The organism is Pseudarcicella hirudinis (genome assembly GCF_900115665.1).
GTDB lineage: Bacteria > Bacteroidota > Bacteroidia > Cytophagales > Spirosomataceae > Pseudarcicella > Pseudarcicella hirudinis.
The window spans coordinates 1-115,343 of record NZ_FOXH01000003.1; the positions used below are offsets into that span (position 1 = coordinate 1).

The 115,343-nt window shown below is 37.1% G+C and carries 110 protein-coding genes, 1 tRNA gene and 2 rRNA genes (1 of these 113 running past the window's edge); 68 read left to right on the top strand and 45 right to left on the bottom strand.

Features of this window, described 5'->3' with window-relative positions; all coding sequences use genetic code 11:
• Both BM179_RS05840 and rrf read left to right on the top strand, forming a co-directional pair.
• Positions 1-98: ribosomal RNA gene (locus tag BM179_RS05840) — 23S ribosomal RNA — on the top strand; the annotation flags it as partial.
• Positions 99-205: 107 nt separating this feature from the next.
• Positions 206-317: ribosomal RNA gene (rrf, locus tag BM179_RS05845) — 5S ribosomal RNA — on the top strand.
• 186 nt (positions 318-503) lie between these two features.
• Here the strand turns inward: rrf and BM179_RS05850 are convergent.
• Both BM179_RS05850 and BM179_RS05855 read right to left on the bottom strand, forming a co-directional pair.
• Positions 504-1,088, bottom strand: coding sequence for an NAD(P)H-dependent oxidoreductase (locus BM179_RS05850; RefSeq protein WP_092013709.1), 585 nt, complete (start codon positions 1,086-1,088; stop codon positions 504-506).
• Positions 1,089-1,182: 94 nt separating this feature from the next.
• A complete protein-coding gene (locus BM179_RS05855; RefSeq protein WP_092013711.1) occupies positions 1,183-2,202 on the bottom strand; it encodes a hypothetical protein in 1,020 nt (339 codons plus the stop codon).
• A gap of 166 nt (positions 2,203-2,368) precedes the next feature.
• On the opposite strand from BM179_RS05855, the gene BM179_RS05860 reads away from it, so the two are divergent.
• From BM179_RS05860 to BM179_RS05870, 3 genes are read left to right on the top strand one after another with little or no spacing between them, the layout of a single operon-like run.
• Positions 2,369-2,803 carry a Dabb family protein gene (locus tag BM179_RS05860; protein ID WP_092013713.1) on the top strand — a complete coding sequence of 145 codons (435 nt, stop codon included), beginning with the start codon at positions 2,369-2,371 and terminating at the stop codon, positions 2,801-2,803.
• Positions 2,804-2,825: 22 nt separating this feature from the next.
• On the top strand, positions 2,826-3,797 hold the full coding sequence (locus BM179_RS05865) for a phytanoyl-CoA dioxygenase family protein (protein WP_374754570.1): 972 nt from the start codon (positions 2,826-2,828) through the stop codon (positions 3,795-3,797).
• Positions 3,788-4,573: an alpha/beta hydrolase gene (locus BM179_RS05870; RefSeq protein ID WP_092013716.1), complete on the top strand. Its 786-nt coding sequence runs from the start codon at positions 3,788-3,790 to the stop codon at positions 4,571-4,573. The genes BM179_RS05865 and BM179_RS05870 overlap by 10 nt, the downstream gene beginning before the upstream one ends.
• On the opposite strand, the gene BM179_RS05875 is transcribed toward BM179_RS05870, so the two are convergent.
• The 4 genes from BM179_RS05875 to BM179_RS05890 all read right to left on the bottom strand — a co-directional run bounded on the left by BM179_RS05875 (position 4,574) and on the right by BM179_RS05890 (position 8,230).
• Positions 4,574-5,245, bottom strand: a complete 672-nt coding sequence (locus BM179_RS05875; RefSeq protein ID WP_092013718.1) for a TVP38/TMEM64 family protein — start codon at positions 5,243-5,245, stop codon at positions 4,574-4,576.
• Between the two features lie 45 nt (positions 5,246-5,290).
• Positions 5,291-5,767, bottom strand: a complete 477-nt coding sequence (locus tag BM179_RS05880; protein WP_092013721.1) for a cytidine deaminase — start codon at positions 5,765-5,767, stop codon at positions 5,291-5,293.
• 77 nt (positions 5,768-5,844) lie between these two features.
• The gene (locus BM179_RS05885; protein ID WP_092013724.1) at positions 5,845-6,858 is read right to left on the bottom strand and encodes a 5-methylcytosine restriction system specificity protein McrC; all 1,014 of its coding nucleotides are present in this window, start codon (positions 6,856-6,858) and stop codon (positions 5,845-5,847) included.
• Between the two features lie 43 nt (positions 6,859-6,901).
• A complete protein-coding gene (locus BM179_RS05890) occupies positions 6,902-8,230 on the bottom strand; it encodes an AAA family ATPase (RefSeq protein ID WP_092013727.1) in 1,329 nt (442 codons plus the stop codon).
• A 191-nt stretch (positions 8,231-8,421) separates the two neighbouring features.
• On the opposite strand from BM179_RS05890, the gene uxuA reads away from it, so the two are divergent.
• From uxuA to BM179_RS05910, 4 genes are all read left to right on the top strand, one after another.
• Positions 8,422-9,618, top strand: coding sequence for a mannonate dehydratase (uxuA, locus tag BM179_RS05895; RefSeq protein ID WP_092013730.1), 1,197 nt, complete (start codon positions 8,422-8,424; stop codon positions 9,616-9,618).
• A gap of 173 nt (positions 9,619-9,791) precedes the next feature.
• Positions 9,792-10,211 carry a 30S ribosomal protein S12 gene (gene rpsL, locus BM179_RS05900; protein WP_092013733.1) on the top strand — a complete coding sequence of 140 codons (420 nt, stop codon included), beginning with the start codon at positions 9,792-9,794 and terminating at the stop codon, positions 10,209-10,211.
• A gap of 139 nt (positions 10,212-10,350) precedes the next feature.
• On the top strand, positions 10,351-10,818 hold the full coding sequence (rpsG, locus tag BM179_RS05905) for a 30S ribosomal protein S7 (RefSeq protein WP_092013736.1): 468 nt from the start codon (positions 10,351-10,353) through the stop codon (positions 10,816-10,818).
• Positions 10,819-11,002: 184 nt separating this feature from the next.
• Positions 11,003-12,925, top strand: coding sequence for a RecQ family ATP-dependent DNA helicase (locus BM179_RS05910; protein WP_092013739.1), 1,923 nt, complete (start codon positions 11,003-11,005; stop codon positions 12,923-12,925).
• Between the two features lie 38 nt (positions 12,926-12,963).
• Here BM179_RS05910 and BM179_RS05915 read toward each other — a convergent pair whose 3' ends face one another.
• From BM179_RS05915 to BM179_RS05930, 4 genes are all read right to left on the bottom strand, one after another.
• Positions 12,964-13,584 (bottom strand): alpha-amylase family protein, encoded by a 621-nt coding sequence (locus BM179_RS05915; protein ID WP_092013742.1) that lies wholly within the window; start codon positions 13,582-13,584, stop codon positions 12,964-12,966.
• Positions 13,581-14,801 (bottom strand): alpha-amylase family glycosyl hydrolase, encoded by a 1,221-nt coding sequence (locus BM179_RS05920; RefSeq protein WP_092013744.1) that lies wholly within the window; start codon positions 14,799-14,801, stop codon positions 13,581-13,583. The genes BM179_RS05915 and BM179_RS05920 overlap by 4 nt, the downstream gene beginning before the upstream one ends.
• Before the next feature lie 51 nt (positions 14,802-14,852).
• On the bottom strand, positions 14,853-15,686 hold the full coding sequence (locus BM179_RS05925) for an alpha/beta hydrolase (RefSeq protein ID WP_092013747.1): 834 nt from the start codon (positions 15,684-15,686) through the stop codon (positions 14,853-14,855).
• A 247-nt stretch (positions 15,687-15,933) separates the two neighbouring features.
• Complete coding sequence (locus tag BM179_RS05930) at positions 15,934-16,431, bottom strand: hypothetical protein (RefSeq protein ID WP_143095160.1); 498 nt, start codon at positions 16,429-16,431, stop codon at positions 15,934-15,936.
• A 398-nt stretch (positions 16,432-16,829) separates the two neighbouring features.
• Between BM179_RS05930 and BM179_RS05935 the strand changes: the two genes are divergently transcribed.
• The gene (locus BM179_RS05935) at positions 16,830-17,819 is read left to right on the top strand and encodes a porin family protein (RefSeq protein ID WP_092013753.1); all 990 of its coding nucleotides are present in this window, start codon (positions 16,830-16,832) and stop codon (positions 17,817-17,819) included.
• Positions 17,820-17,898: 79 nt separating this feature from the next.
• Here BM179_RS05935 and lon read toward each other — a convergent pair whose 3' ends face one another.
• The 7 genes from lon to BM179_RS05970 all read right to left on the bottom strand — a co-directional run bounded on the left by lon (position 17,899) and on the right by BM179_RS05970 (position 28,076).
• Positions 17,899-20,385 carry an endopeptidase La gene (gene lon / locus BM179_RS05940; protein ID WP_177219313.1) on the bottom strand — a complete coding sequence of 829 codons (2,487 nt, stop codon included), beginning with the start codon at positions 20,383-20,385 and terminating at the stop codon, positions 17,899-17,901.
• Positions 20,386-20,659: 274 nt separating this feature from the next.
• A complete protein-coding gene (locus BM179_RS05945) occupies positions 20,660-21,154 on the bottom strand; it encodes a DUF6702 family protein (RefSeq protein ID WP_229632906.1) in 495 nt (164 codons plus the stop codon).
• Between the two features lie 158 nt (positions 21,155-21,312).
• Positions 21,313-22,704, bottom strand: a complete 1,392-nt coding sequence (gene rseP, locus BM179_RS05950; protein ID WP_092013759.1) for an RIP metalloprotease RseP — start codon at positions 22,702-22,704, stop codon at positions 21,313-21,315.
• A gap of 73 nt (positions 22,705-22,777) precedes the next feature.
• Entirely contained in the window at positions 22,778-23,929 is a 1,152-nt protein-coding gene (locus BM179_RS05955) for a 1-deoxy-D-xylulose-5-phosphate reductoisomerase (RefSeq protein WP_092013762.1), read from the bottom strand.
• 90 nt (positions 23,930-24,019) lie between these two features.
• The gene (locus BM179_RS05960) at positions 24,020-24,637 is read right to left on the bottom strand and encodes a rhomboid family intramembrane serine protease (RefSeq protein WP_092013765.1); all 618 of its coding nucleotides are present in this window, start codon (positions 24,635-24,637) and stop codon (positions 24,020-24,022) included.
• A gap of 165 nt (positions 24,638-24,802) precedes the next feature.
• Positions 24,803-25,774 carry a polyprenyl synthetase family protein gene (locus tag BM179_RS05965; RefSeq protein WP_092013768.1) on the bottom strand — a complete coding sequence of 324 codons (972 nt, stop codon included), beginning with the start codon at positions 25,772-25,774 and terminating at the stop codon, positions 24,803-24,805.
• 181 nt (positions 25,775-25,955) lie between these two features.
• Positions 25,956-28,076 carry a prolyl oligopeptidase family serine peptidase gene (locus BM179_RS05970; RefSeq protein ID WP_092013771.1) on the bottom strand — a complete coding sequence of 707 codons (2,121 nt, stop codon included), beginning with the start codon at positions 28,074-28,076 and terminating at the stop codon, positions 25,956-25,958.
• A gap of 286 nt (positions 28,077-28,362) precedes the next feature.
• Between BM179_RS05970 and BM179_RS05975 the strand changes: the two genes are divergently transcribed.
• From BM179_RS05975 to BM179_RS05990, 4 genes are all read left to right on the top strand, one after another.
• Positions 28,363-28,752: a hypothetical protein gene (locus BM179_RS05975; protein WP_092013774.1), complete on the top strand. Its 390-nt coding sequence runs from the start codon at positions 28,363-28,365 to the stop codon at positions 28,750-28,752.
• 261 nt (positions 28,753-29,013) lie between these two features.
• A complete protein-coding gene (locus tag BM179_RS05980; protein ID WP_092013776.1) occupies positions 29,014-33,378 on the top strand; it encodes a CusA/CzcA family heavy metal efflux RND transporter in 4,365 nt (1,454 codons plus the stop codon).
• A complete protein-coding gene (locus tag BM179_RS05985) occupies positions 33,371-34,528 on the top strand; it encodes an efflux RND transporter periplasmic adaptor subunit (protein WP_092013778.1) in 1,158 nt (385 codons plus the stop codon). The genes BM179_RS05980 and BM179_RS05985 overlap by 8 nt, the downstream gene beginning before the upstream one ends.
• A gap of 191 nt (positions 34,529-34,719) precedes the next feature.
• Positions 34,720-35,250 carry a YceI family protein gene (locus BM179_RS05990; protein WP_092013781.1) on the top strand — a complete coding sequence of 177 codons (531 nt, stop codon included), beginning with the start codon at positions 34,720-34,722 and terminating at the stop codon, positions 35,248-35,250.
• A gap of 70 nt (positions 35,251-35,320) precedes the next feature.
• On the opposite strand, the gene BM179_RS05995 is transcribed toward BM179_RS05990, so the two are convergent.
• From BM179_RS05995 to BM179_RS06015, 5 genes are all read right to left on the bottom strand, one after another.
• A complete protein-coding gene (locus BM179_RS05995; RefSeq protein WP_092013784.1) occupies positions 35,321-35,872 on the bottom strand; it encodes a cytochrome c oxidase subunit 3 in 552 nt (183 codons plus the stop codon).
• 224 nt (positions 35,873-36,096) lie between these two features.
• A complete protein-coding gene (gene ispE / locus BM179_RS06000; protein WP_092013787.1) occupies positions 36,097-36,903 on the bottom strand; it encodes a 4-(cytidine 5'-diphospho)-2-C-methyl-D-erythritol kinase in 807 nt (268 codons plus the stop codon).
• A 108-nt stretch (positions 36,904-37,011) separates the two neighbouring features.
• A complete protein-coding gene (locus tag BM179_RS06005; RefSeq protein ID WP_092013790.1) occupies positions 37,012-38,004 on the bottom strand; it encodes a vWA domain-containing protein in 993 nt (330 codons plus the stop codon).
• Positions 38,005-38,086: 82 nt separating this feature from the next.
• Positions 38,087-39,055, bottom strand: coding sequence for a hypothetical protein (locus BM179_RS06010; protein WP_092013793.1), 969 nt, complete (start codon positions 39,053-39,055; stop codon positions 38,087-38,089).
• Positions 39,052-39,918: a DUF58 domain-containing protein gene (locus tag BM179_RS06015; RefSeq protein WP_092013795.1), complete on the bottom strand. Its 867-nt coding sequence runs from the start codon at positions 39,916-39,918 to the stop codon at positions 39,052-39,054. Before BM179_RS06015 ends, BM179_RS06010 begins: the two co-directional genes overlap by 4 nt.
• A 128-nt stretch (positions 39,919-40,046) precedes the next feature.
• Between BM179_RS06015 and BM179_RS06020 the strand changes: the two genes are divergently transcribed.
• Positions 40,047-40,511, top strand: a complete 465-nt coding sequence (locus tag BM179_RS06020; protein WP_092013798.1) for a DUF4296 domain-containing protein — start codon at positions 40,047-40,049, stop codon at positions 40,509-40,511.
• 51 nt (positions 40,512-40,562) lie between these two features.
• On the top strand, positions 40,563-42,050 hold the full coding sequence (locus BM179_RS06025) for an NAD(P)H-hydrate dehydratase (protein WP_092013801.1): 1,488 nt from the start codon (positions 40,563-40,565) through the stop codon (positions 42,048-42,050).
• 69 nt (positions 42,051-42,119) lie between these two features.
• On the opposite strand, the gene trpA is transcribed toward BM179_RS06025, so the two are convergent.
• From trpA to purB, 8 genes are all read right to left on the bottom strand, one after another.
• Positions 42,120-42,896, bottom strand: coding sequence for a tryptophan synthase subunit alpha (gene trpA, locus BM179_RS06030; RefSeq protein WP_092013804.1), 777 nt, complete (start codon positions 42,894-42,896; stop codon positions 42,120-42,122).
• Positions 42,897-42,969: 73 nt separating this feature from the next.
• Positions 42,970-44,160 (bottom strand): tryptophan synthase subunit beta, encoded by a 1,191-nt coding sequence (gene trpB / locus BM179_RS06035; RefSeq protein WP_092013807.1) that lies wholly within the window; start codon positions 44,158-44,160, stop codon positions 42,970-42,972.
• Between the two features lie 79 nt (positions 44,161-44,239).
• Positions 44,240-44,881: a phosphoribosylanthranilate isomerase gene (locus tag BM179_RS06040; RefSeq protein ID WP_092013810.1), complete on the bottom strand. Its 642-nt coding sequence runs from the start codon at positions 44,879-44,881 to the stop codon at positions 44,240-44,242.
• A gap of 104 nt (positions 44,882-44,985) precedes the next feature.
• Positions 44,986-45,774 carry an indole-3-glycerol phosphate synthase TrpC gene (gene trpC, locus BM179_RS06045; protein ID WP_092013813.1) on the bottom strand — a complete coding sequence of 263 codons (789 nt, stop codon included), beginning with the start codon at positions 45,772-45,774 and terminating at the stop codon, positions 44,986-44,988.
• A gap of 46 nt (positions 45,775-45,820) precedes the next feature.
• Positions 45,821-46,807, bottom strand: coding sequence for an anthranilate phosphoribosyltransferase (gene trpD / locus BM179_RS06050; protein ID WP_092013816.1), 987 nt, complete (start codon positions 46,805-46,807; stop codon positions 45,821-45,823).
• An 81-nt stretch (positions 46,808-46,888) separates the two neighbouring features.
• Positions 46,889-47,455 carry an anthranilate synthase component II gene (locus tag BM179_RS06055; RefSeq protein WP_092013819.1) on the bottom strand — a complete coding sequence of 189 codons (567 nt, stop codon included), beginning with the start codon at positions 47,453-47,455 and terminating at the stop codon, positions 46,889-46,891.
• A 41-nt stretch (positions 47,456-47,496) separates the two neighbouring features.
• Positions 47,497-48,921, bottom strand: a complete 1,425-nt coding sequence (locus BM179_RS06060; protein ID WP_092013822.1) for an anthranilate synthase component I family protein — start codon at positions 48,919-48,921, stop codon at positions 47,497-47,499.
• Positions 48,922-49,242: 321 nt separating this feature from the next.
• The gene (gene purB, locus BM179_RS06065) at positions 49,243-50,589 is read right to left on the bottom strand and encodes an adenylosuccinate lyase (protein WP_092013825.1); all 1,347 of its coding nucleotides are present in this window, start codon (positions 50,587-50,589) and stop codon (positions 49,243-49,245) included.
• A gap of 158 nt (positions 50,590-50,747) precedes the next feature.
• On the opposite strand from purB, the gene BM179_RS06070 reads away from it, so the two are divergent.
• Complete coding sequence (locus BM179_RS06070) at positions 50,748-51,782, top strand: sensor histidine kinase (protein ID WP_092013828.1); 1,035 nt, start codon at positions 50,748-50,750, stop codon at positions 51,780-51,782.
• Between the two features lie 50 nt (positions 51,783-51,832).
• A complete protein-coding gene (locus BM179_RS06075; RefSeq protein WP_092013831.1) occupies positions 51,833-53,767 on the top strand; it encodes a tetratricopeptide repeat protein in 1,935 nt (644 codons plus the stop codon).
• Between the two features lie 110 nt (positions 53,768-53,877).
• On the opposite strand, the gene prfA is transcribed toward BM179_RS06075, so the two are convergent.
• On the bottom strand, positions 53,878-54,948 hold the full coding sequence (prfA, locus tag BM179_RS06080; RefSeq protein ID WP_092013834.1) for a peptide chain release factor 1: 1,071 nt from the start codon (positions 54,946-54,948) through the stop codon (positions 53,878-53,880).
• Positions 54,949-55,266: 318 nt separating this feature from the next.
• Between prfA and BM179_RS06085 the strand changes: the two genes are divergently transcribed.
• The 3 genes from BM179_RS06085 to BM179_RS06095 all read left to right on the top strand — a co-directional run bounded on the left by BM179_RS06085 (position 55,267) and on the right by BM179_RS06095 (position 57,659).
• Positions 55,267-56,565, top strand: coding sequence for a serine hydrolase domain-containing protein (locus BM179_RS06085; protein WP_092013837.1), 1,299 nt, complete (start codon positions 55,267-55,269; stop codon positions 56,563-56,565).
• Between the two features lie 102 nt (positions 56,566-56,667).
• Entirely contained in the window at positions 56,668-56,925 is a 258-nt protein-coding gene (locus tag BM179_RS06090; protein ID WP_092013840.1) for a hypothetical protein, read from the top strand.
• Positions 56,926-57,053: 128 nt separating this feature from the next.
• Entirely contained in the window at positions 57,054-57,659 is a 606-nt protein-coding gene (locus tag BM179_RS06095; protein WP_092013843.1) for a hypothetical protein, read from the top strand.
• A gap of 5 nt (positions 57,660-57,664) precedes the next feature.
• On the opposite strand, the gene BM179_RS06100 is transcribed toward BM179_RS06095, so the two are convergent.
• Positions 57,665-58,468 (bottom strand): Rossmann-like and DUF2520 domain-containing protein, encoded by an 804-nt coding sequence (locus BM179_RS06100; protein ID WP_092013846.1) that lies wholly within the window; start codon positions 58,466-58,468, stop codon positions 57,665-57,667.
• A 475-nt stretch (positions 58,469-58,943) separates the two neighbouring features.
• Between BM179_RS06100 and mutL the strand changes: the two genes are divergently transcribed.
• From mutL to BM179_RS06120, 4 genes are all read left to right on the top strand, one after another.
• The gene (gene mutL, locus BM179_RS06105) at positions 58,944-60,839 is read left to right on the top strand and encodes a DNA mismatch repair endonuclease MutL (RefSeq protein ID WP_092013849.1); all 1,896 of its coding nucleotides are present in this window, start codon (positions 58,944-58,946) and stop codon (positions 60,837-60,839) included.
• A gap of 172 nt (positions 60,840-61,011) precedes the next feature.
• Positions 61,012-62,019: a M28 family peptidase gene (locus BM179_RS06110; protein WP_092013852.1), complete on the top strand. Its 1,008-nt coding sequence runs from the start codon at positions 61,012-61,014 to the stop codon at positions 62,017-62,019.
• 330 nt (positions 62,020-62,349) lie between these two features.
• Positions 62,350-62,706, top strand: a complete 357-nt coding sequence (gene rplS, locus BM179_RS06115; protein ID WP_092013855.1) for a 50S ribosomal protein L19 — start codon at positions 62,350-62,352, stop codon at positions 62,704-62,706.
• A 304-nt stretch (positions 62,707-63,010) separates the two neighbouring features.
• Positions 63,011-64,042 carry a WD40/YVTN/BNR-like repeat-containing protein gene (locus BM179_RS06120; RefSeq protein ID WP_092013858.1) on the top strand — a complete coding sequence of 344 codons (1,032 nt, stop codon included), beginning with the start codon at positions 63,011-63,013 and terminating at the stop codon, positions 64,040-64,042.
• Between the two features lie 55 nt (positions 64,043-64,097).
• On the opposite strand, the gene BM179_RS06125 is transcribed toward BM179_RS06120, so the two are convergent.
• The 3 genes from BM179_RS06125 to era form a co-directional block, all read right to left on the bottom strand.
• On the bottom strand, positions 64,098-65,012 hold the full coding sequence (locus BM179_RS06125; RefSeq protein WP_092013861.1) for a DMT family transporter: 915 nt from the start codon (positions 65,010-65,012) through the stop codon (positions 64,098-64,100).
• Positions 65,013-65,165: 153 nt separating this feature from the next.
• A complete protein-coding gene (der, locus tag BM179_RS06130) occupies positions 65,166-66,488 on the bottom strand; it encodes a ribosome biogenesis GTPase Der (protein WP_092013865.1) in 1,323 nt (440 codons plus the stop codon).
• A 159-nt stretch (positions 66,489-66,647) separates the two neighbouring features.
• Positions 66,648-67,547, bottom strand: a complete 900-nt coding sequence (gene era, locus BM179_RS06135; RefSeq protein ID WP_092013868.1) for a GTPase Era — start codon at positions 67,545-67,547, stop codon at positions 66,648-66,650.
• A 160-nt stretch (positions 67,548-67,707) separates the two neighbouring features.
• Here era and BM179_RS06140 point away from each other — a divergent pair.
• The 4 genes from BM179_RS06140 (at position 67,708) to BM179_RS06155 (ending at position 70,673) form a co-directional block, all read left to right on the top strand.
• Positions 67,708-67,780, top strand: a tRNA-Met gene (locus BM179_RS06140).
• 622 nt (positions 67,781-68,402) lie between these two features.
• A complete protein-coding gene (locus BM179_RS06145) occupies positions 68,403-69,728 on the top strand; it encodes a DUF6973 domain-containing protein (RefSeq protein ID WP_092013871.1) in 1,326 nt (441 codons plus the stop codon).
• A gap of 27 nt (positions 69,729-69,755) precedes the next feature.
• Positions 69,756-70,184: a hypothetical protein gene (locus BM179_RS06150; protein WP_092013874.1), complete on the top strand. Its 429-nt coding sequence runs from the start codon at positions 69,756-69,758 to the stop codon at positions 70,182-70,184.
• 36 nt (positions 70,185-70,220) lie between these two features.
• Positions 70,221-70,673 (top strand): hypothetical protein, encoded by a 453-nt coding sequence (locus BM179_RS06155; RefSeq protein ID WP_092013877.1) that lies wholly within the window; start codon positions 70,221-70,223, stop codon positions 70,671-70,673.
• A 331-nt stretch (positions 70,674-71,004) separates the two neighbouring features.
• Here BM179_RS06155 and BM179_RS06160 read toward each other — a convergent pair whose 3' ends face one another.
• From BM179_RS06160 to BM179_RS06175, 4 genes are all read right to left on the bottom strand, one after another.
• Positions 71,005-71,223 (bottom strand): Arm DNA-binding domain-containing protein, encoded by a 219-nt coding sequence (locus BM179_RS06160; protein WP_092013880.1) that lies wholly within the window; start codon positions 71,221-71,223, stop codon positions 71,005-71,007.
• 499 nt (positions 71,224-71,722) lie between these two features.
• Complete coding sequence (locus BM179_RS06165) at positions 71,723-72,439, bottom strand: ABC transporter ATP-binding protein (RefSeq protein WP_092013884.1); 717 nt, start codon at positions 72,437-72,439, stop codon at positions 71,723-71,725.
• Between the two features lie 58 nt (positions 72,440-72,497).
• Entirely contained in the window at positions 72,498-72,875 is a 378-nt protein-coding gene (locus BM179_RS06170) for a DUF4260 domain-containing protein (protein ID WP_092013887.1), read from the bottom strand.
• An 86-nt stretch (positions 72,876-72,961) separates the two neighbouring features.
• The gene (locus tag BM179_RS06175) at positions 72,962-75,424 is read right to left on the bottom strand and encodes a tetratricopeptide repeat protein (RefSeq protein ID WP_092013890.1); all 2,463 of its coding nucleotides are present in this window, start codon (positions 75,422-75,424) and stop codon (positions 72,962-72,964) included.
• A gap of 637 nt (positions 75,425-76,061) precedes the next feature.
• Here BM179_RS06175 and atpD point away from each other — a divergent pair.
• The 7 genes from atpD to BM179_RS06210 all read left to right on the top strand — a co-directional run bounded on the left by atpD (position 76,062) and on the right by BM179_RS06210 (position 84,736).
• Positions 76,062-77,579 carry a F0F1 ATP synthase subunit beta gene (gene atpD / locus BM179_RS06180; RefSeq protein WP_092014942.1) on the top strand — a complete coding sequence of 506 codons (1,518 nt, stop codon included), beginning with the start codon at positions 76,062-76,064 and terminating at the stop codon, positions 77,577-77,579.
• 94 nt (positions 77,580-77,673) lie between these two features.
• Positions 77,674-77,904, top strand: a complete 231-nt coding sequence (atpC, locus tag BM179_RS06185) for an ATP synthase F1 subunit epsilon (protein WP_092013893.1) — start codon at positions 77,674-77,676, stop codon at positions 77,902-77,904.
• A 140-nt stretch (positions 77,905-78,044) separates the two neighbouring features.
• Positions 78,045-79,058, top strand: coding sequence for a hypothetical protein (locus tag BM179_RS06190; RefSeq protein WP_092013896.1), 1,014 nt, complete (start codon positions 78,045-78,047; stop codon positions 79,056-79,058).
• The gene (locus BM179_RS06195; RefSeq protein ID WP_092013899.1) at positions 79,024-81,369 is read left to right on the top strand and encodes a hypothetical protein; all 2,346 of its coding nucleotides are present in this window, start codon (positions 79,024-79,026) and stop codon (positions 81,367-81,369) included. The genes BM179_RS06190 and BM179_RS06195 overlap by 35 nt, the downstream gene beginning before the upstream one ends.
• 106 nt (positions 81,370-81,475) lie before the next feature.
• Positions 81,476-82,015, top strand: a complete 540-nt coding sequence (locus tag BM179_RS06200; protein ID WP_143095161.1) for a hypothetical protein — start codon at positions 81,476-81,478, stop codon at positions 82,013-82,015.
• 300 nt (positions 82,016-82,315) lie between these two features.
• On the top strand, positions 82,316-82,783 hold the full coding sequence (locus BM179_RS06205; protein ID WP_092014945.1) for a MarR family winged helix-turn-helix transcriptional regulator: 468 nt from the start codon (positions 82,316-82,318) through the stop codon (positions 82,781-82,783).
• A gap of 153 nt (positions 82,784-82,936) precedes the next feature.
• Positions 82,937-84,736: an acyl-CoA dehydrogenase FadE gene (locus tag BM179_RS06210; RefSeq protein ID WP_092014948.1), complete on the top strand. Its 1,800-nt coding sequence runs from the start codon at positions 82,937-82,939 to the stop codon at positions 84,734-84,736.
• A 191-nt stretch (positions 84,737-84,927) separates the two neighbouring features.
• Here BM179_RS06210 and BM179_RS06215 read toward each other — a convergent pair whose 3' ends face one another.
• Positions 84,928-87,546, bottom strand: coding sequence for a T9SS type A sorting domain-containing protein (locus BM179_RS06215; RefSeq protein WP_092013905.1), 2,619 nt, complete (start codon positions 87,544-87,546; stop codon positions 84,928-84,930).
• A 329-nt stretch (positions 87,547-87,875) separates the two neighbouring features.
• On the bottom strand, positions 87,876-89,126 hold the full coding sequence (locus tag BM179_RS06220; RefSeq protein WP_092013907.1) for a DUF5690 family protein: 1,251 nt from the start codon (positions 89,124-89,126) through the stop codon (positions 87,876-87,878).
• Positions 89,127-89,261: 135 nt separating this feature from the next.
• On the opposite strand from BM179_RS06220, the gene BM179_RS06225 reads away from it, so the two are divergent.
• The gene (locus BM179_RS06225; protein WP_092013910.1) at positions 89,262-90,917 is read left to right on the top strand and encodes a fatty acid--CoA ligase; all 1,656 of its coding nucleotides are present in this window, start codon (positions 89,262-89,264) and stop codon (positions 90,915-90,917) included.
• 281 nt (positions 90,918-91,198) lie between these two features.
• Positions 91,199-91,792 (top strand): precorrin-2 dehydrogenase/sirohydrochlorin ferrochelatase family protein, encoded by a 594-nt coding sequence (locus tag BM179_RS06230; protein WP_092013913.1) that lies wholly within the window; start codon positions 91,199-91,201, stop codon positions 91,790-91,792.
• A 79-nt stretch (positions 91,793-91,871) separates the two neighbouring features.
• On the opposite strand, the gene BM179_RS06235 is transcribed toward BM179_RS06230, so the two are convergent.
• From BM179_RS06235 to fbaA, 3 genes are all read right to left on the bottom strand, one after another.
• Entirely contained in the window at positions 91,872-92,588 is a 717-nt protein-coding gene (locus tag BM179_RS06235; RefSeq protein ID WP_218159173.1) for a pirin family protein, read from the bottom strand.
• A 207-nt stretch (positions 92,589-92,795) separates the two neighbouring features.
• Positions 92,796-93,578, bottom strand: a complete 783-nt coding sequence (locus BM179_RS06240) for a LytR/AlgR family response regulator transcription factor (protein WP_092013916.1) — start codon at positions 93,576-93,578, stop codon at positions 92,796-92,798.
• Between the two features lie 163 nt (positions 93,579-93,741).
• Positions 93,742-94,824 carry a class II fructose-bisphosphate aldolase gene (fbaA, locus tag BM179_RS06245; RefSeq protein WP_092013919.1) on the bottom strand — a complete coding sequence of 361 codons (1,083 nt, stop codon included), beginning with the start codon at positions 94,822-94,824 and terminating at the stop codon, positions 93,742-93,744.
• A gap of 989 nt (positions 94,825-95,813) precedes the next feature.
• Here fbaA and rplC point away from each other — a divergent pair.
• From rplC to rplQ, 29 genes are all read left to right on the top strand, one after another.
• Positions 95,814-96,431, top strand: coding sequence for a 50S ribosomal protein L3 (rplC, locus tag BM179_RS06250; protein ID WP_092013922.1), 618 nt, complete (start codon positions 95,814-95,816; stop codon positions 96,429-96,431).
• Positions 96,432-96,549: 118 nt separating this feature from the next.
• The gene (rplD, locus tag BM179_RS06255) at positions 96,550-97,179 is read left to right on the top strand and encodes a 50S ribosomal protein L4 (protein WP_092013925.1); all 630 of its coding nucleotides are present in this window, start codon (positions 96,550-96,552) and stop codon (positions 97,177-97,179) included.
• 85 nt (positions 97,180-97,264) lie between these two features.
• The gene (gene rplW / locus BM179_RS06260; protein WP_092013928.1) at positions 97,265-97,552 is read left to right on the top strand and encodes a 50S ribosomal protein L23; all 288 of its coding nucleotides are present in this window, start codon (positions 97,265-97,267) and stop codon (positions 97,550-97,552) included.
• Positions 97,553-97,656: 104 nt separating this feature from the next.
• Positions 97,657-98,484 (top strand): 50S ribosomal protein L2, encoded by an 828-nt coding sequence (gene rplB / locus BM179_RS06265; protein WP_092013931.1) that lies wholly within the window; start codon positions 97,657-97,659, stop codon positions 98,482-98,484.
• A 3-nt stretch (positions 98,485-98,487) separates the two neighbouring features.
• Positions 98,488-98,766: a 30S ribosomal protein S19 gene (gene rpsS / locus BM179_RS06270; protein ID WP_092013934.1), complete on the top strand. Its 279-nt coding sequence runs from the start codon at positions 98,488-98,490 to the stop codon at positions 98,764-98,766.
• A gap of 119 nt (positions 98,767-98,885) precedes the next feature.
• Complete coding sequence (gene rplV / locus BM179_RS06275) at positions 98,886-99,257, top strand: 50S ribosomal protein L22 (protein WP_092014954.1); 372 nt, start codon at positions 98,886-98,888, stop codon at positions 99,255-99,257.
• A gap of 24 nt (positions 99,258-99,281) precedes the next feature.
• Entirely contained in the window at positions 99,282-100,139 is an 858-nt protein-coding gene (gene rpsC / locus BM179_RS06280) for a 30S ribosomal protein S3 (protein WP_092013936.1), read from the top strand.
• 99 nt (positions 100,140-100,238) lie between these two features.
• Positions 100,239-100,658 (top strand): 50S ribosomal protein L16, encoded by a 420-nt coding sequence (rplP, locus tag BM179_RS06285; RefSeq protein WP_092013939.1) that lies wholly within the window; start codon positions 100,239-100,241, stop codon positions 100,656-100,658.
• 94 nt (positions 100,659-100,752) lie between these two features.
• Positions 100,753-100,938, top strand: a complete 186-nt coding sequence (gene rpmC, locus BM179_RS06290; RefSeq protein WP_092013942.1) for a 50S ribosomal protein L29 — start codon at positions 100,753-100,755, stop codon at positions 100,936-100,938.
• A gap of 110 nt (positions 100,939-101,048) precedes the next feature.
• On the top strand, positions 101,049-101,303 hold the full coding sequence (rpsQ, locus tag BM179_RS06295; RefSeq protein ID WP_092013945.1) for a 30S ribosomal protein S17: 255 nt from the start codon (positions 101,049-101,051) through the stop codon (positions 101,301-101,303).
• Positions 101,304-101,366: 63 nt separating this feature from the next.
• Positions 101,367-101,735 (top strand): 50S ribosomal protein L14, encoded by a 369-nt coding sequence (gene rplN / locus BM179_RS06300; RefSeq protein ID WP_092013948.1) that lies wholly within the window; start codon positions 101,367-101,369, stop codon positions 101,733-101,735.
• Positions 101,736-101,753: 18 nt separating this feature from the next.
• Entirely contained in the window at positions 101,754-102,086 is a 333-nt protein-coding gene (rplX, locus tag BM179_RS06305; protein WP_092013951.1) for a 50S ribosomal protein L24, read from the top strand.
• A 96-nt stretch (positions 102,087-102,182) separates the two neighbouring features.
• Positions 102,183-102,737 (top strand): 50S ribosomal protein L5, encoded by a 555-nt coding sequence (gene rplE / locus BM179_RS06310; RefSeq protein WP_092013954.1) that lies wholly within the window; start codon positions 102,183-102,185, stop codon positions 102,735-102,737.
• A gap of 97 nt (positions 102,738-102,834) precedes the next feature.
• Entirely contained in the window at positions 102,835-103,104 is a 270-nt protein-coding gene (rpsN, locus tag BM179_RS06315; protein WP_092013957.1) for a 30S ribosomal protein S14, read from the top strand.
• A 135-nt stretch (positions 103,105-103,239) separates the two neighbouring features.
• Complete coding sequence (rpsH, locus tag BM179_RS06320) at positions 103,240-103,635, top strand: 30S ribosomal protein S8 (protein WP_092013960.1); 396 nt, start codon at positions 103,240-103,242, stop codon at positions 103,633-103,635.
• Positions 103,636-103,740: 105 nt separating this feature from the next.
• Positions 103,741-104,298 carry a 50S ribosomal protein L6 gene (gene rplF, locus BM179_RS06325; protein ID WP_092013962.1) on the top strand — a complete coding sequence of 186 codons (558 nt, stop codon included), beginning with the start codon at positions 103,741-103,743 and terminating at the stop codon, positions 104,296-104,298.
• Positions 104,299-104,411: 113 nt separating this feature from the next.
• Positions 104,412-104,759 carry a 50S ribosomal protein L18 gene (gene rplR, locus BM179_RS06330; RefSeq protein ID WP_092013965.1) on the top strand — a complete coding sequence of 116 codons (348 nt, stop codon included), beginning with the start codon at positions 104,412-104,414 and terminating at the stop codon, positions 104,757-104,759.
• 6 nt (positions 104,760-104,765) lie between these two features.
• A complete protein-coding gene (rpsE, locus tag BM179_RS06335) occupies positions 104,766-105,284 on the top strand; it encodes a 30S ribosomal protein S5 (RefSeq protein WP_092013968.1) in 519 nt (172 codons plus the stop codon).
• Positions 105,285-105,390: 106 nt separating this feature from the next.
• On the top strand, positions 105,391-105,570 hold the full coding sequence (gene rpmD, locus BM179_RS06340) for a 50S ribosomal protein L30 (RefSeq protein WP_092013970.1): 180 nt from the start codon (positions 105,391-105,393) through the stop codon (positions 105,568-105,570).
• An 87-nt stretch (positions 105,571-105,657) separates the two neighbouring features.
• Positions 105,658-106,104, top strand: coding sequence for a 50S ribosomal protein L15 (rplO, locus tag BM179_RS06345; protein WP_092013973.1), 447 nt, complete (start codon positions 105,658-105,660; stop codon positions 106,102-106,104).
• A 134-nt stretch (positions 106,105-106,238) separates the two neighbouring features.
• Positions 106,239-107,558 carry a preprotein translocase subunit SecY gene (gene secY / locus BM179_RS06350; RefSeq protein WP_092013976.1) on the top strand — a complete coding sequence of 440 codons (1,320 nt, stop codon included), beginning with the start codon at positions 106,239-106,241 and terminating at the stop codon, positions 107,556-107,558.
• A gap of 88 nt (positions 107,559-107,646) precedes the next feature.
• The gene (gene map, locus BM179_RS06355; RefSeq protein WP_092013979.1) at positions 107,647-108,441 is read left to right on the top strand and encodes a type I methionyl aminopeptidase; all 795 of its coding nucleotides are present in this window, start codon (positions 107,647-107,649) and stop codon (positions 108,439-108,441) included.
• A 113-nt stretch (positions 108,442-108,554) separates the two neighbouring features.
• On the top strand, positions 108,555-108,773 hold the full coding sequence (gene infA, locus BM179_RS06360) for a translation initiation factor IF-1 (protein WP_092013982.1): 219 nt from the start codon (positions 108,555-108,557) through the stop codon (positions 108,771-108,773).
• Positions 108,774-108,863: 90 nt separating this feature from the next.
• The gene (rpmJ, locus tag BM179_RS06365) at positions 108,864-108,980 is read left to right on the top strand and encodes a 50S ribosomal protein L36 (RefSeq protein WP_028523604.1); all 117 of its coding nucleotides are present in this window, start codon (positions 108,864-108,866) and stop codon (positions 108,978-108,980) included.
• Between the two features lie 54 nt (positions 108,981-109,034).
• Positions 109,035-109,412: a 30S ribosomal protein S13 gene (rpsM, locus tag BM179_RS06370; RefSeq protein WP_092013985.1), complete on the top strand. Its 378-nt coding sequence runs from the start codon at positions 109,035-109,037 to the stop codon at positions 109,410-109,412.
• A 99-nt stretch (positions 109,413-109,511) separates the two neighbouring features.
• On the top strand, positions 109,512-109,907 hold the full coding sequence (rpsK, locus tag BM179_RS06375) for a 30S ribosomal protein S11 (protein WP_092014955.1): 396 nt from the start codon (positions 109,512-109,514) through the stop codon (positions 109,905-109,907).
• Between the two features lie 126 nt (positions 109,908-110,033).
• Entirely contained in the window at positions 110,034-110,639 is a 606-nt protein-coding gene (gene rpsD, locus BM179_RS06380; RefSeq protein ID WP_092013989.1) for a 30S ribosomal protein S4, read from the top strand.
• A gap of 321 nt (positions 110,640-110,960) precedes the next feature.
• Complete coding sequence (locus BM179_RS06385; RefSeq protein WP_092013991.1) at positions 110,961-111,950, top strand: DNA-directed RNA polymerase subunit alpha; 990 nt, start codon at positions 110,961-110,963, stop codon at positions 111,948-111,950.
• Between the two features lie 182 nt (positions 111,951-112,132).
• Entirely contained in the window at positions 112,133-112,678 is a 546-nt protein-coding gene (gene rplQ, locus BM179_RS06390) for a 50S ribosomal protein L17 (RefSeq protein ID WP_092013994.1), read from the top strand.
• Between the two features lie 81 nt (positions 112,679-112,759).
• On the opposite strand, the gene uvrB is transcribed toward rplQ, so the two are convergent.
• Entirely contained in the window at positions 112,760-114,784 is a 2,025-nt protein-coding gene (gene uvrB / locus BM179_RS06395) for an excinuclease ABC subunit UvrB (protein ID WP_092013998.1), read from the bottom strand.
• A 318-nt stretch (positions 114,785-115,102) separates the two neighbouring features.
• On the opposite strand from uvrB, the gene BM179_RS06400 reads away from it, so the two are divergent.
• Positions 115,103-115,343: the 5' portion of an alpha-L-fucosidase gene (locus tag BM179_RS06400; protein WP_092014001.1), read on the top strand. 1,163 nt of this gene lie beyond the right edge of the window; only the first 241 of its 1,404 coding nucleotides appear in the window; its start codon is at positions 115,103-115,105; its stop codon lies beyond the right edge, outside the window.

Genomic DNA, 115,343 nt, shown 5'->3' on the forward strand with positions numbered 1-115,343 from the left:
CATGAGGGACGTTGTAGACGACGACGTTGATAGGCTACAGATGTAAAGGCAGAAATGTCAAAGTCGAGTAGTACTAATTACCCGAAAGCTTCCTGTTTTTTTAATTTTACTTAGGAGATTGTTTACTATTTTTCACAATATATCAAGAGAAAGAACCTTAGAGTCATTAAGTATGAGGTTGATAAAAAATAAACCTGAAAGACTTTATGGCACCGATAGGACTGGTGTTCACCTCTTCCCATCTCGAACAGAGTAGTTAAGCCCAGTTCCGCTGATGATACTGCAGTCAAATGCGGGAAAGTAAGTAAGTGCCAAATTATTATTAACAAGCCTTGGTAACAACACTGTTATCAAGGCTTATTTGTTTTTATACCAGATACATTCCATGTAAACTAGCCATTAGCCCGCTGATCCCCTGTTTTTATCTTCTACCTGAGAAAAAGGCTCATAAAAAAGCCAATTTCTAATAAAGAAACTGGCTCAGATATTAGTCCTTCAGATAACTAAGCAAGGATATTCCAACGCTCGGCGACCTTTAATGAGTATTCTACGAAATCTTTTACCGTCTTTTCATAAATGCCATTCCCGGTAGATTCTGCAGTTTCATCAAGATTCTTATGGGTTTCATGGGATTCATAAATCCTTGGGGACACAATCGAAAACTGACTGGTGAAATTGATAATTTTATTGATCACAGTAGTCATTTCCAGACAAGGGGTTCTGCCACCGCGCCCTGAAGAAACTCCGGCAAGTGCAAAAACTTTGTTATTAAACAAATGCATAAAATCCCGTGAACCTAACTGATGGAGTGCATTAATTAAATCTCCACTAACAGTCCAGTTGTATTCCGGCATAACCAGGAAAATTAAATCCGCCTGATCCCAACTCTGAATCAAAGTATTCTGAAATGCACTGAGGTTATTTTTGTCTATAATTCCTCTTCCAACACTTGGAATGTCATAATCATGAAAATCAACAATTGAGATTTTTGTTTGATCGTTTGCATTTAATGCTTTCTCAATATACTTCGCAAATCTCAGAGAATTACTGTCTTTTCTGGGAGATGTTGCTATTATTGCAATGTGCATAAGTTATGATTAAAGATTCTGATAAATAATTCGTTTTCAGTCCTAAAAATATTAAAATAAATACTAATTATTCAGCCCTCAAAAAGAAAGAGCCTTATTCCTTATATTTCTGAATAGCAATTAATGTAATTTCAGTTCCATTAACTCCTGAAATTTTAAAAATAAGATTCACAATCTTATGATCAGGATATCCTTCTATCAGGTGATAAACTTTCTTCCAGTTATTTTTAAAGAATTCCCCTATTTTTTCTGTACCATATCCTTCAATTCCACCAATCAAAAAAACACATTTATTTGGATTAATAATAAAACGGGAAATTAGAGCATAGTCTTCATTGGATTCCCGGTTTGCTCTTAATTCAACAGGTTTTGAGTCCTCATAATATCTGAAACAGGCATTTATTTTATCAATTTCGATTAAGTCATTAAATGATTTCTGACGATTTACCCATTCTGAGATTTCATTGTTAAAATATCCGATACCAATGTAGGTCTGAATTTCAGGGTTATCGGAAATATTAATACCTGAAGTGGATTCCGGTAAATGAAACCCATAAAACGTAAAAAGTTGTTTCAACAGACTTTCTGTCCTGGTATCGCTGTTTGCTGCAAAATGAGTTGCTGGTAAATTCGTGTCTTTTTCTCCGAAATTATAGCTTATCAGATTAATTATAGCTTTTCCATTTTTCTTCAAATGAAATAATTTCCCGAAAAGTAGCCCGTCTGAAGCATTTGACAATCCTTTTAATCCTATCAGGTAGTTTTCGGCCATTTTCAGATATACTTCCAGATCTTTGTAGCTTTTAAGACCAGGAGATACCTTTTTTCTAAAAAGCCCAAAGTCCTGAATTTCTGCATTGATGATTTTCGCGACTTTTTCCAGGGTTTCCTCCCGGGCATCCTTTAAAAATGTACTTCTGGTATCACAATATCTGGAAAGCTGCCGGGCTGACTGCAATTCCTCTTCTGACCTCCCTTTTTTGATTAATAGCCTTTTAATATCTGTTTCTGTAGGAAAATCCTTTCCTATCAGCTCTCTGACAATAGAAATCAAATAGAATCCATAACCAATTTTAGAAAGGTTATAAGAAGTATTTGGTATTGGAAATGACATAATTTCAGATTGATTTATAGACTTACTCAGACAATTTTGGACTTGAACAGACTTATATTTTGAGTTCAGGTCAGTTACCTGCTAAAATTGTGCTATTAAGAGATATTTTTGTAGAAAAAAGTGTTTTATCGTTCACAAATTTAACAAATCTATTCTCTTAAAAATCATGGAAAAATCATCCAGACGTAATTTTTTAGAAAGTTCAGCTACTGCAATGGCAGGCGGAGCAATTTTAACAGGCTTAACCTCTGCAGAAACTGAGGCACATGGGAATGACCACAAAAGTATCCCATTTGTTCATCATGTTTTCTTTTGGTTAAAAAATCCTAAAAACAAAAAAGAGTCAGACCAGCTTTTGGCAGGATTAAAAGCTTTGGGGGCCATTAAGGAAATAAAGGGTGCACATATTGGTTCTGCATCGGTTAATGATTTCGATAAACCTGTAACGGATGCATCCTACTCTTTTTCAGTAATGCTGATTTTTGGTAGTAAAAAGGACGAAGAAAAATACCTCGTTCACCCATTGCATAAAAAATTTATTGATGACCATAAGCATCTTTGGTCAAAAGTTGTCGTATATGATTCTATCCAGATTGAATAAATGAGAAAACTTAAAACTCAGAATGAATATGGAAACAATGTTTCAGACCAATGCGAAACTTCTCGATGAAAAAGAAATTCCGGGAAATGCAAGTGTTGCAAGATTCGCCGCAAAATTAAATGATCGTTCAAATGGTAGGCCTTTAAGGGTTTTATCCGAAGAAGACTGGGATTTTTGGCAGACTAACGGGTACATTATTATTAAAAATGCGATTCCGGAAGAATTTATAAAAAGAACAGCTGATCTGCTCTGGGAATTTGAAGAAAAAGATCCGGAAAACCCCGAAACCTGGTACACACAAGCCCGCAGAGAAATTCGTATGACTGAACTGGCGAATAGCGGAATGGTGGAAATATATAACCATCCTTTCATGTGGGCCAACCGGCAATATCCCAGAGTTTACGATGCATTTGTTGATTTATGGGGCGTTGAAAACTTGTGGGTAACCATTGATCGGGCAAATCTTAATTTTCCGGTTCGTCCTGATTTTGAGTTTAAGGGTTTTATACATTGGGATATCGATACGTCACTTAATCCTAAACCGGTTAACTTACAAGGTGTTTTGGCTTTGGTTGATACCGAAGAGGATATGGGCGGATTTCAATGCGTTCCTGAATTGTATCGCAACTTTGATGAATGGGTTAAAACACAGCCTTCTGACAGAAATCCTTTCCGACCTGACACAACGGGTTTTACGCCGAAAAAGATTGTTTGTAAGGCCGGAGATTTACTTATCTGGAATAGTATGCAACCACATGGAATAAGGCCTAATAATGCAAAGAAACCACGTCTGGCTCAATATATATCGATGTCCCCTGCTTTGGAAGAAAATGAATCTTTAAAAGAATGGAGAATTATGTCCTGGCGAGATAGAATTGCCCCTGAAGGTTATGCTTTTCCCGGGGATCCTAGAAATTGGGAACAGACAAAATATCCCAGAGCAGAATTAACTGAATTAGGAGAAAAATTGTTAGGTTTGAGGAAATGGGATTGAAACTGAATTATCAGAAATTTGGAAAAGGTAAAAATATCCTGCTCAGCTTCCACGGAATCGGGCAGGATTCTTCCTGTTTTTCAGATTTTGGTAATTTACATAAGGACAAGTTTACAATTTATGCCTTTGATTTACCTTTTCACGGGAAGTCTGAATTTCAGAATACTGATAATCAGCCTATTCCCAAGAAACAAATAGCAGCATTTTTCGAGAAATTTCTCGAAAGTCATCAAATTGAAAAGTTCTCACTGATGGGCTATAGTATTGGAGGAAGGTTTGTGCTTACTCTTACAGAAGTATTTCATAAAAAAATAAATACAGTTTACCTTGTCGCTCCAGATGGCATATCTGAAAGCTGGATTTATCGACTGGCAACCAGGAATATATTTACTAGGAAAGTGTTTAAATGGGTTGTTTTCAATCCCGTACCATTTGAGGTTTTAGCAAAATTTTTGGTGTCATTAGGATTTGTAAATAAAAGTGTTGTCAGGTTTTCACAAAAAATGCTGGATAATGATAAGAAACGGAAACTGATCTATGACTCATGGATCTCATTCAGAAGTTTGAGGTTTAATTTGCAGGATCTTGCGAAAATAATCAATAAAGAAAAGCTTAAAATCATATTCTGCATGGGCAAATTCGATACGGTATTGCCTAAAAAATCAATAGATCCCTTGTTTAAAAAATTAAAAGTCAAAAAGATCATCATTTTTGATGCGGGCCATACAAAATTGATGGAAAAGGTAGCAAAAGAATGGAATGAGAAAGTGAAATGATTATTTGATTGCTTTCCTGATAAAATACGTTATTCCGAAAAGTGAGATTCCAACCAGACTAACTAATAAAAATTTAGTGAGATTGCCTTCATTAGGGTTTTCTATGAGCTTTTTTACCTCTTCTGCCTGAGACCCCGCCCATATTGCCAGGCATGTTCTTGGAATCATTCCTAAAAAGCCTGCTGTAAGGAAATTTTTCAGTTTCGTCCCGGAGAAAGAAAACACGACGTTCGTAACAGAAAAAGGTAAAACAGGAGAAAGTCTGGCCAAAAGAATAATTTTAAATTCATCTTTCCGAAGGTTCCGGAGAATCGTCATGACCTTAGGTTTCTGCGAAATCATATCAAGAAATTTTCCGCCATCAAGAAGCTTCGCAATGGTAAAACCAAGCCATGAAGCCAGCCATGAGGCAGCTGCGACCGGAAAAACAGAAGCCAATCCCAGAAAATAACCACTTAACAATGCTACAAATGTGGTAGGCGTCATGGCAAAAGCCATAGTAATACAGGCAATAGCGTAAATTAGAATCCACTGATGGAACGATAGATTTCTAACAACAGATTCATGGCCAATAATCCAATAACTTATTGAGGAACTAACCAGCAAAGGCATAATCCCTAAAAAGAAGATATAGATAATAGAAAAAGAATTATTTCTGAGAAATTGTATCATTATAGTACAAATGTACAATTCTGATTTTAAAAAGGTACTTTACGATTAAAACTCCTCAAATTTTAAAGGCAGCAAATCTCCGATTGAATGAGTTATGAGAATAGAATGATCAGAACCAACCAAAATTAAGCGAATAGGGCTTTTCTGACGGGTTTCATATTCCAATATAGACTGGCGACAGGCTCCGCAGGGTGAAACACCTCTGAATAAATCACTTCCGCCAGGTCTTGCAACGACAGCTATAGATTTAATCTTTTTTTCTGGATAATTGGCGCCCGTCCAGAAAATAGCTGACCTTTCTGCACAAAGACCGGATGGAAATGCAGCATTCTCCTGATTATTTCCTGAAACAATCGTTCCGTCATCTAATAAAATAGCAGCTCCAACATGAAAATTGGAATAAGGAGCATAAGATTTATAAGTGGCTAATCTGGCCTGATTCAGTAAATTACGATCAATATCTGTTAATTCTTCCTCGTTTTGATACTGATCCAAGGTAATTTGCAAAGTTAAATTTTTCATACATTCTCGTTAGGTTCATTAAAATGGGGAATCTAAAAACGAATAATGAATGAAAAAAGTTTAATTCTATGCTAAAATTATTTAAGAATCATGGAAAGAAGGTCTTCGTGGATTTTCTGCCACGGCTGATTTAAGTTTATCGTCTCAATTCTGATCTGATGAGAATTATAATAATACGATAAACTCAAAGAATGCTCTACGGTTGGGTATAGAAGAATTCCTTCGCATGTGGGGTTATTCTGGTTTTTCAGGTAAGTGAAGAGCTGGAATAAATTTTCAGAATGTATTTTTTGGGTATTGAAATTTTTCTGAAGTGTTTCCTTATAAAACTTTGTGTCAATAATTACCTTTCTGTTACCATTTATCAGGGTAATATCCGTTTGCATTTTAGGAAGGAACTTTACGTTTTCTAAAGAGCTTTTCAATTGCCAATGCAAATCTTCTCTTTTTACAATAAAATCCCGCAGCTCAATTTTGTAGAAATTTCTCACAAATGCCTCAAAGAGTTTAGCCATTTGCCTTTCATCCTTTGTAAAATCTCTGAAAAGATATTTGCCTGATTTTGATTCTATCTGAAGGTTTTCATGAAGCAATTCACAAATATTGAGCAAAAAAGCATAAAAAGGGTCATTATATCCCGATCTCGCTTTTGAGAATAAATGGGAAGAAACCGGAATATAATCAACCTCAGAAAAATGGATCAATACCTGTGAAATTTCTTTATTGAGAGATGGTATAATTTTTATCTTTTGTATTTGAACTAAAGTGCTTTTTATCAGCTGATTTGGAAGTATATTGCCGGAGAGTTCATCAAAATGACATATTGCGGCACCCTTTCCCAGAGCATTCGATTTTAAGGTATTAGTTAAGTCGAATTTACCTTTAATACCATTATACAGATCATTTTGGGAAATATAGTCTCTTATCAGTCCTTTTTTACAGAGCCTTTTGCTGCCATTTAAGAAAGTATAAGTTAATAGCTGAAGAACATTGGTTTTATTGTCCGCTGAAACATTTACGAATTCAGCTTCCTTAAGTTTATCCCAGGCATAAGCGAGTAAAAAGTATATGTTTTCAATCGGTATTTGCATATTAATAATTCAAAATTAGGACTCATTGAATTATAAAGGTAGTTTATAGGATAATTTCAAGTAATTTATCAGTTTCCAGTCTGGCTTTATCGTAATTGTCAAACCAATATTCTTCCAGTAAAGGAGCAATTTCCAGTTCGATGATTTTTTTATACCAATGCCGGATATTTTCAGTTTTAGGGTTTGAAAAATAGCTATGGCCGATCTGGAAACCTTTTGATAAATTAGGATCAGAAGTAATAGTCTCATTAAGTGTTAAAATCACATCAGAAATTTGTTGAGCAAATTCCTTCTCAACCCCTTTTTTACTAAGGAAATTAACAAATCTATCGTTGAACATTGGTTGGATGCTAATAAAAGCAAATCTTCTTCTCAATGCATAATCTATAATAGCCAGTGAGCGGTCTGCCGTATTCATAGTGCCGATGATGTATAGATTTTCCGGAACAAAGAACTCTTCAGATTCCTTTTCTGAATAAGTCAGCGGCATTTCATTTGCTCTGCCTCGTTTATCAGACTCAATCAGCATTAATAATTCCCCGAAAATTTTACTTAGGTTACCACGATTAATTTCATCAATAATGAAAAAATAATCCTCTCCAGCATTTCGGCTGGCGGTTTTACAAAATTCGTAGAAAACCCCGTTTTTTAGCTTGAAACCTCCTTCTCCGTCAGGACGTAATCCCTGAATAAAATCCTCATAGGAATAAGATTGATGAAATTGAATCATTTTTATTCTGGAATCATCCTTCGTTCCGATTAGGGTATATGCAAGGCGTTTTGCGATGAAAGTTTTGCCAACTCCCGGAGGCCCCTGCAAAATGATGTTTTTCTTGTATTGTAAAACTTCAATAATTTCTTCAAAATCCTCCCGGCCTATAAATAAATCCTGTAAGGCATCTTCTTTTTCATAAGAAATCAGAATATCTTCTGAAAGGAATCTTTCTTTTTGTTCATCAGCAATTGCCTGAATAACTTCAAATTCATCTTCCGTGATTTCAAACAACCCATTTGAATTGTTTTTAAGAACACTCGGAGACTTGAAATATAGATTGTCTTTTAATTCATCTTTTGGAATGGGAACAATTAGTTTTTCCAATAACTTTAATGTAATAATCTCCCCATAGAGTGGATCTGTATGAAGTGGTTCTGTGATTTCAAAAATTGCTTTTACCTGTTTGATAGGAGTTGATTCATAGCCGATGACGAAATCTCCTTTTTGGACCTGCCCGAAGTTTTTATAAACTTGTCTTTTGTTCCCAAATTGATTTACCGCAGACATCGCCTGTATTTGACCGGCTTTAATCGAGTCAAGCGATAAAATTTTGCTATTAGTGCTTAGCCACCAGTATTGTCTGTAGTTTTGAGACATAGATTTAAATACAATTTAAAGCAAATATACATGTTCAGGAAGCATCGTTATTCATAAAATTGTGCCAAATACCTCAGAAACAGTAATTGAAAATAAATTTGCCTTATTGAAATCGAGTAAAAACCTGATACAACTATCTTTAGTCAGCAAGAAGTTATGTTGAAGATAATCATTTTAATACGTTAGAAAAAATGCCTTTAGAACAGACATGGAGATGGTTTGGGCCGAAAGACCCTGTGAAACTTTCAGATATCCGACAAGCAGGAGCTACCGGAATAGTAACAGCGTTGCACCATATTCCTAATGGTGTAGTCTGGAGTGTTGAAGAAATTCAGAAAAGAATTGATGAAATAGAAGCGGCAGGACTGACTCTTTCTGTGATAGAAAGTGTGCCGATTCACGAGAATATTAAGACCCGTTCGGGGGATTTTAAGAAATATATTGATAATTATAAAGAGTCCCTTCGAAATCTGGGATTTTGTGGAATAGATACCGTTTGCTACAATTTTATGCCGGTATTAGACTGGACCCGAACAGATCTGGACTTTCTTCTTCCGGATGGCTCTAAAGCTCTGCGCTTTGATGCGACCGAATTTGCGGCTTTTGAACTTTTTATTCTGAAAAGGCCAAATGCTGAAAAAGGTTATACCAAAGAACAGATTGAAAAAGCTGAAAAATGGTTTTCAGGAGCCAAGACATCTGACATTGAACGATTGACGAAAAATATTATCGCCGGACTCCCGGGAAGTGAGGAAAGCTTTACACTTGAAGAGTTTCAAAAGGTTTTGAATACCTACGATGAGATAGGAGATAGTCAACTCAGAGAAAATTTATATGAATTTTTGAGGGAAATCGTCCCCGTGGCAGAAGAGGCAGGAATTAATCTGGCAATTCATCCGGATGATCCTCCTTATGCAATTTTGGGTCTGCCAAGAGTCGTAAGTACTGAGGCAGATGCCGTACAATTGTTGAAAGCATATGAAAGCCCTAATAATGGCTTGTGTTTTTGTACAGGCAGTTACGGTGTAAGAGAAGACAATGATCTGGCTGGAATGGTAAGTCGCCTGGGAAGCCGGATTAATTTTGTTCATTTAAGAGCAACAAAGCGTGATGAAAATGGCAATTTCTATGAAGCAGACCATTTGGACGGCGATGTTGATATGTATGCTGTTATGAAAGAATTGGTTTTAGAGCAGCAAAAAAGACAATCAGAAGGAAGAGCTGATTACAGATTACCTTTCCGTCCGGACCATGGACACAGGATGTTGGATGATCTGAACCCTGATAAAAAAACAAACCCTGGTTATACAGCAATCGGCAGATTGAGAGGTTTGGCGGAATTAAGAGGATTGGAGCTGGGAATAATCAGGAGTTTAGAGGGAAAATAATCAAACTAAACCTTTTGTATATCAGATACTTTGCGTAATTTTGCACCCCTGATTATGAGGCAAGTGCAATCTCTGGGTTTTTGAATAACAGGTTCAGATTTGTTATTTACAGGTTCATTGTATTGAAACCAGCTCATTTTCAGGCAAGTGTATCTCAATAATTTTTCAACAAAATGCCAACTATACAACAATTAGTTCGGAAGGGTAGAACTCAAATGACTTGGAAGTCAAAGTCTCCCGCTCTTGACTCTTGTCCACAACGCCGTGGTGTATGTACGAGGGTTTATACAACCACACCAAAGAAACCAAACTCAGCAATGCGTAAAGTTGCTCGTGTACGTTTGACTAATGGTAAGGAAGTTAACGCTTACATCCCAGGTGAAGGACACAACTTGCAAGAACACTCAATCGTATTGATTCGTGGTGGTCGTGTTAAAGATTTACCAGGTGTTCGTTACCACATCATTCGTGGTGCTTTAGATACTGCAGGTGTAAACGGTCGTTTACAGTCTCGTTCTAAATACGGAACAAAACGTCCTAAACCAGGACAAGCTCCAGTTGCTGCTAAAGGCAAGGGAGGTAAGAAGAAGTAATTTTTCTTAACTATTGAATTATTGTTTTGAGATAGCATTCGATTAGGCTCAGAATCAATCAGTTCATGTAAAAATCGGTCCAGTATGCATCGTTAAGGGCAGAAGCTAGGGCTAATCATTTAAAAAACTTAACAATTCGATGAGAAAGTCAAAACCAAAAAAGAGATACGTTTTGCCTGACCCTAAATTTAAGGATGTCATGGTAACGAAATTTGTTAACAACCTGATGTATGACGGTAAAAAGTCAACAGCATTCTCAATTTTCTATGGCGCTTTGGCGAAAGTAGAAGACAGAACCAAAGAAAGTGGTTTGGAAATGTGGAGAAAAGCGTTGAATAACGTTATGCCATCTGTTGAAGTAAAAAGTCGCCGTGTGGGTGGAGCAACTTTCCAGGTTCCTACCGAAGTACGTGCTGACCGTAAAGTTTCTGTAGGTATGAAATGGTTGATTCTTTATGCTCGTAAGCGTGGAGATAAAACTATGATCGACCGTTTAGCTAACGAAATCATCTCTGCTGCAAAAGGCGAAGGTGCTGCCGTTAAGAAAAAGGACGATACCCACAGAATGGCAGAAGCAAACAAAGCATTCTCTCACTTCAGATTTTAATCAGGTTTTTAACAAGAGATACACACAGAAAGAGGGACAAGCCGAAAGGTTTGTCCCTCTTTTGTTTAATGCTTTTGCAGAATAGCAATTGCTGACAGCTTTTATTGTATTTTTAAAGAATAAAAAGTGATATAATCTAATTTTATTAAAAGGAAGTCTGGTTATTTTAATTTATACATTTCAAATGAACATACACCAACTACTTAAAACATATTGGGGATATGATGCTTTTCGTCCATTACAGGAAGATATCATAGACTCTGTTTTGCAGCAAAAAGACACATTAGCCCTGATGCCTACCGGTGGGGGAAAATCGCTCTGTTTTCAGGTACCGGCCTTGGCGATGCAAGGAATATGCATTGTTATTTCTCCACTGATAGCTTTAATGCAGGATCAGGTGGCACAATTGAAGAAAATGGGAATCCCAGCCGTCGCTATTTTTTCAGGAATGCATAAAAATCAGATTGATATAGCCTTGGATAATTGCATCTACGGTGATATAAAATTTCTATATATTTCTCCTGAACGACTGCAAACCAATTTGTTTCTGGAAAGAGCAAAACAGATGAAAATATGCCTTTTGGCCATAGATGAAGCCCATTGTATTTCTCAATGGGGATATGATTTTAGGCCACCGTATCTCAAAATTGCCGAATTTCGGGAGACAATCACACCAAAGACGCCTTTGATTGCCCTTACGGCTACTGCAACCAGATTAGTAAAAGAAGATATTCTGGATAAATTAATGATGTTGGATGCTCAGGTTTTTCAACAGAGTTTCAGCCGAGAAAATTTATCCTATTCTGCATTTAAAGAGGAAGATAAGGAGCGCCGTCTCCTGAAAATTCTTCAGAATGTACCTGGAGCGAGTGTTGTGTATGTTCGAAATCGTCGTAAAACACAGGAAATTTCGGAATGGCTTCATAGGCATGGGGTATCATCAACTTTCTATCACGCCGGATTATTACCCAAAGAAAGGATAGAACGACAGGAGAAATGGATCAGAAATTCATTTAGAGTGATGGTCGCAACCAATGCTTTCGGGATGGGAATTGATAAACCTGATGTAAGAAGTGTAATCCACTTAGATCTGCCGGACTCTCTGGAAGCATATTATCAGGAAGCCGGACGTGCGGGACGAGACAGAGAAAAAGCATATGCAGTTGCCTTGTTTAATCAGTCCGATCTTGAAGGATTAGAGAAGAACGTATTGAAAGCTTATCCTGATTTTGAATTGATAAAGAAGGTTTATGAAGCTTTGGGTAACTACTTTCAGTTGGCTGTAGGAAGTGAAAGTTTTAATAGTTTTGATTTTGATTTGGTTGATTTTCAGCGAAAGTTTAATCTTCCGCCAAATGATACCTTTTTTGCCTTAAAAATGCTGGAAAATGAAGGGTTCGTTCAGCTTTCGGATGCTTTTTATAGCCCGTCAAGGCTAATGTTTGCGGTTGATAATCGTCAGTTGTATGATTTTCAGCTACGTAATCCTCGTTTTGATTCTTTTATTAAGTTAATTCTGAGAGTCTATGGAGGAGAACTGTTTACAAATTATCTCACTATTTCGGAACAGACTATTGCAAAGAACTTTTCCGCTCCGTTAATTGAGGTAGAAACGATGCTTTTGCAGATGGAAAAGTTGAACATTGTTGTATATGAGAAACAAAAAGACAGGCCTCAGCTGACTTTTCTTACCCAACGTTTTGATGCTAAAGTTCTACCGTTAAACTTTCAGGAAATAAGTCAGAGAAAGGAAAGAGATGTAGAGAAAGCAAGGGCGGTTGTTTACTATATGCAGCATAATATGAGATGCCGGACACAAATCCTGCTGGAATATTTTGATGAGATCACCGATAATGAATGTGGCATCTGTGATAATTGTCTTGCCAAAAAAAGACAGGAAAATCAGCAAAATTATCAGCAACAGGAAACAGAGGCAGACCAGAATAAGATTTTACAACTATTGGAAAATGGCGCCATGAGTCTCGAGTTGCTGATAAAAATAATGCAGCCTTCAAGTCAGTCTTATTTCATTGAAGTCATTCGTAAAATGCTTGCAATAGATCTTATTAAATATGACAGAGAAGGAAATATTGTTAAAAATGGCTAAAAATCCATTAAAAACAGAGCAGAAGGGATTTCTTCCAACTACATTTTCTTTAGAATAACTGATGATAAAGGTGGAATTATAACCTTTCGGGCAATGTTTTTGTCATTATTAAGTAAATTTGAATATTTAGATTTTTCCGGAAGGTTAAATACTTCAGTTGTTGATTCAAGGTTAAAAATTACGAGAATCTCGTTCCTTTGATCCGCACGCTTATAGGCTAATTTTTTACCATCTGTTATTATAAATTCAATATCACCGGTAGAAAGCACCGGGTTATTTGTACGGATTTTGATTAATTTTTGATACCAGTCAAACTGATTTTGGTTAAATCCCACAGGATCAAACATTTTAGTACCAGGCTGAACATTATTTCTTGTTTCTGGTTCGAAGTTTAATCCTTTCCACCAAAGAGGTTTTCTTGGATGCGGATCGTCAGCACCCCACATTCCCATTTCTTCTCCATTCCAGATTTGCGGAGCTCCTATACTGGTAAATAAATGTACCAGGTATAATTTTAGCCGTTGATAAGTTTCTTGATCAGGCTTACCGGTCTTATACAAAGGATCATCATTCGGACTGGCTTTAAATTTGTATTTATTAGGATTAAAAAAATCCGTTAACAGCCTTGGAGTATCATGAGAAGATGAAACATTCATCATCGATAACGGTTTTCAGGCATTAGACGATTCCATTGAAGTAATAAGCTGTCTTTTAACTGTTTGGCATTTATTTCATAGTTATTTTTAGCGAAGAAATAGCGGGCAGGGCGATATACCTGATAAAACATAACTGCATCAAAAACATCACCACTTGTATATGGCACAGGATCCATCAGTTTATCAGGCCATTCTTCCCACCATATTTCTCCGATGAGGTATGCCTCCGGCTGTACAGAACGGACTTTTTTCCTGAAATCTCTCCAGAATCCGAGGCCTATCTGATCTGCCACGTCCAGTCGGTAGCCATCAACGCCTTCACTGACATTTCCGTTAGGAGCGAGCCATCTTTGGGTTACATCGAAAATATGTTGTTTGGCCGCTGAATTAATATCTCCTTCATATGGATGCCCGGCTTTACGTTCTGTACTTATATTTGTCTTCTTCAATTCCGGCATACCTGGGATTCCCCACCAACCGTCATAAGAAAATTCATTTTGCGGCGTTTGAGGATTATCAAATGATTTGATAGCGTACCAATCTTTAAATGCCGATTTTTCCTGGTTTTTTATAATATCCTGCCATGCCCAGAAAAGTGTTCCTGTGTGATTCCATGAATAATCAAGGATAATTTTTATATTTCTTTTATGTAGTTCTTTAACCAGTTTCAGGAATAATTTATCAGCTGAAGTCCATTTCCAGGATGTCGGATCAACAGGATTCTCAGAAGCAATAATCTTACGGTCACCAGTCGGATCCGGCCCAAAGTTTACATCAATGTGATGGTAGTTTCTGGCATCATATTTATGCAGAGAGGGAGCATCATTTAGCGGATTGATAAAAATGGCCGTAATTCCAAGGTTTTGCAGGTAATCCAATTTGTTGATAACACCTTGCAGATCACCTCCGAATCTTCTGAACTGACTGGTTTCATTCCAGGATTTTCCGGTATTTAGTGCCCAATTCTCCTGCTGATACCAATTATGGGTCCAGGGAGTAATTGACCATCCTTCAGGAGTAAACGAATTAAGCTGTGCAACATCCATGGTTGAAGGGGAAGGGTCATTTCCTTTATCTCCATTGTTAAAACGTTCCACGAAAATTTGATACCAGATAGCCTTTTTGGCCCATAGCGGAGGTTCAGAGAAGGGTGTAGATTGTTGCGAAAACCCGTAATGACTTAAAAGAAAGAGAAGGGAAATAAAGTATAGTTTTTTCATATGTTTTAATAAAAATGGGTAATCAGAAAAATAAGAGCAACAGAAATATTTTTAACCATTCTTTCCAAGCAGAAACTCCAAAGGAAAATGCAGGCGTTTATTCCATGACTTTTCGCTGTGATCATCCCCCGGGAAAAACAAAGTTTCCCAGTTTTTAGCTGAAAACCCTCTTTTTTTCATTATTTCATCAGCTTCCTTTTGTAAAGGAGGATATAAAGCATCGAGTGTTTGATCACCGTAATCAAAATAGATTCTGTGTGTTTCAGGATCAGGAAGAGAATTATTCATGAAATTAAAGAATGCCCCGGGAATAGGGTTGTTTTGCACCGAATAAGTCCCGGGCCAATGTGTTGAAAGGCAGGCTGCCCCTTCAAAAATATCAGGATACTCACAGATGGCATAAAGAGAAATTAATCCCCCCATACTGCTTCCTGCCACGAAGGTGCAGCTTTTCTCCGGAAAAACAGAAAAGTTCTGATCAACAAATGGCTTTACTTCGTAAACTAAAAATTTCAGATAATTATCAGAGTCAGGATAAAATGGAGCAGTGATTTTTCCGGCATCCTGAAGTTGTCTGGAAATTAATTCCTGTTGTTTTTCGGAAAGTGATTCAAAAGGTTTCTGAGGAAAGTAATCAGAATGGCGTGTTTTACCTCCGTTCCAGATACCCACCACAATGAAATCTCTTAGTTTACCTTCTTTCATCAATGCAGAGGCGACATCATCTATATCCCATGCTTGTTTGTTCCAGGTTGTGGTGCTGTCATAAAGCATTTGTCCGTCATGCATGTATAATACCTCATATTTCTTTGCTGTACTGTAATCTGACGGTACCCAAATGTCTATATTTCTTTCCCCTATGTATTTTGACTTGAAGGTTTTCATTTTTTAATATTTCCTGATGAAGATTACTGAAGTTTTGTGTTGTACCCGGAGAATAGAATAAAAGGCTTATGGTTAGATAAGACGATTTCGGGTAAAAGAAATAATTACATTCTTATCACGAGTAAGAATCGAAATTATTGCGGTAAAGAATTGCAGCGTTTTATTTAAAGCCTGAGTTAGACTATATGGCAGAATATTTATCCTTTGAAACAGATATTTTAGTTTTAAGAAATAGGGTAAGGAAAAGCTAAAGCGTTTTGACTTTCGCTTTCAGACTATAAAATTTTAAGATGAAAATTAAGGCTAATATTCCTAAAATTCCGATGATACCAAATAATAGTGCCTCCTGCTGTTCAGTATCTTCAAGCATTTTGTGATTTTCCTTTGACCAACCCTTATGTCTTTCTGATAGCTCCTGTAGTTCCCGGTTTTTTTCAGTTAAATCATTATTTTGCTGAATCAGATCATTGTATTTGTCGGTATTATGTGAGTTTTCCTGACTGTGTAAATTGGCTTGCTCATCAAGAATTTCGTTGTCTTTTTTAATGATTTCTTCCAGAATCATAATTTCAGATTCCATGTCTTTAGAAGTCTTACCTCCAAAAAGTCCATTAGACTGACTTTTGGCTTCTTTATAATTCTGATATAAGATTGCTCTTTGGTCCGTTAACACTTTTAGCTTGTCCTGGGCGAATGCTGAACTAAAAACAAGGCTTAAAAAGATTCCAAATGCCGTTTTTTTCATTTTATCTTGAACATATGAAGATTTTTCAATGGAAAATTGCAAATTTATTTCGAATATTCATCAAAAAACCAAAAAATTTAAAGGTCTTGAATTCTGTATATCTTTTTAGTCAGAAGGGAATAAAAAAATGGTTGAAGACTAGGAAAGCATTACCCATATGTTCGTTAGTCTCGTAACCAACGAGGTATTCAGAACTTGATTTTATGGCAATACGACAGATCAAATTTGGAAATAAGGAGCTTTGAATGAGCATCTTATAAGTTCTATTTTTGAAATGTTGATTATTTAAGAAATTAAATAATCAAATATAGGATGTAGCAATTAAAGTTGACATAGGTGACTTTAATGTACAAAGTGCGGTCATAATATCATTAATCAAACACAATATCTTTTTACCTATGAAAAAAGTGGCGTATATTTTAATATTGTTAGGCGGTGTAGGAGAAACTACCGGATGGGCTCAAAAAACAGAAAAGGGGAAAGAAACTTTCCAAAGGGTACAGAACACGGTTATGATTGATACTATTAATCAGAAGCAGTCATCCGTTCAGGAGATGACGCAGAAGGTGGTAGAGGCAACCTATAAAAGTTTTCCTCAACAGACCGGACAGCCTACGATTATTATTAACAATATCATCATTCCCTCTGAAGCTTCCAAGGCTGTGCCTGCTCCTGCCTTAGCTCCGGTAAACCCTCCGGTTACGGTGTTTGCCGAGGACAAAGAATATCAAGAGTGGCTGAGAGAGAAGTACCGGAGACAAACCTTACCGGATGATTATAAAAATAAGTCTGCAAGTGTAGGGAATGGAAAAACGCTCACGTTTAAAGAGCGATTTGGAGAGATAAACAGGCGAAAATCAGGAACTTGGATAATACCAATAATAGGGTTACATGCTTCTGATTTTAACATAGATTTTAAGGATGGTAACTATACGGGTAGAACAGGCTTTAACGCTGGTGTAGATGTCAGAATTAGAACGCAACGTTTTTTTATTCAGCCCGGTATTCATTACTTCAACTCTTCAACGCAGGTTTCTAACAAAGACAGTCTTAATAATGCGCGTTTGACGGATGGCCCAAGGGTACAAAGCCTTAAGGTCCCGTTGATGGTTGGGATATACTTGACGAGAGGAGACAGCGGTTTTTTTAAGTTTAATATAAAAGGCGGTGGTGTGGCTAATTATCTTTTAGCGGTAGATAACAACAGTAATACTAATTTAAGAAAAGAAAACCTTAATGAATGGACTTATGGTGTGAATGCTGGAATTGGTCTGGAATTTGGATTCATTACACTAGATGTGACACACGAGTGGGGCTTGACTAACTATTTTAAGAATGACAGTCAGAAAAACAATATCCTGAGGGTTTCACTGGGATTCAAAATATAGCGTATGACGAGTTGAACAATAAAACAAATCCCTTTAAAGCCGGTAAGTACAATCAGATTATCGCATAAAAGAAGTCGCTCTAGTTAAGAGCGACTTCTTTTGTATCTTCCGGGAAAACAAATTTCACCGGTTTCCTGACTTTTTCTTTTAATAAGGCAATTTCCAGCACTTCATCAACCATATCAACATAATGGAATTTCAGATCAGAGATATATGATGGTGTAATTTCATCAATATCCTTTTTGTTTTTGTTACAAAGAATAATTTCTCTGATACCTGCGCGCTTAGCTGCCAGAATTTTTTCTTTTATTCCTCCAACTGGTAAAACCTTCCCTCTCAGAGTAATCTCTCCTGTCATCGCCAATTTATTTTTTACTTGTCTTTGAGTCAATGCAGACGCAATTGAGGTTGTCATAGTTACTCCGGCAGAAGGCCCGTCTTTAGGTACGGCACCTGCCGGAACATGAATATGAATATTATAGTTGTCAAAAATTCTGTAGTCAATACCATAATCATCGGAATGTGCTCTAAGATAACTTAAGGCTGCCATGGCCGATTCTTTCATTACATCGCCTAATTGACCTGAAAGTGTTAATCCTCCTTTACCTTTCGTCAGAAGTGTTTCTATGAACAGAATATCTCCGCCTACTGGTGTCCAGGCCAAACCTGTAACAACCCCGGCTGTTTCATTTGATTCATAAAGGTCTTTATCAAAAATTTCAGAGCCAAGCAGCTTTAAAATATCCTCTGGTTTAACAGATTTAGGATATTCCTCTTCCATAGCAATGGATTTGGTGATTTTCCTGATAAGTTTGCCGACTTCCTGCTCAAGCTTTCTCACACCTGATTCTCTGGTATAACCTTCTACAATTTTCTGAATCGCTGAGTCCGTAACAGTAAGAGATTTGTTTTCCAGCCCATGTTCTTCTTTTTGTTTGGGGATAAGGTGTTTTTTGGCAATCTGAACCTTCTCTTCAATGGTATAACCGCTGATATCGATAATTTCCATTCTATCTCTTAAAGCGGGATGAATAGAATCAAGAGAATTGGCGGTAGCAATAAACATTACTTTTGAAAGGTCGTATTCCACTTCAAGGTAATTGTCCATAAAAGTACTGTTTTGCTCCGGATCCAATACTTCTAAAAGAGCAGAAGAGGGATCTCCACGGTGGTCTGAAGAAACTTTATCGATTTCATCGAGAATAAAGACAGGATTGGAAGAACCTGCTTTTTTAATGTTCTGAACAATTTTGCCAGGCATTGCTCCGATATAGGTCTTACGGTGTCCACGAATTTCAGACTCGTCGTGTAAACCTCCCAACGCCATTCTTACATATTTTCTTCCCAGCGACTTGGCGATGGATTTCCCCAGAGAGGTTTTCCCAACACCCGGAGGGCCGTAAAGACAAAGAATCGGTGCTTTCATATTGCCTTTCATCTTCAAAACCGCAAGATATTCGATAATTCTTTCTTTGACTTTCTCTAAACCAAAGTGCTCAGCATCAAGAATTTTTTGGGCTTTTTTAAGATCAAAGTTGTCCTTTGTATATTCATTCCAGGGCAAATCAACCAGAAGCTCGACATAGTTCATCAGCATCGGGTATTCCGCAGACATAGAATTTGTTCTTTGGAGTTTACCTAATTCTTTCTGGAAGTAGTCATTTACTTCTTTATTCCATTTCTTTTTTGCCCCTTTGGCTCTGATATTATCTAATTCCTGTTCAGGACTGTCAACGCCAAGCTCTTCCTGTAAAACCTTGATTTGCTGTCTGAGATAATAATCACGCTGCTGCTGGTCTATATCACTACTTGCTTTACTCTGAATCTCACGTTTCAATTCTAGCAATTGAATATCGTTCATCATATGCTCCAGCAATTTCTGGGCCTGTTCTATTCCATCAAGTGTTTCCAGTAATTGCTGTTTTTCAGCTAATTCCGCAGTAATATTTGAGGATAAGAAGTGAGTAAGAAAGGTTGGAGAATCAATATTGTCAAGAGCAATCTGAGCTTCTCGTGGAATTTCAGGATTCAGATTCAATATTTTGATGGCCGATTCTTTCAGAGAGGCGACAAGCGCTTTATTTTCCCGGTTTAGTTTTTTCGGGAATGTATCATCAATGTATTTTACTTTCGCCAGGAAATTTGGTTCAGTTTTAAGGAAATCCAATACCTCAAAACGTTTACGCCCCTGAACGATAATCGTAATATTCCCGCCAGGTAATACAATCATTTTCAGGATATTGGCAACCGTTCCGATTTTATATAAATCTTCTGTAGTAGGCTCCTCTCTGTTCTGATTAGCCTGTACTAAAACGCCGATTGTCCGGTTCCCTTTATATGCTTTCTTAACAAGACGCACGGATTTCTGTCTTCCAACAGTAATTGGAATAACCATTCCCGGAAAAAGAACAATATTTCTGATAGGAAGAATAGGTAATTCATCAGAAAGATTGTTGAATTTTTCATCATCTTCCAGGCCATCGCTTCCTAAAGGAATAAGTTCTATTCCATCGAAATCAGTTATTTCAGAAAGTTTAAGTTTACTTAAAATATTGTTATAGCTCATAATTGTCAAATGCTATTGAGTTCTCAGTCGAGACTGACAATTTTGATTGAAGAGTTAGTGGTTCGTATCAAATCAAATTATGAGGAACCCGTGCCGACGAGTCCTTAAATCAAAATGTATGTCAAACTGACAGAATGATAATAAATTTACAGATTAGTAATCTTCTATTCAAACTTAATTATTATACGGTCAAATCTTATGCCAGTAGACATATTGTCAGACTTTTTATAAATTTTAGAAATAATTGAAGAAAATTAGTATTCCGGAGGGAAAATTAAATATCCTGTATTTTCTTTTTCTGGTTAAAAATGAATGATTTTTTGTCGCCCTGCCAGGATAAATTTATAATATTGACCTGATCTTCAAATATATCCATTAACACATCATTCTGAATTTTTGATCCTGAAACAGATTCATTTACAGGCATTTCCAAATAAATCCATGTAGCATCCTTTGACTCTTCTTTTCCAATATAGTTATATGGTTTCTTTTGATTTTTTGAATTGATCAGATTAAAATGCTTTCGGATATATTTTTCCACAAAACCATCATTTTTGTCATTATTTTCGATGATAAACTTCTGATTTCCATTTTCAAGTGATAAAACTTTTTCAAGATCATCCGTGAAAATCCTTATGCTTATCTCAATGTTTTTTTCCCTGGCATTATAATTCATTTCAGTAAGACTGGTATGAAAAGCATGTTTTTTAAAGGAAAAAAAGATAAAAGAGCCTAAAATCAATAGACAAAGCAAAATGAAAAACCTCATAGGTGAAGACATATGAGGTTTTGAAAAAGAATAATTAATAGCTGGAATCTGTATTTCCATATTGGCGATTTCTTAACGTAATGTTTTAATAAGCAAACGAATAATCTTTATCAATATACGATGAATGAATACTCAATTGTTATATCCGAAACCTTTTCCTAAAAAATGACCTTAAATAAATCGTTTCCAAAGGTAAAGGCCATTAAAGCGAGTAAGATAATCATACCAACTTGCTGAGCTCTTTCCAGTACTACTTCAGATGGCGCTTTACCGGATATCATTTCATACAATAAAAAGATTGCATGACCCCCATCCAGTGCCGGAATCGGAAGTAAGTTCATAAATGCCAAGGCCATTGAGAGTAACCCTGTTAAGAACCAAAAACGACCCCAATCCCAAATGCCACCAAAAAGTCTTGCAATACCTATCGGACCGCTTAAGGCTTTAGTTGGTGCAACTTCACCTTTAAAGATTTTTTTAAACCCTTTAATATTATCGCCGATTACACCGAATGCACTGGATGTACCAATACTTAAAGCTTGTCCGAATGAATAATCTTCATGAGTTTGTTTAATTAAAAATTCAGGAATAAACCCGATTTTTCCATCAGGAGATACCGTCAGGCTAAGTGTATCAATTTTGCCTTGTCTCTCAATGCCTAATTTAACAGCTTTGCCAGCATTTTTTTCAAGAATATCTCTCAATTCATGGTAGAAATGAATTGGCGTCTTGTTAAGACTTATGATTTTGTCATCAGCCTGTAAACCTGCGGCCATAGCCGGAAGTAATTCTTCTTTCTTCGCTCCGAAAAGTTTATCAAGCATCGAAGGCGTTTTGGGCGCGGCTACTTCTCTGACTTTAAACGGTCTGATTGGTTCTATAAATTCAGCATTTTTATCTGAAAGCTTTTCGAAGAAATCAGTTGGAACTTTTATATTTAAAATTTGTCCGTTTCTGTCAATCGTATAGTAGCTGTTTTCTCCCAGAATAATATCTGAACTGCCTACATCGCTGAATTTCTTAAAATCTTTACCGTTGATTTTCAGGATTTTATCCCCTGTTTTCAGGCCAATGTACTGGCCTAATTTATACGAAACAATCCCGTTTTTGTTTACTTCTTCTCTTGATATATAGTTATTCCCGTTGTTGTAAGTAATTGCAACAAAAATAATAATACCCGTAATTACATTGATAATTACTCCGCCAAGCATTACAATAAGTCTCTGCCATGCTGGCTTGGCTCTGAATTCCCAGGGTTCTGGTTCTTTGGCAAGTGTTGAGGAATCCTGAGTTTCGTCAATCATCCCGGCAATAGATACATAACCACCTAAAGGAAACCAACCCACACCATATTCTGTTTCACCTATCTTCTTTTTAAATAAAGAGAAATTTAATAAAGTTGGTACAGGAAAAAGGAAGTCAAAGAAGAGATAGAATTTATCCACACGCATCTTAAACCACTTTGCTGTGATATAGTGACCAAATTCATGCAGGGTCACTAAAATTGACAGCCCCAAAATTAGCTGTCCTGCCATTACTAATCCTTCCATTCGTTTTTTTTCGGTTGTGTGTTTCAGAGATTGTCGGTTGAATTAAAAATACACAAACCTTTTACTTTGATTGTTATATTAATGTATATGCTAATTTTCTGGTCTCCTCGTCTGTTTTAATGTAATCATCTAATCCCGGGTGATTAATAAACGGAATTTTTGAAAGACAAGTTTCTATCAGATCAGACATTTGCAAAAAGCCTATTTTATCTTCTAAAAAAGCAGCTACTGCTACTTCATTAGCAGCGTTCAGAACACAAGGTGAATTCCCTCCTTTAGTCATTGCTTCAAAAGCCAGTTGCAAGTTACGAAATGTTTCTGTATCTGGTTGTTCAAATGTGAGATTGGGATATTTTGTGAAGTCAAAACGTGGAAAATCCGATTTTAGTCTGTTGGGAAAACCAATTGCAAACTGAATCGGTAATTTCATGTCAGGCAGACCCATTTGTGCTTTAATGGAGCCATCTTCAAACTGTACCAATGAATGAACTATAGACTGAGGATGTACAATTACCTCAATTTGCTCCGGTTTTAATGAAAATAACCATTTTGCTTCAATCACCTCAAGTCCTTTGTTCATCAAACTGGCAGAATCTATGGTGATTTTAGCACCCATGACCCAGTTGGGATGTTTCAATGCTTGTGACTTACTTATATTCGTAAGCTCATGGTATTTTTTTCCACGAAAAGGACCTCCTGATGCGGTAAGTATGATTTTTTCAATCGGATTATGGAATTCCCCGACAAGACATTGGAAAATAGCGGAATGCTCTGAGTCAACAGGGAAAATATTGATACCTTTCTCTGCAGCAAGTTTTGTAATCAGTTCTCCGGCTACAACCAGGGTTTCTTTGTTCGCCAGTGCAATGTGTTTGCCAGCTTCAATAGCTTTAATAGTTGGCAAAAGGCCAACATAGCCGACTAATGCGGTCAGAACGATGTCAATGGTTTCCATTTGAACTACCGCTGAAAGTGCAGCTGTTCCGGTATAAACCTTTATCCCGTGACCGTCAAGTGCCGTAAAAACCTTATCGTACAGACTTTCATTAGCAATTACAACGCAATTGGGCTTAAATTCAATACTTTGTTCAATCAGTAATGCTGCATTATTCTGAGCGGTCAGTACTTCAACTTCAAAATGTTGAGGGTTGGCTTTAATGACTTCCAGGGTTTGTGTTCCGATTGAACCCGTTGAGCCTAAAATGGCGATTCTTCGTTTTTGCATATATAACTAAATGGCAGAAAGCCATAAAAGCTTCTTAAAATTCGGAAAATTGGATTTCTGATATCTATCCTGACCTAAAGAATCTCCGGACTAAAATTTCCAGTTTAAAATCTGTTGTATGAAAATATTAACAACTGACGGAAAAACGGCGATTGTGAAAATAACACCAAACAGGGCTCCATATAAGTGAGCCGAATGGTTTATATTGTCGCCGCCGCGACGCCCCATGGCAATAGAATACCATACATAAAGCAGCGCATAAATAATACCCGGAATTCCTAAAGCACCATAGAGGTAGATTTTATCCAAAGGGAAAAATAAAATACCTGCAAAAATTATGGAAGAAACACCACCTGAAGCTCCAAGCGAATTGTAGCTGAAATTATTTCTGTTTTTGATATATGAAGGAACGTCGGAAAGAATAATTCCTCCCAGATATAGGATTAAGAAATAGATTTCTCCTGTGCTGCCAAAAATCTCCTTAAAAACGGCTTCAATGTTTTGCCCGAAGAAATAAAAACTCAGCATATTAAAGAATAGATGCCCGTAGTCTGCATGAATAAAACCTGAGGTTAAAAAACGCCAGTATTCATTTTTACGGTTAATCATAAAAGGGTTCATCAGTAATTTGCCAAGCAAAGTATCGTTGTTCCAGGCTAATAAACTAATAACTACCGTGGCTGCAATCAGAAGAATGGTTAAAGACATAATTTTAAGCAAATAAAAGGAGTCAGAATTTCTGAAGCCAAAGTCTTTGATTTAAATATTGGTTATTTGAGTAAATCGAATATTCATTTTAATATTCTGAATGTAATCTGCTCTGGAAAAGAGAGTTAATGGTCAGAATGACAGGCAATTTTCCTGCAAATTTAATTAAACTTCTCTATCAATCAACATCTCGGTAAATTCGATCAGCGCTGCTTTCCTGGATTCTTCGATGTCCAGAGATTTAAGGCTCTCAAAACCGATGTTAAAGTAAGCATTAATCTTGTCCTCCGTAATTTTTTTGATACCAAGCTGATCATAAATTTCGGTTACAGCTTTTACTTTTAGAGAAGCCTCAAATGTTTCAAGACTAAGCCAGTAATTGAGCGTTTCCCGGGTTTCTCCGCTTGCTTTTTCCAGAGCTTCAATAAGTAAGAAAGTTTTTTTATTGGCGATAATATCTCCTCCAACCTGTTTCCCAAATTTATCAGGATCTCCGTAAACATCTAAAAGGTCATCTTTCAGCTGAAACCCTAGTCCAATATTAATACCAAATTGATAAAGCAGTTCACAGGAATTATCGTCAGCTCCGGCAATAATACCACCTAATTCCATCGCGAATCCTACCAGGACAGAAGTTTTGAGTTTGATCATTTCAAGATATTCTTCCTCAGAAACGGATTCTCTTTTCTCGAAATTCATATCCAGTTGTTGTCCTTCACAAACTTCAGCGGCAGTACGGTTAAAACGCTTTAATGCTTTTTTGAATTTAGCATCTTCTACGAATAGTAACAGTTCATAGGCTTGTACCAGCATTACATCGCCGGAAAGGATCGCAATATTTTCATTCCATTTTTCATGAACAGTTGGTTTTCCACGACGTAATGGCGCTTTATCCATGATATCGTCATGCATGAGCGTAAAATTATGGAAAATCTCGACGGCAATGGCCGGTTTTACTGCTTTTTGCCAGTCGTCCGTAAATAAAGCTGTGGAAAGAATTGTCATAAGAGGACGTAAACGTTTGCCGCCCAGAGACATGATATAACGGATTGGTTCATACAATTCTACCGGATTTTCGCCGTAGTTTTGCTGAGAGATCTCTTCGTTAAGTGTTTTGAGAAAAATGCTTGTATTCATTAATTTTTACTAGGTACAACCGATAACGAAAATATTAGCTTTTGCTATGGATTGTGATCTGTTAAATCCAGGGACTCAAAGTTAGGAAGAACTATAAAACTTATTGATGAGAAGGGTAATAAATTTCAGATTCCCTGGTTTTGTCTTAAAAATTTGACAAAACCAGGGAATCTGAAAAAACTTAAAATTTAGGGGTGATATTCATATTATAGAACATAAATGAATAAATATCAGCAAGTAATTCAATGTTTTTTGCGGTATTACTTGCTCCATGTCCTGAATTTGTATCAATTCTGATCAGAACAGGATTTTTACCTTTATATTTTTCCTGCAAGGTAGCAGCATATTTAAATGAATGAGCCGGAACAACCCTGTCATCATGATCGGCAGTGGTAATTAATGTTGCAGGATAGTTTACGCCCTCTTTAAGATTATGAAGAGGTGAATAAGCATAAAGTGCCTTAAATTCCTCAGCATTATCACTTGAGCCATAGTCTGCAATCCAATTCCAGCCGATTGTGAATTTATGAAAACGAAGCATGTCCATAACCCCTACCTGAGGAATAGCAACCTTGAATAAATCAGGTCTCTGATTCATCACGGCTCCTACTAACAGACCTCCGTTGGAACCGCCTCTGATTGCCAGTCTTTCTTTGGAAGTATATTTCTCTGCGATCAGATATTCTCCGGCAGCAATAAAGTCATCAAAGACATTTTGCTTTTTCAGTTTCATTCCTTGCTCATGCCATTTTTCACCATATTCAGCTCCACCTCTCAGGTTTGTCTGGGCAAAAATGGCGCCCTGTTCAATCAGAGGTAACAAAGTCGCACTGAAATTTGGAAGAAGGCTGATATTAAAACCTCCGTAACCATATAGAAGCGTAGGGTTTGAGCCATCAAGTCTGATACCTTTTTTATAAACCAGAAACATTGGCACCTTTGTACCATCCTTACTGGTGTAGAAAACCTGTTTGGTTTCGAAATCGGTTGGTTTAAACGCTACTTCAGGCTGACGGAAAACGACGCTTTTCCCGGTTGCGATTTCATATCTGTAGATAGTTGGTGGAAAAGTAAAAGAAGTAAAAGAATAAAATACAAATTTGTCATCCTTTTCTCCATCGAAGCCTGTGGATGTCCCGATTGCAGGAAGCTTGACTTCTTTTTCTAGCTTTCCGTTTATATCATACAAATACACTCTTGTGCTAACATCCTTCAGATAGGATATAAATAGTTTCCCACCAGCTGTTCCAACATTTTCCAAAGGTTCCGGTTTTTCCGGAATAACAACTTTCCAGTTTGTTAAATCCGGATTTTTCGGATCAAAAAGAAGCACTTTTGAGTTTGGAGCTTTATCGTTTGTTTCAATAAGAAATTTATCTCCGACATTGTCGATTACCCGGAATCGTGAGTTTGATACCTCAGAGATGATAGGGGTAAAGCTTTTTTGCCCTTTTTCTTTGAAAAATACCGCATTTCCATCTTTACCTTTACCTCTGTCACTAATAACGAGAATTGCATATTTCTCATCTTCGGTAGTACCAACCTGATTAAAACGCTGCGGATTAGCTGCATCTTCAAAAATCAGTTCATCTTCCGCCTGAGTGGTTCCTATTTTGTGGAAAAAAACCTGATGATTTTCATTTTTTGACGATAACTCCTTGCCTTTTTCAGGCTGTGGATAACGACTGTAATAGAAACCATCACCTTGCCAGGCAGCTCCGGAAACTTTAACCCATTCCAGTTTATCGGCAAGCATCTTTTTACCTGACATCTCCATTACCTGAAATTCCTGCCAGTCGGAACCTGCTTTTGATAGCCCGCAGATTGCATATTTTCCGTTTTTTGAAAGCCTGAATAAAGTAAGTCTTGTTGTGCCGTCAGTTGATAATTTGTTAGGATCAATAATTTCCTCCGGAACTCCGTCAAGACCTTTTTGGCGATACAGGACAGCCTGATTCTGAAGGCCGTCATTTTTATAAAAATAGAAATACTCGCCTTTTCTGGAAGGAGCAGAATATTTCGGATAGTTAAATACTTTTTCCAGACGGTCTTTAAACTGCTGGCGATAAGGGATTTTCGAGAGATAATCGAACGTAACTTTATTTTCTTCTTTTACCCAGGCTGCTGTTTCAGCAGAACGATCATCTTCAAGCCAATGATAAGGATCTGATACTTTTACCCCGTGATACTCATCAATATGTTCAATTTTTGGGGTATTAGGATATTGAATCTGAGCGTTTACTTGTGAACTTGCGGTAATCATGAAAGTGGATAATGCAGTTAATGTGATAAGTTGTTTCATTTGTTTCAGGTTTTGATGAAATTTTGGGTACAAAGTAAAGCAATAAGTTGACTCTTAAGAATAAAATTAATTCTAAATTGTACTTAATCGGGTCTGTAGGCTTGTGGTTCTTGGAATTTCTTTATTAAATTTGGCAGTTGAAAAAAGACTTGTGATTTTTGTACCGGAATCAGAAATGGTCTTAAACGTTTTTGAATAACCCTCTGATATTCAAAATAATGCAAAGCATAGTACGTTTTATCACTATGTTTAATATGGAATGTAATTAAAATGTAACAAAGAATTCATGAAAAGACTTGTGGCTTTGATATTATTTCTGGTCATCTTCTTCGGAAGTCTGATGCCTAAATTGGGTATGGAGGAGTCTGTTAAATTACCCGAGTTACTAAAACATTACCAATACCATAAACGAAGTGCTCCTAAGACTTTTAATTTCAAAGTATTCTTATGGATGCATTATTCCGCAGACTCTTCACATTCAAAAACTACACATCATAGTACCTTACCTTGTTTTGATTGCGGAGGTATTGGGTTCTTATATGTATTAGCCAGCCTCTTTACCCTGGCACTTATGTCTTTGCATTTTAAAATGCTTGGAAGACGGAAAATGCTTTGGAAAAATGATTATTCCCTTTTATTAAGTCCTTCATTGCTGAATCCGCCCCGGGGATTCTGATTTTCCCTTTAATTAAGTTAGCGCTATTTCTGTTTTTCAAAGGCTGTATTCAGGTTTTGAAAAAACTATTTTGTCATAAATTTTCCTGAGAAATAGTAACGCTTGCTACAAAGGGATAATCCCGTTCATCTCAAAGAATCACACAACTCTTAACGGAAAATACTTTTCACAGGTATTTAATGGCCGAGGGTTTTGAAGGTTCATCAAAAATTATAATTACACTACCTTTTTTAATAGGAACTGAAAAGTTCTCCTTATAAAATGATTGATTCATTAATAAAATTCAGCATTAGAAATAAACTGATAATAGGTTTGTTTGTGGCAGGATTAATTGCCTGGGGAAGTGTTTCTCTTTCTCAGCTGACGGTTGATGCTTTGCCGGACATTACCTCAAATCAGGTTCAGGTGATTACTCAATCCCCGGCTCTGGCAGCTACGGAAGTAGAAAAATTTATTACCTATCCTCTTGAAATAAGCCTTAGAACAATTCCTAATGTGAAAGAAATCCGATCTTTTTCCAGAATGGGTCTTTCTGTAATTACAGTGGTTTTTGAAGATAAGGTTGCCACAGAGGTAACAAGACAACAGGTCGCAGAAAAACTTAAAGCGGCCGAATCCTCCCTTTTACCTGGAACAGGAATTCCGGAAATGGCTCCGATAACTACCGGTTTAGGGGAATTTTATCAATATACCTTACAGGTTGATCCAAAATATAAGGAAAAATATTCCCTGATGGATTTGCGGACGATTCAGGATTGGATTGTCAAAAGACAATTGTTGGGAGTAAAGGGTGTTGTCGAGGTGAGTTCTTACGGAGGAAAATTGAAGCAATATGAGGTTGCAATTGATCCTGAAAGACTTCGGGCAATGAACCTTAGTATTGCGGAGGTTTTCGATGCCCTGCAAATGAATAATTCCAATTCGGGGGGAAGCTATATTGAAAAGGGCACAAATGCTTATTTTATTCGCTCAGATGGAATGGTTGAAAACCTTGATGACATTGGAAATATAGTTGTAACAAACCGAAAGGGCTTTCCGGTTCTTATTCGGGATGTTGCGAAAGTTCAGTTTGGTCATGCTGTTCGTTATGGTGCAATGACCAGAAACGGGGAAGGGGAAGTTGTTGGTGGTATTGTTCTGCTGCTGAAGGGAGAAAGTGCAGAAAAAGTAGTAAAATCCGTAAAAACCAGAATTCAGGAGATACAGAAATCCTTACCGGAAGGCATTACAATTAATGCTTTTATAGACAGAAGTAATTTAATTGATAAAGCAATCGGAACGGTTACAAAGAATATGATGGAGGGAGGATTGATCGTGATTTTTATTCTGGTACTCTTATTAGGAAACCTTAGAGCAGGATTAATTGTCGCTTCAGTGATACCATTATGTCTGTTGTTTTCTTTTGCAATGATGAATTTGTTCGGGGTTTCAGCAAATTTAATGAGTCTGGGAGCAATAGATTTCGGTCTGATTGTGGATGGAGCAGTGATCATTATTGAGTCGGTTATTCACCATTTGATTTTCAGAGCAAAGGTTTTTGAAAAAAATGGTAATAAAACACAGCTTTTCAGGCTTACGCAAGACGAAATGAATGATGAAGTGTATCAGTCCGCTGTATCAATCCGTAAATCTGCGGCATTCGGTGAAATTATTATTTTGATTGTTTATTTGCCAATATTGGCTTTGACAGGCATAGAGGGGAAAATGTTCAGGCCAATGGCTCAAACGGTAGGTTTCGCTATTTTAGGAGCTTTAATCTTATCCCTTACCTATGTCCCTATGATGGCCTCCTTATTTTTAAGTAAGAAGATTTCCACCAAACAGACTCTGGCCGATAGGATTATAGATTTTTTGTATGGATTTTATGAACCAATTATCAAAAAAGCATTAGCGGCGAGGAAAATTGTAATTTTTGCGGCTGTTTTACTTTTATTAGTGAGCCTTTTTGTTTTTGGAAGGCTTGGAGGAGAATTTATTCCGCAATTGAATGAAGGGGACTTCGCTGTTGAAACGATACTTCATTCCAATGCTTCTTTAACTCAAAGCATTAATGTAAATAATAAGGCACAGAAAATAATATTAGAAAAATTCCCGGATGAGGTAAAGCAGATTGTTTCCAGAATCGGCTCTTCTGAGATACCTACAGATCCGATGGGGATAAATTCCTGCGATTTAATCATTATTCTGAACGAGCCTGAGAAGTGGACAAAGGCTAAAACGATCGAAGAACTTTCAGAAAAAATGGATAAAACGCTGGAAGCTTTGCCGGGAGTAAATTTTGAATTTACCCAACCTATTCAAATGAGGTTTAATGAATTAATTGCCGGAGTTAAATCTGATATTGCCATTAAAATTTTCGGAGAGGATTTAAATATTCTTTTCAAAAAGGCTAATGAGTGTGCAAGATATATTGAAAAGATTCAAGGCGTTGGAAATATCAAGGTTCAGCAGTTGAATGGAGTGCCTCAGATGGTTATTAATTACGACAGACCCAAGATTGCCCAATATGGTTTAAAAATTAATGACTTAAACAGATTAATAAAAGTAGCGTTTGCCGGAGAAGCTACCGGAATCGTTTTTGAAGGGGAAAAGAGGTTTGATATGGTGGTAAGGCTCGACTCTTCTTATCGTCAGGATATTCAGAATATCAGGGATTTATACGTGGATTTGCCAAATGGAGGAAAGGTTCCTTTTGAGGAATTGGCGGATATAGATTATCAGAATGCCCCTTCTGAAATAGCAAGAGATAATGCTCGCCGTAGAATAACAATTGGGATCAATGTCAGAAACCGTGATGTGGAAAGTCTTGTTAATGAAATACAGCAGACGCTCAATGAAAAGGTTAGATTACCTTCTGGTTATAACATTACTTATGGCGGGGCATTCGAAAATCTCCAGGCAGCTAAAAGTCGCTTATCAATTGCGGTACCTGTAGCACTTTTGCTGATTTTTATCTTGTTGTTTTTCACATTCCAGTCTTTTATAGAAGCTTTAATGGTTTTTGTGGCAATTCCTCTCTCCGCCATCGGAGGCATTTTTGCGCTTTGGATCAGGGGAATGCCATTCTCTGTTTCTGCCGGAATCGGATTTATTGCTTTGTTTGGTGTTGCTGTGTTGAATGGAATCGTTCTGATCGCTTATTTCAATCAGTTAGAAAAGGAGGGATTGGAACAAATTAAGGAAAGAATTATTCAGGGTGTTAAAGTCCGGTTCAGACCTGTAATTATGACTGCTTCAGTAGCATCTCTGGGCTTTTTACCAATGGCTTTAAGTACGTCTCCGGGCGCAGAAGTACAAAGGCCGCTGGCAACAGTGGTAATCGGAGGACTTCTGACAGCAACGGTTCTTACTTTGGTTGTATTACCGGTTGTTTATAGTTTGGTAAGGCAAAAAGCTCGGTTTAAAGGAGGAAAAACGGCGGTAGTATTATTGATATGCTGCCTGACGTCAATCGGATTAAAAGCTCAGTCGCCTGATGGGTCAAAGCAAGTACTTCCGGTTTTGAGTTTACAAATGTGCATCGATAAAGCTGACTTACAGAACCGGAATATTGCTTTGTCAAAACTAGAAATTTCAGGTAATGAAGTCTTGGTTAAAACGGCAAGAGAATTACCCAAAACGAATGTTGACTTACAATATGGGCGGACTCAGACCTATCTGAACAATGATGCAACCATGAGTTTTTCACAGTCCTTTTTATTGCCATCTGTTTACCGGGCTCATGAGAATTTATTGAAAAGTAATGTAATAACTTCAGAAAAGCGGTTGGATTTTACCAGAAATCAGATAATCGGGACGGTAAAGGGATATTATTTTCAGATTCTGAATAACACCCTCCATTTAAAATTGCTTTCAGAGGAAGATAGCTTGTTTCAGACAGCGTTTAACGCAGCGGCTGTCAGATATAAAACCGGAGAGACTAATCTGCTGGAAAAGGTATCAGCTGAGGCCCGCTTAAAAGAAATTCGTAACAGGATACAGATTGTTAATGCTGAGGAGGCAGAATTTTATCAGAATCTGAAGTTTCTGCTGAATTATGAACAGAGCTTTGTGATCGATAAGAACCTTTCGGGAAAAAAAGCATTAGAACTTTCTGAATTGAATATACAAAAGAATCCCTTTTTAGCAATTCTCAGACAACAGATAGAAGTAAGTCATTTGCAAACCAGTTTTGAAAAAGAGAAGCTTAAACCTGATCTGAGAATCGGACTAACCACCCAAAGTATCGAGCGTAATTATAATCAAAACTTTGTTCAGGGTGGGTTGAGCATTCCTGTTTTTGCGAAAGCCCAGAAAGCAAGGATAAAAGCATATGGAATCAATGAAGAAATTTCAAAAGGGAATTTGCAGGTTGCTGAAAATCAGATTCAGACAGAATTGAATAATTTAAAGCTTCAGTATCAAAAACTCCAAAAATCCTTGGATTATTATGAAAACTCAGCACTACCTCAGGCTGATCTCATTCTTAAAACGGCCCTTAAAAGTTTTAAAGAAGGAGAAATAGAATATTTTGAATTTGCTCAAAGTACCACCCAGGCCTGGCAGATTAAGGAGGCTTATCTTGTAGAATTGCAGAACTATAATCAGATCGTCATCAATATTGAAACTTTAATCGGAAATGAATAAATCAGTCATTAAATATATTTTGGGAATAAGTTGTGTTTACATGACGGTTACAGGATGTTCCTCTCCCAAGGCAGACGATGCCAAAACGCAGCAAAAGAAGGAAGCTGAGAATAATACAATAACGCTGACACAAACGCAGATCAGGAATGCAGGAATCGAAACGGGGAATCCTGACCAGACAAATCTTTCAGAGGTTATAAAGGCCAATGGAGTAGTAGATGTTCCTCCTATGAATCTTGCCTCTGTAAGCGTTCCTATTAGCGGATATGTGAAAAGTACGACCATGCTCCCCGGGTCTCCGGTTAGACAAGGAGAAGTTTTAGCTAATATTTATAGCATGGATTATATTCAGATGCAGCAGGATTATCTTCAGGCAATAAGCAGGTTGAAATTCCTTACACAGGAACTTGATCGTCAGACCGTATTGAATCAGGAAGATGTTGGTGCCAGGAAGAAGTTACAACAGGCGGAATCCGAAGTTTCTTCTGTTCAGGCTCAGACAAAGGCACTACAGATTAAATTGCAGCTGCTGGGATGTAACATAGACAACCTCAGGAAAAATAATATATCCTCTACGATTAACGTTGTTTCTCCGATCAGCGGTTATGTAAAGCTATCCACTCTTTCCATCGGGAAAAATGTTATGCCGACGGATGTTCTTTTTGAGATAGTTGGTACAGCACATAAGCATCTTGAAGTAAAAGTCTTTGAAAAGGACATTACTAAAATTAGAAAAGGACAAAAAGTTTTATTGATTAATCCGGTTATCTCATCACAACCAGTCTGGGGAGAAATTATTCTAGTTGGAAAAACAGTAGAGCCGGAAACAAAGTCTATCAACTTGCACGTGCATATTCTGGACGAGGAAATGGAGGCAAGACTTACGGTTGGACAGTTTGTCAATGTTAAAATATTATGCGGCACGAGAACAGCCCTGACATTACCGGAAGATGCAGTTGTCAGACAGGGAACAGATGGTCAGATCTTTATTGAGGAGAAAGCCAATACCTTTAAGCCCGTTCTTGTAAAATTGGGAGAAACGGAAAAGGGAAATATTGAAATCATAAGCAATGAAAAGCTTGAAAGTGTAAAAATTGTTAGAAAAGGGGCATCAATTATTGAAGCCATGCACTCCGGAGAAGAAAATTAAAAACCCCAAAAGTGGCCATACGTAAAAATTTGGCCACTTTTATTTTCGCGAATATTTTTTTGAAAAAATATATGTCATTACATATATGTATATACACATATTTTATATACCTTTGTCATGTTCTTATTCAACAGTCAAAAATTGATTGTATTAATCTCGTAATTATTTCAAAAAAATTAAATAATAAAGTCATGGCAACTTCAACCTGGGCATTAGATACCCATCATTCCGAAATTCAATTTAAAGTAAGACATTTAGTAATTACTACAGTTACAGGCAGTTTCAATGTATTCAGTGGTTCAGTAGAAGCAGGGGATGATTTTGAAAATGCTAAAATTTCATTTGAGGCAGATGTAAACTCAATTAATACAAATAATGCTGATCGCGATGGTCATCTGAAAAGCCCGGATTTCTTTGACGCTGCTCAATTCCCGACTTTAACTTTTGTATCATCTTCATTTATAAAAGAAGATGAAGACGAGTTTGTATTAGTTGGAGATTTGACGCTTAAAGGCCTTACTAAATCAGTAAAATTCGAAGTTTCCTACGGAGGAACTGCAGTTGATCCCTGGGGCAATGTTAAAGCAGGGTTTGAATTAAAAGGTAAAATATCACGTCAGGAATTTGGCCTTACATGGAATGCTCTCACTGAAGCAGGAGGGGCGGTCGTAAGCGATGAGATTAAATTGGTAGCAAATATTCAATTAGTAAAACAGGCATAGTTTTTCAGATAGAATAGGTAAAAAGCGAATAGGAAGGCTATCTTTCCCAATTCGCTTTTGCGCTTTAATATCAGGAATGTTGCCAAAGCAGGTATAAAAAAAGAATTACCCAAAGGACATCAACAAAATGCCAGTAAAATATTATAAGATTGATTTTAAGTTGATTGGGAGGATTGACAGAATAAACAAAAGACTCTACATATGACATTCTTTTGAGGGCTTCAATAAAGATTTGTACCAGAAAAAAAATCCCGATTACGATGTGTAAAATATGTAACCCTGAAAGTAAATAAATAAAACCACCGGAGTTTTTTCTGGCAGGGTTATCTGACAGGCTATAAATCTCCTGCCATCCCCATAATTGCATAAAAATGAATGAAATTCCTAGAATCAGAGTCAGGCCCATCAAAATTCTGTAGGTAATAAAATGGTCTTTCCTGAAATTGATATTGGCAATATGAAGAGTAAAGCTACTGATAATTATAATAATAGTACTGGCATAAAAGACTTCAGGAAGAGGTAATTCTTCAAAGCCTTGCGCACTGATATTTTTTCTGGCAGAATATACAATCAGCAGAAAAAGAAAAACCAACCCACTGCCGAACATTGCAAGGGTGAGCATAAATTGAAAAGGTTCCCTTCGTCTCATCATTTCCACAACGATTATCTCTTATTTCCATGCATATAAAAATCCTGTTTTAGCCGAATTATTCGGAATAAGGAGGATATCTTGCTGATTTTGGCAAATCATCAGAAATAAGAAAACAGGATAGTATCCTCTTCAAACCTATTGCTCCGGATCGGAGAACATTTCACTTCGAAATACCCGCTTTACTTACTTTATCTTCAAAGAAAGCCTTGCCATACAGCGTAATTATCAAACATATTTCTTAAGTCAACTTCTTTTTCGAAAATTCCATAAATAGTGGAACCAGATCCGGTCATAGAAGCAAAACTTGCGCCTGATTCATACAAAGACTCTTTAATTGTTCCTAAAATCGGAAATCTGGGAAAAAGATTCTGTTCAAAATCATTATGAACCAGATTTTTCCATTCTTGTATTGGTAATTTTAATGTTTCCTTTAGGTCTGATGCAGAAGCTTTAGGTTTTATACCTGAATATGCTTCAATAGTAGAAATATGGATATTCGGGTTTATGAGAACAATATACTCTCCAGTTAAGTTAACGTCAATTTCTGAGAATTCATCCCCTTTTCCAAAGCAAAATTGGGGGCGATTCTGGATAAAAAAAGCACAATCACTACCAAGTTTACGGGCATAATTTTCCATTACCTCAAGACTTAGGCCTAACTCAAACAGATAATTTAAGGTTTTTATCGTAAAGGCACCATCAGAAGATCCTCCACCCATTCCTGCACCAATTGGTACAACTTTATGGAGATGAACAGAAACGGGAGGAATGTCAAAGTCCTTTTTTAGTAATTCGTAAGCTTTTAAACAAAGGTTGCCTGAAGGCTCTCCGGGGATATCAATTCCTGTACTTTTGAACGATAATTTATCAGAAGGTAAGATTTCCAAAACGTCTGACCAGCCTATCGGATAAAAACATGATTCGATATTATGAAAACCGTCAGCACGCTTTTCAGTAATAAAAAGTCCGATGTTTATTTTAGCATTAGGAAAATAAACCATTTATTAATCGATTTTGAAATTGAGATAGATTTTATTTGTTTCACAGATTCTATGGTAATCTGGCCAATTTTAGAAATGTAATGTGTATTGTTGCAAAGATTATCCTGATTAATCTTCGAGGATATTTCCCATAAAAGAGGTTTTAGTAAGAAAAGCCAGTAAAAGAAATACAATAGACCATCTGAGGTATGTATGGTAAAAGTCCTGAATGTCTTTATATTGAGAACTTTTTATTCTGACTTTTTCAAGGCGGTTAATCTGTTTAAAAATAGATGAAAGAGATTTAGCATCAGTTGCTCTGAAAAATTGCCCTTCACTGGTTTGAGCAATTGCTCTTAAAGTTCCTTCATCTACGGCTTCTTCCGGGTTTGAGTTGCTGCCTACAGCTATAGTATAAACTTTAATGCCAAATGCTTTTGCTAATTGTGCCGAAGTAACAGGATCCAGATTCCCGGCTGTATTATCTCCGTCACTCAAAAGAATAGCCACTTTTGTTTTGGAACTAGTTTCTCTCATCCGGTTAATGCACATTCCCAAAGCATTTCCAATAGCAGTGCCGGAAGTTTTAATCAGATTAGAATTAATGTCATCAATATATTCAAATAGCATCTGATAATCTGTAGTAAGCGGGCAAAGAGAAAAGGGTTCTCCTGCGAAAATTACCATGCCGATTCTATCCTGAAAACGCCCTTTGATAAAGTCTTTGGCTACTTTTTTAGCAACAGCCAGCCTGTTTGGAGGAATATCTTTACTGTCCATTGAAGCCGAAATATCCATCGCAAGCATAATGTCAATCCCTTCTGAACTTCTTTCAGTCTGAGTATTTATTTTCTGCGGTCTTGCTAATGAGACAAGAACCAATGCAATGGAAAGAGACAAAAATATCGCCGGAATAAAACGAAGATAACTGGTCCAGCTGGATTGCAAATCGCTGGTAAGAAAAGCAACATTAAGTCTTTGACCCCTTCCGCTTCTGAACCATCCTCTTAAAATGTATAAGAAAGGTACAGCAGGGATAAAATACAGATAAATAGGATGGTACCACTCAAAATTTACGAGTGTTTTATAAGTAAACCAATGTGTCGAAAACCATTCTTGCATGTAAAATCTGATAATTTAGGAGGGCTTTTGCTAACCAAAGATAAGACCTGAATCCTGGTAATCAGGTAAATTTTATAAAAAGCTAAGTCAAAGACTTGTTTACAAGATCCCAGCGATGATCTTCATAAAGGCTGGTTGCCATGTCCTGAAGTACTTCAAGAGAAGTGCTCGTTCTGGTTGAAAACACGCCCCCGTAAATAGTAGCGTCTATTTCCCTAAGAGCATCAGGAAGTCTCTTGTCTTTAAGATTGTCTAAGATTTCCTTGGTTGTAAATGTTGTAAAAGGCTTGCTTTCAAGCCGTTCAATGTATTTTTTCCAGAGAACAACCGCTTTTTCCACATTGTCAAGTTTGCTGTTTTTGTCGTCAACGGATTTTACAAGTCTCAGATATAGTTTTAGAAATTCATCGTAGCGTCTTTTAAAACGATAAAGTTTTAGCTGTCGCCGGATAGGTTTTCCGAAAAGCCAGAAAATAATGCCTGAAAGAAAGGCCAGTCCAACAAAAATCAGAAAGATCAGAGGATAATTTGGCTGAGGTTCAAGGGCGATAATTTTGGTGTCTTTTTTCAAATCCAGGGAGGAAAGCTGTGTATTGGATTTGATCATTTCCCTTAAAAAAACAGAATCTACCGGAGAAAATACTGCTGTACAATCCTGTTTATTTCTTATAAAAATCGGCAGAGTAAGCTTTTGTGTTTTTTCAACATCAAAAGAAACCAATGTATAAATAAGAGAATCCAGACTTCCGGACTGGTCTGTTGAAGTAGTAAAATACTCGCGGTTAACCAATTCGAAAGGAGAGAAGTTGTAAGTGCTATCCGGGAAAAAAATGTCAATAGAAGGTTTATGCTTAAAACTTAAAGCAAAACGAACCGGACTTCCTAATTGTATGCTATCTGATAAGAATTTTCCCCTCGGGGTTTGTGAATAGCCTGAAGAGAGCACTAAAGTAATAAGCAGACTAAGAATTAGACTTTTGAGAATGAAATGTTTATATATGAAATCTGGGAAAGGTATCGTTGACCACTTATGAATTGTAATATGCTTCATTTTCTGACTTTAAACAATTTGATAAGTTTTGGCACATAATCCTCCGAAGCATCAATTGCCAGGTAATTTGCTCTGTTTTCTTTACAAAGCTGCTCAAGCCGTTTGGAATTATTGCTAAAAACACCTTTCATTTTATCCCTGAATCTATTGGAAGAGGTATTAATCCAGATTGTTCGTCTGCTTTCCTTGTCATAAATAGGAATAATTCCTAACCGTGGTAAATTAGTTTCTCTCTGATCGTACAAATGGATAACTACCAAATCGTGTTTTCTGGCCAATGCTTTTAAATTGTCTTCATAACCTGTGTCTATAAAATCGGAAATTAAAATGACCAGGCTCTTTCTTTTCAGCACATCCAGGGTAAAAAGTATTGATTTCGCCAGGTTTGTTCCAAATGATTCCGGTTTTAACTTAAACAGCTCTAAAATAGTCCTGTAACCTTCTTTTATCGTATTGGCCGGCTTGATATACTTTTCTTTTTTATCGGAAAAACAGAATAAACCAACATGACTGGCCTCTTTAATGGCAGAAAGGGCTAAAACTCCACAAATTTCCTTAGTAGTGTCCAGCTTGGAGCGATCAGATCGGCCAACCTCCTGCGAAGCGCTGACATCAACCATGAAAAACACGGTTTGCTCTTTCTCTTCTTTAAAGATTTTTACAAAAGTTCCATGACCTTTTGCGGAGGTATTCCAGTCAATTAGCCTGACATCGTCGCCATACTGGTATTGTCTTAAATCACTAAACTCCAGACCAGAACCTTTAAATACGGAGTTAAAATTACCTCTCATTTGCGACTGCACAGCTTTACGAATTTTGATTTCGTATTTGTAAAGCTTCGCTAAAAACTCATTTGGCTGCATATCGATAAATAAGAAATAATCAGTTTAGTATTTTAAGAGCAACGGATTAATTTGTTAAATCTTATTAATTCTTTAGCTCAGAAACAGAATTGTTTTAAAACTACCCAAAATCCCCGTAATTTTGAAATGTGAAACAGATAATTCTTCTTTTAAGCGTCCTGGTATTGGCTTGCGGATCTTCCGAAAAGCCCGAGAATTTATTGCCGGAAGAGAAAATGGTAGATATCCTGACAGAGGTTCATCTGGCAGAATCTAAAATAAGTAACATGCATTTGGGGGGATATGATTCTTCGATGGTGATTTATAATTACCTGGAAAAGAAAATATTAAAGAAATATGCCACAGATACAGGTGCATATCATGCCAGTTATCATTACTATGTTAAAGAAACAGAGAAATACGCTGAAATTTATAAACAAGTTCAGGAACGTCTTGAAAAAGCTCAGAAAACAGCAATAAAAAAGCAGAAGGACAAAGAGCGACTGGATTCCATTGCAAAAAAGAAAGCCCTCAATAAAGTAATTCCGGCTAAATTAAAACAATCTTCTCCTGATACGATTAAGAAATCAAAAGTTTTGGTAAAAAGTCATTGACAGAATCCTGAATAACGCCTTTTGTTTTACGTTCAAAATTCTTCCGGTCATATGAAAATTCTAATAGCAGATCAGATCAGAGCACTGGATAATTATACCATTGAGGAAGAACCTGTCCCTTCCATAGATTTAATGGAAAGAGCTTCAAAGGCATTTGTAAGATGGTATACAGAACGGTTTAATCAATCAGGAAAAGTACTGATTTTTGCAGGGTTAGGTAATAATGGAGGTGATGGATTAGCGATTGCAAGACTACTGGATAACCTTGGTTATGAAGTAGAAGTGAACATTATTAATTATTCTGATAAAAGGTCGGAGGATTTTGAAGAAAACCTCCATCGTTTGGAGAAAATGTTGATGGTGAACTGGATCTGCGATGAGGAGGATATTGAAAATGCCTTAAAGAACGGCATAATTATAGATGCGATTCTTGGTACAGGAGTTAACCGACCACTTAATGGTATTATCAAAGAAACGATCCTTAGGCTGAATCGATCAAATTCAACAAAAATTTCTGTAGATATTGCAACTGGGCTTTATACAGATTCCCCAGTAGAACCCGATGCTGTTATTTTTAAGCCAGACTTTACTGTAACATTTCAGCTTCCAAAATTAGCGATGCTTCTTCCCGAAAATGAGAACTTTGTAGGGAATTGGTACAAAGCTGATATTGGGCTTCACGTGGAATTTATTGAGAATTGCGCTACTGATTATTTTTATACGGATAAAATTCAACCAAAAATTCGCAGTAACTTTTCTCATAAAGGTACATTTGGACATGCTTTATTGATTGCCGGAAGCTACGGTTCAATCGGAGCCGCAATTTTAGCATCAAAAGCCTGCTTACGTTCGGGTGTTGGGTTACTCACTGCTCTTGTACCTGAATGTGGCTACGAGATTATGCAGGTTTCTGTTCCGGAGGCGATGTGTAAAACAGATGTCAGTAAGCATACGATTTCTACCTTGCCAAAAGATTTAACAGTTTATAATGCTGTAGGAATAGGTTGTGGGCTTGGAAAAGCCCTTGAAACGGTCATATTTCTTGAAAACATACTGAAGTCTTTTCATGAAATAAATCCTAAAAAAGGCCTTGTATTAGATGCTGATGCATTGAATATTCTTTCAGAAAATAAAAAATTACTTGATCTTTTACCTCCCGGGTCAGTCCTGACCCCTCATCCGAAAGAGTTTCAGAGACTTGCCGGGGGCTGGGCCAATGATTTTGAAAGATTAAAACTGTTGAGGCAATTTGCTATTAAATATAAAGTGATTGTTGTATTGAAAGGGAGACACTCTGCAGTAGCACTTCCGAATGGATCAGTTCATTTTAATTCAACAGGTAATGCAGGAATGGCTACCGGAGGGAGTGGAGATGTACTGACAGGAATAATCACCGGGCTTCTCGCTCAAGGTTATCCCCCGGAAGAAGCTGCTATTTCCGGTGTTTTTAAACATGGCGAGGCAGGTGATTTTGCTGCCCAAAAATCCGGTCAAATGGCTATGATTGCCGGAGATATTATTGAAAATCTGCGTTGGTAATAAAGATTTTGATAAAAATGACTCCTTAGAATCAGATATAACAAGCGGATTTTAAGGAGTCACAATGTTTTATGCATATTTTATAGAATGCACAAATGATTTAATATCCTTCTCTAAATTAGTACTTTCATTGAGTACTTTAATAAAGGCACTTCCAATAATTGCTCCCTGAGCATTAGATGAGGCTTTCTTGAATGATTCATGATTAGAGATACCAAATCCGATCAATCTGGGGTTTTTCAGATTCATAGCATTCACTTTAGCAAAGTAAGCTTCCTGTTCTTCGGAGATCCCGGTTTTTGCACCTGTAGTACTTGCTGAGGAAACCATATAAATAAATCCATTTGAAATATTATCAATATGATTGATTCTGACATCACTGGTCTGAGGAGTAATCAGAAAAGTATTGAGCAGGTTATATTGCTCAAATATTGATTTATATTCTTCTTCGTAGACGTCTACAGGTAAATCTGGTAAAATAAGACCATCCACTCCAACTTCCTGACATTTTTTGCAAAAAGCTTCTATGCCGTATTGTAGTACCGGATTGATATAACCCATTAATAAAATAGGAACATTTACGGTTTTTCGAATATCCTTAAGCTGTTCGAAAAGCAATTTTACAGACATCCCGTTATCCAGTGCTTTTTGATTGGAAAGTTGAATGGTTTCACCGTCAGCAACAGGATCGGAATAGGGCATTCCAATTTCGATTAAATCAGCGCCACCTTCGTCTAAAGCCGTGAGAATCTTAACGGTATCATTAAGATCAGGAAATCCGGCTGTAAAATAGACGTTTAGTATATCTTGTTTTTTATTTTGAAAAAGCTGTGTAATACGATTCATGACTGGTTGTAAATAAGTTTTGAAAACAATAAATGTCTAAAATTCAGGACAGGTTATCAGAATAGAAGAGGTACTATACCACAAACTTCTGATAGGTAGCAAGGTCCTTATCACCTCTTCCTGAAAGATTTACCACTACAGTTTCATTTTCTCCGGCGTTTAATTTGCTTAATACAGCTAAAGCATGAGCGGACTCAAGTGCGGGAATAATTCCTTCAAGCTTACATAACTCCATTGCTGCTTCAATGGCTTCATTATCTGTTATGCCATAGAAAATAGCTCTTTTGGTATCAAATAAATGAGCATGCATCGGGCCAATACCCGGATAATCTAAACCTGCTGAAATAGAATAAGGCTCAATTACCTGACCATCTTCTGTCTGCATTGAAATACTTTTGCTGCCGTGTAAAACACCTGGTTTTCCAAGAAAAGTAGTAGCAGCCGAATGGCCGGAATCAATTCCATGACCTGCAGCTTCCGCAGCAACCAGTCTGGTTTCAAGATCATCCAGAAAATGATAAAAAGCACCAGCTGCATTAGAACCGCCACCTACACAGGCAATTACATAATCAGGATTAGACTTTCCGGTTTTTTCCATCAGTTGAGATTTAATTTCTTTGGAAATTACCGATTGAAATCTAGCTACCATATCAGGATAAGGGTGAGGACCCACTACTGATCCGATGATATAATGGGTATCTACCGGATTATTAATCCAATGACGCATTGCTTCATTGGTAGCATCTTTCAGGGTTTTAGAACCACTTTTAGCCGGTACGACCGTCGCACCAAGCATTTTCATTCTTGCTACGTTTGGTGCCTGACGGGCTATGTCAATTTCACCCATATAAACGATACATTCAAGCCCCATTAAAGCACAAACAGTAGCTGTAGCAACACCATGCTGCCCTGCACCGGTTTCTGCAACAATTCTATGTTTTCCTAATCGTTTGGCAACAAGGATTTGTCCGATTGTATTGTTGACTTTATGCGCACCGGTATGGCATAAATCTTCTCTTTTCAGATAGATATTGGTTTTGTACTTTTCTGATAACCGACTTGCCAGATATAAAGGTGTTGGCCTGCCTACATAATCCTTTAATAACGCCTGAAATTCTTCCTGAAAGGAAGGCTCAGACATAATATTCAAGTAATTGGTTCTTAGTTCTTCAACATTTGGAAATAACATTTCTGGAATAAATGCACCGCCAAATTGTCCGTAATAGCCTTTCTCGTTTACGTTGTAGGTTTGTATTTCTTGCATATCAATTTGTTATCAGGGTTTAAGAGGCCTGATAAATTACTTTATAGAATGAATATTCAAGGGTGTTTTCGAAGCTGTATTATGCTGTAAAAACTTCCTCAGGTTTTACAATTTTGATCAGTTCCTGAATCTTTTCAATGTCTTTTAAGCCAGGTTCTGTCTCAAATTTACTGTTTACATCAAGGGCATGGATGCGAAGAGATGGCATTTCCATTGCCAGATGGGCGTTTGCCAGGTCGATGCCCCCTGCCAGGAAAAAAGGTTTTTCATTGTCATATTTATTAAGAATAGACCAGTCAAATGTAAGTCCTGTTCCACCTATGGATTCACCTTTTGTATCGAAAAGAAAGAAATCACAATAAGGCTTATAATTATGTAACTTGCTAAAGTTAAAAGAAGCATCAACAGAAAATGCTTTAATAATATTTACGCCTTTGAATTGCAGATTGCGACAGAAATCGGGCAATTCTTCTCCATGTAACTGGACAAAATCCAAAGCGTATTTTTTGACTTTTTCTAAGATATATGCTGGAGTTGAATTTACAAAAACACCTACTTTCTTCGTTCTCTTAGGAAAGGATTTCAACAATTCCTCATCCAGTTCTTCCCCCACAAAACGTTTCGATTTTTCGTAAAAAATGAAACCCATGTAATCCGGATTAATCTCAAGTAACTCTTTGATGTTCTCTGAGTCACGCATGCCACATACTTTTACTCTCATGTGCTGTTCGGGTTAATGATTATTTTCGCAAAGGTACTGAAAATCAATGGATTTTTAATGATTGACATTCATTGCGATTTTCAGCCTGTCGTGCAGCTTTGCGACTATAAATCCTGTATAAATTCTTTTAATGCCTGCCCCGGATCTGCGGTTTTCATAAATGTTTCCCCAATGAGAAAACCTTTGTAACCAACCGATTTTAGGAGTTTGATTGTCTCTGGCTGAGAAATGCAACTTTCAGAAATTTTAATGATTCCTGATGGAATTTTGTCAGCTAATTCCAACGAAGCATTTACGTTTTGTTCGGCGAAGTTTTTCAGATTACGGTTATTTACGCCAACCACATCTATATATGAACAAAGACTTCGGTTTAATTCTTCCTCATCGTGCACCTCGAGCAGCGTTTCCATTCCTAATTCTTTCACCAATCTGCCTAATTCCTGAATTCTTTGCGGGGTTAAATTGGCAGCGATTAACAAAATCACGTCTGCTCCCAAAGATTTTGCCTCAATAATCTGGTATTCATCAATCATGAAATCCTTGCGGAGCATCGGTATTCCGGGATTTGTTCTTCTTGCTTTCAGAAAATCCTCATCACTTCCTCCAAAGAAATCGCTATCGGTCAGAACAGATAAACAGGAAGCTCCGGCTTTTACATAACCGGCGGTCACCTCTTCAACAGTCACATTTGCATTTATTATTCCTTTAGAAGGAGATTTGCGTTTAAACTCAGAAATGATCCCGGTGGAAGCCGGATTGAGTAGACTTGTTTTAAGAGAGTTCGTTGCCTTGGCAAAAAAACTGCTTTTTTCCAATAAACTGATAGGAACCTGCATTTTACGGGTTTCTACTTCTTTAGTTTTATTGGCTATTATTTTATCTAAAATTGTCATTATGATAAAGAAAAAAGAAATAAATGAACTGACGAGGGTTTAATAGCTAGGAAATGAACCTTTTAAACGATTCCAGGGCACGACCGCTTTCCAGTGATTCTTTTGCCTTGAGTACTGAATCAGAAATACTTAATGTTTCATCTGCACAATAGAGTGCGGCAGCAGTATTGGCCAGAACTGCTTCTGTCTGCGCTTTTGTACCCTTATTTTCCAGAATTGAAATTAAGATCTTTGCAGACTCTTCCACATTACTTCCTCCATGCAGATCTTCTTGCTTACACTTACTGAAACCCAGACTTTCAGGACTGAAAAGTTCAGTTCCTCTTTTGGTTATCAGCTTGAAGTCTCCGGTAAGAGAAATTTCATCATAGCCGTCCAGTGCATATATTACACCAAAGTTTTTGCTCGATTTTCCAAATAATTCTCCCAAAAGCGCTAAAATCTCTTCATTATAAACTCCGGTAATCTGTTTTTCAACTTTAGCAGGATTTAAGATAGGGCCAAGCATATTGAAAAATGTTTTCAATCCTAGTTCTTTACGAATAGGTCCTACGAATCTCATTGCCGGATGAAACAAGGGGGCATGGAGAAAACAAATTCCGGAATGTTCAATTTTTGAGCGCAGATAATCGTAATCATTTGTGAACTTTACTCCTAAATATTCCAGAACAGTAGAGGAACCTACTGAAGAAGAAACGCCATGATTTCCATGTTTTGCTACATTCTGGCCGGCACCCGCCAGAATAAAAGAAGAAGTTGTCGAAATATTAAAGGTATCTTTTCCATCTCCGCCTGTTCCGCAAACGTCCATCGGGTCAAATTCTGAGAGATCAACGCTTATGGCCAGCTCAAGCATGGCATCTCTGAAACCTTCCAATTCATGAACAGTAACGGACTTCATCATATAGGAAGTCAGAAATGCTGCAATCTGGCTGTTGTTAATTTCTCCCCGGCCAATTCCCAGTAAAGCGGTTTGTGCTTCTTCCTTAGTAAGACTTTCTCCCCGGATTCTTTTATTTAAGAATGTTTTCATTAATTTTTGACTAAATATCCCGATTTATGGTACTCTTTAGAATAAAATACAATTGATTTACACTGAACTTTGACTTAACATTTAAGATTTCACCCAATTTTCAACCATTTTTACACCATGTTGGGTAAGATATGCTTCGGGATGGAATTGTACACCTCTCACATCATATCTGGTATGAGCCTCAGCCATAACGAAACCTTTTTCATCAAGAGCTGTCACTTTCAGATCTTCAGGCATACTTTCTTTTACCACAGTCCATGAATGATATCTGCAAACATCAAATTCTTTAGGAACATCCTGAAATAAAAGCTCATTTGGTTCAGTAATAATGCATTTTGTCGTTACGCCATGCAAAACGTCTCCCATATTATGCAATTTTGCACCGAAAGCTTCTCCAATAGCCTGATGCCCTAAACAAACGCCAAAAATACTTTTACTTGCCGCATATTCTTTAATTACATCCAAAAGAATGCCTGCTTCTTCAGGAATGCCCGGACCAGGAGAAAGAAGTATTTTGTCATACTTCTTGATTTCTTCCAGTGCGATTTTATCATTTCTGAATACATCTACCTGGCAACCCAAGTCTTTCAGTATATATACCAGGTTGTAAACAAAAGAATCGTAATTATCAAGAACTAATATTTTCATTTTAAAGAAGATTATTTTTAAAATTGATAAAAGGAAGAATTTTAGATTTCTTCTGCCAATTCAAGGGCCTTTCTTAAAGCACCCAGCTTTAAGTTAATTTCCTGCATTTCAGTTTCAATAACAGATTTGGCAACAACACCCATCCCCGCCTGATAAAAAAGAGTATTATTTTTACTTAGAAAAGTTCTTATGGCAATTGCATGGTTAAAATTACCTAGAAAATCCATGTAGCCAATGGCGCCTCCATATATATGCCGGTTGGTTTTTTCAAGTCTGTTAATAATACTCATAGCATTGTGCTTGGGAGATCCTGAAAGTGTTCCTGCCGGGAAGGTATCTGCTACAAGCTGCAAAGGATTAGTATCTTTTGTCATTTTTCCGGTTACTTTAGAAACCAGATGTATGACATGAGAATAGAACTGGACTTCTTTAAATGTTTCTACCTGAACTTTGTCAGAACTTCTGCTTAAGTCGTTTCTTGCCAAATCGACCAGCATTACATGCTCTGCAGATTCCTTTGGATCAGCCAGCAGATCACGTGCTAACTCGGCATCTTTCTCATCATCTCCTGTTCTTCTGAAAGTTCCTGCAATCGGATGGATCTCTGCGATGCCATTTTTGATTCCGATTTGTTTTTCAGGAGAGGCTCCAAAAATTCTATAATTTTCATAGTCGAAATAGAACATATAGGGAGAAGGATTAATAGAGCGCAATGCACGATAAACCTGAAAGTCATCTCCTTCAAATGTTTTACTGAATCTTCTCGAAGGAACTATTTGAAAAACGTCTCCTCTCAGACAGTGTTTAATACATTCCTGAATAATCTCCCTCATTTCTTCATCTGTAAAATTGGTCTTCTCTTCTCCGCTGACTTTGAATGATTTGGTAGCATAATGAGGCATATTCAGCAACATTTCCAGAAACTCCAGGCCTTTTACTGATTTTTCAGGATTTGTTTGCTCTCCTGAATACTGATGCTCATAAAGAAAAAGCTCATCTTTAAAGTGATTGATCGCAATTACATAACGATAAACGTAGTAAATGATCTGAGGAATAGATGTTTCGTCGTTTTTAGCCTGAATTTCAATATCTTCAAAATATTCTACCGAATCATAGCTGATGTGCCCGAACATTCCATTTGCCATTGGAGCATAGTCTGTCTGGCGATTCCACTCAAAACGTTTGGCAAAATTCATGAGCGCTTTTACGCCGTCTTTTCTGTTTTGAAGAGGAAACTGTTCCGTTGTTCCATCCGGAAATTTTTGAGTGACGATGTCATTGTCAAGAACAAAACTGGCAACGGGATCACAGGCGATATGGCTGTAGCCATGCTCTTTTCCATGATAGTCAGCACTTTCCAGAATGACAGTATTCTTGAATTTATCTCTTAATTTCAAAAATATCCCTACGGGAGTAATAGTATCCGCCAGACGTTTTTTTTGAGAGGTTGTTACGGTAAAATTCATTGTCGGTTATTGATTATAATCAGCAATATTAGGATTCAGCATAAAACAAAAAGGCTTACTGCGTTGAACAGTAAGCCTTTCGTGAAAAGATATATTCTTTATCGAAAATACAAAATGATACTGCTCAACGGACGTTTGTCTGTTGCCACCACCATGAAGTATTTTTGAAATTAATTGTCATTTTTTGAATTAAAATAGAAAACCCCGTTTCTTTTTCTGATGCAAACTTATTGATAAAAATTTACTTTCAAAAAATATTGATATTTTTTTTACGATTTATAAGCTTGAATAACAAATAATTGCCGGAATTCGGGTTGAATCTTATTCAAAAACACCCAGATAATTGAAAGGAGTAATTCTTTTTAGCTCATATTTTACTTTATCACTAATCTCTAAAGTATCAATAAATTCAAAGATTGTTCTTTCCGTAATTTTCTCATTTTTACGGGTCAGAGCCTTTAGCGCTTCATACGGTTGTGGATAACCCTCTCTTCGTAAAATGGTTTGGATCGCTTCTGCGACAACTGCCCAGTTGTCTTCGAGATCTGTATTAATAGCATCCTGATTTAATTCAAGTTTATTTAAACCTCTTAATAATGCAGTCAGAGCAATCATCTGGTGAGCAATCGGTACACCAAGATTTCTTAATACGGTAGAATCTGTTAAATCTCTTTGCAAACGTGAAACAGGAAGCTTTGAAGATAAAAATTCATACAAGGCATTAGCAATTCCGACGTTTCCTTCAGAATTTTCGAAGTCTATCGGGTTTACTTTATGTGGCATAGCTGAAGAGCCTACTTCTCCGGCTTTAATTTTTTGTTTGAAATAACCCATTGAAACATAAGTCCAGATATCACGATCAAGATCTAAAACAATGTTGTTAATTCTTTTTAAATTATCCAATAAAGCTGCAAGGTTATCGTAGTGCTCAATTTGCGTGGTATATTTACTACGTTGAAGACCAAGAGATTTAACAAAGTTATTGCCAAAATCAACCCAGTTTTTTTCAGGATATGAAACAGTATGAGCGTTGAAGTTTCCGGTAGCTCCACCAAATTTTGCTGAAAAAGGAATGGTTTCCAATAGTTCTGTCTGGCGCTCAAGTCGTTCAACAAAAACCATAAATTCTTTACCTAAGCGTGTAGGAGAGGCTGGCTGTCCGTGGGTATGTGCTAATAAAGCGATGTCTTTCCATTCTTCAGCAAGTTCCTTGATTTTGGTAATTGCTTCGGCAATTTTAGGCATTACCACTACTTCCATGGCATCTTTTAATGACAAAGGAATTGCTGTATTGTTAATATCCTGGGAAGTAAGACCGAAATGGATAAACTCAAGATATTGTTCGATACCTGTATTTTCAAGTTTATGTTTGATAAAGTATTCGACCGCTTTAACATCGTGATTCGTCACTTTTTCGGTTTCTTTTATCCATAAAGCATCTTGCTCAGTAAAATTGAGATATATGTCTCTCAGACTACTGAACAGGTTTTTATTAATCCCTTCAAGTTGAGGTAAAGGAATTTCACAAAGTGCGATAAAATATTCGATTTCAATTTGAACACGATATTTGATAAGTCCAAATTCTGAAAAATACGGAGCAAGCATTTCTGCCTGTTTACGATAACGCCCGTCCACCGGGGAAATAGCGGTTAATTGATTCAGTTCCATAAAGATGCTTTCAAAGTTCAAAGTTACTAAAAAATGAACTATTTGAGCGGTGAGGAAGGAAGGAAAATAGGATTTTATGAGATTTAACATAGATTTGAACGAAACTAAGCGAAAAAACACGAAACTTTGACTTTTTAAATTTCCGGAATAATACCATTATGCTTGTTAACCCTCGATTTCTCGCATTTCTTCTGGCCACCGCTATTGCCATTCTGGTTACAGCTTTTTTGTCTTTTCTGCCGGAAGCCACCGCCAATGTGATTTTTATCAGTTTCATTGCTACCATGATTATCGGTGGATTTCTTATCTATTTTGCCTTGGATTATCTGGTTTTTCAGGAGGTAAATAAGCTTTATGATACGATAAACAGATTAAAGACCAAGGACTTTAGCCTTATTTCAAAAAAGAAATTATACCGTAACGCCAATCCGATTAAGAAGTTGAATGATGAGCTTTTCGTCTATGTAGCAAAAAAAGAACAGGAGGTTAATGAGCTGAGAAGGCTGGAGAAATTCAGGAGAGAATTTTTAGCAGATGTTTCCCATGAATTGAAAACACCGATTTTTGCTGCGCAGGGTTTTGTGCATACGCTTTTAGACGGAGCTATGAATGATGAGAGAGTCAATGAAAAATTTTTGATGAAAGCCGCAAAAAGCCTTGATGGATTAGATGCCCTGGTTAAAGATCTGCTGACGCTTTCTCAAATGGAAATCGGGGATATCAAAATGAATAAAGAAAGAGTAGATATTCAGGCGATGACGAAAGAGATTTTTGAGCAGTTAGAAGGTAAAATTAAAGATAGAAATGTGACGGTTAAGATTACCGCACCAACAGAAAAAACTTATGTTAGTGCTGATAATCAAAGAATTAGCCAGGTGATGACTAATTTAATTGATAATGCCATAAAATATGGAAAAGAAGATGGCAAGGTTGTTGTTAGTTTTGAAGATGACAAGAAACACTGGCTTATTTCAGTGAAAGATAACGGTGCCGGAATAGGCCCAGAGCACTTAAATCGTATTTTTGAACGATTTTATCGCATAGAAAAAAGCCGCTCTAAAGATAAAGGAGGAACAGGTCTGGGGCTTGCTATTGTGAAACACATAGTTCAGGCACATAAATCTAAGATATCTGTGATGTCGAAGCCGGATAAAGGGACAACCTTTAGTTTTAAGCTTGATAAAGCGGATTGATTGTAAGGTGTTTTTGTCTTTGTTGAAAATTAACACATATTTTCCGGATAATGTCGAAGCATAAAAATCATTCAAAAAACACCGTATCACCAAAATCTGTTTTCAGATCGCCTTCTACTGAAGAAATCTTGCAAAAGTCTGGGCAAAATGTGCCCAAAGAATCTTTTTTTTCCTCAGGAGCAGGGAAGGGTCTTGTAATTCTTTTATTGGTCATAGCTTCGTTCATCGCTTTTTCGGGGGGATTCAAAAATCAGTTCGTTGACTGGGATGACCATGTGTATATTGAGAATAATTATCTGGTAACTCAACCTCAGGGTCATTGGGGAGAAGCTTTTAAGACGCATGTTGCCCTGAATTATCATCCTTTCACGGTTATTTCAATGATGATGAATGCTTCGGTTTCAGGTTCAGAAAACCCCGGATCCTTCATTTTAACTAATTTCTTTATCCATGTATTAAATAGTATTCTCGTCTTTCTACTGGTGTCCTTACTGGTTCCGGGGAAAAGAATGGTGCCTTTATTTACGGCTTTATTATTTGCAGTTCACCCCATGCGTGTTGAATCTGTAACCTGGATTTCAGAAAGAAAGGATGTCCTCTATGGCTTTTTCTTTTTGCTGGCAGGTATAAATTACCTGGTTTACCTTAATTCCGGAAGAAAAGTAAAGTATTTGATTTTGACATTTCTCCTGTTCTTTTGCTCATGTATGTCGAAAGGGCAGGCAGTTGTATTGCCACTTGTTTTGTTATTGTTTGACTATTGGATGGGGCGTAAAATAGAGTCAAAAGCAATAGTTGAAAAAATTCCATTCCTGATCGTTTCGTTGGTTTTTGGATTAATTGCTGTCAATATCCAGAGCGGAGGCGATTTTCATGGAATGATTCAGCTGGTAGGAGAGCAACGTTCAGCATTAAGCGTAAGGGCATTTACTCTTTTTGAAAGATTGCAATATGCTGGTTATGGTTTTATGATGTATTGCTGGCATTTGTTCTTTCCCTTTAAATTGGGGGCATTTTACCCTTATGAAGCAGTAGGGCCAAACTATAAAATGTATCCGATTGGTCTGGTTTTCATGATTTTAGTTCTGATTGCCACTGCATTTAGTTTTAAGAAATCCAGACTATTTGTATTTGCGATAGGCTTTTTTACAATCACTATAGCGCTGGTTTTACAAATAGTTTCTGTTGGGGCAGCAATAATGGCTGATCGTTATACCTATATCCCATACATAGGTCTGTTTTTTTTATTTACAATGCTTCTGGAAAGTCTGGTTGAAAAGTCTGCTGTTTATACTAAAATGGTATGGGCAGTTCTGAGTTTATTTGTTGTTTTTTGTATTTTTCAAACCAGAAAACAAGTAAAAATATGGGAAAATACGGGAACGCTTTTTAGCAGAAATATTGAACTTTATCCAAATGACCCACGGTCTTACTATACTCGTGGTAAGTACATCGGAGAAAAAGAGGGAAAATTAGATGAGTCAATAGCAGATAACCTGAAAGCGATAGAATTAGGATACAAAGATGATTCCGGCCCCTGGGAAAATCTCGGAACGGCTTATGGAATTAAAGGTGATGCAAAGAAGGCCGCAGAATATTTTTCAATGGCAATTGAAAAAGGGGCAAAAAGCGGGGAAACATATATGAATCGTGGAATTGCTTATTTTAATCTGAGCCAGCCAGAAAAGGCTATCCCTGATTTTGAAAAAGCGTTGACCATGAAAAATTCGAAGTCGACATTTACCAGAGGGTTTCTGGCAGCCGCTCAACTTAATTCCGGACATGCGCAAAGTGCACTGGAAAATTTCAATATTGTCATTGATAAAGAAGGAGGCATGGATGCGATCTATTTTTATAACAGGGGACTGACAAAAAATCAGTTAGGAGATAGAGCCGGAGCCATCAGAGATATCCAAAAAGCTTTACAGATTCAACCGGATTATAATGAAGCCAAACAGGCACTTAAATTGTTAGGAGCTGTCTGATAATTTAAGTATAAGATAATCAGTGTATTACTTGTTGTATAAAAAAGGGAGTCAGAACCGAAGTGAATATTCATTTCATTCCTGACTCCCTTTTTAGAATAATATATCTTTTACATGGCTCCTTCTTTCAATTTCTCAGCATTTTCTGCAATACGTAATTGTTCGATGAAATCGCCGACCTCTCCGTCCATTACTACCGGAAGATTATAGACTGTATAACCAATTCTATGGTCGGTTACACGACCTTGAGGATAATTATAAGTACGAATTTTATCAGAACGATCGCCGGAACCAACCATCGTTTTACGATTGCCGGCAATTTCAGCATTACGTTTTTCTAATTCAATTTCATAAAGTCTCGAACGTAAAACAGTCATGGCTTTCTCAAAGTTTTTGATTTGAGAACGCTCATCCTGACATTGTACAACCAATCCTGTCGGAAGGTGGGTTACACGAACAGCTGAATAAGTAGTGTTAACCGATTGTCCACCTGCTCCGGAAGAACAGAATGTATCTTTACGGATATCGTTCATGTTTACCTGAACATCTACTTCATCCGCCTCAGGTAACACGGCTACCGAAGCAGCGGAAGTATGAATACGTCCCTGGGATTCTGTTGCCGGAACACGCTGCACTCTGTGAACTCCTGATTCGAATTTCATTTTACCATAAACATCCTCTCCCTGAACAGAGGCAATAATTTCTTTATAGCCTCCTGAAGTACCCGGCGTGAAATCCATAATTTGAAAAACCCAGCCTTGCTTTTCAGCAAAACGCTGATACATTCTGAAGATATCTCCGGCGAAAATAGCGGCTTCATCCCCACCTGTACCACCACGAACCTCCAGAATGATGTTTTTTGAGTCGTTTGGATCTTTTGGAATAAGCATTTCCTTCAGTAACTCTTCCATTGCATCTTTCTTCGGAAGTAATTCATCAAGTTCTGCTTTGGCCATATCTCTGAAATCCTCATCTTTTTCTGTGGCGATGACTTCCTTGGCTCCCTCAATGTTTGAAATAAGGTTTTGATATAGTGCGTACTGGTCGCAAATCTTTTGAAGATCTTTGTATTCTTTGCTCAAAGTCGTGAATTTCTTCATATCCGATACGATTTCGGGCATGGCAATTTGCTGTTCTACTTCGAGAAAGCGTTCACGAATGGCTTCTAATTGTTCAAGCATGGTATATGATCGTTAGAATTGGCTGGATAACCGGGGTTTTACTCAGAACCAGTTACCTAAGCTAATTTTCGGAGTGCAAAGATACTAAAAAATTTAAGTAAAATTTTGTCAGATAAGTAAGCATTGAGGTTAGTATGAATAAAAAAAACGAGGATTATTTGCCATAACATCTCCTTGAAAGAGTTTTTCAGATAAAAGGAATCTATTTAAAACAGATTTTATCGATAAAATTCTTCTGATCAGGAGATAAAATGGTTTATAAAACAAAGCTAAAATCGTTATTTTTATGCTAAAAACTATCTAATTAATCTGTTTAATATGAAAAGAATAATCTCAATAATACTGTGTGGTGTATTGTGGACCAACCTCATTTATGCTCAGGCTCAGAAAGGAACCGCATTGACAGTAGATCTTCCGGAGAGAAATAATTTTTCACCGGAGCGACTAGCCAGAGTGGATCAGTTAATAAAAGCTGCGGTGGATAGTGGATGGATAGCTGGAGCAATCGGGTTGGTGGCCAAAAACGGACACATTGTTTATCATAAAGCCATTGGTTATGACGACAAAGAGAACAATAAACTTTTACAAAAGGATGCCATTTTCAGAATCGCTTCTCAAACTAAGGCAATTACAAGTGTTGCTGTTATGATGCTGTACGATCAGGGAAAATTGTTATTGGACGATCCGATTTCAAAATATATTCCTGAGTTTAAAAAGCCTAAGGTTTTAGACAAATTTGAGAAGAAAGACAGCACGTACACGGTTGTCGCCGCTAAAAGAGAAATTACAATCAGGGATCTTTTGACGCATACTTCAGGGATAGGATATGCACAGATCGGCGATGCTACGATGAATGCTGTTTATGGGAAAGCAGGAGTGGTAGGGGGAATTGGGCTAAAAGGAGGCTTATTGTCTGAAAATATTAAAAAGCTGGCTGTTTTGCCACTTTTCCATCAACCGGGAGAAAAATGGACTTATGGATTGAATACTGATGTCTTAGGTTATCTGGTAGAGGTTGTCAGTGGATTGAGCCTCAATGATTATTTCAGGAAAAATATTTTTGAACCGCTTGGAATGAAAGATACGTACTTTTATATCCCTCAGGCTAAACGTAACAGACTGGCCATGCTTTATACTGAAGATAAAGAACATCATCTGATTAAAGCCCCGGAATTGATGAAAGTAAATGCTGATTTTTACAGAGATTATCCGAATCAGGATAATGGAACGTTTTACTCAGGGGGAGGTGGCCTGGTTTCCACTGCATATGATTATGCCATTTTTATGCAGATGCTTTTAAATGGCGGAAATTATAAGGAAAAACATATTTTAAGCAGACATACTGTCAGCCTGATGACGGTAAATCAGATTGGAGATCTGACGACGGGTAAAGTAAATACTAAATTTGGATTAGGCTTTGAGTTAATTACAAAAGATAATTATCCCAAAATATTAGGTTCAGTCGGTACGTTTAGCTGGGGAGGAATGTTTAGCTCAAAGTACTGGATTGACCCCGAGGAGAAAATCGTTGCTCAGTTTGTTCTCCAGCTTTTTCCAAACAGCCATTCGGAAATTCATGATAAAATTAAAGTTCTGGTATATCAGGCTCTGGAATAATCTGAAGATGAATAGGGGAAAGAGGCTATTAACTTGTCTATAGGCTAGATTAAACCTTCATTGTTTGAGCATAATCTAATGTGTAGCTTAACGAAAAATGCCATGGAAAAATTAAAGAAAAATAGAATTGTTTTCCTGTTGATTTTGTTAATTGGTTTTACAGGATTACTTAGTTCATGCGGGCCAACTTATGTAAGAGGAGATTATGGCTATCGCCGTCCTTATTACGCCCGCCCATATTATGGAAGACCATATTATGCGGTTCCACCGCCACCTCCGGTGGTAGTAGTGCCGAGATATTCATATTCTTATCCAAGATATCATAAACGTTATTATAACGGATATCCTAGAAGATGGTAATTTAGATTAATAGAGTGTGATGTTTTAAGTGTAAAGTCGCGGCCTTGCTGCGACTTTTCTTGTTACAGGATAGTATCTTTGCAGCATTGTTAAAAAATTTAGTTTTCAGAGTGTCTAATTTAATATTTATGAAGAAGTATATATTCATTTCTCTCGTACTGTTTATTTCGGGTAATATGCTGTTGATTTCATGCGATTTCAGTAAAAGGCTTGATACCAGAGCTGCTGTAAAGGAAATGAAAGAAAGAGAGTTGAAAAGGATAACGATTACTCAACTTACCACTATAGTTGATGAGCTGGGGAAAAAGATAACCGGAGAACTTAATGGAAATCTGGTAAGGAGTCTGGAGGACAGAAAATTGATAGATTCCCTGTCAAAAAAATATAACATACAAATTTTTGTCGGAAGCCCTTTGAAATTAAAGACTGCTTCAAACGGACAGAAGGTAAATGAAATACTGGAAGCATATCAGTATAATTCTGAGAATCATATTGAACAGGTTGATAATGTTCAAAAGAATGAAGACGGAACGTTATTTTATTATACAGCTCCGATTTTAGCAGAAAACCAATTTAAAGGATTGCCGAAAGAGAAGATAGAAAAATTGGGAGAACTGAGTAAGTTAGATAGCCTTTATTTCCGCAGAAAAAACGAATTGATCGGGTTATGGATGATTCGTTTTGAAAGAAAAGAAGTAATAAAACGAATTGACCCCAAAACACTCAATAAATAGATAAATCAGCTATCCCCCCGATACTTATCCATAATGCTTTTTGTAACAACTTTATAAATCTCCAGGAGATTCGGCTGATTGTTTAATAATTGTAAATGCTGCTGAATAATCTGCTGATCTCCCCGTCTGGCCGGCCCTGTCTGGACCTCAAAAATGTTTTCTGAGAACAAGGCCTTTTTAAAAGTTTCTTTAATTAATGGTTGTAAAAGCTTAAAATCCAAATCGTTATCTTTTAACATTTCCTGAGCTAAACCAAGCAGGTGATTCGTGAAATTGCAAGCGAAGACTGCCCCCACATGTAAGACTTTTCTCTCTTCGGAATTGACTTCATAAACGACATCGGAAATATCTTGTGCAAGAGTTATCAACAAGTTTTCCACAATTTCATTTTCGGCTTCCACACAGATCGGAATTTGACTGAAATCTATAGAAAAGCTCTTAGAAAACGTCTGTAAGGGATAAAATACACCAATTTCTACAGGTACATCGCTAAACACATTTGCGTACTTATCTAAAACAGAAAGCGATTTAGTCCCGGAAGTGTGGATAACTTTTGCATTTTCCGGCAAAACCAATTGTTGTAATACTTCTTCTATGGCATCATCTGAAACACACAAAAAGAATACCTCTGCCAGAGATTCTGCGAAATTCAAATCCTTCTGAACCTTGGCATTGTAAAGCCTTCTGGCTAATTCTTTAGCATTTTTTATGTCTCTGCTATATACCTCCTGAACAGCGTGTCCAGCATTGTCCAAGGCCCAGGAAAGATGCCAGGCAACATTCCCGGATCCGATAAAAGAGATTTTCATAATATGTTTTACAAATGAATTATTTCACACTGAAAGACAAGGTAAGGTATTGTTTTCAGTAAGATTAAAGCCAAAATTAAATATAATTGCGTTTCCTCAAAAAAGTATCATCACTTTCCATGCACGTTTTGTTCTTTGGCAGGTAAAATCTGAACTGTACCAGAGTTTAAATTCAGGACATTCAGATAGATGGACTTCTCGGGAGAGATCTTCTTAATTTTACTTTTCGTGAAATTTATTCGGTGCAGAAGATAAAAATTAGGGTCTCCGATTTAAATATTTAATTATCTTTGAAAGACCATTTGGAGGGATCTGATTGAGGAAAACGCAAAGTAGTCCGTATTAAAACTCAATTTTTGTTGGGATTACCTCAAAATCTGACGAAATTTATTGCTTGAATCGGATTTATCCGACCTTCCTGATTTTACGGGTTTAGCCACTAACATATCAGGAAGTATCAATCGTATACAAGAAAATGCTAGATATTATTCAACTTCTGCCTGATTCGATTGCGAACCAGATTGCTGCCGGTGAAGTCGTTCAGCGTCCGGCTTCAGTGGTGAAGGAGTTGCTTGAGAATTCTATCGACGCCCAGGCTAAACAAATCCAGTTGATTGTCAGAGAAGCAGGTAAAACATTGATTCAGATAATTGATGATGGTATCGGTATGTCTGAAACTGATGCGCGGATGTGTTTTGAAAGGCATGCTACTTCTAAGATCCGTAGTTCAGAGGATTTATTTAAGATCAAAACCATGGGCTTTCGTGGGGAAGCAATGGCTTCTATCGCTGCTGTTGCTCAGGTTGAGATGAGAACCAGAAGAATTACAGATGAATTAGGCATTCTGATTCGGCTGGAAGCGTCTGAACTGAAAGCTCAGGAAGTGGTATCTACACCCCCCGGCACAAATATTCAGGTTAAAAACCTTTTCTACAATGTACCGGCCCGTAGGAATTTTTTAAAATCCAATCCGGTTGAAATGCGCCATATCCTGGATGAATTTCAAAGAATCGCACTGGCTAACCCGGATATATCCCTCTCGCTTTACCACAACGACTCAGAGATTTACAATCTTCCTGCCGGAAAACTGAGCAGAAGAATTGTAGATTTATTCGGTAAATCTTATCGTGAACAATTAGCTTCCTGTGAAGAGGAAACCTCTTTTGTAAGTGTACGAGGTTATGTAGGTAAGCCTGAATTTGCCAAGAAAACCAGAGGGGAACAGTTTTTTTATGCTAATAACCGGTATATTAAAAACGGATATTTGAATCATGCGGTAATGACGGCCTTTGAAGGATTGATTCCGGAAGGAACCCACCCTTTTTATGTGCTTTTTATTGAAATAGACCCTATTCATATCGATATAAATGTACATCCGACCAAAACGGAGATCAAATTTGATGATGAAAGAACCGTTTATGCCATTGTTCAGGCTGCCGTAAGAAGGGCAATGAGCCAGCATAATCTAACTCCTTCTCTTGATTTTGAAACGGATGTTAACTTCAATAGACTTTTTGAGAGAGATAATTCACCTTTTTCAAGGAATGTTAACCAGCAATCCGGTTTTGGCGGCGGATTTTCAGTTCCGGAAAAAACACCTCTTGAGAAAAGTAACCTGACCAACTGGAATAAGCTTTATGAAGGATTGAATAGAAGTTTTGATGATTTTGATAACAATGGAAATCGTCAGGAACCTCAACAGGTAAAGTTTGATTTTGATGAGGATAATCAGGAACCTGTAACTGTTCAAAGCAGAGCTAATCAGTTTTTTGATCAGAAACCGCCTAGAATTTCAACGGAATCAGAGGGTACGACTTTCCAGATTCATAATCGTTATATTGTTTCTCAGGTGAAATCCGGAATGTTGGTGATTGACCAAAGAGCAGCATATGAGAGAATTTTGTATGGGAAATACCTTCAGAATCTTCAAAAAAGAAATGGAGCGTCCCAGCAGCTATTGTTTCCTAAGACGGTAAAATTAACAAGTGCAGATTTCCATTTGGTACTCGAAATTCAGGATGAAATTCGCAATTTAGGTTTTATGCTTAACGTTATCGGACATGATGCCTTTATCGTGAATGGTATTCCGGCAGATACTCCTGATGAAAACGAGCAGGAATTAATAGAAGGTTTACTGGAACAATTTAAGCAAAACGAGGCGGAATTACATCTGGATAAACTTGATAATCTTGCCAGATCGATGGCAAAACGCTCTGCCGGTCGTTTCGGAAATCATAAATTAACTACTTTAGAAATGAACACTATCGTAGAGCAGTTATTCGCATCCTCCAATCCAAGTTACTCACCGGGCGGAAGTCTTACAATGAAGATTCTAAGTCTGAGTGATATGGCAAATTTATTTCTGAAGTAACCGGAAACACTTTGATTGGAAGCAATAACAGGGAGTTGTGTGGAATAAATAACCGGATCAAAATTCTTGATTTAGAAAATAACCTGTCATAAATTAATATTTAGACGCTTTTGTTATTATAACCCTGCAACCCTCCTCTACCTTTTCAGCATATTCAAAAATTATCAATTAGATGAAAACCCAAAGAATTGCCCTTTTTCTACTGGCGATATTTATTTTATCAGGTGTGGCTGTTTATTTCAAATCCTGCCAAAAACCTTCAGAAACCACAGAAATAACCAATACAATTGATCTGGTCCCCGCACCAACCTTTAACCAGGATTCTGCCTATGCTTTTATAGATCAGCAGGTGAAATTTGGACCCCGGGTTCCTAATCTGGCTTCCCATAAAGCTTGTGGAGACTGGCTCGTAGCTAAATTAAAGCAATTCGGTGCGGAGGTTGAAACGCAGGATTTTGTGGCTTATACTTATGACGGGAAAAAGCTGAATGCCAGAAATATTATCGGAAGCATTAATGCAAAAGCAAGTAAACGCATTTTATTGACGGCCCACTGGGACTCACGTTCGGTAGCAGATAAGGATAAAAAAGATCCGAATTTGCCGATTGACGGAGCTAATGACGGAGGAAGTGGGGTAGGAGTATTACTGGAAATTGCAAGAGCTATTCAGAGTGCCCAAAATAAACCGAATGTAGGAGTTGATATTATTTTATTTGATGCGGAAGATACAGGAGAACCCGAAAGTTTTACCGGAGAGCATAAAGCAACAAGCTGGTGTTTGGGCTCGCAATACTGGGCAACACATAAACATAAAGAGAATTACACAGCTTATTATGGTATTCTTCTTGATATGGTCGGTGCAAAAGGAGCAACTTTCCCTCATGAAGGTACTTCCATGCAATATGCGCCAATGATTGTAAGAAATATCTGGGATATAGGGAATCAGTTGGGTTATTCTAATTATTTCAAAGATGAAGATGGCGGAGGATTAACAGATGATCATACTGCTGTCAATGAAATCGGAAAGATACAGATGATTGACATTGTAGAACTTCGCGTAAATGATGCTAATACTTTCGGGGCTTATCATCACACTCATGGAGATAATATGTCTGTAATTGATAAAACAACTCTCAAGGCTGTAGGACAAACTGTGTTACAGGTATTGTATCAGGAGTAATCCATCAGAAGCTCATATTTGAAAGACCTGATATGTTCATCATATCAGGTCTTTCTTTTTACAACTAAGAAGTTGAAAACGAGAAAGTTGTGCTTTTTGAAAAAATATACCCTTTTATGATACCTGCTGTTTAATATTCATTGTCTTTTATCGGGCAATATTTTTTTCCTTGAAAAATATTTTTTATCTTTGCACCCCAAATGAAAAGGTAATTATGTGATTGGGCAATTTGATTGGGTGTAAAATACTCTTTATCAAGTCATTAAAATCACCGCTGAATACTTTCAAGTCAAATAAAATAAGACTTTTAACAGATAAAAACATTACAAAATGAACGAGTTAATTAAATTCGTAGAAGCTGAAAATGCAGCTCGCCGTGCTGAATTGCCCGTATTCTCAGCAGGAGACACGATCAACGTTCACGTGAAAATTCGTGAAGGAAACAAAGAACGTATCCAGGTTTTCCAGGGAACGGTTATCCAACGTAAAAACTCTGGAGCTGGTGAATCATTCACAGTTCGTAAAGTATCTAACGGAGTGGGTGTTGAAAGAATTTTCCCGCTTTTATCTCCAAACATTGACAAAATTGAAGTTTTACGTCTTGGTAAAGTACGTCGTGCAAGATTGTTCTATCTTCGTGGCAAACAAGGTAAAGCTGCTCGTGTTAAAGAAGCGAAAAAGAAATAATATTTCTTTCAGATTATACCATACTTGGAAAGTCATCCTTCGGGATGACTTTCTTGTTTTTCGGCTATTTTAAACATAAAAACCGATATCCTGCGATTTTTTGACATACAAAAAACAGTATTTCACTAACCAAAAATCTGCTCTCTGCCTTTAATTATAGAATATTGATGTAATCCCGGCCTAAATTTAGAAAAGGTTTTTAACGCAATGCCGTACTTCCTGCCTAACACACTAATATCTGGCTGAATTGGAAACAATTCAGCTTTTTTAGTAAATTGTAGCCTCGAACTATTCATCAATAACTATGAAAAACCTCTTATTGCTATTCTTAGCCCTTTCTGCTTCTTCTGTCTGCAAGTCTCAATGGATTAAACAAACTGTAACAACGGAAGCTAGTTTCCGGTCGGTACATGCTGTTAATGCCGATATCGTTTGGGCTGGTGGAACCAAAGGAACAGTTATAAAAACGCTTAATGCCGGGCAATCCTGGGAAGTATTTCAGGTAAAAGGTGCGGAAGCGCTTGATTTCAGAGATATTCATGCTTTTGACGGAAAATCTGCTGTAGCTATGAGTGCGGGAGATTCGGATAAAGGTGCAGCAAAGATTTATAAAACCATAGATGGTGGAAATAACTGGGAACTTGTGTTTCAAACGGATCTTAAAGGAGTGTTTTTTGATGGAATAGATTTCTGGGATGCTAAAAACGGGATAGCTTTTAGTGATCCGATTGGAGGAAAGTTTTATCTGATGGGGACTGATGACGGGGGACAGACCTGGAAAAAAATAGAATCGGAAACTCTTCCCGAAACCAAAGAGGGAGAGGCCGCTTTCGCGGCAAGTGGAACAAGTCTCGTTACAGTTGGTAAAAACAGTGTTTTTATTTGCACAGGAGGAAGTGAAACAGGCAGGATTTTTAGAAGTAATGACAGAGGAATAAACTGGACGGTCGTTGAAACACCGATTAAAGCAGGTAAAACAACAGGATTATTTGGTCTGAGATTTTGGGATGAGTATAATGGTATTGCAGTTGGAGGAGACTATCAGAATGTAAATCTGGCGGGAAATAATGTGTTGATTACTTCAGATGGTGGAGAGGTTTGGAAAGAAGTTGCTCCAACTCAACCGGAGGGTCTGAAGGAAGGGGTTATTCTGTTTCAAAAGAAAGTATTAGTTACGGTTGGTCCTTCAGGGACTTCATATTCCAAAGATTTTGGGAAAAGCTGGATAGAAATAGATCGTTCTTCATTTCACGCAATCAGTACAGCAGGTAAAAATATTTGGGCCGTGGGAGGGAAAGGCAATATTGCAAGACTGGACATTAAAATTTTAAAATAAGAAAATATGCTTGAGAACGGGGAGACAGGTTCGATTTTAACCTGTCTCCCCGTTTTTATTTTTTACCCTTCCAGGAAACCATCAGAACTCCGGCAAGAACGATAAATGTACCTAAAAGCTGTAAGCCATTGATTTTTTCATCAAGAAATAGATTGGCCATTACAATGGTTGCGACCGGTCCGACGCTTCCAATGATAGAAGCATTTCCTGATCCTATTCTTTTGATTCCTTCTGAAATCATAAATGAGGGAATAACCGTGCAAAATACTGCCATGCTAACGCTCAGATAATAAACTTCAATCTGATAGCTAAAAAGGCTTGTCTGAGCTGTTAAAGCATAATGAAGCATAACGATTATGGTCGAAACTATCATAGCATAACAGGTAAACCGTGTTGAGCCTATTTTAGGGATCATTTCTCCACTTCCGATAAGATATAACGCATAAGTAAAAGCACTGAGAAAAATCAAAACTGATCCGATGACAAGATTCTTTTGCAAGCCAATCTGTAAATCCGGAATAAAAGCACATAAAACACCCAGATAAGTGATAATTAATGCGAAATATTGGATCTTGAAAATTGGTTTCTTTAGAAAAATGGCTGAAATAATTACAACAATAGTAGGATAGAGAAACAGAATTAATCTTTCCACACTTGCAGTAATATAATTCAAACCCCAGAAGTCAAACAATGAAGCCAGGTAATACCCGACAATTCCTAAAATAACAATCCAACTCCACTGTTTGATGGTAATTTTTTGCACATTTTCATTCTTTTTTTGTTTGAATGCAAGAATAATGAGGTAAAAAGGCAAAGAAGACAGCATTCTCAATGCCAGAAGAGAGACGGTGTCTACATGATAATGGAGGTAATTGTATTTTACCAAAACAGCTTTTCCTGCAAAGAAAACGGCTCCGAAAAAAATTAATCCTGCGCCAAGCAGATAATTTACCCTGGTGGTTTGTTTCATTTGATTATATGTTTAGAAAAAAAAAGACCCTCCTCGGAATGAGAAGGGTCTTTGTCAAAATTATATAAATAATCTCCCTCCTTAGCTTTTTGAGCGAAGTAGAAGAGACCAGATATTTAGTTGAATAGCAATCATATCACAAAGATATACAATTTACTTTTTACGGAAAAATAATTGAATTGGTACACCGTCAAGCTCAAAATGATCTCTCATTTGATTTTCCAGATACCTTGTATATGACTCTTTTATGTACTGAGGTAAATTACAGAATAATACAAATGATGGAGACGGAGTAGGAAGCTGCGTCATATATTTGATCTTGATATACTTCCCTTTCCAGGCTGGAGGAGGGTAGTTTTCAATCACCTTCAGCATAATATCGTTTAATTTGGAAGTAGCAATTTTCCGCGTTTTGTTTTCGTAAACATCCATTGTTTTTTCAATTGCCTGGAAAATACGCTGTTTTTCCAGAACAGAAGTAAAAATGATAGGCATGTAGTTCAAAGGAGCCATGCGTTCTCTGATTGCTTTCTCTAAAGTTGAAGCAGTTTTTGAATCTTTGGCAACCAGATCCCATTTATTTACCATCAGAACAATACCTTTTTTAGCTTTGTCGGCCATACTGATAATGTTCATATCCTGGGCTTCAAGACCTCTTTGCGGATCAATAGTTGTTGCATCAACCAGTACAATAGCTACATCAGATTCTTCCAGCGCCTTTAAAGAGCGAAGTACAGAATAGTATTCGATGTTATCATCTACTTTTGCTTTCCGTCTGATTCCGGCAGTATCTGTAATGATAAAATCTTTTCCATAAAGTGTGTAATGATTATTGATGGCATCGCGGGTTGTTCCTGCCATATCAGTTACAATACTTCTGTCTTTTCCTAAAAGGGCATTAAGAAATGATGATTTCCCAACATTCGGACGACCTAAAATAGAAATTTTAGGAACACCGGCATCAGGATTTTCAACACCTTCATCCGGGAAATTGCTGATAACAGCATCTAATAAATCTCCGGTTCCTGATCCGCTTTCAGCAGCAATAGCATGCGGTTCTCCTAAACCTAATTCATAAAATTCAGCTGCCTGATGTGCTTTTTCATGTGTATCAGCTTTGTTGGCAACCAGATAAACCGGCTTTCTTGAACGGCGTAATACTTCAGCGAAATCCTTATCGAGGTCAGTAAGGCCTGTATGACAATCAACCACAAAAAGCAAAACTGAAGCTTCTTCAATGGCCATTTCAACCTGTTCACGAATTGCTCCTTCGAAAATATCTTCCGAGCCATGAACATATCCTCCTGTATCAATGACAGTAAAGAATTTTCCGGTCCACTGGGCATAGCCATAGTGACGATCTCTGGTAACACCTGAAACGTTATCCATAATAGCCTTTTTCTGCTCTATAAGGCGATTAAAAAGGGTAGATTTCCCAACATTGGGGCGACCTACGATAGCAACAATATTTGACATAATTTTTGTTTTATATGGAATGTTCCCTGCTTTTGTTAGATAAATATTAGATTTCTGAAAATCACAAACTAATCTCTAGTTTTGCAAGCACCCCATGGGTTTATGTATTAAAATGAATATTCGAATGCCAGGAAAACCCTCCGATTCGAATCAATTGAATTAATCCTGCTGATAGCCAAACGACTTCAGCTTCTGAACTTTCGTTCTCCAATCCGGTTCAACTTTTATAAATTGTTCCAGGAAGATCTTTTTCCCAAAAAACTTTTCCATTTCTTCTCTGGCCTGAGTGCCTACTTTTTTGATAGACTCACCTTTATGGCCGATTAAAATAGCTCTTTGAGTAACTCTTTCCACATAGATCTCTGCGGCTACACGGATAATATCCTCGCTTTCTTTAAATGAAGCAATAACTACTTCACATGAGTAAGGAATCTCTTTTTTATAATTCAGGAATATTTTTTCCCTGATAATTTCAGAAGCAAAGAATCGCTCAGGTTTATCTGTTAGTTCCTCTTTATCAAAATATGGAGGATGAACAGGTAACTTTTCAACAATCTGGTCAAAAATATTACCAATATTCTCATTTTTCAAAGCAGAAATCGGAATAATAGCCTGCGTCGGAAAACGTTCTCTCCAATGAGCTATTTTCTCATCTATTTGCTCTTGCGTAGCCAGGTCAATTTTATTAATAAGTAATAGAACCGGGACATGGTCTATTCTTGCCAGTTTATTAATTACATCATCTTCATCATATTTTTCGAAAATATCCGTCACAAATAAAATAACATCTGCATCTTCCAGGGAACTATGCACAAAATTCATCATTGACTTGTGAAGCTCATATTTGGGAAGAATGATTCCTGGAGTATCCGAATAAACCAATTGAAATTCAGTCCCATTATGTGTCCCGTTCAGGATTCCCATAATCCGATGACGGGTGGTTTGAGCTTTTGAAGTTATAATTGATAATCTTTCTCCTACCAGAACATTCATAAGTGTAGATTTTCCGACATTTGGCTTTCCTACAATACTTACAAATCCTGCTTTATGATTTTCCATCTTCAATGTTAATGATATATGTAATAAAGAAATAAAATTATCAGATACAAAGTTCCTGATAATCAGCTTAAAAAAACTATTTTCCGAATAAAATTAAATATTTTTCACAAAGATACTTGTTTTTTTCGAAACAACCTTGCATCTTTGCACTCCGATATAGCGCGGGATGGAGCAGTTGGTAGCTCGTTGGGCTCATAACCCAAAGGTCGTCAGTTCGAGTCTGGCTCCCGCTACTCAGAAAGCCACTTTTTAAGTGGCTTTTTTCTTTTTGGTACAACATTTCAACCTTCCTTATATTTTCGAAATCTGTCTACATTTGTAAGAAATTTCCCATCAATGAATTTGAGGATGCAGACAGTGCCGCACATTTTCGCATAAAAGTTAGGCTGCTTTTGATTCATGGATAACGAATGTAATGCCTTAAAACGCTTCTTTTTAACCAACCTGGCGATATTAAGATGTTAAATATTGCAGATTTGTTAGTTCATTAATTTCGCAGTGTCAGCACACAAAGCTCTACTTTCCGTGAGGGTCAGGAGAATCCATTCGTTCGGAATATGTCGTGCCTGTCGGTCAACATAGACTTAGCTTAGGTCATGTTCCAAGTTTATAAATAGCACGACGAGAATTTCAATCAGAATTATTTATTCAATATGATCTAGAATTAATATGAAAGAAACATTCTGGTTTTTACTTTAAATAAATAATGCCTAACTTTAGTTTTTTCATTGGTGGGCTATTTTCCTCTTTTATTTCAAATATTTTGCAATGAATGGGATAAATATTTTTTACCGTTGAAACGTATAATACTTTCTACCATATAATTATTTTAAAAACTACTACAACTATTAAACAATGAAAAAACGCTTAGTAGGCTTACTACTGCTATGTATTACAGCCAATGGACTCTTCTATGCCTGCCACCAGAACAAAGAGTTAACACCCTCCCCCAAATCGTTATCTAAAGACATTATCGAAATGAGTATTCCAAGTGCCCAAAAGTGGTATGAAGAAAATTTATTAATATCGAATATCGGTAGAAATGCATCCAAAATATCTCAGAAGAAATCCAATCTAAAAATTAGCAGCTGGGATTTAGCGAAAGAATATGGAAGTGGAAAAAATAAGGTCATTATTATTCCTATTGTCTATTTAAATCAAATTGGAGCAAGAATTCGGGATTCCAAAAAAGAAAATGCAGTTAAAAATTGCCCGAAATGGTCTGAAGAATTAAATGTGAAGTCCAGTTTGTTAATCTTTAATGATGATAATGGAAAGACACAATCACTTATAGTGAAGGTTATTGGCGATCAGAACTATCTGTCATCCCCAAAAAATAAGATTACTCCCAAGGACTTTTCAGGGCAAATAAATTACTACAGCTGGGATGAGGAATTTTTAAAAGGCTATGAGTATAAAAATGGAGTAGTTTCCGGCTATATATCTGCTTCAAACAGTGTAAAAAATGGGAAAATAGCTAATGGCCATTGGGAGCGGGTTGAAACAGATTGGTATACCATTTCGTGTTTTCAAGATGAATGTAATGTTTCTTATAATTATACGGATACAGAATATGTTTGGGTAGATGATACTGATCCAACATCTTCTTACCCTATAAACTCGCCTGAATTACCTATAAGTATTATTGAAGATGGGGGTGGTACAGGCAGTGAACTTACGTTGAATGATATTTTTATTGAAGAGCCATGTGATGCTGAAAAAGATTACTATTATAGTCATATGAGCAATTTTAATTATAGTAAAACTCAAATAAAGCTCAATGCTGATATTGCCACTCAATATACAAGGTATTTTTATTGCTCAGAAGAGGATGGCACCAATGCTAATGCTTTCAAACACGCATTGTGGAATGCTCTTAATACTATTTCTTGGGGAGTTAATATTGCAAAGGAAATGGCAGATGCTCATGAAAATTGTGATAGGAGAGCAGATGGAAGTTATCCACCATTAAGCATAATGGACTTTCATAACAATCAGTTAGGACGAGATGTGGCTTTTAATTTTGTTTATTATGGGGGAAACCCTAGCGACAAACTTTCAATAGCTAAAAGAATTCTTTGTGCAATTAAATCAGGTGAAGGCAACAGACTTTTCCCTACACAAGGAAATACAAACAATGATGGAATTTGCAACAATCGTGGCGATATACCTTGCAACTAATAGGGTAATTAAATCTGGAAATAGTCAATGCAAAAGAAATATATTTTAATGGGAATATTTATTGGGTTCTTACTTGGAGGATTAGCATTATTGCTCGTACCTAAGTTTTTTTCCATGTGGCATGATGTGCAGTCCTCCAATATCTCTTCTTTACGGATAACAGATATCTATAAGGATACAGTCATTCATTTAAAGGTTAAAAGAAAAGGTATCGTAGGGGCTAAGGTTAAGATTAATGGAAGGATTAATGAAGACTGTGAGATACGGTTAATATCGGAACTTCATGAAGCTAGCTCCAGCATGAATTATGGCGATACGCTGAGAATCCCATTAAAGAAAGGGGATGTCAGATTTGAGAAAATATTTGATTGGTACCATGACAAAACTATTCTGGATTTCAGGCATCTTAATGCGAATGAGGGGAATTTAGATATTTCGGTAAACCTAACAAATTGATAAGGGTCTTATAAATTCTAAATTTAAACGTACAAAATGAAAGTGAAATACATTTTAAGAGGAATATTTATCGGATTATTGATTGTAATCGCAGGCTCTTTATTGGCATACAAGTTTTTTACATATCAGTATGAGAAGGAACATTATAATATAACTTCTCTATCTATTACAGATATAGAGAAAGATACAGCAATTGGCTTAAGGGTAAATTCTAGGTCGATAGTTTTTGCGGCTGTTAGAGTTAAGGGTAAGATTAATGAAAATTGCGAACTGCAATTAACCACAAAGCCTCTTAAAATTCTCCGTAAAGGCTCTTCTACCTATGAAATATACGGCGGCGATACGCTTAGGATTCCTCTGGAAAGGGGGGAGGTTGACTTTAAAAGGACATTTGATTGGTTTCACGATAAGACTTTTTTACATTTTAAGCACCTTAAGGCAACGGAAGGGAATTTAGATATTTCAGTTAACCTGGCTGATTCACCATAGGTTAAATGGATAGATAAAAGGGCATGTTTTATAAAATGCCCTTTTTTGTTGCTCCAATCAAAGAAGGTAATTCTCTAAGTTTGATAGCCTTTTTGCGCATAAAATGTCGCGGGAACAATTAAGCGATTCATATCTTTGAGAATATGAAGCCGTAATTAAGTATAGGTAGCGTGTTTAATCATAGCTACGAGTTTTCCTTTCCAACCATTTGCAACTTTACAGATTGCAATCATGTCGGCTTCCATTGGACGTGGAAATTGCAGAATTTCCAAAATCTAAAAAACAAATCCCGATAAATACGGACAATATTGTGAAAAGCGGGGAAATTTATTCAATAATTTATAGAAGGTATAATTAAATTATTCAGCCTCTCAGAATTAGGGTACTTCTTCTTAACGCACTGTGTCTTGGTGTCCCATTCGTTTTCATGCACATTGTACCCTATATAAATATAGGTTGTTTTCCGTTCAATGGTAACACGTATCGCAATTGGGTAGGTGCCATCCTGATTTTGCTTTTTGCGAAGAATCGCCTTGACTGAAGATGCCATATATTTGGTTTTATTTTTTCATGAATCATCTGAACAACACCTAAATATATGAAAAATTTGGTACAACAATTGCTGATTTTTTATGAATTGATATGATTTCTTATTTTTATAACTATTTGATAGTCAATACATATTATATCATAGCGTGCCATATTGAACCATATTCCTTTGGGCTCATAACCCAAAGGTCGTCAGTTCGAGTCTGGCTCCCGCTACTCAGAAAGCCACTTTTTAAGTGGCTTTTTTTTGCATTGCAGAGCATCATTTTTTCGATTGAGCCATTCAATCCGGTTCATTTAGTATGCTAACCACCATAGCCATTTTAAAATATTTGGCACCACTCTTTGATTTCCATTAATATTTTCCTGAAATGGCAGTTCACTGATAAAGTGAGGTAGGAAAGAACGGAGTAAAAAATGTTATTTGGAAAGCCATAAAATCAAAAACGCTCAAAACTTTAAAGTCTTGAGCGTTTTCATTTAATCTGTTTTTCTGAAAATTACTTATGTAATAGATCACCCACCTTTCTTACGTGCTCATTTCTATGGTCACTTTCTACCAGACCATCTCTTAATCGCACAATTCTGTGTGCATATTGAGCAATATCATCTTCATGAGTAACCATTACAATGGTATTCCCCTTAGAATGAAGCTGATCAAAAAGATCCATAATTTCGTAGGAAGTTTTGGTATCAAGATTTCCGGTTGGTTCATCGGCTAATAGAATAGAAGGGTCATTTACCAGTGCTCTTGCTATAGCAACCCTCTGGCGCTGACCTCCTGATAGCTCATTAGGCTTGTGACCTGCCCTGTTATCCAGGCCAACACCTTTCAAAGCGAGCATTGCCTTTTCAATCCGGTCAGATTTAGAATAGCCTGCATAGATTAACGGAAGAGCAACATTGTCTAATGATGATTGTCTGGGCAATAAGTTAAAGGTTTGAAAAACAAAACCGATTTCTTTATTTCTCACTGTTGCAAGCTCGTTTTCCGTCATTTCACTTACATCATGATCATTTAGTACATATCTTCCGGAAGTTGGCGTATCCAGACAGCCAACAATGTTCATCAAAGTAGATTTACCGGAACCGGAAGGACCCATAAATGCTACGTATTCTCCTTTATTAACAGAAATAGTTACTGACTTCAGGGCTTCAATAATTTCTTCCCCCATTATATAACGTTTAGAGATATTGGTCGTTTCGATGATTTTCATGTTCAAAATTATATATGTGAATAGGGATTGGTATCTTAAAATAATGGATATTCCTGAATTAATTGGCAGAAAGGCTCTTCTGTTTATCTTTCCCGATCATGCCTAAATGTGTATGAGTAAAGCTGTCTTCAAATTTTAAGCCATAGCCCATTATTCTGTCAAAGGCAGAATGACTGAAAAGAATGACTCCGGCCAAGATGAGGGCTTCATTTTTCAAAAGATAGCCAAGTATCCCAATCAAAATACCAAGTCCTTTGTGATGGAAAAAATTATAAGCCCAGGCTCCCAGTTTCGGATTCAGAAGATATCCTGACATACTTAAGTCCGGAACGAGTAAGAACACCGGGAAATACCACCAGGAGAAATTCAGCTGACTGAATATAAAGATACCTAAAGCAAACTGCGCAGTTTCTTCTAATTGCAGAATAGATTTCATAAATGATAATTGTAAATCTCCGGTAAATTGGTTCAGTAAAAGCTATGAAACAGAATAATCCATAAACTACAATCAAACTTATAAAATTATTGAAATCCAGCACTTTGTTTTTCGATAGATGACAACTTAGCTTGATAGGTTGGTAAAAAATGCTGATAATCGGTTGCAGATAGTTTCTGAAGTTTTTCCAGACCATCATGCGCATAGTCCTTCATCCCGATTTCCAGGCTTTGTAAAATGTATAGTTTATAGAGTTCAGGAGAGTTTTTCCGCCAGCTAATGGCATTTAAAGCAATATTGTACGCATCATTGGATTTCTTTTGATTGTTATAAAAATCAATGGCTTTTTTAACGATTCCTGTATTAAGTGGATTTTGTTGAATTAACTGTTCAATTGTTTTTCCTTCGGAAGAAATGTTAGTGTCCCGGCTTTCTTTTTTCACCAGGGTATTCAGCAAAATTTGAAAATACCGGTTCTTTTTTGAAGTTGTATCGCCAGTCGCTCTGGCAGATAGTTTCTGAAAAGCAATAATTTTATTTCCCTTATAATATTCCTGAATAGTTTCTGCAAAGAGAAGGTCTTCAGCTACAGATTCATTATCTTCTTTTTCTGCTATTTTTTGAAGTGGTAAATTCTCTCCCGTGCTTTTCTGTGCGATTGTCTGGTTGTATAGCCAGGAAAAATCTGAAACGGATAATCCTTGGTCCTGTTTATCAGAAGTTTTAAAGAATTCAAGATGGTCTTTATTCTCCTGTTCAGAAACCAGGCTTAAAGCCCATAAATTCCCCTGAAAAGAAGGATAGTCGTTTCTTTCAGCATTTGCTCCGATTTCTTTTTGAGTGTCCCTTTTGCCATTTTTTGCCCAAAAAGCAATAATATTGCTTTTCACAACATTTGAAAGTCCGGCATTTTTTTCAGCCAGATTGTAATAAATAACAGCTGAGTCGACCAGGTTTGATTTAGCATATAAATAGGCCAGATTGTTTTGCAGTTCTCCATTCTCAGGGAATTTTTGTAAACCTTCCTTCAAGGTAAACATCGCTTCAAAAAAATGGTCTTCATCATAAAAAGAGCGACTTAGTCCTTCGAACGCAAATGGAGAAGGGTCTCTGGTTAAGGCTTTTTTGAAATATAAAGCGGCAGTTTCATTATCACCCTGATTTAAGGCCAATGAAGCCAATGCATAATTAGTTTTGTGGTTCCATCCGTCAAATGCAGCAGCAGATTTGTATTCTATTTCGGCAAATTTCAAATCTTTTTGAGCTGTGTAAAGATCACCGAGCTGATTGTAATAACCGGAAAATGCCTGATTCAGGGGAAAGAAATTACGCATTGATAATAAAGCAACAATGGTAATTAAAGCTCCGATCCGGAAAGCTGTCAGTGGAATACTCAGAGGCTTGAAAACAACTTTTGAGACATCAAGCTTTTGAGCAAAGAGAGCATGGAAATTGGCCAGAACATAGAAAATGAATAAAATCCCCATTACCAGATGACTGTAAGTGATTCCATCTTCCAGGGTTTCAATGATCGGTTCATTGGCTGTGGCGAAAGCAAATCCTGTGGTGCTGATTGTAATAATAGCCAAACCAAGATATAAAAATGCACCGACGGAATCGAAACGGAAGATTTTTTCATAAAGGAGCTTTCTGTGTTTTAAGCCCCAAATGCCAAGAAGTGTAGAGATTGCCAGTAAAAGAAAGGGATTAAAATAAATAATGTCCCAATAAATAGTTTTATTGTTATGAAGGAAAACCAGAAGAATATTGGCTAAATAAAAAAGACTTCCGATGAAAAAGTTTGTTAAAGGCTGCTGGCTTCCGGAAGAAGTTGAGATAAAAAGAAATCCTCTGACAATTTCATAAGATACTATAAAAGCGAAGACGATGCTTATCAGCAAAGCACCCGGGAATGCATAACTAATCAGAAATAACAGTGGCTCCGGATTACCGGCTCCTGAAATCTTTTTACCAATCAGGAAATAAACAAGGGCCAGTAAAACAGTAATCCCTCCAAATGTCAGAAACCTGTTAAGAATATGGATATTGCTTTTGAAGGCATGAAAGAAATAACTGATGCCACCAAAAACAATGATAAGGAAGATGGTAACATATCTTCCTGAATGCCCAAAATATAAATCGAGATTCAGACTGCTTAACCAGAAAATGATTCCTGCCATTCCGATAGTGTACCAAAATTTTGGTAAATCAGTGAGGGCTGATAGAATTAGCAGGAAAGAAAGAATCAATAAAACGGCATAAAAGTAAGAAGCCGGCTTGTTGATGTGCATAGGTGAGGCTACAAATTGCTCTGTTACAATAAAAGCCTTGGCTGGGATACTTAGTGTTTCGTTCGGTGTTTTAAAAGTATCAAGTGTGACGGGTAATTCGCCCAACTCACTTAGTATATCCCAATGGATGACATTCTCTAATCCTGAAAACCATTGAAAAAACAGAAGAATCAGACTGAATGCCAGGAGGCAAAGGAAAAAAAGATAAAGGAATTTATTCGAATTTGGCCAGTTTTTCCAAAAGATAAGAGCATGCATAATTTGGTAGTATTTCTTTCAAAACAAAGTTAGGCAGGTTTTATTGTTTTGATAAATGAAATATTAAAATTGAAACAGGATATGATTAATCAGATTAAATAAGAAAATGTACTGAGCTGATTTGGTGAAAAAAAAGCATTTATGAATATTTTGATAAGAATAAATTAAGCAAATTAATGGCTATCATTTGTAATATGACTAACAATTGATAATTGTTTTTAATGGTTTTCTTAATCACCGGATTGAAAAGAGATAGATCCTTCTCCGGAACGCTTCCCTTTAACATAATTATTTTATGTAAAATGAGGTTTAAGCAGGTTAAATAGTGCTTTTATAGTGCCTCAAACTTATTTTGCATAGAATCAGTGAATTACTAAAGATATAAGCCTGAAAGGAGGGAAGAATGAAAATTAGTTTGTATAAATTTTTACTGTTTTCATGAAAAAGACCCCAAAACGGCAAATTCCTTCCTCAAATACAACAAAACATCATAATATTAGGCAAAAATATTGCTAAAATCCAAAAACAAGTATTGGTTATCTGAATTTTACAAACTAATTTTGCAGTCCGAAACCATGAGGCGAATTGTCTTTTCGCCCAAATGCTTGACAATCAGACAACAAAATCACAATACAAAATGGCAAACGCAGTAAATAAGGGAAAAGTTACGCAAGTAATCGGTCCCGTTGTGGATGTGAGCTTTGAAGGCGAAGGTGCTTTCCTCCCCGCAATTCTTAATGCCCTTACCGTAACAAAATCAAACGGTCAGAAACTCGTTCTTGAAGTACAGCAACACCTTGGAGAAGACCGTGTTCGTACCATCGCAATGGAAGGTACTGAAGGTTTACAAAGAGGTCAGGAAGTTATTGACCTGGGGCAACCAATGTCAATGCCATCTGGTGATGGTATTAAAGGTCGTCTTTTCAACGTAGTTGGAGAAGCGATTGACGGAATTGCACAACCAAAGTCAGATAAAGCCCTTCCTATTCACCGTCTTGCTCCTAAGTTCGATGAGTTGGCTACTTCAACAGAGGTTCTTTTCACAGGTATCAAGGTTATTGACTTGTTAGCTCCTTATGTAAAAGGTGGTAAAATTGGTCTTTTTGGTGGTGCTGGTGTAGGTAAGACTGTATTGATTATGGAACTTATCAACAACATCGCAAAGGCATATGAAGGTCTTTCAGTATTTGCCGGTGTAGGTGAGCGTACACGTGAAGGAAATGACTTATTACGTGAGATGATCGAATCAGGCGTAATCAGATATGGCGAAGACTTCAAGCACGCTATGGAAGAAGGACAATGGGATTTGGATAAAGTAGATGAAGCTGAACTGGCAAAATCTCAGGCTACTCTAGTGTTCGGTCAAATGAACGAACCTCCGGGAGCCCGTGCTCGTGTAGCTTTGTCAGGTTTAACTGTTGCTGAATATTTCCGTGATGGAGATGGTGAAGGACAAGGACGTGATATCCTTTTCTTTATTGATAATATCTTCCGTTTCACGCAGGCTGGTTCTGAGGTATCTGCTCTTTTAGGCCGTATGCCTTCGGCGGTAGGTTACCAACCAACTCTTGCTACTGAAATGGGTGCTATGCAAGAGCGTATTACTTCAACAAAAAGAGGTTCAATTACTTCGGTACAAGCGGTTTACGTACCTGCCGATGACTTAACTGACCCTGCTCCTGCAACTACATTTACTCACTTGGATGCTACTACAGTACTTTCCCGTAAAATTGCTGAATTAGGTATCTATCCAGCTGTGGATCCTCTAGATTCTACTTCACGTATTCTTTCTGCTGAAGTTTTAGGAGAAGTACACTATAATACCTCTCAACGCGTGAAGGAAATCCTTCAACGTTATAAGGAATTGCAGGATATCATTGCTATCTTAGGTTTGGATGAACTTTCAGAAGAAGATAAATTGGTTGTATCACGTGCAAGACGTGTTCAGCGTTTCTTATCTCAACCTTTCTTTGTTGCTGAACAGTTTACAGGTCTGAAAGGTGCTTTGGTAGATATTAATGATACCATCAGAGGTTTCAACGAAATCATTGAAGGAAAATATGACCATTTACCTGAAGCCGCATTTAACCTTGTGGGTACAATTGAAGATGCAGTTGTAAAAGGTGAAAAATTATTAGCCGAAGCTTCAAAATAAGTTATGATTTTAAATTAAGAGTTACGGGAGGAAACAGAAGTACCACTTGTAACTCTTAATTCACGACTCATAATTCATAACTCGTCATAAGAGCATGCATGTAGAAATAATTACCCCAGATAAAAAAGTCTTTTCAGGTGAGGCTGATATCGTAACACTTCCGGGTACGAACGGATCATTCCAAATTTTAAAAGACCATGCCCCTATCGTCAGCACTTTGACTAAAGGTGATGTCATAGCGGATAAACAGACCTTCACCATTGATGGTGGTGTGGTGGAAGTATTACAAAATAAGGTGTTGGTTTTGGCCGAAGCCGTTTTGTAAAAATTTTGTGGTTTGAAATTAAAAGCACAAGTTCTGGTTTTGGAGCTTGTGCTTTTTTTATAACCTTTGGAAAATATTAGTAGAAACCTGTAAACTGACATTAACCCTTCTTTTCCGACTTCCTGAACTTTACTTCGGTTATGAAATACTTTAGTCTTCTGCTAACTATCCAGATAGTTCTTTTTTCCTGTAATAACCCCACAAAGGTAAAAGAAGTAAACAGAGGCTTCTATTATTGGAAATCGACTGTCCGTTTTTCCCCTAATGAATATTCAATTTTACAAAAAAACAAGGTCAGGGAGCTCTATGTGAAGTTTTTTGATGTAGACTGGAGTTTTATAGAAAAGAAACCGATTCCTAAAGCTATTGTCAGATTTCAGGAAAATCGACTTGATTCTCTTCATATCATTCCGGTAATTTTTATTACAAACAGAACACTTCAACATATTGAGTACCGTGAAATAGAAAAGTTGTCGGAAGCTATTCACCAAAAAATAAAATCTCTTGCTCCGGGAGCATTTCATGAAATCCAGATTGATTGCGACTGGACTTTGTCAACAAAGGTCAAATACTTTCACTTATTGAAAAAATTGTCGGAAAAGCATTCTTACTTATCTGCAACAATCCGGCTTCATCAGATAAAGTACTTCAGCAAAACAGGAGTACCTCCTGTAAAAAAAGGAATGTTAATGTGCTATAATATGGCAGATTGGCAGAAATCAAGTGTGCAAAACTCTATTTTTGACCTGAAAATACTCGCTAATTACACAGAAGATCTGGACAAATATCCGCTTCCTTTGGATGTGGTATTCCCCGTTTTCAGATGGGCAATAATTTATAGGAATGATAAATTTTTAGGATTTGTGAATAATCTGGACCAGGAGGAACTTGCTCACAGTACCTGTTTGAAGCCATTGCCGGATTCTGATAAATTTGAAGTAGTAAAAGACACATTTGCATTTGGAAAATCAATCCGAAAAGGAGACATTTTCAGACCGGAATATTGCTCAATTGATGACCTTTTAAAAGGTTCACATTTACTTAGTAAAAAAATATCGAACGAAAAACTTACATTTGCGTTATACCATCTCGACGACCAAAGTCTTTCCTTCTACCATCATGAATCCATTCAGAAATTATTTCAGTCTTTCTAAAAAATCAGCTAAAGCATTTATCGTTTTTACAATCCTGGCTTGCGGACCAGGTCTGGCAGATTATGATGAATTTGTAAGTTATTTTATGCCGGAAAGTACAAATGCCTCTTTGCACGATCAAAAATATCATTTTACCAGTCAGCAGTTTTATAATGAAAATGAAGGAGAATCTTCATCTGATACCTCTGATATTGTACATGCAACCAATGTCAAGTCATGGTCGGACTATTGCAATGCCAGACTTTCTGATAACGATATTGCTGCTTCTGTTTATGGAAACAGTGAAAAACTTATTACTTTTTTAAGAAATAACGGAAAGCAGCAAGCCGCAGATTATCTCTTAATGGCTAAAAAAGCAGACATGGCTTATCAGGTCGGTGATTATTTTGAAGAAAGTAAAAAAGATAGCGTAATACTTAAGAAGATTTTCGAAGAGATCAGGAATATTTCTCCAGGTCTTCAGGATGATTTTCTTAAGGAAAGATATGCTTTCCAATGTGTAAAGCTGGCTAAAATGCTCAATCTGAACAGAGAGACGATCTCTTTGTATGAGAAACAGATCGCTCCTCTAAAAAAGAAATCATTTATCTCTGATTGGGCACAGGCCCGAAAAGCCGGAGCAGAACTTGCTTTAGGAGATACAGCAAAAGCATATTATGATTTTGCAATGGTTTTTGACAAATGTCCGACCAGAAGAAATGAGGCTGAGTTAAGTGTGAGGATACATAATATTGGTTTTCAGGAATCAGCTGTGAATTTATGTAAAGACAATCATGAAAAAGCGGCGCTTTATGCTTTTGCTGCCATAAGAAATGGTCAGGATGGGTTAGACTTGCTAAAGAAGATGGTAGAACTTGACCCCGGAAATCCCTTAATAGAGCTAGTGATGGCAAGGGAAATCAATAAGAATGAGTTTTATTTTTTCCCTCAGAGCTATTATGAAGGAGAGATTACAGATACTGTTAATATTCCTAAAAAGATTAAAGACCCCAACAGCTATTTCTCAAAATTGAGGGATTATGCATTGGAATGTGCCGAAAATAAAAGCTTGCCCAATACAGGATTTTGGTTTACAGCGGCATCTTATATGGAAATGGTAGCAAGAGATTTTGATAAATCTTCGGAATATTTGTCAAAAGCAAAGCAGATTCCGACTCAAAATAAGAGTTTGAAAACCCAGATTGATTTACAGGAATTACTATTGGCTGTTTATTCAGGAAAGGAGATTTCTGCTGAAACTGAGCAAAGAATTATCCCATATCTGGAGAAATTTCTTAAAACCGATAATTTCAGAATATCAAATACTCTGGTTGAGGCCTGTAAAGTTTTATCATCTGAATACAGAAATCATACAGTCGGGTCATCAAAAGGAGGGTGGTTGTCATCTTGTACCAAAACAACTTCAGTAAGTGCAGGAGCTATTGCTGAATACAAGGCAAAATCATACCTCATGTTGATGCTCACCACCTATCAGGTTAATACAACAGGGTTTCAGTCTCAGACAGACCAGTTTGAAATAGAAGATACAACCTCATCTGCGACAATCAATAATGTTATTACATACTTCTCAAAACCCAATCCGACGGATTTTGATAAAAGACTGATTAAGTTGTCTGGATTTAGTAAAGATGATTTATATACTCTGCTTGGAAGAAGAGCATTATCAGAACACTCCTTTGCATTAGCAGAAGAGGCTTTTGGTAAAGTAAATTCCAAAAAATGGAAGGAAGAACCCTGGAAGACCTTTTTCAATGAAGATCCGTTTTATATAGCAGCGGATAATTCAGAAACTCCAAATACTTATACCCCTTATACCTTTGCTAAAAAAATGGCTGATTTAGAAAAGCGTTTCAGGCAAAATCCGAATGATAAAGAAAGTGCTTATCTGCTTGGATGTGGAACTTTTAATATAACCTATTCAGGTAATTCGTGGTTATTAGTAAAAAGAGGCTGGAGTGGTGCCGAAGTATCAAGTTATATGCATCGTAATTATTCAACAGAATATTATATGGCTGAAAAATCAAGACAATATTTTGATGAGGCTATAAAATCAACTGATCCGGAGCTATCAGCGAAAGCTTGCTTTGGCGCTTCAAAATGTGAGGCGACAGCCTTCTTCGTTTACCGGAATACAAAAGACCCTGACCCGAAAGAGGAATATGGTTTATTTGAGAAAAGAATGAGTCAGGAGGAGAAACAGAAATACCGTCATTACTTCGGAATCTTAAAAACCCGTTATCAAAATACCAGATTTCAACAGGAAATTTTAAGGGAATGTGGACTTTATCATGACTTTGTAGCAGGTAAATAAGGTCGATCCTGATCAAATTTGTAATGATATTTAAATGGAATAATGTTGGGTGTAGAGAATGTTTTATTATTTTTACGCGAAACGTCTCATGCTAATATTGCTATACATGAAAAAAAATCTAATGTTACTCAGTCTTTTAGTATTACTGGGGAGTTGTTCTAAAAAGACCTATCTAACTGGGAATTTAATGTACCTTTTTGAAGAAAATGAACTTCAATTAAGTAAGATTCAATTATATAATGATAATCCTCTGTTTTTGGAAAGAGAGGTTGCATCTTCAGATGCCAATGTGAAATCAGGAAAGGTGTTTTTTAAGAACGGACGTTATATAAACAGGATATCTCTCGAAAAAGAAACGCCCGGACTTTTAGTAAAAGAATCAAAAGGACAACTACTTGTAGGGTTTGAATCTGGTTCCGGAGAAGAAAAAGCTCTTCACTTTGCACCTGTCGCAGGAGAGAAAGGAGAATATTTCTATCAATTGGTTGATGAAAAAGGAAGTGCTTTGTTTTCCAGATTAGAATATGATGGCAACAGATATTTAGTAATTTATAAGAAACCGAGAGTTCGGTTAATGGTCATGAAATCAACATTGAACGGCTTGAAGATCAAAACACATAAAATGAAAGGAAATAAGGTGAAATAAGATAACCTTTTGTAAAAAAACACCACAACTATTCCCGTTGTGGTGTTTTTTTATGGACGTAATCCATTTTTCTCAAAAAAAAATTCACTTCAACACTGATTTTCCGAAGAAAAACCAGTTTATTTTCATTTTTGAGGAAAATGTTTGAAACTTTAAATAGGTATGCTTGCATAATTTTTTTTTATTCAACAACTTTACCCATTATGCAAAGCATAACATTTACTTAATTTTGGACAACAAAACATCTTAGTAAAAGTTGACGGGTTGTTAACCACCAGAATTACCAATAAAATTTCCAATATGAAAGCAGACAAAACAGTTGATTATCACATTAAATCAGGGTGGCATGCAATCAGCAGAATGTATAATTCGTTTGCCGCACAATTTGACATGACTATGGCCATTGGTTATGTGTTATTAAATATTGATAAAAATGGAACACCTGCTACTAAAATTGCCCCGGCGTTAGGCCTGGAACCGAGAAGCCTGACAAGAATGCTAAAAACACTTGAAGAGAAAAACTGGATTAGAAGAGAAACCGACGATAATGATAAACGTATCGTTAATGTTTTTCTGACAGAAGAAGGAAAACTTAAAAGAGATCAGGCAAAGAAGGGTGTTATTGTCTTTAATAACCTGGTTTATGAAAAAGTAGGAGAGGAAAAACTCAATATATTTTTCGAAGTGATGAAAGAAGTAAGTAAGATCGTTGAGACTGAATCTGCTAATTATAAGGCAGATAGCATCAGTGATATGATTACTGAATAGTTTTTGTTATAAAATATCAGATTAAAATTATTTTTAATGTTATGCTTGCATAACATTTTTTTTATTTCTTATATTTACGTAAAATTGGTATGCAAGCAGAATAATATACAATTGCTTTCAGCAAAACTTATCATCTCAAATCATAATTCAACAATGATACTTACTGACAACAAAGCTTCAATCAAAGGAGGAGAATTCTTAATTAAGGATATTGATGCTTCTCAAATCTTCATTCCGGAAGAGTTTTCTGAAGAGCAGAAAATGATTGCTCAGACATGTTTGGACTTCGTTAGAACTGAGGTTCATCCACGTTTAGATGAGATAGATTATGCAAAAGATACGTCATTAATGGTTTCTTTAATGGACAAGGCTGGTGAGTTAGGTCTTTTAGGAACTTCTATTCCGGAAGAGTATGGCGGATTTGGTATGAATTTTAATACTTCAATGTTGGTTGCAGAGGCATGTGGACAAGGTCACTCTTTTTCGGTGGCATTATCTGCTCATACTGGTATTGGTACACTTCCGATTTTGTATTATGGTAATGATGCACAGAAATCAAAGTACCTTCCAAAACTTGCTACAGGAGAATGGAAAGCGGCTTATTGTTTGACTGAACCGGATTCCGGATCTGATGCAAATTCCGGAAAAACAAAAGCTGAGTTAACCGCTGATGGTAAACATTATATCATCAATGGGCAGAAAATGTGGATAACCAATGGCGGTTTTGCCGATATTTATATCGTTTTTGCTAAAATTGAAAATGATAAAAACCTGACGGCCTTTATTGTAGAAAAAGATTTTGGTGGCATCACCATGAATGAAGAAGAGCGTAAGATGGGGATTAAGGGCTCGTCAACACGTCAGATTTTCTTTAATGATTGTAAGGTTCCTGTTGAAAATCTATTGTTTACCAGAGAAGGCGGATTTAAAATAGCTGTAAATATTCTTAATATTGGTCGGATTAAACTGGCTTCAGCAGTAGTAGGTGCCAGTAAAGGTGTTATTTCACAAACCGTAAATTATGCCAATGAAAGAAAGCAGTTCGGGGTTTCAATCAATAATTTTGGAGCAATTAAGCATAAACTGGCAGAGATGATTGTGAGAACATATGCTTCTGAATCTGCGTGCTATCGTGCAGGACAAAATATTGATGATGCTATTGAAGATTTACTGGCAAGTGGTGTTGAAGCATCTCAGGCGAAGTTAAAAGGCGTAGAGCAGTTTGCAATAGAATGTGCCATTATGAAAGTGCATGGTTCTGAAGTGCTGGATTATGTAGTGGATGAAGGCGTACAGGTTTATGGCGGAATGGGATTTTCTGCGGAAGCGCCGATGGATCGTGCTTACAGAGATGCCAGAATAAATAGAATTTTTGAGGGAACGAATGAGATTAACAGATTACTTTCAGTAGGGACGATTGTGAAAAGAGCTATGAAAGGAGAATTGAATCTGATGCCTGCTGCTATGGCTGTTGGCAAGGAAATTATGTCGATCCCTGATTTCAATACAGAAGAAGAGGATGGTATTTTCATTGCTGAGAAGAAAGTTATCAAAAATATGAAGAAGGCAATTCTAATGATTGCCGGAGCATCTCTTCAAAAATTCATGGCGAAATTTGAACAGGAGCAGGAGATTATTATTAACCTGGCAGATATGCTTATCGAAACCTATGTGGCAGAATCCACTATTTTGAGGGTGGAGAAACTGATTACAACCAGAGGAGAAGAGGCCTGTTCTTTGCAAAAAGATGCTGCTTTGATTTACCTGCACAATGCTGTTGAGAAATTAAATAATGCCGGAAAATCAGCAATTACTTCATTTGCAGAAGGTGATGAGTTAAGAGTTATGCTGATGGGATTAAAAAGATTTTCGAAAATTGAGCCATTTAATCTTAAGGACGCAAGAAGAAGAATTACTCAGGCTGCTATAGAAAAGAATGCTTATGTATTTTAATTATAATGTTTTTTGGGTAAATCAACAAAAGGAGCAACGACGAATTGCTCCTTTTTTTATGTCAAAACCAGCATAGTAAAACCTCGGAAAGATGATTGATTGGTGCACCCATATTTCAGGATTGGACAGAAAGGACATAAAAAAACACCTCTAAGAAAGAGGTGTTTTTTCTATTAAATCGTTGGCTAATATTATCTGTTTAAAATAATTCTTCTTGTTAAGTCGAAACCGTCAGCTTTAAATCTGAACAGGTAATTTCCCACGGCTAATCCTCTTAGATCCACAAGGAATTTGCCATCAATCAGATTAATTTGACCTGTGTAAACAATTCTTCCAAATAAATCATAGACAGTTAAATCTACGTTTTTGAAGTCCTGAAGAGATTCAATTGTGATTTGACCATTACTTGGGTTTGGATAAATTGTAAGACCTTTTGAATCCGGATCTTCAACAAATTGCTTCTTAACAAAATCAGAGAAACAAACTAATTGATTTACCGGAGCAGGTACAGTGAACACAGCTTTACGGCGTGCAGAATATTCACCGTAACGATTCGTTTTAATGTTTGCCGCTGTAAATGGCAGGATTTCAGTTCCAAATCTCCACTCATAATCGCCGCCATCCGGGAAACCGGTTGCTTTCAATGCGAAAGCGCCGTCAGACTCGATTTTAGAAGTAGTAGTGATAACTGGATTGGCTTTAATGATAACTGTCAGAATATTTGATTTAGGAGAAATACAACCCAGACCAGAGGTTGATTCTTTCGCAGTAGCAAAGTAATCTCCGGCAGTTTTAACATTATCTAATACTTTTCCGACATCAGCAGTATTCCATGTTACTTCGTAAGGGCTTGTGGCAACCAATTTAACGAAGTTGTCTTTTTTATAGTCGCTGTTATCTTTAGCACAGAAAATCAAAGATCCTTCAGCTGTGATTACAGGAGCATCAGGCAGAGGTAATACTTTGATTGTAATAGTATCAGAAGCTCCGGAAGTACAGTTTAACGGGTCTGTCAATCTTACAGAGACTCTGGCAGATACTTTTACTGTCAATGTTGCTGTAGTATCCCCGGTACTCCATTTGTACTTAGTCGGCGCGTTATTTGCTAAAGAAGAGGATGTTAAAATAACGTTTTTATCAGCACAGAAAGTAGTCGGTCCATTTGCAGTAATTGTCGGTACTGAAGGCAATTGGAAAACAGTAACTTTTATCACCGCAGAAGTAGCTGAAGAGCACCCGTTAGCATTCTTTACAGTTACAGAATAAGAACCATCTTTTGTGATTTTTACTGTTTGTGTTTTCTCACCGTTGCTCCAGATATATTGATCTCCGGCAGTGGAAGTTAAATTTACTACTCCGCCGTCACAGAAAGAAAGTTTACCATCAGCTGTAATAACAGGTTTGTCTGGTACAGCATTTACTTTCACATTGATTGGATCAGAAAGAGGTGAAAAACATCCGTCTGCATCTGCAAGTTTCACTGTATAAGTTCCGCTTGTTTTGATTCCGGTAATTTTCTGGTTGGAACTTCCGTCACTCCAGATATATTTAATGCCCGGGCTTGAAGTTAAGGTTACACTATCCCCAACACAGATTGTAGCAGAAGGACTAGCCGTAATAATTGGTTTTGCAATTGGCTGACTGACAGAAATTCTGATAGTTGTCGGAGAATAAACCGTGAAACACTGGCCATCTTTTCTTTTAATACCTAATGTATATCCTCCTGCTTTTGAAATTGTTACCGATGGACCGTCTGTATTAAAAACTATATCATCATTTCTCCATAAATAATCATAGTCGCTGTTCGTAACACTTGACTGAAGCAGAGTCGTTTCTCCGTCACAAAGATGTTTTTTGGCATCTGCACTCATTCCGGCTGTAAAAATATCAGGAATAGCAGGCTGAGCTGCGAAAGGAAGTTCTTTAGCGGTTCTTGTATCACTTTCTACACCATTCAAAGCACAGGCAGCATAGACAAACGTTCCGGGAGAATAAACTTTTTGAGTATAGGTAGGTCCCGCACGAAGGATATTTCCACCGGTTGGAGAATCATACCAGTAAGTGGCATCTGTACAAACGTTCGCAGTAAGTAAAGGAGAGCTAAAAGGTTTTGATGGGGTAGCGCAATCTTCTTTTTGAGTTACTACTGAAACATTTGGTGCATATGGAGTTGCCTTAACAAAAATGGTAGTAGTTGCTGCAAGGCTTGAGCATCCGCCAACCTGACAAACGGCTTTATATTTGATTTCGGAATTACTTCTTACAATAGGAATAACACTTGTTGTGTATGAAGATCCTGATGAGACCTGATTTCCATTTTGATCATACCATAATACTGTTCCTGTACAACCACCTGCAATAAGGGTCTTGGTGACACCCGGACCACCGGCAGTAACAGAGTTATTATCGGCAAAAGAAATGGAAGGTTCTGAAACAGCACTTAAGATAGAAATGGCTAATGTTCCCACAATACTGTTATCCGCTGCGTTTTGTACAGTAAGTGTGCCATCAGCAGCACCTGCACCAAAATATACGGTGATATCGTTTCCTGTAGTCGGAGCGATAAGAACATCTGTGGAAGGGGAATATGACCACTTATAGGTTACTCCGGATGTTACAGGAAAGGAATAGTTGATAACAGCTTGTCTGCACACTGAAGATGGTCCCGTAATACCGGGAGCATTCGTTCTCTCAGTTTTAATTATTTTAGCGTCCCCACGATCATCTGAAAAGTTATCAGCTTTGGACGGGCATGATAATGTCAGCAGAAGTAAGGAAGCCAATAGGCTTTTGGTAAATGAGGCATTCATAAGCAAGAACGGGTTATAAAATTTTAGCCAAGATTATTAAATAAGGATTTAATTTGAGTGGTGAAAAAATACGTTTGGACGCTAAATTAATAAGATATATTTAAAACCAAAGAAAATAGTTATTAAACGGCTGAGATTTATAAGAATTTTTTTTTATTGCTGAAAACATGGTTTTTTTTGACTTTATTTTAGTTTGTATTGAATTATCCCAATCCCTGTTTGTCAATAATAATTATATTTTTTATTCGGCAGAGTGTATATACGAAAAACAGTTTCTTCTTTGCCGCAAAGCCACATTTACTAAGGTTTGATTTCTGCAAAAGCTGATTTTATGTTTTTTCAGTATTTGAAAGTTTTTGCCTGAAATACCCGAATGAGATTAATAAAAATAAGATAGCAAACCCTGGTATTATATAAGCTAAGTATTTGATAAAACTTAGCCATGAAATCGTCGCTGTTCCGAAATTTTTATAGAAAAGGACTATAACAGAACCAATATACGCACTGAAATCTGCAATTGATAACAGAAAGCCAATGTTACTTTTCTGACGGGTTACTGCAATGAGCCGTTCAAAGAGCATACAGTTATAGGGTACATAAGCCATAAAAATTCCTAAACCCATTATAATCATCCAGGAAAAAGAACTGATCATATGCTGATTGAATAGATAAGTAACTCCTGCAATAGTCAATACTCCGAATCCGATAAAGATATGATTGATCCAGAATGCCAGTTTATTGTCTTTAAATACAAATAAAATTCCCGTAAGAACAGTTATTCCCAGGCCTACCCATGTCTCCGAAACAGTAAAAATACCCGCATTTGTTATATGAAGCTCTTTCCAGATTTCTACTGCAAAATTGTCTCTGATATCTCTTAAAATTGTTACAAGAACATATACTGAAATCAGAGCAATCAAACCTAAGGCATGGTTATTAAAGAAGGCTTTCCTGTCGGCTGCTGACATTGGTTGTCTTAAACTCCTTTCAGCCTGATCTTCTTTGGTAGGAGGAGGAATTTGTTTTAACATCCAGACAGAAAAGAAAAGCAGGGGAAGAAAAAGCAGACCCGTTAATGCCGGCATCCAGAATTCTGAAATTCCCCAGCCTAACAGTAATTTTCCGACTGACTTTACCGCGCCTGATGCTACAATGAAACTGACGCATAATCCTGCTCCAAGAATTTCAGTAATTTGCCGGCCTTCCAGAAAACCGAGCACCAATCCGAAGATCATTCCGAGAGGGAGTCCATTAAAAAACAGGAAAACAAAATTGTATGGTGCAGGAGTGAGTGCGAATAAGATAAGGGATAACTCTGCCATTCCTATGAATGCCAGAATCATCTTCGCCCGGTTTTCAGGCTTTACTTCAGAAATCACCTTAATCCCGATGCCTTTCGCTACCCCATAACCCAGCACCTGAGCTATGATAAGGACAATTTTATAATCAATTCCCCAAAGTATCAGCCCTTCAAATGTTGCAGAGGTAAACGGTTTACGGAAAGCAAACATACAGAAATAGGTAGTAAAAGCTGCGAAAATGCAGTAAGCAGAGAGTAAGACTTTCGAGTTTTTGAGCATAAATACAAATTAAGGAGAAAATAATTTTTTGGCAACATCAATCTTTTATCACAACACATTTACTGTAGAATCATTATATTTGAATAAACATAATTTATTTGATAAAATTTATAAAATAATCAAGTTTTAAATTTCATGAAAGTTCGTAAAAATCCAAAAGCCAGCGGGAGTTTTGAATACCCTCTTTTAATTAAGAGCATTCTTGCATATTCCCTGAAACTTGAGCCTTTACGGGAAATCGTTTATCGTGATAAAATCAGACAAAACTATTTCGATCTGAACAGGAGAGTTCGTAAGCTGGCCAATGTATTTAAAGAGCTTGGTTTAGATGGCGGACAGACTATAGCAGTACTTGATTATGATTCACACCGGTATTTAGAATGCTTTTTTGCTGTTCCCATGACGGGGAATGTACTTCATACGATTAACTGGCGACTTTCTCCTGCTCAGATTTTATACACGATTAATCATGCGGAGGATATTATTATTATCTGCCATTCTGACTTTATGCCATTACTGGAGTCTTTAAGTAAAGAAATGACAACAGTTAGAAGTATTATCATTTGTTCAGATGAATCGACATACCCTGAATCAAATCAGCTCCCTGTATCGGGAGAATATGAAAACTTACTTGATAAAGCTTCTGATGACTATGATTTCGAAGATTTCGACGAAAATGCAGTAGCTACAACTTTTTATACCACCGGAACGACAGGAAACCCTAAAGGTGTTTTTTTCACACACCGGCAGCTGGTTCTTCATACTTTATCGGTTGCATTCACCTTTGGAATAATAGATAAAGCATGTGATTTTAAAAGTACAGATGTTTACATGCCTCTTACACCGATGTTTCATGTGCATGCCTGGGGATTTCCATATGTGGCGACAATGTGCGGTGCCAAGCAGGTTTATATCGGTAAGTTTGAGCCTGACATGGTTTTGAAGTGTTTTCAACAGGAAAAACCCACTTTTTCACATTGTGTACCTACTATTTTGCAAATGCTCGTTTCGCACCCGGGTGCACAGGGAATAGACCTGTCTCATTGGAAAGTGGTAATCGGGGGATCTGCCTTACCAAAATCTCTGGCAAAAGCAGCACTTTTAAAAGGTATAGATGTAATAACAGGATACGGTTTGTCAGAAACCTGTCCGATTTTATCGACAGCTTATCTTAATCCTCAGGAAAAGATTTCGGAAGATCTCGACTTTCAGGTTGAAAAAAGAACACTTGCCGGAATTCCTTCCGCATTTGTTGAACTAAAACTGTTAGATGAAAATGATGATACCATAGAAAATGATGGAGAATCTGTGGGAGAAATCTTAGCGAGAGCTCCCTGGTTAACGCAAGGTTATTTTAAGGAACCTGAAAAATCAGAAGAACTTTGGCGAAATGGCTGGTTGCATACCGGAGATGTGGCAAGTGTCAGTAAAAAAGGGTTTCTGAAAATCTCAGACAGAATTAAGGATATAATTAAGACAGGAGGAGAGTGGGTTAGTTCTATAGACCTTGAAAATATGATTAGCCAGCATGAATCTGTTCAGGAAGTGGCCGTAGTCGGAATACCCGATGCAAAGTGGGGAGAAAGACCGCACGCCATGATTGTTTTAAAAGCAGGTTTTGTTTTAAGTAAAAAGGAAATACAGGATTTCATGAAGCGATATGTTGAAAATGGAAACATTACGCAGTGGACTATCCCGGAATCTATTAATTTTGCAGAAACTATTCCCAAAACATCAGTAGGTAAGATTGATAAGAAGAAGATTAGAGCCTCACTTATTGAGAATAGCTGATCATCAATGTGATTTTTCTAAAACGATTTTATATAAATGCTTGATTACAAAAACCTTATTGGGATTCCCGATAAGGTTTTTTGTTTTACATTTTATTTGATGGTTGAAATCAGGTAATTATTCCGGTTTTTAACGAAAAATGGTATGCTGCTGTTCTGAGAAGAGTATGTAATTTCCTTTACAAATTGTATTAATTTCGTACAGACAAAATAGCTGAATTTACCATTGAAGGTGGTTGCATTTTTGGAGTAAGTATATCAGATTTAAACATTGAATTGAATATGTCAGATTCTCAGAATAAATTATTCCCTGTTTTCCTGAAACTGGAAGACCTTGATGTGCTTGTAGTAGGAGGAGGAAATGTAGGACTTGAAAAGCTTTCAGCTTTATTAATTAATAGTCCGGAAGCAAGAATTGTATTGGTTGCCAGTGAAATCAAAGAGGAATTAAAAGCATTCGTTCTGAATTTTCCTCAGGTCGTACTAAAAGAGAGAGCATTCAGTTATAATGACCTGGATGAGAAGGACCTTGTAATCCTGGCTACTGATAATTCAGAACTTCATGCAGATATTAAAAAGGTAACCAAAGAAAGGCGAATTTTATGTAATGTTGCTGATACCCCTCATTTATGTGATTTTTATCTGGGTTCTATTGTTCAGAAAGGCGATTTGAAAATAGCTATTTCAACCAATGGTAAATCTCCGACGATGGCTAAAAGAATGAGGGAGTTTTTAGATGATATTATTCCTGATAATATTCAGGAATTGTTGGATAATCTCCGGGAAATACGGAAGTCCATAAAAGGCGATTTTCAGGAAAAGATAAAAGTTTTGAATGAAATAACAGCTTCTATGATTGCCGGGAAAAGAGAATGAAAGAGGCATTAAAAAGAGGTATTTCTGAATTTCAACCGGAAATACCCCTTTTTTTAGTGGAACCAGCATTGAAATGTTCTTAGAATGCCATAGGAACTTCCATAATGAGGACTTTGCTATTGTTTTGGGTTGATGTGATATTTAAAGAGTTAAAATCATTGATTCCAATAGCATCTCTTTTGTTTAAAAGTTCTCCGTCAACCTCAATACTTCCTTCAATCAGGAAAATGTATGCGCCACCATCCTTTGTTTTTTTATCATAATTTAAAGAAATGCCGCTTTCCAATTCTCCTAAATAGAAATAAGCGTCCTGGTTAATCCAAACTCCTTCATAATCTTTTCTTGGAGAAACAATTTCCTGGAATTTGTTTTTAAACGCCTCCTGGCTGAACGTAATTTGCTCGTATCTTGGTTCAATGTCTCTTTCCTTAGGAAATACCCATATTTGCAGCAATTCAAGGGATTGATCTTTGTTGTGATTCTTTTCTGAATGATATAACCCGCTTCCGGCTGACATGATTTGTACATCACCGCTGCGGATAACCTCTTGTCTGCCCGTTGTATCCTTATGTTCTAAGTCTCCTTTAAGTGGAATAGTGATAATTTCCATATTATCGTGTGGGTGAGTAGAAAACCCCATGCCTGCGGCAATAGAGTCATCGTTCAGTACCCTTAATGCCCCAAAATGTACTCTTTCCGGATTATGATAACCTGCAAAACTGAATGTATGAGCTGCTTTTAACCAACCATGATCTGCTATACCCCTGGTATCTGATCTGTGAATGACCTTATTCATAATATATGTTATTACATTTAATGTATATACAAATATAATAAACAAAACAGGAAAGTCAAGAGAAAAGATAAAATTTGTATATTGTTTTAAAACGATTAGTTAGATTGAGATGCTTTAAAATGAGAAAAGCTACCTTGCTTTTGGCTATGGCAGCTTTTAAGAAATGTCCTACACGATAAATAATATGTTATAAATAAGCGGTTTTATTTACAAAAAATCGAAAAATGTCAGAAATTCTTCCTTGTAATTTCTCCCGATCGGGACACTATGCTTGCCGATAAGTACCTCGTGCTCATTAAAAGATTCAATCTGGTCCAGATTTACTGCAAAAGACCTGTGAGTTCTTACGAGTTTATCATAATGTATTCTTTCCAGAACACTGTTGAGTGTTAATCTTAAAGTAAATTTCTTAGAAGTTGTGATGATACTTACGTGATTGTTATCAGTTTCAAGGTAAAGAATATCTATCAGTTTTACCTTTGTAAATTGATAGTTTTGTTTGATGAAGATGTAATCATCAATTTGCAAAATCGTCTCCCTGTTGTTAGAAGGGCTGTTTGAATCTCTTTCTGTAGCGGCTTTGGCTGTTTCAGGAGAGCTTTTCTTTCTTGCGAAATTATTGATAGCTAATTCTATGGCAATCTTAAGATTGTCAGTCGTAAATGGTTTGGTAAGATAAGCAGCGGGAAATGTGTGTTTTGCTCTCTCAATCGTGGCATTATCAGTTTGTGCAGTAATATAGATAATGGGGGTTTGTCTGATTTCACTGATTTTCTGAGCAGTTTCGATGCCATCCCATTCTCCGTTGATATTAATATCAAGCAGGAGCAGATCTACCGGATTTTCCTTGAATAAAGACAATGCCTCTTGTCCTTCATCAGTAACTCCAACGATTTTATAACCTTCATGCTCAAGCCGGGTAGATAAGTCCAGGCCAACAAGGGCCTCATCCTCAACAATGAGGATGTTGATATAATTTGGGAAATTCATAGTATTAAAATTATGGTCGTTAGTGATTTATCAAATGCAGTATTAATTTAATAAACAGGGTAGAAAATGTAGTCTTTGAAAACAAAACGCCGTTCGAAATATATCAAACGGCGTTTTGGAATAGAACACTACTGTTCGCTCTTAAGATATAAGAACAAATGTACTAAAGATATTGATTTGCATCAGCAGCATTTAAATCTTCAAAAGCAAGTTTCAAACGACTGACAAAAGTGTCTTCTCCTTTACGAAGCCATACACGTGGGTCATAATATTTTTTATTCGGAGCATCTTCTCCGGTAGGGTTACCGATTTGTCCTTGTAAATATCCTTCTTTCTCTTTGTAGAAATTTAAGATACCTTCCCAGAATGCCCACTGTAAATCGGTATCAATATTCATTTTTATAGCACCATAAGAAAGAGCTTCTCTGATTTCAGCACGGGAAGAGCCAGAACCACCATGGAATACGAAGTTAATTGGTTTCTCGGCAGTAAGGTTATATTTTTCTTTGATATACTCCTGAGAGTTGTGCAAAATAACCGGCTGCAATTTAACATTACCTGGTTTATAAACACCATGTACGTTACCAAATGCCGCTGCAATTGTAAATCTATGTGAAATCTTGCTTAATTCTTCGTAAGCATAAGCAACCTCAGATGGTTGAGTATAAAGTTTTGAAGAATCAACATCAGAATTGTCAACGCCATCTTCTTCTCCACCTGTAACACCTAATTCAATTTCTAAAGTCATACCCAACTTCGCCATTCTTTCAAGATATTTTGCACAGATTTCGATGTTTTCATGCAAAGGTTCCTCAGATAAGTCAATCATATGAGAGGAGAACAATGGTTTTCCATGCTGAGCATAGAATTTTTCACCGGCATCTAATAAACCATCTAACCATGGTAATAATTTTTTAGCGCAGTGGTCGGTATGTAAAATAACCTGAACGCCATATACTTCAGCTAACTGATGAACGTGGTGTGCTCCAGAAATTGCCCCGGCGATTGAAGCTTCCTGTTTTCCGTTAGGTAAAGACTTGCCAGCATAAAACTGAGCTCCACCGTTAGAAAACTGAATAATTACCGGAGAATTTACAGCTTTTGCTGCTTCTAAAACACCATTAATGGTATCCGTTCCGGTAACGTTTACAGCCGGTAATGCAAATTGATGCTTTTTGGCGATTTCGAAGAGTTCCTGAACTGCATCTCCATGCAACACGCCTTTCTGAGTAGCTAAACTTGACATAGTGAAATTTTTTCTTTGGATTAACTTATTTTACCTAATTTTTGGGTCTTATAAAGCTCAAAATTAATAAAAATGGTTTGCTTAAGTCTGTTTTTGCAAAATAAAATTTGGTTTAAAAGATTTTACACAAAACAAGACTTTCTCCATTTGATCTAAGCCGTTAATGGGGCAAAAATAAGAAATATTTTACTTTCAACCGGATTAGTTTAAAACAAATTGGCTGAAATGAAGATACTTATCCAAAGAATTATAATGATTTACTGTTGGAATGACCTTTCATGCACCTGGTCTGTAGCTTTGAAAAGAAGGTTTAACGGCCAGGTTATATTTATGGAAAAAGCTTTCCTGATTTCTGAAAAATCATATTAAATGTTATGGTCGGAATGGTCCGGTTTCAACATTTTAATACCCTGGTATAAGTGGTTAAGTCAGGGGCTGAAATCCGGGACTGGATTTGGCGTTCTGAAGTACTTTTAAGTGTTTCTATAACTAAAAGGAGATCAATGCATTACGGATTGAAATATTTTTAAAAAATATTCATTTTTTTTAGGCATTTCCATTGTTAATTAAAAAACATTCTCTAATTTTGCACTCCATTTCAACCGGAGCATATTTTCTAAATCCTGATTTAGGGTTGGCAGAACTCGACAGGAATCTCAAAATCTTACAATAGCCGTTTGAAATGTTCGTACCGCAGGTCTTCCTGCAAAAGTGTCAGAACTGATATTGGCTTGCAACCACTGAATGCCCAGCTTGCAAAGTTTAATATTAAGCTACACAAGATACATACCGCAGTAATACTGCCTGTATTTTTCTTGTCGCTTTCCCTCAGTTTTTTCTGCCACGAAAAATTATGGATTTTTGTTATGCATTAATTTGTTGATGCCAATAAAAATTCCGACCTTTGCAGTCCGTTTTACGGCCTTTGTGTTAAACAAAACGTAACTCGCTGAAAATTAATTATTTTTATCACGTTTTATTCTAATAAAATGTCTGGAATTATCGGAAAAAAAATCGGTATGACCAGCCTCTACAAAGCTGACGGTTCTGCCGTTGCTTGTACGCTGATCGAAGCCGGTCCTTGTGTTGTAACACAAGTGAAAACAGTAGAAAAAGAAGGTTATAGCGCTATTCAGTTAGGCTATGGCGAGAAAAAAGAGAAACATACTACAAAATCTCTTTTAGGCCACTTCAAAAAAGCTAACACTACTCCAAAGAAGAAGTTAGTTGAATTCAGAGAGTTTGAAAACACGATGAATTTAGGTGATACCATCACTTCTGAATTGTTTGCCGAAGGCGATTTCGTTGATGCAATCGGAACTTCAAAAGGTAAAGGTTTTCAGGGGGTTGTTAAGCGTCACGGATTTGGTGGTGTAGGTGGTCAAACTCACGGTCAGCATAACCGTGGTCGTCACCCGGGTTCAATCGGTGCTTGTTCATTCCCTTCAAGAGTATTCAAAGGGCTTCGCATGGCAGGTCGTACAGGTGGGAATCGTGTAAAAGTTCAGAACTTACAGGTTTTGAAAGTTTATTCTGACAAGAATCTAATCGTTGTATCAGGTTCTATTCCAGGTGCTAAAAACTCTTACGTTATCCTTGAAAAATAGAATTAATTTGAAAAGTTTGAAGCTAACAGATTAACAAGCCTAGAATCTAATTTAAAGTGAGTTGTCTTAAAAGTTAATTTTCAAATCTTCAGATTCACAGATTTTCAAATTGCAGAAAATGGAATTATCAGTATATAATATATCAGGAAAAGAGACAGGCAAGAAAGTAACACTTTCTGACGAAATCTTTGGTATCGAACCAAACGAACACGTAGTCTATCTCGATGTGAAGCAATACTTGGCTAACCAACGTCAGGGTACTCACAAAGCTAAAGAAAGAGCTGAGGTTGCTCGTTCAACTCGTAAGTTGAAAAAACAAAAAGGAACTGGTGGTGCTCGTGCAGGTTCAATGAAATCACCATTGTTCAAAGGTGGTGGACGTATTTTCGGACCTCGTCCAAGAGATTACCACTTCAAATTGAATAAGAAAGTGAAATCTTTAGCTCGTCAGTCAGCTTTCGCAGCTAAAGCTCAAAACGGAGTAATTACCGTATTGGAAGACTTTACTTTTGATGCTCCAAAAACTAAATCATATCTGGCATTGTTGAACGCCCTTTCTTTGGCTGATACTAAGACTTTGTTGATTTTGCCAGAAGATAATCAAAATATATATCTTTCAGGACGTAACCTTCCTAAGACAAAAATTTCAACTGCTTCACAGGTAAATACTTACGATTTAGTGAATGCTTCGAAACTTGTTATTTTAGAAGGTGCAGTTTCAAAAATTGAATCATCTTTCAGTAAATAGTTATTAGTTAAAAGTTGTCGGTTGTTTCTTTAGAATTTTTAACATACGATAACGAATAACCTATAACAAATAACGAAATAAGAAAATGAGCATTATCAAGAAGCCAGCTCTTACTGAAAAGTCGCAGGCAATGCAAGCAAGTGGCAAGTATGCTTTCGTAGTAGACTTGACAGCGAATAAAATCGAAATCGCCAAAGAAATTAAAAAAATGTATGGCGTTGAGGTTGTTTCGGTGCAAACTATGCGTCAAATCGGTAAAAAGAAATCAAGAAGTACACGTACTAAAGTAACATCCGGTCGTACTTCTACATTCAAGAAAGCAATCGTAACAGTAGCCGCAGGTGAAATTATCGATTTCTATCAGGGAATTTAATTTCAATTTGAAGATTTTAAAGCCGGAAAGAATTAATTCCACCGGCTGATTTCAGAAATCTGAAACTTATGGGAAGTTCATCCCGATAATTTGAACAATTACAAATGGCAGCAATTAAAAAAATTAAACCAACTACCCCGGGTCAACGTCAGCGTATTGCACCGACTTTTGAGGAAATCACAGCCTCAAAACCGTACAAACCGTTACTTGAGCCTATCAAAAGAACAGGTGGTCGTAACGCAGATGGACACCGTGCCATGCGTTATATCGGTGGCGGTCACAAACGTCGTTACCGTGTAATTGACTTTTTCAGAGATAAATTCGATGTTCCTGCAACTGTACTTACAGTAGAATACGATCCAAACCGTACAGCTCGTATCGCATTAGTTGAATATACTGACGGAGAGAAAGCATATATCATTGCTCCTCAGGGAATTCAGGTAGGACAAACAGTTATCTCAGGTACAACAGTAGCTCCGGAAGTAGGTAACACGCTTCCATTAGCAAATATCCCTCTTGGTACAATCGTCCATGCGATTGAATTAAACCCGGGAAAAGGTGCTGAATTAGCTCGTTCTGCTGGTACTTATGCTCAGTTGTTGGCTCGTGACGGAAAATATGCAACATTGAAGTTACCTTCAGGTGAAATGCGTATGGTTCTTTCAAGATGTTTGGCAACAATAGGTACGGTTTCAAACGCAGATCACATGAACGTAAACTTAGGTAAAGCTGGTCGCCATCGTTGGTTAGGCCGTACACCAAGAGTTCGTGGGGTTGTTATGAACCCGGTTGATCACCCGATGGGTGGTGGTGAAGGACGTGCATCAGGGGGACACCCACGTTCACGTAAGGGCTTATTAGCAAAAGGTAAAAAGACCCGTAATCCTAAGAAGCAGTCAAATCGTCTAATCATCAGTAGAAGAAAAAAATAGTAGATGGCACGTTCATTAAAAAAAGGACCTTATATTGACTATCGCCTTGACAACAAGGTGGTTGCTATGAATGAATCAGGCAAAAAGTCAGTTATCAAAACTTGGTCAAGACGTTCAATGATCTCTCCTGATTTCGTTGGACATACTTTCGCAGTGCATAACGGCAACAAGTTTATTCCAGTTTATGTAACTGAAAACATGGTTGGTCATAAACTCGGTGAATTTGCTCCAACACGCAATTTCAGAGGTCACATCGCTAAGAAAGATAAAGGCAAAAGATAATTAGGAGTTGAGGATTGAAGATTGCGGACGGCAGGCGTTCCTGCGACAGGCGCTCCTGTTGTGGAATGTATTTCCAGTCCTTAATCCGAAATCCGAAATCCCAAATCCGAAATCATAAAATGGAAGCAGTAGCTAAATTAAGTAATGTACCAACTTCTCCCCGCAAGATGAGAATTGTTGCAGACATGGTTAGAGGACAGAAGGTTAATAAAGCCCTTGGTATCCTCAAATTCGAACCAAAAGTTGGTGCAAAATCAATCGAGAAACTCTTGTTGTCTGCTATCGCAAACTGGCAGAACAAGCATGAAGACGTTAAGTTGGAAGATGCCGACTTGTACGTAAAAACCATCTTTGTAGATGGAGGTGCTTCTTTGAAAAGATTGCGTCCGGCACCGCAAGGTCGTGGACACAGAATTTTGAAGCGTTCAAACCACATTACTCTTGTGGTTGCTTCAGCAAGTGCACCATCAGTAGCTTTAACAGAAGAATAATCAACATAAGATAAACATCACAAAATGGGACAAAAAATAAACCCTGTTGGTCTTAGACTTGGTATCGTAAGAGGTTGGGATTCTAACTGGTACGGTGGGAAGACTTTCGCCGATAAATTAGTAGAAGACGAGAAAATCAGAAAATACGTTGCTGCTCGTATTCCAAAGGGTTCAATCTCCAAGGTTATTATTGAGCGTACATTGAAACGTATTACCTTGACAATCAATACAGCCCGTCCGGGTGTCGTTATCGGTAAAGGCGGTCAGGAAGTTGATAAAATCAAAGAAGAATTAAAGAAAATTACAGGAAAAGACGTTCAAATCAACATTTTTGAAATCAAACGTCCTGAAATTGATGCTAAATTAATCGGAGAAACTATCGCTCAGCAATTACAGGCTCGTATCTCTTTCCGTCGTGCAATGAAGCAGGCTATCGCTTCTGCGATGAGAGTTGGAGCTCAGGGTATCAAACTGAAATTGTCTGGTCGTTTAGGCGGTGCCGAAATGGCTCGTTCTGAAGGTTATAAAGAAGGACGTATTCCTCTTCATACACTTCGTGCAGATATCGATTATGCTATCTCTGAAGCATTAACCGTTTACGGTAAAATCGGTATTAAAGTATGGGTGTTCAAAGGAGAAGTTTACGGAAAGCGTGACCTTTCACCAAATGCTAACATGGGCTTGCAATCTACTGCTGCTGATTCTCGTGGTAATGACCGCAGAGGTGGCCGTGATGAAGATGGCGGACGTGGACGCGGACGTGGTCGTGGCCGTAACGAAAATGGCGGTGACAACGCAGGCGGAGGCCGTGGCGGTAATAACAACAACCGTGGCGGTAACAATAACAACCGCGGTGGTGGAAATAAAGGCGGTAAAAGATAATTAGAAAATTTTTCAGTTAGCAGCAGTCAGTCAACATTTGTTATTCGGAATGATAAGAACTGACGACTGACGAGACTGGCGACTAAAAGACTTAATACAATGTTACAACCAAGAAGAACCAAGTTCCGTAAGCAACAGAAAGGAAGAGTGAGAGGTCTTGCGACTCGTGGTCATGAAATTGACTTCGGATCATTCGCTATCAAATCACTTGAGCCGGGACGTATTACTGCTCGTCAGATTGAGGCAGCACGTATCTCTGTAACAAGAGCCATGAAACGTGAAGGACAAGTTTGGATTCGTATTTTCCCTGATAAACCAATTACTAAAAAACCTGCTGAGGTTCGTATGGGTAAAGGTAAGGGTGCTCCGGAATACTGGGTAGCGAATATTAAACCAGGTACTATTCTTTTCGAATCTGCAGGTGTTCCTTTAGAACTGGCACAGGAAGCGCTTCGTTTAGCTGCTCAAAAACTGCCGGTTAGAACCAAATTCGTAGTTCGTAGAGATTATCAAGAATAGTTTTTATTAGTTCAGAGTCGTAAGTCATAGGTTATTGTTCTTATGACAACTTATAACGACTTGCGACTTACGGCTTAAAGACTTAATAAAGAAAATGAAAAACGCAGAAATTCAAAAATTAAGTGCTGAGGAGATCCTGACGCAACTTGCTACTGAGAAAGATTCTTTAGTACGTTTGAAAATGGCTCATGCTATTTCTCCAATTGAAAATCCATTACGTTTGCGTACAGCCCGTAAATTGATTGCCCGTTTGGAAACAGCGCTTGCAGCAAAAAAATAATATATAGTTGTGATAGCTAAAAGCTCATTGCTGCTTAATATTCAGAATCTAATTTCAAATAGGTCGTTTCAATATACTGCTAATGACCAATTGTTTAACGAAATCCAACGATGGAAAGAAATCTAAGAAAAGTAAGGATTGGACGTGTGGTGAGCAATAAGATGGATAAATCTATCACCCTCGTCGTTGAAAGAAAAGTAAAGCATCCACTTTATGGAAAATTTATGCAAAAATCTTCCAAACTGATGGCTCATGATGAGAAAAATGAATGTGGAATCGGTGATACGGTGAAGGTAATGGAAACCCGTCCACTTTCTAAGAATAAGCGTTGGAGATTAGTTGAAATTATCGATAAAGCGAAATAATTTCTTCCAACAACCGAATACCAGAAGTTCAATTTTCGCAAATATTAATTTACCAATCAGAAAATGGTACAGCAAGAATCAAGACTCGGCGTTGCCGATAACTCAGGTGCTAAAGAAGTACTGGTTATCCGTGTGCTGGGCGGTACAGGAAAAAGATATGCTTCTGTTGGAGATAAAATTGTCGTGACTGTTAAGTCTGCTCTTTCATCATCTAACATGAAGAAAGGTACGGTTTCTAAAGCCGTAGTTGTTAGAACAAAAAAAGAAGTTCGTCGTAAAGACGGTTCATATATTCGTTTTGAAGACAATGCTGCGGTATTGTTGAACAATAACGACGAGCCAAGAGGTACACGTATCTTCGGACCAGTAGCTCGTGAATTACGCGAAGCAGGTTTCATGAAAATTGTATCATTAGCCCCAGAGGTGCTTTAATCATATACTAAAATCATCATGGAAAGAAAATTTAACAAGCAGCCTAAACTGCACGTAAAGACCGGTGATACTGTAACGGTTATCGCAGGTAATTCAAAAGGCAAAACAGGCGTTATCAAAGCGGTTTTAGTTGATAAACAAAGAGCCATCGTTGAAGGTGCCAATATGATTACAAAACATGTTAAGCCTACAGCAGCTAATCCTCAGGGTGGAATTGAAAAGAGAGAAGGAAGTATCCATATCTCTAACTTAATGATCGTAGAAAACGGAAAACCGGTTCGTACAGGTCGTAAGTTGAACGAAAATGGCAAGTTGCAAAGATATTCTAAAGCATCTGGCAAATTTATTTAATTAGTTATCAATGAAGGTGGAAGCCTGGATCTTGAATATAAGATCTGGTCTGTCCACTGAAAAAGTGGGTCGGAAATCCACAAACTATTTTAAAACATGGCAGCTCCAAGATTAAAAGAGAAGTATGTAGGTGAAATCGTTTCTTCTTTGAAAGAAAAATTTCAATACAAATCAGTAATGCAAGTTCCTAAGATTACAAAAATCGTAATCAACAAAGGTATCGGTGCAGCAGTAGCAGATAAGAAATTAGTTGACGTAGGTGTTGAAGAATTGACGCTTATCGCAGGACAGAAGGCAGTAGCAACTATGTCTAAGAAAGCGATCTCTAACTTCAAACTTCGTGAAAATATGCCAATCGGGGTTAAAGTAACGCTTCGTGGCGAAAAAATGTACGAATTCCTTGATCGTTTGACTACCGTTGCTCTTCCACGTGTTCGTGACTTCAAAGGTATTTCAGACAAAGGATTTGACGGTCGTGGAAACTATACTTTAGGTGTTAAAGAACAGATCATCTTCCCGGAAATTTCTATTGATAAAGTAAGTAAAATTTCTGGTATGGATATCACTTTCGTTACCACAGCTAACACAGACGAAGAAGCACTTGCATTGTTAACTGCAATGGGAATGCCTTTCGCAAATCAGAAGAAGTAATTTAGTGTTGTTGGGAATGAGTTAAGTGTTTAACGAAAGTTGCATAACTCATAACTCATAACTCACATAACTTAAAACAAATAACGATTCTCACAAAATGGCAAAAGAATCCGTAAAAGCAAGAGCGAGAAAAAAAGAAGCTACTGTTGCTAAATATGCTGCTAAGCGTGCTGCTTTAAAAGCTGCTGGTGATTACCTTGCACTTGACAAGTTACCTAAAGACGCTTCGCCTGTACGTTTACACAATCGTTGTAAACTGACTGGTCGCCCAAGAGGTTACATGAGAAAGTTTGGTATCAACCGTGTTACTTTCCGTGAAATGGCTTCGGCAGGTTTGATTCCGGGTGTAACTAAATCAAGCTGGTAGTAAAACAGTAATCAGGTAATTGGAAATTAGGTAATTAGAAGATTATCTATTTTCTAAAATAATTTGCCTTTTTAATTTCAATTCCGTAATTTTGCAAGCCTTTTCAGAAAGACTTGTCGCAAATATCGTAAAACAATGACAGATCCAATAGCAGATTACTTAACACGATTGAGAAATGCCATCAAGGCACGTCATAGAATCGTTGAAATTCCTGCTTCTAACATCAAAAAAGAAATTACTAAAGTTCTTTTTGATAAAGGATACATCCAGAACTATAAGTTTGAGGATTCAACTGTTCAGGGTACTATCAAAATTGCTTTGAAGTATAACCCGGTAACTAAGCAGCCAGCAATTGTAAACTTGACAAGAGTTTCAAAGCCAGGTTTGCGTAAATACAAAGGAGCAGATGAATTACCAAGAGTATTGAATGGTTTGGGTATCGCTATCCTTTCAACTTCTAAAGGTGTTATCACTGATAAAGAAGCTAAAACATTGAACGTAGGTGGCGAAGTTCTTTGCTTCGTTTACTAATATAATTCTGAGAGACTGGTTGCCTGTTTTAACAGGTAACCAGGAATCAAATTAAGCTGAAACGAGCAAAAGGCTCTAAATATTAAGCATTAACTAAAAGAAATCATGTCAAGAGTCGGTAATAAGGTTATCAACCTTCCCGCTGGTGTATCAGTAAGCGTTGCTTCTGATAACACTGTATCAGTTAAAGGTCCTAAAGGAACATTAACTCAAGCTGTAGATCCGGATATTTCAGTTGAAATTGAAGGCGCTGAGTTATTGGTAAAACGTCCTACTGAACAAAAACGTCACAAAGCTCTCCACGGTTTGTATCGTGCCCTTATCAACAATATGGTTGTTGGTGTTAGCGAAGGTTTCAAAAGAGAAATGGAAATCATCGGGGTTGGTTACAAAGCATCTAATCAAGGCAATGTCCTTGAACTTAACTTAGGTTATTCTCACGCAGTTTTCATGGCAATCCCATCTGAGTTGAAAATTTCAACTTCAATGGAAAAAGGTCAAAACCCTAAAGTTTTCTTAGAAGGTATTGATAAACAATTGATTGGTCAGGTTGCTGCTAAGATCAAATCTCTTCGTAAAGTTGAACCTTACAAAGGTAAAGGTATTCGCTTTATTGGTGAAGAAGTTAGAAGAAAAGCTGGTAAAGCCGGAGGTAAGAAATAATTCTAATTTGTCAGTTAACGGTTATCAGATATTATTATTCATTATACAATTGTTTGATAACCGTTTATTGAAAAAAATCGTGGGTCGGTAATCCACAAAAAATGTAAACAAAAATGGCTACGCAAAAAGATTTAAGAAGAGAAAGAATCAAGAAGTCAATCAGAGCAAAAATCTCTGGGACTGCTGAGAAGCCAAGATTGACTGTTTTTCGTTCGAATACAGCAATTTATGCTCAATTGGTTGATGATACAAAAGGTCAGACTTTGGCTGCTGCTTCATCACAGGAAACAGGTGCTAATAACTCTAACATTGAAGCTGCTAAAGCTGTTGGAGCTAAAATAGCTGAGAAAGCTATCGCTGCTGGTATTTCTACCGTAGTATTTGACAGAAATGGTTATTTGTATCACGGTAAAATCAAATCTTTAGCTGATGCAGCTAGAGAGGGTGGCTTAAAATTCTAAAAAGATATGTCTCAATTACAGTCAAAACCTTTGAAGGTTAACGAAGGAGAATTAAAAGAAAAAGTGGTTGCTATCAACCGTGTGGCTAAGGTGGTAAAAGGTGGTCGTAGATTTAGTTTCTCGGCTATCGTAGTAGTTGGTGATGGTAAGGGTATTGTAGGTTTCGGTTTAGGTAAAGCTAACGAAGTAACTGATGCTATTACAAAAGGAATTGAGGATGCAAAGAAGAATTTGTTCCAGGTTCCTTTGTTGAAAAATACAGTTCCTCACGAACAAATCGGTAAATTCTCGGGTGGTTTCGTATTGTTGAAGCCTGCTGCTCCGGGTACTGGTTTGATCGCTGGTGGTGCGATGCGTGCAGTATTGGAATCAGCTGGTGTACACGATGTATTAGCTAAATCAAAAGGTTCTTCTAACCCGCATAACGTGGTAAAAGCAACTGTTGATGCATTGGTTAAGATGCGTGCACCGCATTCAATTGCATTCCAAAGAGGAATTTCATTAGCAAAAGTATTCAACGGATAATTTTAAGTGATGAGTTGAGAGTTAAGAGTTTCGGATTGAAAGAATATCGTTCTTTTAAAAACTAAAAACTATTGACTCTAAGCTCAAAACTCAAAACTATAAGATCATGTCAAAGGTAAAAATTACTCAAGTTAAGAGTGCAATTAAAAGACCTGAAGTTCAGAAACGTACTATCAAGGCTTTGGGTTTGGGGAAAATCCGTAAAAGTGTTGAGAAAGAATTAAATCCTGCTATTGCCGGAATGATTCGTGCGGTACAACACTTGATTGTAGTCGAAAACATCTAAGAGATTGTAACAGCTGTTACTTCTGCTTAAAAAGCGAGTTAATCACGGTGATTAGCGTTTAGCAAACTATTAAATTAGATTAAAGAAATGAATCTTTCGTCATTGAAACCGGCTGCTGGGTCGGTAAAAACAAGAAAAAGAGTAGGTCGTGGTGCTGGTTCCGGTTTAGGTGGAACTTCTGCACGTGGTCATAAAGGTGCTCAATCACGTTCAGGTTACTCACGTAAGCGTGGATTTGAAGGTGGTCAGATGCCATTACAACGTCGTGTTCCAAAGTTTGGATTTAAAAACATTAACCGCGTTGAGTACAAAGCTATCAATCTTGATACTTTACAGGCTCTTGTTGAAGAAACAGGTGTTGCATTAATCAACTTCGAGGTTTTATATTCAAATGGTTTAGTTTCTAAAAATGACTTGGTTAAAATTCTAAGTCGTGGAGAAATTAAATCAGCGGTGGAGGTACACGCCAAAGGTTTTTCTGCTGCTGCTATCACTGCAATCGAAGCAGTAGGTGGTAAAGCTATCAAAGCTTAATTTTAGAAAATTTAAGATAGACAACAGAAATTATTAAGTAATCGAGCTAATTCTGGCAACAGATTTGTAATTGTAGAAGAAGTTTCACAACTTTCGCAATACTTTTCTTAAAACAGATTACTTATACAGATAGCATGAACAAGTTTATTACAACTATCAAAAACATTTTCTCAATAGAGGAATTAAGAGGTAGAATTCTTAATACCCTGTTGTTTATCACCTTTTTCCGTCTTGGTTCTTATATTGTTTTGCCTGGAGTAGATGCTACTAAACTAGCTCAAAAAGGAGATGGCGGATTGTTAGGTTTGCTGAATATGTTTTCAGGGGGAGCGTTTAATAACGCCTCTATCTTTGCTTTAGGCATTATGCCTTATATTTCTGCTTCTATCGCAATACAGTTGTTAACAATTGCATTGCCATATTTTCAAAAGATGCAGAAAGACGGAGAATCTGGTCGCAAGAAATTGAATCAGATTACTCGTGTTTTGACGATTTTTGTTACTGCAGCGCAAGGATTTACTTACTTACAGGTTACAATTCCTTCTGAAGCAATTATGGTTGACCCCTGGTTCTTCCGTTTGTATTCAGTAGTGATTTTAGTATCAGGAACAATGTTCTGTATGTGGTTAGGTGAAAAGATCACAGACAAAGGTATCGGTAACGGTATCTCAATGTTGATAATGATCGGTATCGTATCTCGTTTCCCGGGTGCATTATTCCAGGAAGCAGGCTCAAGAGGTATGTCCGGTGCATTATTGTTCATTGCTGAGGTTGTAGCATTATTCTTTGTAGTTATGGGTGCTGTAATGGTAACTCAGGCTGTTCGCAGAATTCCTGTTCAGTATGCGAAACAAGTGGTTGGAAACAAAGTATCTTTAGGAGGTGAACGTCAGTATATTCCTTTAAAGCTGAATGCAGCAGGTGTTATGCCTATCATTTTTGCTCAGGCTTTGATGTTTATCCCAGGTCTTGTGGCTCAGTCATTTGCTGATAAAAGTGAAACAGCTCAATCAATTGCTCAGGCATTCGGAGATTTTACCACCTGGCAATATAATTTATTGTTTGCTGTTTTAATTATCGTGTTTACGTTCTTTTATACTGCTATTTCGATTAACCCAACTCAGATTTCAGATGATATGAAACGTGGTGGTGGTTTTGTTCCGGGTGTTAAGCCGGGCGAGGCAACTTCTAACTTCATCGCTGATATTCTTGACAGAATTACACTTCCGGGTGCATTTATGCTGGCTGTAATTGCCATCCTTCCTGCAATCGCAAGTTTATTCGGAATTACACGTAGTTTTTCTTCTTTCTTCGGAGGAACTTCATTGTTAATTTTAGTAGGTGTTGTATTAGATACTCTTCAACAAATTGAAAGTTATCTTTTGATGCGTAAGTACGAAGGTTTAATGCAGTCGGGTAGGGTAAAAGGTAGAACTGAGGTTTTAGCTCAGTAATTTCCAGGTATAATTTAAGTTTGCTTGTAGGTTACTCATTGGGCTTATAGGTTTACTAAATTCAACGGAAAGGTACCGTATCAGACTTATGATTTATTTAAAGACAGATACTGAGTTAGATATTATTAAAGCCAATGGTGATATTCTTGGAAGATGTCATGCTGAGGTAGCTAAGAATATCAAACCGGGAATATCGACAAAAGAGTTAGATAAAGTTGCTTACGAGTTTATTAAAGATAACGGAGGAAATCCATCTTTTTTAAACTATAATCATTTTCCTGCTTCTCTTTGTATATCGGTGAATGATGTCGTTGTACATGGTATACCGGGTAAATATGAAGTAAGAGACGGAGATATTGTTTCGATTGACTGCGGAGTATTTAAAAACAAGTTTCATGCTGACAGCGCCTATACATATGCTGTAGGAAATGTGAAAGATGAGACACTGGATTTGCTTCGTACCACAAAAGCTTCTCTTTATTTAGGTATTGAACAGGCTGTAGTAGGAAAACGGATTGGTGATATTGGATTTGCAATTCAATCCTTTTGTGAGAAAGCCGGATATACCGTGGTGAGAGAATTAGTAGGTCATGGAGTAGGAAGATCCTTACACGAAGGTCCTGAAGTGGCAAACTATGGTAAACGCGGTGATGGAGCCAAGCTTAAAGAAGGGATGGTGATAGCAATTGAGCCAATGATTAATTTAGGTAAGAAATCCATTCACCAGGAAAACGATGGTTGGACAATCAGAACTCAGGATCATAAGCCTTCTGCTCATTTTGAGCATACTGTGGCGATCCGGAAAGGTAGTGCTGAAATACTTACCACCTTTTCTTATATTGAGGAAGTGATTGAAAAGTCAGATAATATAGTTTCAATTTGAAAATTTGGAAATGTTGTAATTTAAAAATGCTAGGCATTTAACATTCTTAATTGTGATATTTAAAGATTTTCAAATTTTCGAATTCACAAATTTTCAAATTTATAAATTGACCTATGGCAAAACAATCATCTATTGAAGTAGATGGAATAATTCTTGAAGCGCTCTCTAATGCTATGTTTAGGGTAGAACTAGAGAATACGCACCAAGTCATCGCACATATTTCAGGGAAAATGCGAATGAACTACATCAAAATCCTCCCTGGAGATAAGGTGAAATTAGAAATGTCGCCTTATGACTTGTCAAAAGCAAGAATCGTATATCGTTACAAATAACTAGAAAGAATAGGTGATTTGAAAGTAGATCGGAAGATCTGAATTTAACGCTGAGATTCACCAACTCTTACGACTTAACACTCAAAAAAAATGAAAGTTAAAGCGTCTATCAAGAAGCGTAGTGCTGAATGTAAAGTTATCCGCAGAAAAGGAAAACTTTACGTTATTAACAAAAAGAATCCAAAGTATAAACAAAGACAGGGTTAATTACGTCAGGTGGATGTATTTCACTTAACCTAAAACAAAAGCTTTAGAAACAATATGGCTCGTATTGCAGGGGTTGATATACCCGATAAAAAAAGAGGCGAGATTGCTTTGACATACATTTATGGTATTGGTCGCAGCACATCTCAAAAGATTTTGAACAAAGCTGAGATTTCTTGGGACAAGAAAGCTGGTGAATGGAATGACGACGAAGCAAGTGCTATCCGTGCTATTATTGCCGCTGAGTACAAAACTGAAGGTCAATTGAAGTCTGAGGTTCAACTTAACATCAAACGTTTGATGGATATTGGTTGCTACCGTGGTCTTCGTCATCGTAAAGGTTTACCAGTTAGAGGTCAACGTACTAAAAACAACTCACGTACCCGTAAAGGTAAACGTAAGACTGTTGCTAACAAGAAGAAAGCTACTAAGTAATCATTGAATTAATGTAGCATCTGAGTGTCGAAGATTCCTGTGTTTTAAATAACCTTGGGGAAAAACTGGACATGGCGCATTAATAAACAAAATCTAAAAATGGCACAAGCTAAAAGAAAAGACAAAGCGAAAAAGAGAGTTGTTGTTGTTGAGCCGGTAGGCCAGGTACATATCAAAGCTTCTTTTAATAATATCATTATCTCAATTACTAACAATGCCGGCCAGGTTATTTCCTGGGCATCTGCTGGTAAAATGGGCTTCAAAGGTTCTAAAAAGAACACTCCTTATGCAGCTCAGACTGCTGCTTCTAACTGTGCAGCTGTTGCAGTTGAAGCCGGAATGAAGAAAGCTGAGGTTTTTGTGAAAGGTCCTGGAGCTGGCCGTGAATCAGCAATCAGAACTATCCAAAACTCAGGCATCGAGGTTACTATGATTAAGGATATTACTCCATTGCCACATAATGGTTGTCGTCCTCCAAAACGTCGTAGAGTATAATCACTCAAGCTAGCACTTAAATCAGCGAAGGGCAATTAGTAATTATTGTCCTTCGTTTTCATGTTTCAATATAAATCTAATTACTTCACTGAATGAAAGTGATTCAGTGACTCATTTTTAAAGAAAATGGCAAGATACACAGGTCCAAAATCGAAGATTGCCCGTAAATTCGGTGAAGCAATCCTAGGTCCGAGTAAAGCATTAGCTCGTAAAAATTATGCACCAGGAATGCACGGTAAAGGAAAACGTGCTAAAGTGTCTGAATATGCTTTGCAATTGAAAGAGAAGCAAAAAGTAAAATACACTTACGGTATTCTTGAACGTCAGTTCGAAAATCTTTTCCACAAAGCTGCTGTTAAAGAAGGTATCACTGGTGAGAACCTTATCAAATTGTGTGAAGCACGTTTGGATAACACTGTTTACAGATTAGGGATTGCTCCAACTCGTCGTGCTGCACGTCAATTGGTTATCCACAAGCATATCATTGTTGATGGAGATGTTGTTAATATTCCATCTTATTCTTTGAAACCAGGACAATTGGTAGGTGTTCGTGAAAAATCTAAATCATTGGAAGTTGTAACTAATTCATTGTTAGGAAAAGCTACAAAACGCTTCAACTGGTTAGAGTGGGAAGCTACTGAAATGGTTGGTAAGTTTATTTCTTACCCTGAAAGAGACCAGATTCCGGAAAACTTCAACGAGCAAGCAATCGTCGAATTGTACTCTAAGTAATCTGATTCTGAAGGCGTATTTATCGCAACCAGAGTATTACTTGGAAACTTCATCAGACCTATCATTTATAGGTTCTCGAAATGTACAATTAATTGGAAATCATTCTATTTTGACTCCGCAAGGATTTTATTCTTGCGGAGAATATATTCAAAAACAGAATATTTCAAAGCAGTATTAAAACCCATGAAATTTGTAATATAATGAATTTTAAAGGTATTGTCAAGATTTTCTTGAAATAATTCTGCTTTTATTTGAATTATTTGTATATTACCGCACGATTATCTTAATACGTTAATTTAAGACCAATATAAGCTACGAAATATGTCAATTTTAGCATTCCAAATGCCCGACAAAGTCGTTATGGAAAAAGCCGACGACTTTCACGGGTTATTTGAGTTTAAGCCTCTCGAAAAAGGCTATGGCGTTACAATCGGTAATGCACTTCGTAGAATCTTGCTTTCTTCTCTAGAAGGCTACGCTATCACAAGCGTGAAGATTTCCGGGGTCTTACATGAATTTTCGTCTATTGAAGGTGTGCATGAGGACGTTGCTGAGATAATCTTGAATTTGAAAAAAGTTCGCTTCAAGAAAGCTCAGGAAATCCTTGAAAATAAAATCAGTGTTAAAGTTAAAAATCAGACTTCTTTAACTGCTGGCGATATTGCAAAATTTACACCTTATTTCAATATCCTTAACCCGGATTTGGTTATTTGCCATTTAGACGATTCGAAAGAATTGGAAATGGAAATTATCGTTGAGAAAGGACGGGGTTATGTACCTGCTGACGAACCAAGAAACACTGAGCCTCCTTTTGGTCATATTGCAATTGATTCTATTTATACGCCGATTAAAAACGTAAAATATAGCATCGAAAACACTCGTGTTGAGCAAAAAACTGACTACGAAAAGTTGATTCTTGATATCGAAACTGATGGTTCGATTCACCCGGAAGATGCTTTGAAAGGTGCTGCTTACATTTTGATACAACACTTCATGTTATTCTCTGATCAGACTATGACGTTTGAAACACAGAAAGCAGAAGAAGATAACGTTGTTGATGAAGAAATGCTTCATATGCGTAAATTGTTGAAAACACCATTGGCCGATCTTGATTTGTCAGTACGTGCTTACAACTGTTTAAAATCTGCTGACGTTAGAAGCTTAGGTGACTTAGTGAAGCTGGAAATTTCTGATATGATGAAATTCCGCAACTTCGGTAAGAAATCGCTAACAGAATTGGAGCAATTAGTAGAAGAAAAAGGACTTCATTTCGGTATGGATATTGTGAAATATCGTATCGAAGAAGACTGAGATTAAATTCCACTAATTGAGTTATCAATTTGGGAATACCAATAATGATTTTTGCAGAATTATCATCAAGTTTGTTAATTCTGCAATTATTTAAATAAAGTAGTAATAGGTGAGCAGACGTGAGTCTCCTTAACCGCAGCGATAAGCCGGGTGGCTGGTCGCTTTAACTTACGAATAATACAATGAGACACGGTAAAAAATTCAACCATTTGGGAAGAACTGCTTCCCACAGAGCAGCTTTGTTGTCGAACATGGCTTCTTCTCTGATTCTTCACAAAAGAATCGAAACTACTGTAGCGAAAGCTAAAGAATTGAGAAAATATGTTGAGCCTTTGATTACTAAATCTAAGGATGACAGTACAAACAGCCGTCGTGTTGTTTTCTCATATCTTCAAAACAAAGAATCTGTTAAAGAATTATTTGGGGTAGTTTCTGAGAAAGTAGCAAATCGTCCGGGTGGTTACACAAGAATTATCAAATTAGGCAATCGTTTGGGTGATAACGCCGAAATCTGCATGATTGAATTAGTTGACTTCAACGAAACTTTATTGGCTGCTGCAGCTGAAAAAGCTACTAAAACACGTAGAAGTCGTAGAGGTGGTGCTTCTAAAAAAGCTGAAGTTTCTGCTGCTGAAGTTGTTGAAACAGCTCCTGTTGCTGAGGCTCCTGCCGCTGAAGAAGTTACTCCTGCTGAAGAAACTTCAACTGAAGAAAAAACGGAAGAGTAGTTTTTATTCAGAGATTATAAAAAAGACTCTGGCGGAAGCCAGAGTCTTTTTTATTTTAAAACGTACCGTTGTTTATATGATCTATTTCTGATCAATTAGTTTTTTCAAAGCCAATAATTCATCTCTTAATCTGGCTGCAACAATAAAGTCCAGATCTTTGGCTGCACGCTCCATATCAGACTGAATTTTTTTCATTTGCTTTTCCAATTCGTTTTTGTTCATATAAGCAACCACAGGATCAGAGGCCAGTTGTAATTCCTGAGGTTCAATATAGTAGTTTTTAGAAGGCTTACCCATTCTGTCGGCTACTGAGGTTTGTTCCATAATAGACTCTTTTGAACGAAGAATCGTTTTAGGAGTGATTCCGTTGGCCAGATTATATTCCATCTGAATAACTCTTCTTCTGGCTGTTTCCTCAATGGCTTTTTGCATCGAACCGGTAATTCGGTCTGCATACATTAAAACCTTTCCTCGGTCATTTCTGGCAGCTCTACCAATAGTTTGAATTAATGAACGGATATCTCTCAGGAAACCTTCCTTATCTGCGTCCATAATTGCTACCAGAGACACTTCCGGAAGATCCAGACCTTCTCTTAAAAGGTTTACCCCGACTAATACGTCAAACACCCCTAAACGAAGCTCTCTCAGAATTTCAACACGCTCCAGAGATTTGACTTCCGAATGGATGTATCTGCATTTAACACCAACTCTGTCCATATATTTTGACAATTCTTCTGCCATTCTTTTAGTCAGAGTAGTAATTAAGACTCTTTCTTCTCTTTTTATTCTGTCATAAACTTCTTCCAGTAAATCATCAATCTGATTAATACTCGGACGAACTTCTATTTCAGGGTCAAGTAACCCTGTAGGACGAATAATCTGTTCAACAACAACGCCTTCTGATCTTCTTAGTTCATAATCGGCCGGAGTAGCCGAAACGAAAACTGTTTGACCGGCAAGATTTTCGAATTCCTGGAAAGTAAGAGGCCTGTTATCTAAGGCTGATGGTAATCTAAAACCATAATCAACAAGTGATTCTTTTCTGGATCGGTCTCCACCCCACATAGCTCGTATCTGAGGCATTGTAACATGGCTCTCATCTACAACAATCATATAGTCGTCCGGAAAGAAATCAAGAAGACAGAACGGTCTTTGTCCTGCCTGACGATTGTCGAAGTATCGCGAATAGTTTTCTATACCGGAACAATATCCCAGTTCTCTCATCATTTCCAGATCAAATTCAGTACGCTGTTTTATTCGGTCTGCTTCCTGAAGTCTGTATTCAGTCTCAAAATATTTTATTTGAGATACCAAATCATCCTGAATTTTATAGATTGCCTGATTCAATACATCTCTCCCGGTAACAAATAAATTAGCCGGAAAAATAGCAACCATTCGCTCACTGGATAGTTTTTTCCCAGTAGAAGGATCGATTCTCTGGATGGCTTCGATTTCGTCCCCGAAAAAGATAAATCTATACCCAAAATCGGCATAAGCCAGATAAATGTCAACTGTGTCACCTTTCACCCTGAAAGTTCCTCTGGAAAATTCCGCTTCAGTTCTGGAATAAAGGATTTCAACTAACCTGAAAAGAAACTGATTTCTTGAAATAATATCTCCCTCGGCTACTCTTATAATCGACTTTCGATATTCTTCCGGATTTCCCATACCATAAATACAGGAAACAGAGGCTACCACAACAATATCTCTTCTACCAGACATTAGCGAAGAAGTTGTCGCAAGGCGTAGTTTTTCTATTTCCTGATTGATCATTAAATCTTTTTCGATATAGGTATTTGTTGAAGCAATAAACGCCTCAGGCTGGTAGTAATCGTAGTAAGAGATGAAATATTCAACAGCATTTTCAGGAAAGAATTGCTTGAATTCTCCGTAAAGCTGTGCCGCAAGGGTTTTGTTGTGGCTAAGGATTAGTGTAGGGCGATTTACCCGGGCTATAACATTAGCCATGGTGAATGTTTTCCCCGAACCCGTAACACCCAGGAGGGTTTGAGCGTCTTCCCCATTCTGTAATCCTTCAACCAGTTTTTCAATTGCCTGCGGCTGATCTCCGGTTGGCTGATAATCTGAAATAAGTTTAAAGTCCATGTGCTAAAAAATCGTCAACGAGTGAATTTTAGTAAACTGATAAAGATACAAAAAACAAGATTAAAAACCTTGAGAGGCGTTAAATGCTAATAAATCATTAAACAATAAAAAAGCTCCCGGAAGTTTAGCTTCAGATAAATATTGAATGTAAGGATTTTTTTTGTTGCGTGAATGACGCCAGGATTCATGAAGATCGGTTTTGGGTGTAGGGGTTTATAGGCTAAAACCTTAGAAAAGGTAAAGGCTGATGTATGAAAAAAGAGTATTTGCGCAGCGATAAATTCTTTTAATTTTAACAAATAAAACCTTTTAACATTTATGAGAAAATTAAGACTCAAATGGATTGCTTTATTCCTGATCATTTTTCAGATCAATCAGATTTCAGCGCAGAAAAAATACGAAGCTAACTGGAATTCCATAGACTCTCGTCCGGTACCAACATGGTTTGAGGATGCAAAGTTTGGTATTTTCATCCATTGGGGGTTATTCTCCGTGCCGGCATGGGGACCAACAGCAAAAGATGGAGTGGGAGTTTATGATCGCTATGCTGAATGGTATT

Bases quoted from the DNA above. Each gene is read 5' to 3' on its own strand.
- BM179_RS05980 (WP_092013776.1), top strand. From the start codon at position 29,014: ATGATTGATTCATTAATAAAATTCAGCATTAGAAATAAACTGATAATA.
- trpD (WP_092013816.1), bottom strand. From the start codon at position 46,807: ATGAAAACATTCTTAAATAAAAGAATCCGGGGAGAAAGTCTTACTAAG.
- BM179_RS06125 (WP_092013861.1), bottom strand. From the start codon at position 65,012: ATGAAACAAACCACCAGGGTAAATTATCTGCTTGGCGCAGGATTAATT.
- BM179_RS06210 (WP_092014948.1), top strand. From the start codon at position 82,937: ATGATACTTACTGACAACAAAGCTTCAATCAAAGGAGGAGAATTCTTA.
- rplV (WP_092014954.1), top strand. From the start codon at position 98,886: ATGGAAGCAGTAGCTAAATTAAGTAATGTACCAACTTCTCCCCGCAAG.
- BM179_RS05915 (WP_092013742.1), bottom strand. From the start codon at position 13,584: ATGATGAATGTTTCATCTTCTCATGATACTCCAAGGCTGTTAACGGAT.
- BM179_RS06070 (WP_092013828.1), top strand. From the start codon at position 50,748: ATGCTTGTTAACCCTCGATTTCTCGCATTTCTTCTGGCCACCGCTATT.
- BM179_RS06170 (WP_092013887.1), bottom strand. From the start codon at position 72,875: ATGAAATCTATTCTGCAATTAGAAGAAACTGCGCAGTTTGCTTTAGGT.
- rplF (WP_092013962.1), top strand. From the start codon at position 103,741: ATGTCAAGAGTCGGTAATAAGGTTATCAACCTTCCCGCTGGTGTATCA.
- rplE (WP_092013954.1), top strand. From the start codon at position 102,183: ATGGCAGCTCCAAGATTAAAAGAGAAGTATGTAGGTGAAATCGTTTCT.
- BM179_RS05945 (WP_229632906.1), bottom strand. From the start codon at position 21,154: ATGAGGTTTTTCATTTTGCTTTGTCTATTGATTTTAGGCTCTTTTATC.
- rpsS (WP_092013934.1), top strand. From the start codon at position 98,488: ATGGCACGTTCATTAAAAAAAGGACCTTATATTGACTATCGCCTTGAC.
- rpsC (WP_092013936.1), top strand. From the start codon at position 99,282: ATGGGACAAAAAATAAACCCTGTTGGTCTTAGACTTGGTATCGTAAGA.
- rpmC (WP_092013942.1), top strand. From the start codon at position 100,753: ATGAAAAACGCAGAAATTCAAAAATTAAGTGCTGAGGAGATCCTGACG.
- trpB (WP_092013807.1), bottom strand. From the start codon at position 44,160: ATGCAAGAAATACAAACCTACAACGTAAACGAGAAAGGCTATTACGGA.
- infA (WP_092013982.1), top strand. From the start codon at position 108,555: ATGGCAAAACAATCATCTATTGAAGTAGATGGAATAATTCTTGAAGCG.
- BM179_RS05960 (WP_092013765.1), bottom strand. From the start codon at position 24,637: ATGTCTTTAACCATTCTTCTGATTGCAGCCACGGTAGTTATTAGTTTA.
- BM179_RS05865 (WP_374754570.1), top strand. From the start codon at position 2,826: ATGAATATGGAAACAATGTTTCAGACCAATGCGAAACTTCTCGATGAA.
- BM179_RS05885 (WP_092013724.1), bottom strand. From the start codon at position 6,858: ATGCAAATACCGATTGAAAACATATACTTTTTACTCGCTTATGCCTGG.
- BM179_RS06200 (WP_143095161.1), top strand. From the start codon at position 81,476: ATGAAAAAAAATCTAATGTTACTCAGTCTTTTAGTATTACTGGGGAGT.
- mutL (WP_092013849.1), top strand. From the start codon at position 58,944: ATGCTAGATATTATTCAACTTCTGCCTGATTCGATTGCGAACCAGATT.
- BM179_RS05970 (WP_092013771.1), bottom strand. From the start codon at position 28,076: ATGAAACAACTTATCACATTAACTGCATTATCCACTTTCATGATTACC.
- rplP (WP_092013939.1), top strand. From the start codon at position 100,239: ATGTTACAACCAAGAAGAACCAAGTTCCGTAAGCAACAGAAAGGAAGA.
- BM179_RS05985 (WP_092013778.1), top strand. From the start codon at position 33,371: ATGAATAAATCAGTCATTAAATATATTTTGGGAATAAGTTGTGTTTAC.
- BM179_RS06085 (WP_092013837.1), top strand. From the start codon at position 55,267: ATGAAAAGAATAATCTCAATAATACTGTGTGGTGTATTGTGGACCAAC.
- rpmD (WP_092013970.1), top strand. From the start codon at position 105,391: ATGTCAAAGGTAAAAATTACTCAAGTTAAGAGTGCAATTAAAAGACCT.
- era (WP_092013868.1), bottom strand. From the start codon at position 67,547: ATGGAAAATCATAAAGCAGGATTTGTAAGTATTGTAGGAAAGCCAAAT.
- rpsM (WP_092013985.1), top strand. From the start codon at position 109,035: ATGGCTCGTATTGCAGGGGTTGATATACCCGATAAAAAAAGAGGCGAG.
- rplR (WP_092013965.1), top strand. From the start codon at position 104,412: ATGGCTACGCAAAAAGATTTAAGAAGAGAAAGAATCAAGAAGTCAATC.
- trpC (WP_092013813.1), bottom strand. From the start codon at position 45,774: ATGACAATTTTAGATAAAATAATAGCCAATAAAACTAAAGAAGTAGAA.
- BM179_RS06205 (WP_092014945.1), top strand. From the start codon at position 82,316: ATGAAAGCAGACAAAACAGTTGATTATCACATTAAATCAGGGTGGCAT.
- BM179_RS06220 (WP_092013907.1), bottom strand. From the start codon at position 89,126: ATGCTCAAAAACTCGAAAGTCTTACTCTCTGCTTACTGCATTTTCGCA.
- BM179_RS05910 (WP_092013739.1), top strand. From the start codon at position 11,003: ATGAACATACACCAACTACTTAAAACATATTGGGGATATGATGCTTTT.
- BM179_RS06190 (WP_092013896.1), top strand. From the start codon at position 78,045: ATGAAATACTTTAGTCTTCTGCTAACTATCCAGATAGTTCTTTTTTCC.
- rpsL (WP_092013733.1), top strand. From the start codon at position 9,792: ATGCCAACTATACAACAATTAGTTCGGAAGGGTAGAACTCAAATGACT.
- rplC (WP_092013922.1), top strand. From the start codon at position 95,814: ATGTCTGGAATTATCGGAAAAAAAATCGGTATGACCAGCCTCTACAAA.
- BM179_RS05880 (WP_092013721.1), bottom strand. From the start codon at position 5,767: ATGAAAAATTTAACTTTGCAAATTACCTTGGATCAGTATCAAAACGAG.
- BM179_RS06120 (WP_092013858.1), top strand. From the start codon at position 63,011: ATGAAAAACCTCTTATTGCTATTCTTAGCCCTTTCTGCTTCTTCTGTC.
- BM179_RS06100 (WP_092013846.1), bottom strand. From the start codon at position 58,468: ATGAAAATCTCTTTTATCGGATCCGGGAATGTTGCCTGGCATCTTTCC.
- rpsN (WP_092013957.1), top strand. From the start codon at position 102,835: ATGGCAAAAGAATCCGTAAAAGCAAGAGCGAGAAAAAAAGAAGCTACT.
- BM179_RS06150 (WP_092013874.1), top strand. From the start codon at position 69,756: ATGCAAAAGAAATATATTTTAATGGGAATATTTATTGGGTTCTTACTT.
- secY (WP_092013976.1), top strand. From the start codon at position 106,239: ATGAACAAGTTTATTACAACTATCAAAAACATTTTCTCAATAGAGGAA.
- rpsK (WP_092014955.1), top strand. From the start codon at position 109,512: ATGGCACAAGCTAAAAGAAAAGACAAAGCGAAAAAGAGAGTTGTTGTT.
- BM179_RS05850 (WP_092013709.1), bottom strand. From the start codon at position 1,088: ATGCACATTGCAATAATAGCAACATCTCCCAGAAAAGACAGTAATTCT.
- rplX (WP_092013951.1), top strand. From the start codon at position 101,754: ATGGAAAGAAAATTTAACAAGCAGCCTAAACTGCACGTAAAGACCGGT.
- BM179_RS06090 (WP_092013840.1), top strand. From the start codon at position 56,668: ATGGAAAAATTAAAGAAAAATAGAATTGTTTTCCTGTTGATTTTGTTA.
- BM179_RS05935 (WP_092013753.1), top strand. From the start codon at position 16,830: ATGAAAAAAGTGGCGTATATTTTAATATTGTTAGGCGGTGTAGGAGAA.
- rplN (WP_092013948.1), top strand. From the start codon at position 101,367: ATGGTACAGCAAGAATCAAGACTCGGCGTTGCCGATAACTCAGGTGCT.
- rplD (WP_092013925.1), top strand. From the start codon at position 96,550: ATGGAATTATCAGTATATAATATATCAGGAAAAGAGACAGGCAAGAAA.
- prfA (WP_092013834.1), bottom strand. From the start codon at position 54,948: ATGCTTGAACAATTAGAAGCCATTCGTGAACGCTTTCTCGAAGTAGAA.
- BM179_RS06240 (WP_092013916.1), bottom strand. From the start codon at position 93,578: ATGAATTTCCCAAATTATATCAACATCCTCATTGTTGAGGATGAGGCC.
- BM179_RS05855 (WP_092013711.1), bottom strand. From the start codon at position 2,202: ATGTCATTTCCAATACCAAATACTTCTTATAACCTTTCTAAAATTGGT.
- lon (WP_177219313.1), bottom strand. From the start codon at position 20,385: ATGAGCTATAACAATATTTTAAGTAAACTTAAACTTTCTGAAATAACT.
- BM179_RS06015 (WP_092013795.1), bottom strand. From the start codon at position 39,918: ATGCAGCCAAATGAGTTTTTAGCGAAGCTTTACAAATACGAAATCAAA.
- BM179_RS05920 (WP_092013744.1), bottom strand. From the start codon at position 14,801: ATGAAAAAACTATACTTTATTTCCCTTCTCTTTCTTTTAAGTCATTAC.
- BM179_RS05995 (WP_092013784.1), bottom strand. From the start codon at position 35,872: ATGCTCACCCTTGCAATGTTCGGCAGTGGGTTGGTTTTTCTTTTTCTG.
- BM179_RS05860 (WP_092013713.1), top strand. From the start codon at position 2,369: ATGGAAAAATCATCCAGACGTAATTTTTTAGAAAGTTCAGCTACTGCA.
- purB (WP_092013825.1), bottom strand. From the start codon at position 50,589: ATGGAACTGAATCAATTAACCGCTATTTCCCCGGTGGACGGGCGTTAT.
- BM179_RS06005 (WP_092013790.1), bottom strand. From the start codon at position 38,004: ATGCAAGAATGGTTTTCGACACATTGGTTTACTTATAAAACACTCGTA.
- map (WP_092013979.1), top strand. From the start codon at position 107,647: ATGATTTATTTAAAGACAGATACTGAGTTAGATATTATTAAAGCCAAT.
- BM179_RS06235 (WP_218159173.1), bottom strand. From the start codon at position 92,588: ATGAATAAGGTCATTCACAGATCAGATACCAGGGGTATAGCAGATCAT.
- rplQ (WP_092013994.1), top strand. From the start codon at position 112,133: ATGAGACACGGTAAAAAATTCAACCATTTGGGAAGAACTGCTTCCCAC.
- rseP (WP_092013759.1), bottom strand. From the start codon at position 22,704: ATGGAAGGATTAGTAATGGCAGGACAGCTAATTTTGGGGCTGTCAATT.
- BM179_RS06145 (WP_092013871.1), top strand. From the start codon at position 68,403: ATGAAAAAACGCTTAGTAGGCTTACTACTGCTATGTATTACAGCCAAT.
- BM179_RS05990 (WP_092013781.1), top strand. From the start codon at position 34,720: ATGGCAACTTCAACCTGGGCATTAGATACCCATCATTCCGAAATTCAA.
- BM179_RS05965 (WP_092013768.1), bottom strand. From the start codon at position 25,774: ATGAATACAAGCATTTTTCTCAAAACACTTAACGAAGAGATCTCTCAG.
- BM179_RS05890 (WP_092013727.1), bottom strand. From the start codon at position 8,230: ATGTCTCAAAACTACAGACAATACTGGTGGCTAAGCACTAATAGCAAA.
- atpD (WP_092014942.1), top strand. From the start codon at position 76,062: ATGGCAAACGCAGTAAATAAGGGAAAAGTTACGCAAGTAATCGGTCCC.
- trpA (WP_092013804.1), bottom strand. From the start codon at position 42,896: ATGAATCGTATTACACAGCTTTTTCAAAATAAAAAACAAGATATACTA.
- rpsH (WP_092013960.1), top strand. From the start codon at position 103,240: ATGACAGATCCAATAGCAGATTACTTAACACGATTGAGAAATGCCATC.
- BM179_RS06060 (WP_092013822.1), bottom strand. From the start codon at position 48,921: ATGAATTTTACCGTAACAACCTCTCAAAAAAAACGTCTGGCGGATACT.
- BM179_RS06160 (WP_092013880.1), bottom strand. From the start codon at position 71,223: ATGGCATCTTCAGTCAAGGCGATTCTTCGCAAAAAGCAAAATCAGGAT.
- uvrB (WP_092013998.1), bottom strand. From the start codon at position 114,784: ATGGACTTTAAACTTATTTCAGATTATCAGCCAACCGGAGATCAGCCG.
- rplS (WP_092013855.1), top strand. From the start codon at position 62,350: ATGAACGAGTTAATTAAATTCGTAGAAGCTGAAAATGCAGCTCGCCGT.
- BM179_RS06055 (WP_092013819.1), bottom strand. From the start codon at position 47,455: ATGAAAATATTAGTTCTTGATAATTACGATTCTTTTGTTTACAACCTG.
- BM179_RS05975 (WP_092013774.1), top strand. From the start codon at position 28,363: ATGAAAAGACTTGTGGCTTTGATATTATTTCTGGTCATCTTCTTCGGA.
- rplW (WP_092013928.1), top strand. From the start codon at position 97,265: ATGAGCATTATCAAGAAGCCAGCTCTTACTGAAAAGTCGCAGGCAATG.
- ispE (WP_092013787.1), bottom strand. From the start codon at position 36,903: ATGGTTTATTTTCCTAATGCTAAAATAAACATCGGACTTTTTATTACT.
- rplO (WP_092013973.1), top strand. From the start codon at position 105,658: ATGAATCTTTCGTCATTGAAACCGGCTGCTGGGTCGGTAAAAACAAGA.
- BM179_RS06165 (WP_092013884.1), bottom strand. From the start codon at position 72,439: ATGAAAATCATCGAAACGACCAATATCTCTAAACGTTATATAATGGGG.
- BM179_RS06155 (WP_092013877.1), top strand. From the start codon at position 70,221: ATGAAAGTGAAATACATTTTAAGAGGAATATTTATCGGATTATTGATT.
- BM179_RS05875 (WP_092013718.1), bottom strand. From the start codon at position 5,245: ATGATACAATTTCTCAGAAATAATTCTTTTTCTATTATCTATATCTTC.
- BM179_RS05930 (WP_143095160.1), bottom strand. From the start codon at position 16,431: ATGAAAAAAACGGCATTTGGAATCTTTTTAAGCCTTGTTTTTAGTTCA.
- BM179_RS06040 (WP_092013810.1), bottom strand. From the start codon at position 44,881: ATGAGAGTAAAAGTATGTGGCATGCGTGACTCAGAGAACATCAAAGAG.
- BM179_RS06095 (WP_092013843.1), top strand. From the start codon at position 57,054: ATGAAGAAGTATATATTCATTTCTCTCGTACTGTTTATTTCGGGTAAT.
- BM179_RS05870 (WP_092013716.1), top strand. From the start codon at position 3,788: ATGGGATTGAAACTGAATTATCAGAAATTTGGAAAAGGTAAAAATATC.
- BM179_RS06075 (WP_092013831.1), top strand. From the start codon at position 51,833: ATGTCGAAGCATAAAAATCATTCAAAAAACACCGTATCACCAAAATCT.
- rplB (WP_092013931.1), top strand. From the start codon at position 97,657: ATGGCAGCAATTAAAAAAATTAAACCAACTACCCCGGGTCAACGTCAG.
- BM179_RS05925 (WP_092013747.1), bottom strand. From the start codon at position 15,686: ATGAAAACCTTCAAGTCAAAATACATAGGGGAAAGAAATATAGACATT.
- BM179_RS06175 (WP_092013890.1), bottom strand. From the start codon at position 75,424: ATGCATGCTCTTATCTTTTGGAAAAACTGGCCAAATTCGAATAAATTC.
- BM179_RS06215 (WP_092013905.1), bottom strand. From the start codon at position 87,546: ATGAATGCCTCATTTACCAAAAGCCTATTGGCTTCCTTACTTCTGCTG.
- BM179_RS06010 (WP_092013793.1), bottom strand. From the start codon at position 39,055: ATGAAGCATATTACAATTCATAAGTGGTCAACGATACCTTTCCCAGAT.
- BM179_RS06025 (WP_092013801.1), top strand. From the start codon at position 40,563: ATGAAAATTCTAATAGCAGATCAGATCAGAGCACTGGATAATTATACC.
- rpsE (WP_092013968.1), top strand. From the start codon at position 104,766: ATGTCTCAATTACAGTCAAAACCTTTGAAGGTTAACGAAGGAGAATTA.
- rpsG (WP_092013736.1), top strand. From the start codon at position 10,351: ATGAGAAAGTCAAAACCAAAAAAGAGATACGTTTTGCCTGACCCTAAA.
- fbaA (WP_092013919.1), bottom strand. From the start codon at position 94,824: ATGTCAAGTTTAGCTACTCAGAAAGGCGTGTTGCATGGAGATGCAGTT.
- BM179_RS06110 (WP_092013852.1), top strand. From the start codon at position 61,012: ATGAAAACCCAAAGAATTGCCCTTTTTCTACTGGCGATATTTATTTTA.
- BM179_RS05955 (WP_092013762.1), bottom strand. From the start codon at position 23,929: ATGCAAAAACGAAGAATCGCCATTTTAGGCTCAACGGGTTCAATCGGA.
- BM179_RS06230 (WP_092013913.1), top strand. From the start codon at position 91,199: ATGTCAGATTCTCAGAATAAATTATTCCCTGTTTTCCTGAAACTGGAA.
- uxuA (WP_092013730.1), top strand. From the start codon at position 8,422: ATGCCTTTAGAACAGACATGGAGATGGTTTGGGCCGAAAGACCCTGTG.
- atpC (WP_092013893.1), top strand. From the start codon at position 77,674: ATGCATGTAGAAATAATTACCCCAGATAAAAAAGTCTTTTCAGGTGAG.
- BM179_RS06225 (WP_092013910.1), top strand. From the start codon at position 89,262: ATGAAAGTTCGTAAAAATCCAAAAGCCAGCGGGAGTTTTGAATACCCT.
- rpsD (WP_092013989.1), top strand. From the start codon at position 110,034: ATGGCAAGATACACAGGTCCAAAATCGAAGATTGCCCGTAAATTCGGT.
- BM179_RS06195 (WP_092013899.1), top strand. From the start codon at position 79,024: ATGAATCCATTCAGAAATTATTTCAGTCTTTCTAAAAAATCAGCTAAA.
- rpmJ (WP_028523604.1), top strand. From the start codon at position 108,864: ATGAAAGTTAAAGCGTCTATCAAGAAGCGTAGTGCTGAATGTAAAGTT.
- der (WP_092013865.1), bottom strand. From the start codon at position 66,488: ATGTCAAATATTGTTGCTATCGTAGGTCGCCCCAATGTTGGGAAATCT.
- rpsQ (WP_092013945.1), top strand. From the start codon at position 101,049: ATGGAAAGAAATCTAAGAAAAGTAAGGATTGGACGTGTGGTGAGCAAT.
- BM179_RS06385 (WP_092013991.1), top strand. From the start codon at position 110,961: ATGTCAATTTTAGCATTCCAAATGCCCGACAAAGTCGTTATGGAAAAA.